Below are 115,343 nucleotides of genomic sequence, written 5' to 3'. Positions count from 1 at the left end.
CCTACGCCATGTTGACGCAAATAAATCTGTTGATTAGTTTTGCTATTGATCACACCCATTCCTCAATTCTCGTTTATCTTGCCGAATTTAAGTTATCTGCAGCACCTAGTATAGCCAGTAACCTTGCTTCCTAAGGAAAGACTTGCTTGATGGTAGTAAATTTAGCCTATTTGACACAAGTTTTGGTTATCGTAAGTACGGCTTAGGTATGAAAATGAGGTAGTAAAGTATAATTTTGAGAGCGTTATAAAGCGGAGGTATTCAACAAAGACAGCCATATTAAGAAAAATTAAGGCTGCCTTCGTTATGCTTTTCAATACCTTAATAAAAAGGAAAAATTAAAATAGTTGCCCAACCGAAAAGCAAATTGGCGCTTAAAACAGAAATTATATTTGACGTACTCTGAGCTCTTTAGGTACAGCAAACTCTATATTTTCTTCACGACCAGGACGTTCGTGTGCTTGTTTAGCGCCCCAACTAAGAAGTTTATCGATAACTTCCTTAACTAAAACTTCAGGCGCGGAAGCACCTGCGGTTACGCCGATATTTTTAGCTCCATCGAGCCATTCTTTTTGAATGCATTCAGCACTGTCGATTAAATGTGCTTGTGCGCCGATTTTTTCAGCAAGTTCACGAAGGCGGTTTGAATTAGAACTATTTTGCGCACCAACAACAAGCAATACATCACAGTCTGCCGATAGCTCTCTGACCGCATCTTGTCGATTTTGAGTGGCATAACAAATATCGTCTTTGCGCGGGCCTTCGATGGCAGGAAACTTTTCCCGAAGGGCATCAATCACATCCGCTGTATCATCAACTGAAAGTGTTGTTTGACTGCAGTAATACAACTTTTGAGGGTTCTTCACTGGCACATTGGCAACGTCATCCACCGACTCCACCAGATAAATTCCACCAGCATCGTTATTGTACTGCCCCATAGTCCCCTCAACTTCAGGGTGTCCTTGGTGACCTATTAGGATACATTCAGTGCCTTTTTTACTAGCGCGCATGACTTCCATGTGTACTTTGGTAACCAGTGGACAAGTTGCGTCAAACACTTTTAAACCGCGTTTATCCGCTTCATTGCGCACCGCTTGAGATACACCATGAGCAGAGAAAATAACGATACTATCATCGGGAACTTCATTTAATTCATCAACAAACTTGGCACCACGTTGTTTCAATCCATCGACCACAAATTTATTATGGACGACCTCATGGCGTACATATATTGGCGGCGCAAAGATTTCTAACGCTCTTTCAACGATAGTGATCGCGCGGTCAACACCGGCACAGAAACCTCTTGGATTGGCTAAATGAATCTGCATAAGTTACACACTTAGCTTACGCTAAGAATCTCCACATCAAAAATTACCGTTTGACCGGCCAATGGGTGATTAAAATCGACAGTTACTGAGTCTCCAGCGACATCGCGAATAATTCCCGGAATTTCACTGCCATCTGGCTGACTAAAAGCAATGATAGCGCCCACTTCAATAGGAGTCTCAGCAGAAAAACGAGATTTATCCATATGGTGAATATTATCAGGATTAGGCATGCCAAAGGCTTCATCCGCTTGTAAGGTAAATGCCTTTTTATCACCTTCTTTCAAACCCAATAAGCAGGATTCAAAATTAGCAGTCAAACTGCCATCACCCATTTGCAGCTTAGCAGGTTTATTATTCACCCGAGTGCTATCTGCAGCTGAGCCATCAGACAATTTAAGATCAAAATGCATTAGCACCTCACTGGATTGATTAATTTCCAGCATTATCTGTTTCTCCATCTTTTTCTTTATTCTTAAACATATCAACAATTAGTAAAAATGCGCCCAAACAAATCGCGCTATCAGCGACATTAAATACCGGCCACTCATACTGTTGATAATAAACATGTAAAAAGTCGACTACGTAACCATACATAATACGATCGTAAACATTGCCAAGTGCACCACCTAGAATTAAACAAAATGCAACGGGCAACATAATTTGATGTTTTTTGGCACCTTTTAACCAACGCAAAATTACCACACTTACGGCTATCGCTATGCCAGTGAACATCCATCTTTGCCAGCCACTTGCATCATTGAGAAAACTAAATGCTGCGCCATAATTACGTGTATGAGTTAGATTGAAAAAAGGAGTAATTTGAATGGATTGATACAACTCCATTGCAGCTAGCACTGCATGCTTACTCCACTGATCTAGCACTAAGGTTAAAACAGTAAGCCATAAAAAACGTAATCCGGTTTGAGAGAATAAATTAAGCATATTGTCTCGACTCACCAGCACCTTCTACATTGTCTACGCAACGATGACACAACTCAGGATGAGTTTGGTCAGTACCTACATCTGCTCGATGGTGCCAACAGCGAACACACTTGGCATCCTCTGATTTTACAATCTCCAACCATAAATCGGCGATTTCAGTGCCAATTGCGTTGTCAGGCTTAGTTGAAGCTTCGACTACTTTCGCTGTGGAGGTAATCAACACAAAACGCAATTCATCTTGCAATTGTAAAAGCTTAGCGGCTAATTCTTTGCCTGCATACAGGGTCACTTGAGCTTCAAGTGAAGCACCTAATTTACCCTCTTTTCGCTGTTGCTCTAAAGCTCTATTTACCTGCTCTTTGACTGCAAGTACCTGTAACCAAAAAGCATTATCGAAGCTACCAGCGCTAGATTGTTTCGGTAAACCATCGTACCAAGTACCAGTAAACACGAATTCGTCACGTTTACCTGGCATTTCCTGCCACAGCTCTTGTGCAGTAAAGCTAGTAATGGGTGCCATCCAGCGTACTAATGCTTCAACAATGTGGTACAACGCGGTTTGACAAGAACGTCTAGCATGTCCATCTGCCTTAGCAGTGTACTGACGGTCTTTAATGATATCTAAGTAGAAACTACCTAATTCAATCGAACAAAACTGCATCATTTTTTGGCTTACAACCAATAAATCATACTTTTCGTAAGCTTGAATAATGTCATTTTGAATTTCTGCAGCACGTCCAACCGCCCATTTATCCAGTTCAACCAACTCATCAAAAGGCACTAAATCTGTTTCCGGATTAAAGCCATTCAAGTTAGCTAGAAGGAATCTCGCGGTATTACGTATACGGCGATAGGAATCCGCTGAACGTTTTAAAATTTCATCCGATACTGCAATTTCACTGCGATAATCGGTAGAGGCAACCCACAAGCGCAAAATGTCCGCGCCTAATTTATTAATCACTTCCTGTGGAGCGACGGTGTTACCGATAGACTTTGACATCTTCTTACCTTCACCATCAACGGTAAAGCCATGAGTTAACACTTGCTTGTATGGAGCATGTCCTTTTTCAGCCACACTGGTCATCAATGATGACATAAACCATCCGCGGTGTTGGTCTGAGCCTTCAAGATATAAATCAGCTGAAGCAGGAATATCATCTCTACTGTCCACCACAAAGTGATGAGTGACACCTGAATCGAACCATACATCTAAGGTATCTGGAACTTTTACAAACTCTGTTGCGTCGTCACCCAAAAACGCCTGAGTGTCGATGTCCCACCAAGCTTGGATCCCACTTTTTTCAACTAACTTCGCTACTTTTTCCAATAGTTCATCGGTATTTGGATGCAGTTCACCGGTATCTTTATGAACAAATAAAGCGATTGGCACGCCCCACGTACGTTGGCGTGAGATACACCAATCAGGACGTCCTTCGACCATACTCTCTATTCGGCTTTGCCCCCATTCTGGTATCCATTGGGTTTTCGCGATTTCGGCCAAAGATTGTTGACGTAACCCATTTTTGTCCATGCTGATAAACCATTGGGGAGTTGCACGGAAAATAATTGGCGTTTTGTGACGCCAGCAATGAGGGTAACTATGCGTATAAGCATGATGGTGAACCAAAGCTTTGCGCTCCACTAACACATCAACAATATGAGAGTTAGCTTTTAGTACGTGCTCGCCTTCAAACAATTCAGTGCCAGGCAAATATACACCGTTTGCACCCACTGGATTAGCGACTTCTAAACCGTACTTTGCACCAACGTTAAAATCGTCGACACCATGACCAGGCGCTGTATGTACACAACCAGTACCGGACTCAGTGGTAACATGGTCACCTAAAATAATAGGTACCGTAAAGTCGTAAAATGGATGCCATATATGTTGATTTTCTAATGCATCACCATGGCAATAACCTAACGCGTGATAATGTTCAATGCCAAAACGGTCCATACAAGAACTAACCAAATCGGACGCTATCACCAATCTTTCAGGCTTATCACCCTCAACTTGCACTAAGGTATACTCAAGTTGCGGACTCACACAAACAGCTCTGTTGGCAGGTAACGTCCATGGTGTTGTCGTCCAGATAACCACTGAAACGGGACCTTCTCCCACGTGATTTTCTGGATGTTTAAAGGCTTCTGCTATGGCGTCTTGATCTTGCGCACTAAAACGCACATCAATCGAAGGTGACTGTTTGTCTTGATATTCAACTTCCGCTTCAGCTAGAGCCGAACCACAGTCAGTACACCAATGAACAGGTTTAAAGCCTTTTTCCATATGACCTGAACGCACTATACCGCCAAGTGCCCGAATGATGTCGGCCTCTGAGGTAAAGTCCATTGTTTTATAGGGTCTGTCCCATTCGCCTAAAACACCAAGGCGAATAAAATCACTTTTTTGTCCGGCTATTTGACGTTCAGCATACTCGCGACATTTTTGTCTGAATTCAGCTGCAGTGACCTTCTTACCTGGTTTGCCTACCTTTTTTTCAACTTGTAGTTCAATAGGCAGACCATGACAGTCCCACCCAGGCACATAAGGCGCATCAAAGTCAGATAGAGTCTTAGATTTAACAATAACGTCTTTAAGAATTTTATTTACCGCATGACCGATGTGAATATCACCATTCGCATATGGAGGGCCGTCATGCAAAATAAAAGGTGTTTTGCCTTTTTTAGCATCGCGAATAGCATGGTAAAGTTTTTTCTGAGTCCATTGCTTCAGCATTTGCGGTTCCCGATTAGCCAAATTTCCGCGCATTGGGAAGTCTGTTTCGGGTAAATTTAACGTATGTTTATAATCGCTCATTGAGGCTAAAATCCAATTCTTAAATCTATTTTAATCAGCACACAAAAGCTCACGAGCTATTTGTGCATCGAACTCTATTTGTTTTTTCAATAGTTCGAATGACTCGAACTTAATTTCGTCTCTTAACTTCTTAATAAATTCCACTTGAATCAACTGCCCATATATTTGTTTATTAAAATCAAACATATGAACTTCAAGCTGAGAACGTTGACCATTTACTGTAGGACGGATCCCCACATTAGCAACGCCATTTAAGTAAGCACCATCTAATCTTACTTTTACGGCAAACACGCCTTGAATTGGTGTTTGACATCGTTTCAACAAAACATTTGCCGTAGGGAAACCTATTGTTCTCCCACGTTTTTCACCATGAACCACTTTACCGGCAATCGCAAAAGGCCTGCCTAACATCGCTTCTGCTTCTGAGATATCCCCATTTGCCAAAGCGGTGCGTATTTCAGTAGAACTAATACGGCAATCTTTACGTAAAAAACTCCGAGTACTAACGACTTTGTATCCGTACTTGTCGGCATTTTGCTCTAGTAATGTAAAATCACCTTGTCGCCCTTTGCCAAAGCGGAAATCATCGCCTACCACTAAAAACTCGATACCCAACTTTTCAACAAGCAGGTGTTTAATGAAATAATTAGCGGTTTGGCTTGCAAACTCTCGGTCAAACTTAATACATAACAGGCGATCAACGCCAACCAATCTAAGTTGTTCGAATTTATCCCGCAATCGACTTAATCGCGCTGGCGCATCTTCAGGCGTAAAAACTTCTTCAGGTTGAGGTTCAAATACCATAACGGTGGAAGGCAACCCAAGATTTTTAGCCTGTAGAACCAAATTTCGCAAAACGGCTTGATGACCTAAATGTACACCATCAAATTTGCCAATTGTTAACACGCATCCTTTGTGGTCCTCGCGGATGTTGTGTAAACCTCGGATCAATTCCACTGCTTTCCTCAATTCAATAACTAAATTATTTCACTTCGATCAAAGGCGGGAATTATAACGAACTGTGCAAGTAAAGAAAGTCAATCGGTGTTATATACTAGCAAAAGTAGGTATTAGTGGACAAAACTCACAAAAACCAAGGAATTTATCGGTTTAATATCTAGGTTTATTCGCTGATTGATTGTTTTACTGAACTTTATGGGTACCGACGAAACTGCTTGTTCGAACCCCAACTAGCAGTAAGGTGACTACAAAGGATAAAAATCCAAACACTATTAGCTTGGCTAATTCGTATGCTTTTGAAAGCGTGTCCATGTTCTGCCAAATCGTCACATCAGCATTAAAAAATTGTATGACTGACACCATCACCACACAACCGGCTAGTATTTTAAGCAAAAACACACAAGTATTAGCCGTAATTTGAAACACCCCTAAACGATGTAACTGCACGTACAAAAGTGTTGCATTCATGGTTGCCGACATAGCCGTTGCGATAGCAAGACCGACATAACCATAAGGAATGGCTAATGCGATGTTAAAAAATATGTTAGCCACCATGCAATAAATACCGTAACGCACAGGGGTTTTGAGATCTTGTCGAGAGTAGAAGCCAGGTGCCAGTACCTTCACTAACATAAAGCTCAATAAACCAGTGGAATAGGCCATTAAACTATAAGACGCCATAGTGGCATCTTGCGCGGTGAAAGCACCGCCATAAAATATGGTTAATAACATAGGTTCAGCCAGCACAAACAAACCAGCCGCTGCCGGCGCCCCAAGCAAACACACAACCTTTATTCCCCAGTCCATACTGTTGCTAAAGGATTGTCTATCTTGACTCACATACTGTTTTGAAAGGGTTGGTAGAATAACAGTCGCAATAGCAATACCGAAAAGCCCTAACGGAAACTCCAATAACCTATCGGAATAGTAAAGCCAACTAACCGAACCTGTCATTAATGTGGTGGCAATCATAGTATCGATAAGTAGATTGATTTGACTCACAGATACACCGAACAGCGCGGGGATCATCAAACGTCTTACTTTACGAACTTTAGGATCGGACCAAGCCCATTTGGGCTTAACTAGCACACCAGCGCGATATAAAAATGGAATTTGAAATAGTAATTGCAACATTCCGCCTGTAAAAACACCCCAGGCCAGCGCGAACTCTGGATTTTCAAAATACGGAGATAAATACAGTGCGCAACTGATAATCGCCACATTTAGCAGCACAGGCGTAAACGCCGCAACCGCAAATTTATTCAGCGTATTTAATATGGCACCAGACAAACCAGTTAGCGAAACAAAAAATAGATACGGAAAGGTAATTTTCAGCATTAAAGCAAAGGGTTCGAATTTATCCCCTTGCGGGCCGTCATTTAAATAATCAACAAACCAACCTGCGCCAAAAAGCGCCGCCACGACTGGCGAACCTATTACCCCTAAAAGAGTGACTATGGTTACAATGACACCTAAGGTACCTGAAACTTTTGCGATAAATAACTTGAGATGCTCTTCATCACCCTCACTTTTCACTTCAGATAAGACCGGAATAAAGGCTTGAGCAAACGCCCCTTCAGCGAATAAACGACGTAAAAAATTGGGAATTTTATTCGCGACTAAAAAAACGTCAGCGGCTGCGCCCGCGCCGAGCATGTTGGCGACCACCACATCACGTATTAGGCCAAGTATGCGCGACAAAAACGTCATAAATGAGACAATGACACCGGACTTAAGCAGTTTTTTTGACAAAAATGATTCCTTTACACCGTAGCCGGTAAAAACAGGGGGTTATTATGCGCGATAAAGTAGAACAGAGTCTATACTCTCCCCTGAATCCAAGGTAAATTAGAATACTTGATGTAAATATCGATTATTCCTTTAAAACTGTTTGACAAAGGCCTATCAAATAGGCACAATCTGCGCCCTTGAATTTTGACTAGATTTTTTTCGGGAGTTTCAAATTGGCTAACATTAAGTCTGCTAAGAAACGCGCAATCCAAGCAGAAAAACGCCGCCAGCATAACGCTAGCCGTCGTTCAATGGTACGTACTTACCTTAAGAAAGTAATCGCTGCTATTGCTGCTGGTGATAAAGAAGCTGCTACAGCTGCTTTCACTACAGCTACTCCTTTGCTTGACCGTATGGCAACCAAAGGTTTGATCCACAAAAACAAAGCTGCTCGTCATAAGAGCCGTCTTGCTTCACAGATCAAAGCTCTATAATTACGCGTTTAGTAATACATTAGAAAAAGCGCTTATGGCGCTTTTTTTATGCCTGCAATTTGATATCTCCACGAATCCTGTCAATTTAATGCCAATTTGATTAGCTTTAGGCCTGCCTGCCGTGGCAAACGAATTTTCCTTGGCCTGTCATCATTTATTCAAATAAACGTCACTAATTTGTAAATACCGTCCGTTAACTTGCAAACCCCATAAACAAAACTTAATTACCTTACAGCTTCGGTGAAGAGTAAGGGTTTTATTTGTTCTGCTTTCTACTTCACGTTTATGGTGCGCACATGAAAAAACAATATAGAACGGTTTGGTTGTCTGATATCCATTTAGGTAGCAAAGACTGTAAAGCCGAATATCTACTCGACTTCCTGAGCAACCACCAATTCGAAACCATTTATTTGGTAGGTGACATTATTGATATGTGGGCGATGAGTAAGCAGTTTCGTTGGCCAGATAGCCACAATCAGGTTCTGCATAAAATTTGGCAATTATCACAAACTGAAACCAAGGTAATTTACTTACCAGGCAATCATGACCAACCATTGCAAAAATATAATGGCATGGAGTTTGGTCATATCAAAGTAGTGCGGGACACCATCCACATCACCCAGGACCATAAAAAACTATTGGTTTTACATGGCGACCAATTTGACCAAGAAGTGTGCTTCGGACCAGTCCATGCGTGGATTGGCGATAAAGCTTACGACTTATTATTGTTTATAAACCGTTGGTTCAATCGTATTCAAACCCTGCGTGGCAAACCTTATTGGTCACTGGCGGGACATATTAAAAAGCATATTAAAGGGGCCAGTTTAGCCATTGAGAGATATAAACAAGCCTGTTGTGAACGAGCAACTAGTCGCGGCTTAGATGGTGTGGTTTGCGGTCATATTCATCACCCAGAAATATGCACAAAACGTGATGCTACTTATTTCAATGATGGAGATTGGATAGAAAACTGTTCAGCGCTGACGGAAAATGCAGAAGGTCAATTACAGCTGGTGTATTGGACTCAATTAGCTGAAAAAGCTCAGGTAATACCGATAAAAACTGACGAGAAATCAAAAAATTCGCAAGCAGCCTAAAAGCATATTAAGACAATGCAACGTCACAAATTTGCAAGAAATGTGGCGTTAAATTGTCATATTTGCAACGTAACATCCGCCAAAATGCAGACACATTAAGGTGTGAATATGTTCACTGTTGAAGAAGTTATAAAAAAACATTACCCACAAGCAGAAAACAACCCTTGGCTTTCGAAACCGCTGCAATTCGCCTTACGACACTTACTTCATGAAAAAGAAATGTTGGAATTTGGGCAGACCTATCCAAATATCCAAGGCATTGATTTTATTGAGCAGGTACTGGAATACTTTAATATTAGTTACTCCGTTAGAGATATTGAAAAAGAACGCATCCCAAGCTCAGGACGGGTTGTGGTGATTGCTAACCACCCTATCGGCTCGCTAGACGCCTTAGCGTTATTAAAATTGTTATGTGCAATAAGACCCGACGTAAAAGTCGTTGCCAATCAGATGTTGATGACCTTAGAGCCACTACAAGACATGTTACTGCCAGTCAATAACATGCATGGAGGCACCCCTAAAGAGCATCTTCAAAATATTCATCAACATCTTAAGCAAGAAGGGGCTGTGCTGATTTTTCCTGCTGGCGAAGTCTCACGTTTACGTCCTCAAGGCGTTAGAGACACACGCTGGAATTCAGGTTTTTTGAAAATTGCTCGCTCTACAAACTCCCCCATCTTGCCAACTTTTATTGACGCCAAAAATTCACCACTTTTCTACGGCGTTTCCATGTTATACAAACCTTTGGCTACCGCGTTATTGGTCAAAGAAATGTTCAAACAAAAACGCAAACATTTACCCATTCGAATAGGCGAAATAGTGCCGGTAGAGTCATACAACCACAACACCTTATCGCGCACTCAACATGTCAAATTATTCAAAAAACACCTGTATAAAATCGCGTCAGGTAAACGTGGTGTTTATAAAACCCAAACGGCCATCGCACTACCAGAGAACCGTAAAACATTGTCGAAAGCCATTAAAGCAGAATGTGAGTTATTGGGTGAAACCGGTGATGGCAAGCTTATCTATTTATATCAATATGCTAAATCATCTCCGATTATGCGTGAAATAGGACGACTTAGAGAGGTGGCTTTTCGTGCTGTGGGTGAAGGCAGTAATAGGCGCAGAGATATTGATAAGTTTGACAATCATTACTTACAGCTGATCTTATGGGATAGAGATGATCTGGAAATTGCCGGAGCTTACCGCATTGGTGATGCAAAAAGAATTGTCGAAAAATATGGTATAGATGGACTTTATTCAAGTACTTTGTTTAATTACCAAGACAGCATGACCCCCTACTTTGAACACGGCTTAGAGCTGGGGCGAAGTTTTGTACAACCACGCTATTGGGGTAGACGCAGCTTAGATTATTTGTGGTACGGAATAGGCGCTTTTATCCAGAAAAATCCTCAATACCGCTATTTATTCGGTCCTGTTAGTTTAAGTAACTCTTATCCTAGCGCGGCAAAAAGTATGATTGTGCAGTTTTATCAGTTGTATTTTCCACCGCAGGAACATCTGGCCAGTTCAAAGCTACCCTATGAGATGAGCGAACAACTCACTTCACCATTTACTGGTGAAAATTACAAACAAGACTTCACGACGTTAAAACACTTATTAGCGAATATGGGCATGCTTGTACCAACTTTGTATAAGCAATATTCTGAGACTTACGATGATAATGGTCTGCAATTTTTGGACTTTAATATCGATCCTGACTTTAACGACTGTATTGATGGGCTAGTTTTGGGCGATATTTCCAAAATGAAAGCTAAAAAGCAACAGCGTTATCTGCAGCAGGATATTAAAAAAGCTAGCTAACTTAGAATGCAAGTAAAAGCCTAACCAGTGGATATTCACGATTCACCATTGACTATTGCTGTTGAATCGCATTATCGTTGATAGCATCTGAGCTACTTTAGCCACTTGCCAGCTCTACGCTGATGTTAGGAGGAATACATTGCTGCGCTTTTTATTTTTAATACCCATTGCGCTATTCCTGATTTGGATAGTCTACCTAAAAACCCACGGTTACAGTTTAGATGACGGCAAAAAAGGATTTATTAAAATCCTAGTGATTTCAATCGGTATTGCTGCGACCTATTTGATCTTAATGTGGATACTTTGAACAATTTCATCCTCATTAACCTAGGTGTTTTTACCAGCACTTCTTAGGCTCACGCTGCATGGATTGATTAATGCTTAGGATGCTGCATGTTGAGTCTTTTTTTTGATTATTTTGTGCTTTTGCAAATAGGGTAAAGGTTGCTCCGCCCTTTATTTCTGCGGAGTAGATATAATGTTCGGAATTTTCTAAGCCCAATTCTTCAACACTTGCATAACGCCCATTAGTAATTCGAAATTGCCCTTGCATAAGGGTACTTTCGAGCATCTGATTTTGCGCCTGCTGCCGCCGTGATTTTAAGATATTTCCGCTAAAAACATTACCCGATATGGCCACTAAAATGGCAATGATTGCCAAGGTAATCATTAATTCGATTAAGCTAACTCCTTTGCTCATAAAACTGTACTCCATCTTTTTTAAATTTTCATATACTCAATATCAGTAAAGCACATGGAAAATTTAAAAGGGTATTGAAAGTGCGTTTAAATAAAAAACATCAACTTAGATCTCACCTCAATAGAGGGCTTACCATTTTAGAAATGATGGTGGTACTTACAATTATCGCTCTACTTGCTGCAATTGGCGGCCCATCAATAATTCAAACTTTACGCCATCAGCAATTGAAGGCTTCTTTGCAGACCAGTTACTTTTTACTGCAACAAGCTAAATCCACGGCAATCACACAGAATAAAAACATTACCGTGCAATTTAAAAATGGCGACAACTGGTGTATCGCATTAAGCGATACGGGCCCTTGCAATTGCCAAGTAAAATCGCTGTGTAGTGTGGATAACATAGAGTATCGCGTATCGGCTGAAGATTATCCTCACATCTTATTTTCGAAAATTACCATGGGAAAAGATCAGGCTATTATCTTTGACGGGGTCAGAGGCACTGCAATTGGCAATGCAGGCTCCGGTGTGTTTAGCAATGGCACTGAAGCCGCCAAACTCATTGTGAGCAATTTAGGTCGAGTCAGAATTTGCATGCACAGTGGTCACTTAGGAGCTTTCCAAATATGTTAAGTAGACAACTAAGAGCACTTGGTTTTTCGCTAATTGAATTACTTATTGCCATGGTAATTGGAATGTCGGCATTGGCCAGTTTAGCCGGATTTATTGGTAATGCCGCAGCTTCTAATAGCAAGTTCTTAATGCTAATGCGTTTAAATGAGGAACTTAATACCGTAACAAACTTGATCACTGCAGAAATACAGCGAACAGGTTACAACGCTGAAATAACCGCTGCGATAAATAATCCTGATATTTACCTCAGCCAATTTCATCAACCTATTGTTATTTCCAAGCACCCTAAAGAGAGCAGTGATAGCTGCATACTCTATGCGTACGATAAAGATAAAAATGGCGTTATCAATTTAGAAGGAAGTGATGAAAATTACGGATTTCGACTACATAACGACGCAGTTGAGATGCGTCAAGATGGCGCTGATTGTGCTGCTGGCGGTTGGCAAGATCTGACCGACAGCAGTGTCACTTCTGTTGAGGAGTTACGATTCAGCATCATTTTCACATCCGAATCGACAATAGGTATCCGGATACATATATCAGCCTCAGTAAAACAGCATAGCACCATGAGTAAGCAAATTACTCGAGATGTGTATGCACATAGCCAGCAAAATGTTTAAGCCTAATCGAGCCAAGCAACTGGGTGCAATGATGTTAATCACAGTGACCTTATTGTTGCTGCTGACTTCGACCATCATTGTATATAGCGCTAGGGTTAGCCTAGTAAAGCATCGAGTTAGCCTGAATACACAAAATAAGGTAACCGCTGAGAATATGGCAGCGTTAGGTAACTTCCGATTGCTGTCGCAAATTAGTCAACAGCCGCAACAAGAACTGCCTAAACTAAACATGCTAATAGAAGGACAAGGACAGTATTCTGCTGAAATGAAAAGCTTACAAACTGAGCGATTTAGTCATCAAATGCGCGTCATAAAAATTAGCACTACAGGCACATCAGAAGACCATTTAGCCAACATAGAGGTTTCCCAACATATTATTGCATACCCGCTAATTCGCACATTGCCTAAGGCAGCATTAATAGTTGGTAAATCCATATCTATCGAAAATAAGTTAAAATTAGTTGCTAACCCCAACGGTGCAGGTATAGGTTTGCCTTTGTCCCTGTGGACGTCCGACAAAATCGATATCACTACCTTAGACCTAATTACCTGTCAGCAGTATGAATATATCAATGGCGAATGTGAATCATCCCCCTTGAGTATGGGTCAGCAGAAAAATGGCGATATTGTGGATAATCCGAAGGATTTTCCCAAGGACATATTTACTTACCTGACGAATTTACCGGTTAAATACCGAACACAGCTATTAGATGAGGCTGATAAAGTCATTTCCCACTGTGAAGACCTGAACAATCTAAGTTCAGGATTAATATGGGTGAAAGGCGATTGTAAACTAAGTAAAGAAACCACAGTGGGTACAACAGAACGTCCTGTCATGTTAATAATTGCGAATGGCAATTTGGTTTTTTCTGAAAACTCAGGAGTCCAAGGTATTGTGCTGATGTTGAAGCCATTTGATTCAATTTTGGCAGCCCTCATTGAAGTCAACGGGCCTGCAGTAATTGAAGGTGCGCTCATCGCTAGCGAATCAATTTCATTTAACAACCTACCTTTAACCATAAAATATAATGCTGTTGTGTTAGACAATTTTCGGCAATCTCCAAGTAACTGGCGAATCGCACTTGTACCTAATAGTTGGCGCAACTTCTGATGCCTTTAATAGATGGAGCGCCACAAAAGTTATCACAGGGCTTTTCACTCGTTGAAGTGATGATAGCGTCATTAATATTGCTTGTGGGAATAACGGGGTTTGCAACTATGCAAAACCGCATAATGCAATCAGAAAAATCCTTAGATTTACACGCTAAAGCGGTCCAAATTGCGAAACAAAAAATGGCTGAGCTTAGCTATTTTGAACGTAATCAAACAGACGACGGTAAAACCAGCTACCAATCAATCGCTGACGATAAAGGGGGCGCTTCAGCGGCAGGTGAGATTGAAATAATCGAAAATGCGCATACGGATAATAGCGCTAAATTTAAGCAGCACTGGCAGGTTACAGAGCAATATTATGTTGATTCTGATGATGATGGTAAAGCTGACAAGTGGGTAAATGATGAAGATAAAGATGCACCAGCTCCGCTACCTTCGTTAGCAGACAGAAAAGCCGTAACCGTTAAGGTAAGCTGGCTAGGTAGTGACGGCAAAACCCAACAATATGAGTTAAGTGGTTTTATTGCCCCTATCCCCACAAATAGAAGTTTTCATGTATTTCATAAAACGCCAGAGGGTAACTTAGTAGCCAAAAATCAAATATCAATGACGAGTCAGAAAAATCTCGTTAAACACAAATTAGACGAAGATTTAGTACAGGCAAGTTTACCCATTAAATTCGACGAAAAAACTAAAATCAGCACAGCGAGTACGATTAGGTTGGTGCTCGATGAAGATTCAAAACACGCCACAATACAACAACAAAGAGAATTTGCCTTCGCCCAGTGTCGATGTGCATTGTCCACTGAAACTAAGGCTAAAACGCCAGCACAAGTTGTCATTGATGGAAACCAGTTGGCAATCAAAAAAGGGCTGTGGAAAATCAAAGCCTCAGGTATTGCCGAACCAGGTCAGTCCCCATTGTGTTCTAGTTGCTGTCGTGACCATCACGATACAAAGGATATGCTGACAAATCAAAATTACTATAGAAACGAAAGTGGTAGTGCGCACAAACATTTTAAAGTCGTCAGCGAAGGCAAATATATTAGTGCCAGCAAGATTGGTGATCAATATGATGAAGTATGCCGCTTTGAACGAGTTGATGGCGACTTTGAGTTACTAGCAGATTTACATTCCCTGCAAACCATTTCTTTTCTCAAAAATCAGATGACGGAGGAGTTCAGTAACCAATATCAACAATATGTATCAAACCTGATTAAGAGTCACGTTTTAGAAAAAGCTTTACCTTTATCACCACTTGAAAATACCTTGCTGATGTCGCCATCTGCAGCTCAACTTGAGTTGAGAAGTATCTATGTGGAACGGCTTCAACATGAAGACAACGAAGTCATTAAAAAAATGCTCCTCGACGGCGACTCTGATTGGCAAAGCTTGATACCTTTTTTAGATTTTGAGATAACCATGCAAGCTATCTGGAATAGCAGTAATGAACTCGTTGCTAAGGTTAGCAATCAGCCGAAGCAAAGTGTATTTTCTCCCGAAGAGTTACAATATGCATCTTATAGTAAGGGCCGTTTAATTGCCTTAATGGCTGGCAGCAGTGAATTATCAAATGAAATAAACAAAGGTAACGAAGGCCTAATTGGCTCCCCTTCCATTTCAATGTTTAATCAATATCAAACAATATCTAGCAGAGTACTCCAGCTAAAGGTGAAGGGGGGCGATACACCTGGCCTAATCGTGGATATATTTTGTACGAACACTGAGGATGATATTCAACAGCCCTGTAATGAGAAGCAACTTGCACAAATAAGTAAACTTAAAATGGCACCTGAAAAAAGCGAGTTTAGCTGTAATATTGAAATGTTAACAAACCCTAATACTAGTTTCTTTAGCTGCTCAAACGCTCCTAAAGGCTGGCTGGGCAAGATTGTTATTGATACCAGTCTGCTCGAATCGAGTGTCAATTTAGTTTGGAGAGATCCTAGTGAAAAAACCACAATGGGCACTAGCTTTGGATTGATAAAGCCATTAATTGAAACATCCCACTCTGACTATTGGTTGATAGTAGAATTTGATAGCTGAGCTAAATTCAGGTGGTAGTCTCCCCATGCGTTAGCAACCATAAAAGGCAAACTTCAGGCATAAAAAAGGCCAGTGAGACTGGCCTTTTGAGAACTAATTATGAATTACTGAATATACACTTCGATATCTGCTTTTGCTTTCAATGCTTCAATTAGGTTAGTAATTTCAGTTTGAGATTGCATTTGGCCTAGTTGACGTTGCATGGCTATCACCTGCTCTGCAGGTAATGCCGCGGAGCTGTTCACATTGTTTAGCTGCACAACACCAATATCACCGTTGGCTAGTTCCACTACCGCTTTATTTTGCTCAGGATTAGCTGATAATTGAAATACTTTATCAACAATCGCCGCTGGAATTTCACTACCGAATCTAGCCACATCAGCTTGTAGTTCCCAACCAAGGTTTTTTTCAGCAAGTTTATCGGATATATCAGTACCGTCTTGTAAATCAGCCAATAAAGACTGCGCCCAAGCTTTAGCTGCTTCTTGCGCTTTTTGAGCAGTAAGCTGAATGACGATCTCAGGTTTAACTTCATCTAGTGACTTAGTGCGCTCTGCTTCGTGTTCTTTAACACGAATAATCATCACATTATTCTCACCAATTGAAATCAGTTCACTATTTACACGATCTGCAATTAACTCTTCTGAAAATGCTTGGTTCACTACCAATGGACTTGAAACCTCTGCTGGAGGCGCATTTTGAGTAAACAACTCCGTAGATTTCACTTCAGTATCTAATGCTTCTGCAACTTCGACCAAACCATTTGGCATTTCAAATGCCAACTCAGCAGCGGTGTTCTGAAGAATAAAGAACTCTTCAACTGCTTTTTCCCGTCTTACTTGTTCAGTTAAGGTATCTTTAACTTCGGCAAAAGGCGTTACTTGCTGATCTTTAATCTCAGTAAGCTTAATGATTTGTAATCCGAAATCAGACTCAACAATATCGGTAATGTCACCCACATTTTCAAGATTGAATGCTGCATCTTCAAATTCACTATCCATATCACCGCGAGCAATAAAATCTAAGTCACCACCATTTTCAGCAGAAAACGCGTCATCTGATACTTCAGAAGCAACTTTTGCAAAATCTTCGCCACCACGTACACGCGCTAAAGTAGCTTCAGCTTTCGCCCTGGCAGCTTCTTCGTCATCACCAAATTCGATAAGAATAAGTGAAAGTTTTCTTTGTTCAGCAGTTTGGAAATCATTAGAAGATCTATTGTATAAGTCTTCTACTTCTTGTTCTGTCACTTCAATACCTGACATCAAATCATCAGCATTAAGCTCAATATATTCCAAGCTTACTTTTTCTTGAGTATCGAACTGAGCAAGGTTTTGTTGATAATATACTTCAATATCCTGATCGTTTACTTCTACTGATGAAGCAAAATCAGCCGAGGGCACTGAGAAATATTGAATATCGCGAGTTTGCAATTGCAGGGAAAGAACTTTAGAGGCTTCAGACTTTAGACTAAACTCACTGCCTAACATCGCGCTGACGAACTGTTGTCGCGTCATTTCGCTACGTAGGTAGTCTTTGAAGGTACTAGGTTGAAAGCCAACTTGACGTAATGTCGCTTTAAAACGCTCATTATCAAAAGATTGACCAACTTGAAACTCTGGCATATTGACAATACTTTCACGAATTTGCTCGTCGCTAACACGCAAACCAATTTCTTCGGCTGCTTGCTCCATCAACTTATCCGCGATAAGTCTATCCAGAATACTCTTACGAAACTGATTCAAATACGCAGTATCAGCGGCAAGTATGCTGAAGCTTTCTCCGAATTGTGCTTCCATCCGTGCACGCTCATTCTGATACGCACGATCAAATGTAGTTTGGGATATTTCACTTCCATTAACCGATGCAGCTGCATTGCTTGATGAAGATACATAACCGCCAACGCCCGCGAAGACGAAACTTAAAATAACTAAACCTAGGATCACTACAGCCCAAGTGCCTTGCGATCCTTCTCTAATTTTTTCCAACATATGCGTCTTTTCTCTCCGACGGACTAATGAATTCAACCGTGTTAAACGTTTTCTACACGGTAATAAAGCGGCAGGATTATAACGTGAAAAATGGTTTGATCACCAGTGATATACCCAAGTAAAACGAATTCAGCGGTTGTTTCGAATAATTATTTAAAATTTATTCACATTGGAGGCCAACTTAACCCCCTAATAAGCAACCAACTCATTGCGCTTTGCGCTTTTTAGTTTTTTCGTACTAAACATACAAAAAGGGCGATGATCGCTCATCGCCCTTTTTTAAAAGACTAAAATTCTTAGTTACAAGAATCTTTAAGTGCTTTACCAGCTTTGAAAGAAGGCACTTTCGCTGCAGCAATCTGGATAGTTTCGCCAGTTTGCGGGTTACGACCACTGCGAGCTGAACGCTCACGAACTGAGAATGTACCAAAGCCAACTAGCGCTACTTGATCGCCGTCTTTAAGAGCTGCAGTAACTGCATCGGTAAATGAATCAAGAGCACGACCAGCAGCTGCTTTAGAAATATCTGCACCAGCAGCAATACTATCGATTAGTTGAGACTTGTTCACAATAGATCCCCTTCATTTGTTTTTATTTATTGTTCCGCACATTTTTTATTACGGTCACGTTATAGCAAGCTTAATTTTTAATTTCAAGCAATGTTTTACGATTTTTTTACATTTATGAATCGTCTCAATCCCTTTTGTGATAAGGCTTCTGACGAATCTGTGCTAAAGGCTATCATATCTTTTAACTTAGGGAAGCCCTAAAATCCAAAAAATATAAAAAAATAGCCGTTATTGGTTACTTTTTATTCGATTTCACTTTTTCGGGGCTAAAACCCTCAGGGTTTTCCTGTAATGCCAAGTTCAAAACCTCATCAATCCATTGGACTGCGTGAATATCTAGGTCTTGTTTGACGTTATCTGGAATCTCTTCAAGATCACGTTCGTTGTCTTTAGGAATCACTACTGTTTTAATTCCACCACGGTGAGCGGCCAGTAATTTTTCTTTCAACCCACCGATGGCTAACACTTCACCACGAAGTGTAATCTCACCAGTCATAGCCACTTCAGCTTTAACTGGATTACCGGTCAGAGAAGAAACCAAAGCTGTGCACATTGCGATACCCGCACTTGGACCATCTTTTGGCGTCGCTCCTTCAGGAACGTGCACATGGATATCACGTTTTTCATGGAAATCTTCGTTGATACGTAATTTCTCAGCTCGGCTACGTACAACTGTCATTGCCGTTTTAATGGACTCGAGCATTACGTCGCCCAAAGATCCGGTAAAGGTTGTTTTCCCTTTTCCAGGCACTGAGGTTGTTTCAATTGTGAGCAAATCACCGCCAACAGACGTCCAAGCGAGTCCAGTTACCTGACCAATTTGATTGCTGCCTTCGGCTTTTCCATAATCAAAACGTTGAACACCTAAGAAATCTTTTAAATTATCTTGGTTAGCAACAACTTGCTTTATCGATTTATCCAGTAAAATGTTTTTCACTGCTTTGCGACAAATCTTGGAAATCTCTCGTTCCAAGCTACGTACGCCGGCTTCCCGAGTGTAATAACGAATAATGCCAATAATCGCCGAATCTTCAATGACCAATTCACCGGTTTTAAGTCCGTTTCTGGACATCTGCTTTTCAACCAGGTGACGGGTGGCTATGTTCAGCTTCTCGTCCTCTGTGTAACCAGATAAGCGAATAACTTCCATACGGTCTAACAATGGACCGGGGATATTCATACTGTTAGACGTCGCGACGAACATCACGTCTGACAAATCATAATCCACTTCTAGATAATGATCGCTAAAGGTGCCGTTTTGCTCGGGATCTAACACTTCTAACAATGCAGAAGAGGGATCACCACGCATGTCTGAAGACATTTTGTCAATTTCATCTAGTAAAAATAGTGGATTTTTAACCCCTACTTTCGCCATTTTTTGAATCAATTTACCTGGCATCGAGCCAATGTAAGTGCGTCTATGACCACGAATCTCAGCTTCATCACGCACTCCACCAAGGGCCATTCTCACGTATTTACGGCCGGTAGCTTTGGCGATTGACTGTCCCAATGAGGTTTTACCCACTCCAGGAGGACCAACTAAGCATAAAATTGGACCTTTGAGCTTCTTAACTCGCTGTTGAACCGCTAAGTACTCAATGATTCTTTCTTTAACTTTGTCCAAACCGTAGTGGTCTGAGTCAAGAATATCGTCAGCTTTGGCTAAATCTTTCTTAACCACACTGCGTTTATTCCAAGGTACATTTGCTAGCCAATCAATATAACTGCGCACTACAGTCGCTTCCGCAGACATTGGCGACATCATTTTAAGTTTGCGTAGTTCAGCCGTTGCCTTTTCTTTTGCCTCTTCAGGCATTTTAGCTTCTTCAATCTTTTTAGCTAAGGCTTCAAATTCATCTGGAGTTTCATCCAGCTCACCCAATTCTTTTTGGATAGCCTTCATCTGCTCATTCAGATAATACTCACGTTGGCTTTTTTCCATTTGCTTTTTAACCCGAGTACGGATTTTTTTCTCTACTTGAAGCAAATCGATTTCGTTTTCCATGAGTGCCATCAAATACTCTAAACGCTCATTCACGCCTTCCATTTCGAGTACTTTTTGTTTTTCAGACAGTTTCAATGGCATATGTGCCGCCATCGTATCTGCAAGCCTAGCGGCTTCTTCGATACCACTAAGAGAGGTTAACACCTCTGGTGGGATCTTTTTATTCAGTTTAACGTAACCTTCGAACTGAGAAATTGCTGAGCGTATCAACACTTCTTGCTCGTTTTCTGCAACCTCTTGATCTTCTTTACGCACAACTTCTGCAACAAAGAATTCGTCGGTTTGTAAAAATGTTTGAATTTGACCTCGTACGTTACCTTCAACCAACACTTTCACTGTGCCGTCAGGTAATTTAAGAAGCTGTAAAATCGTTGCGATGGTACCAACTTGATACACATCATCTGTCTCTGGCTCATCTACGCCAGCGTCTTTTTGGGCAACCAAAAAAATCTGCTTATCTTTGTCCATTGCTGCTTCTAAACAACGGATAGATTTTTCTCTGCCAACGAACAATGGGATAACCATGTGGGGATACACCACCACATCACGCAATGCCAATACTGGCATTTCAATGCGATCTACTCGCTCATCTGTCATGCTACATCTCGTTTTAGTTAACTGCTAGAAAGGTAATGCTTATGTATATGGGGTTAACACAGTAAAGTTCAATTAAATAACACTACGATACTATGAAATCTTATTCAAATTATATTTTTATCTTTGAAAATCAGAAAGTTAAATAGACTAACAATATGAATTAATTTACCTAAATTAAATTAGGTAGAATTACGCTTAAGCATTAGGGGGACTTAGATAGAGTATCGAGTTAATTAACGCGTAGATAATAATAAAGGCTCCGAAGAGCCTTTAAATTTCTAACTAGTTTATTCTGCGGCGGCTTTTTTATCTGTACCGCTGTCGTAAATAAGGATGGGTTTAGATTCCCCTTTGATGACTGTTTCATCAATAACCACTTTACTTACGCCTGTCATCGAAGGTAAATCATACATTGTTTCCAACAAAACACCTTCAACGATAGATCTCAATCCACGTGCACCAGTTTTTCGCTGCATTGCTTTGTTGGCAATAGCATGCAAAGCATCTTCTCGAAACTCTAACTCAGTATCTTCCATTGCGAACAATGCACCGTATTGCTTAGTTAGCGCATTCTTAGGCTCTTGAAGAATTTGGATTAATGCTTCTTCGTTCAACTCTTCTAAACTAGTAAGAACGGGCAGACGACCTATAAATTCTGGAATCAGTCCATATTTCACCAAGTCTTCTGGTTCTACTTTTTTGAATAGTTCATTAGATGCTTTTTTATCGTCTTTACTTTTAACTGTTGCACCAAAACCAATACCAGAGCCCACCGCTGCGCGCTGCTCTATGACTTTATCCAAGCCAGCAAATGCACCACCACAGATGAATAGGATCTTAGAAGTATCAACTTGCAAAAACTCTTGTTGAGGATGTTTACGGCCACCTTGAGGTGGAACCGAAGCAATAGTACCTTCAATTAGTTTTAATAGTGCTTGCTGAACACCTTCACCTGAAACATCACGGGTAATCGAAGGATTATCAGACTTCCTAGATATTTTGTCTATTTCATCAATGTAAACTATGCCGCGCTGCGCTTTTTCGACGTCATAATCACATTTTTGCAATAATTTTTGAATAATATTTTCAACGTCTTCACCCACATAACCGGCTTCGGTTAATGTAGTTGCATCGGCCATCGTAAATGGCACGTCTAAAAGCCTTGCAAGTGTTTCTGCAAGCAATGTTTTACCACTACCAGTAGGTCCAATAAGTAGAATGTTACTCTTACTTAATTCAATGCCATTATGTACGTCGCCACTTCTAAGTCGTTTATAGTGATTATAAACAGCAACAGACAATACTTTTTTAGCGTGTTCTTGACCAATCACATACTCATCAAGATGGGCATGGATTTCTTTTGGTTTAGGTAAAGCGTCTTGCTTTTTCTTAGGCGAAATCTCTTTAATTTCTTCACGAATAATATCGTTACAAAGTTCGACACATTCGTCGCAAATGAACACTGAAGGTCCAGCGATAAGTTTGCGCACTTCGTGCTGACTCTTACCGCAGAACGAGCAATACAATAGCTTGTTGTCGCCGTCTGTGTTTTGCTTATCACTCATTTATCAATTGCCCCTTCCAATTCGTCATATCGTTTTGTGCTTTATCTCTAAGCCCATATTGACGTTACAGGCTAAACAATATACTACTTAAATTACTATTTGGTTTTTAGTGCATCACTTCGACTAGTTAACACTTGGTCAATTAAACCGTAATCTTTAGCTTCAGCTGCACTTAAAAAATTGTCACGATCTGTATCTTGAGAAACTTTATCGTAATCCTGACCGGTATGTTCTGCCATCAAACGGTTTAGCTTCTCTTTAATAGACAGGATTTCTTTAGCATGTATTTCAAAATCAGATGCCTGTCCTTGAAATCCGCCCAAAGGCTGATGAATCATCACTCGAGAGTTTGGCAAACAATAACGCTTACCTTTAGCTCCACCTGACAACAAGAATGCGCCCATACTGGCAGCTTGCCCAACACACACAGTGCTCACGTCAGGTTTAATAAAGTTCATTGTATCATATATGGCCATTCCTGCCGTAACAGAACCACCTGGAGAGTTAATATATAAAAATATATCTTTCTCAGGGTTTTCAGCTTCTAAGAACAACATCTGAGCCACGATTAAGTTAGCCATGTGATCTTCAACTTGACCAACTAAGAAAATTACATTCTCTTTCAATAGTCTAGAATAGATATCGTAAGAGCGCTCACCCTTTGCAGTTTGTTCTACAACCATGGGGACAAGTGCATTGAGTGGATCGATCGGATTATTCAACATAAAATTAATTCTTCAAAAATGAAAATGCTCGGTAATTACCGAGCATTTAATCAGGTGCTGACTATTGAAGTCAATTACCAAAGGCCTAAATTATTGTTGTTTGTTCATGATATCGTCAAAAGCTGTGTCAACTTCTTTAACTTTAGCCTGACTTAGAACCAATTCAACTGCTTGCTCTTCAAGCGCAACATTTTGAATTTGCTGCAATAATTCATTATTTGTTTTGTAGTACTCAATGACTTCAGATGGATCTTCGTAAGCAGAAGCAGTTGTTTCAATTAACTGCTCAACTTTTGCATCATCCACTTTAATTTCATTGATTTTGATGATTTCACCTAAAATTAGACCAATTGAAACGCGACGTTTAGCATTTTCTTCGAACAAGTCAGCTGGTAATTCAGGCATATTTGCACTGTTGCCACCAGATTGTTGTTGGAAACGTTGCTTCGCTTGCTCGCGTAACGCGTCGATCTCTTGATCAAGAAGTGCTTTAGGAACATCAATACTGTTTTGCTCAAGCAATCCAGAGATGACATCTTCTTTCAATTTAGCTTTAAGGGTTTGATCAAGTTCACGTTGCATGTTCTTACGAACTTCAACTTTAAGTGCTTCAATATCGCCATCTTCAATACCGAATAATTTAGCAAATTCTTCGTCTACTTTAGGTAGCTCTAAACCTTCAACCTTAGTGACAGAGATAGTGAACTCAGCTTCTTTACCTTTTAGGTTTTCAGCGTGGTAATCTTCAGGGAAAGTCACTTTAGAAACAACTTCTTCACCTTTCTTCGCGCCAACTAATGGTTTTTCAAAACCAGGAATCATGCGATCTTTACCAAGCTCTAGTGGGAAGTCTTCGGCTTTACCGCCGTCAAACTCTTCACCATCAATAGTACCTACGAAATTAATCGTTACACGATCATCTTTCTTCGCTTTACGCTTAACTTCTTTCCAGTCAGCGTGTTGCTTACGCAAGGTATCCATCATGTTGTCGAGATCTTTGTCGTTTATTTCAACAACAGGCTTTTCAATCTCGATTTTATCAATACCTTGAACTTCTAGTTCAGGATAAATTTCAAAAGATGCAACAAATTCTAAATCTTCGCCATCCACATCTTTTGTCATTTCAAAGCGAGGCATACCCGCTGGATTCAGTTTCTCTTGAACCACAGCTTCGTAGAAATTACGTTGCATGGCTTCACCAGCAACTTCTTGACGAACAGCCTGGCCAAAGCGTTTTTTAATAACAGTGACTGGCACTTTACCTGGACGGAAACCATTAATACGTTGGGTTTTAGCCAACTGCTGTAAACGTGACTTTACCGCTGAATCAATAGAATCAGCAGGAACAGATATGGTTAAACGGCGTTCTAGGCCTTGAGTCGTTTCGACTGACACTTGCATTATTATTCCTCAACTATGCGTCACATAACGCGTAATTCGAACTCGCAGCAACTGATAAATAACGTATTAGATTGATGTATTTATTTAATGTAAAAACAACAGGCTATTTTAGATACCAATACTGCCGCATATTGCGGACCTTGTTGGTCCACCTCGGTTAAAAAAGACGCGACAGTATACAGGCTGAGGGCTGCATAGTCGAGGGTAAAAATTAATTTAAATTAGCCCATCAATATAGAATAAGAATATCAGTCAAAAACCCATAGCAGCAGCGTCGGCTGATATGTTTTTTTCACCGGCTTAGGTTAATTGCATAACTGCTTAATATGTGGAATATTATTTGAAGAAAAAGTGACTATACTCTGAGCCTAATTTGAATCCCAAAGATATACTATTGCATCAGTTGAGATGCATATTGACGATTTCAGGTGCGAAACATATCAGCATGTTTCACCCCCAGCTGGATTGGAAATCTGATCGAATTTCGGCCGGTTCAACTGAACCTATTGGGCAATTATCAAGTGATGAGATTAGCTTTTATACGGGTATAGAAGCAGTTCGAACATCGTTAGATAAGAAGGTTCAATACAAGCCCTTAGACCAAACAACAATGCTGATACAAGTCACGGTTTCCTTCAGCTCAGATGTTAGCAGTTTAAACAATGAAGACTCCAATTTCGACTTAGTACCACCAGAAAAATCTCGCCGCACCCCAGTTCGCCCTTTTAATGCAGAGCAGTCTTACTTTGTAAAAATGACGTTCAACCAAGCTTTGCCTGCATGGTTAACTCAATCAAGCAATAATTCAGAACAATCGAACAATACCTTTTCTGCGTTAGAGCAGTTGATCTTAGCCGCCGGAATGCAAAGTCAATTAGTTAGTGATTTCTTATTTTTATTGTCTGACCCTCTCACGAACCTGTGCCCAAGACCTGTACTGCAAAGTAAAATCGCCAAGCTTAGTCAATCCTATTCGATTGGTTTAGTGATGCTGCACTGTATCGATTTTCACCAGATCAATAAGAAATTTGGACACCAATTTGGCGATACCGTAATACAAGAAATCGCGACTAATCTTAAAGATATCACTCGTGAAGGTGACATCTTATGCCGATTTGGCGGGGCACTTTTTGGCGTCGCATTCCCCGTCAATGAGCAGACGGATGTTGCTAGCCTAGCTAAAAAATTACAACGCTCCTTGCAGCAAAAACAATATCTAGAGGGTGCAATCAACCTATTATTCGATTTAGGTGCTGCAATTGTGGAGCATAATGAACAGTCAAGCAGTGAAAATGAAAGTGCCAATACGCTAATTAATCGAGCTGACCAAGCATTAAAAGTAGCCCAACAAGAAAATCAACCGTCAATCATCACTTGGCATAAAGATGATTTCAATTTGTATCAGCAACAGTTTAATTATCTTGGCGGAATATTTACGGCCGACACAGTAACAGACTATCGTAACATGTTGTTATTGTGGGATATTTCCTCACTAATTGCAGACAAATACGACTTTTCCCAACTCTGTCAAAGTGTGGTGCAGCGTTTAGCTCAAACCTTTGACTTTGTCTGTGCGGGGATCATCAGCACACAAGAAAATGACGAAACCGAATATAAATATTCAATCGATTCAAACGATAACGCGATTTCCTTAAGTAATAAGGACCACGCTTTTTTAGCTGAAATTAAACAAATGCAAAAAGTAGCGATAGAGAGCAGAAAGCCATCCGAACGCTATATGGGAAGTGCGCTTCTATTGGTTTTACCTTTAGAAATCGAAACCCAAGATTGTTTTTTCATTTGCGGCAATGCCGAACGATTTGAAGTCAAACATGACACCAAAGTGTTGTTATCAGGTTTAACTCGTCAACTAGGCAAAGCACTGCGCAGAAGTCGATTGGAAGAAGAATTAAATCGAAAACTTGAAAGTCAAAATGAACAACTTCAAATTGAATTGGCGCAATTAAAAGAAGGTCTGCAAGTAAGCAGTATTATTTATCGTTCACAAGCAATGGAAAACTTGATGCGCCATGCCAAACGCGCAGCATTAACCGATACAACCGTTTTGGTAACGGGTGAAAGTGGCACAGGTAAAGAGCGTTTAATCAATGCTTTACACCAAATGGGCAACCGCAAAGACAAGGCATTTGTAATTGTAGATTGCGGCTCTATTCCTGAAACATTAATAGAATCTGAATTATTTGGTCATGTCAAAGGTGCATTTACTGGAGCGCAAAATACCACCTCAGGAAAAGTGCTGGATGCGAATGGTGGCGTGCTAGTGTTAGATGAAATTGGTGAACTGCCTTTGAATATGCAAACAAAGTTATTACGCTTTGTACAAGAAAAACATTTCACCCCCGTGGGCGGCAATAAAGTCATCAGTGTCGATGTGAAAATTATTGCGGTTACCAATCGAGACTTAGCCGAAGAAGTAGAACAGGGACGTTTTCGTAAAGATTTATATTACCGTTTAAATGTTTTAACTTTACACAATCCACCTTTGCGCGAAAGAGTCGAAGATATCGCACTGTTAGCGACGCATTTTTTAAAGAAATTTGCCGAACAATTCAAAGTCGAAAAACGAACCCTAGCCCCCGCCACTCTAGATAAAATGATGAAGTATTCCTGGCCAGGTAATATTCGTGAGTTAGAAAACCGCTTGATGCAAGCAACTTTACTCAGTGAAGATAGCCTTATCGAATGGGAATTGTTGAATATTCATGACGAGGGGCAACAATATGCAATGCCCAGTGTAGGTCATTCTACCCCTACGACGCTTCAGCAGCGTCCGAATGCAGGTTTGGTTTCACATACCAGCAGCAACTTGCCTAATACCTTATCTGCGCCTGAGACGGCTATGCCAACCCAGACTCCAGTACCTATCCATGCAAATAATGAGGCCCAATCACGACGTTTAAACACAGAGCTCTATTTTGAAGAGCTGTTAGCGGTTTTTAAACATCAACTTGCCACGTCGGGTCAACACCCTCAATTTTTTAATGCGCCATACGGCACTTGGATTGAGGACGAATTAATCATAAAAACCTATATCGCAACCGATCGTAAGATGCGCTTAACCGCCGCGCGGTTGTCGATATCACAAAGTACGGCTCGCCGAAAAGTAGAGAAAATTCTAAAAGAGATTGATGCAGGATCATTAGACCGCCCTTCAGACTGGGAGCAGGTTAGTGCGGCCTTGTTACCTATTGCCACAGGAGACATTCACGTTAACAATTGTGTGGCGAAAATAAAGCTGTTGGTTTTGCAAGCGGTTTTAAACACGCCAGTTTATAGCATGGCCCAAGCTGCTGAAATGTTGGGGGTTAGCGAACCAACCTTTTATAAACTAAAACGTGAATTAGAGAGCTCTGATTAAACAAATCTGACTCAAGCAAACTCATATAGGTATTCTTCAGATTAACAAAAGCGATGGCATTTTAAATTTAAACCGCAAATCACCCTAGTGCAGTATTAAAATATAGGTGAGACCCAGCAAATATTATCTGCGTCTTAATTTAATATCTAAGACTTTGGAATCACTACTGATATTAGCCTGCCTAATTCGGACATAACCTTCATCAATCACGTTATCTATGTTTTGCGTCAATGTATTCATAATCCCCATCGGCGGCATTTCTTTAGACTGCAAGATACCTGTCCACTGGTTGCGCCCCGCCTCTTTGGATTTGTACAAAGCATTATCGGCTAACAGATGCACTTGTTCCCAACTCAAGGAGTCTGGGTAATGATGTGAGAACGGGTACATGCTGTATCCGATGGAGCAAGATAAATGCATCTTTTGTTTAAGATCAATATCAAAGCCGTAGCCGGCAATTTTGCTACGCAAACGCTCTGCGAGAAGCTCAATTTCCTTCACTTCTTCAACTCGTCCCATTATTAAAAACTCATCCCCACCCCAGCGTATCACCGTATCTGACTTACGACATACCGCTTTCAACAAATCACTTACCTGACAAATCACTTTGTCTCCAGCATCATGACCATAGGTATCGTTGATCGGTTTGAACCCGTCTAAATCAAACATCAGGAAAAACAATCTTGGACCATCGTCAGCGGTGAACTTTCCAGCACTAAGTGATTGTTCAAAGTCACGAAAAACACTTGCGCATTGTTGTTCAACAATGCTGTTTAGATAACGTCGATTATGTAACCCAGTTAGTTGATCAGTGACACTGGCGTTAAGCAATTGTTCATTGGCTTCACGCAATTCGACAGTTCGACTTTTCACTTCTAACTCAAGTTCATGGCGATAATTCGCTTCTTTTTCCAACTTGTTAACATACGAACGATAAACCCAATAACCTATTGCAACGGCGATAAGGATATAAATCGTATAGGCCCACCATGAATACCAAGGTGCGGGTAACACGGTTAATGCAACATCAGCGCCCTGTTCATTCCAAATACCATCATTGTTGGACGCCTTAACTCTAAATAAGTAATTTCCAGCCGGCAGGTTAGTATAGGTGGCTTTTCGAATATCTCCGGCTTCTATCCAATTGTTATCAAAACCTTCTAACTTGTACAAATAACGATTATTGTTTGGTGAGGCGAAATCTAAACCGGCAAATTCAAAGGCAATTAAATAGTCTTTATGGGAAATTTGAATGTGATTGCTTCGTTGACCTGATGAGTCTAAAACAAACACTTCATTTAACTTTTGGAATTTGGTCAAAACAACCGGCGGAACATGTTGGTTTGGCGCTATTTTTGATGGATAAAACGAAGTCGCTCCATTGGTTCCACCAAAATAGAGTTTACCACTTTTCGACCGGTAGTAAGCGCCATTGTTAAACTCATTCCCCTGTAATCCGTGGGAACTATCATAGTTTAGGAGCTCAGAGGTCTTTGGATTTAACTTGCTTATACCACGGTTTGTGCTCAACCATAAGAATCCAGCTTCATCTTCAAGAATACCGAAAACACTGCTACTTGGTAGGCCTTCGTAACGAGAAATCCGTTCAAATTCAAATATGCCGAGTTTACGATTCTCAGCAGAAAGTTTCGCCACACCAGCTCCTCTGGTGCCAATCCACATATTTTCTTGGGAATCTTCGTAAATCGTCCAAACTTCTAGGCTGCCCAAAGATTTTGGATCATCAACCTTATTCGGAATTCGCATAGCGGTGCCCGTAGTAGGATTGAAAATATTTAATCCAGCTCCCCAAGTGCCTATCCAAAGTAGGCCATTCTTGGCTTTATGAACGGTCAATAACTTATTGCTACCTAAGGTTTGTAGATCTGTTTCATCCGATAAATAACGCATGAATTTTTGAGTTTTTATGTCAAACAAATTCAAACCACCACCAAAGGTAGTAATCCATAATTTGTTATTGCCAGCAGGTTCAATTGAGGTAACCCCCGGTGCTGATAAAGCGTTAGGATTGTTTTTATCCGCAGGGTAATGAGTGAAGGTCATCGTGCGAGTATCGAGTTTACTCATACCTTGGTCTTGATAGCCAATGTAAAGCTCATCACCATTTTCAGAGTAAAGTGACATCACAGTGTTACTGCGTAACGAATTATCGTCATTTTCATCCGCAACTAAATGTTGAATAATGCCAGTTTCAACATTTAACAAATCCAATCCACCAATCGAGCCTATCCAGATTTGATTTTCTTTGCCGTCAAAAAAAGTATTGATGTAACTACCGCTAAGGCTTTTTGATTTGTCTACCGCTTCCCGAATGTGGTCAAAGTTAGAGGTAGCCGTATTCCACTTGTTCAACCCCTTAATACTTCCTACCCAAAACACATTACCGCGATCTTGGAATAAGTAAGTTAACTTGCTATCTGAAAGGCTATAAGGGTTTTGTTTTTCAGGTTTGATATGTAAAAACGATTCACTATCGCTTTCCAATCGAAAAAGACCGTCAGAGGTAGCTAACCAAATTTTATTATTGCGATCTTGATATATATGGCTGATTTTCTGGTCAACTAGGGGCTCAGGTAACCAAACTCTGTAATCATCATTCGCTTCTTTGGGCAAAGTAATAACAGTTGCACCTTTATCACTGCCTAGCCAAAGCCTGTGTTGACTATCAACCATAATTGTCTTTACTTGATTAGTTTGCCCCCCCGTAACTAGGTCCATTTCCGCAGCGTCCACTAAAACCTGATGGGAATTGGCGTCGAGTTTGATTACGCCTAAACCTAGGGCTGAGACCCACAAATTGCCTTGCTGGTCTTCGCTGATACTTTGCACTGAAATACGCTTTGTTTCGTCAGCGCTAAGGGCTACATTAGTGAAATCATCAGTGGCTGGATTATATATATTCAATCCGTTGTCAGTGCCAATCCAAATTTGATTTTGTGATGAGTTAAACAGTACTCGCACAGTGTCTGAATTTATACTACCTTTGTCTGCGGCTTGATATCGGTAATGTTTGAAGGTTTGCGAGCTTTTATCAAACACATTAACGCCATTGCGTGTGCCTATCCATAAGACATTTTTTTGCGGCTCTATAATCGAATAGACCCAATCAGAACTTAACGAGTCTTTATTTCTGGAACTGTAAGTGAATACTTTGAATTGATAACCATCATATCGGTTCAGGCCTTCTTGCGTGCCAAACCACATGTATCCTTCAGAGTCCTGAAAGGCGGTTAATATATTTTCTTGGGACAACCCTTGGTCTAGGGTAATACGTTGAAACTTAATATTTTCATTATCTGCTATCGCGTTAAAAGCGCTAAACAATACAATTAAAATAAGCATTATTTGTAATTTTAGGTTTTTAACTAGCATCAATGACTTCATCTATTTATTTTGTCCTAATCGTTGAAAGCATGAGCATCTTAGTAGCCGATTACCACATGTTCAACCAAAATTGATAACTCTTTTATTCTGAAACAAGCAAGCTGCATTCATGGAATGCAGCTTGCTATTACGCAATGTAGAATTAATTAGTCTATTTCAATTTCCAATAGCTGATTTGATTGTTGTTCATCATTCGCTACAGATTCGTCTAACAATGCTTGGTTAACAGTTTCGATTGATGTATTTCCATCCCATACTGAACCTTCGATTGAAGTTAAGGCATCCCAAATTGATCCTTGGATAGACGATAAACCATCCCAAATCGAACCTTCAAGGGCAGTAGAACCATCCCAGATTGAACCTTCAAGACTAGACAAACCATCCCAAAGTGAACCTTCAAGGGCGGTAGTGCCATCCCAAATTGAACCTTCTAATACTGAGAATCCATCCCAGATTGAACCTTCAAGTATAGTAGAACCATCCCAAATCGAGCCTTGCAGGGCAGTAGTACCATCCCAGATTGAACCTTCAATAGTCGTTGAACCATCCCAAATTGAACCTTGAAGTGCAGTGGTCCCATCCCAAATTGAACCTTCAATTGCAGTAAGTCCATCCCAGATAGAGCCTTCAATCGTTGTCGTACCATCCCAGATTGAACCTTCAGCTACGAATTCACCATTACCTAGTGCTAACAACAGTTGACCTTGTTCAGTCACTCGTGCCGGCCCCTTAAAGTGAGCAACACCGTTCAAATCAGCTGTAAGATCTAAGCCTACATTGGCACAACCTGAAGCAGTGCTTGTAACAGCCGCATAGGCATTGATTAGACCTGCACCTTGTGTGAAAGGACCATAAGCTTCACCTGTAGATGGATCTGTCATAGCTGACGCTGAATCAATCAAACGACACTTTACATCATCAGGGCTTAAGTAAGGATTGTGCTGCAACATTAAGGCAACCGTACCTGTAACCACTGCAGCTGCCTGAGAAGTACCAGATATCATGTGGTAATCTTCACCGGTCTCAGATTCTACGAAGTTTTTGTTTTTCAGTAAATTTTTGTTCATTTTAGAGCTGATATGCCCACCAAATGCTACGATTTCAGGTTTAACAAAGCCCTCTACTGAAGGTCCCTTAGACGAGAACGTTGTCATACGATCATCGCTTGCATCGCTGGGAGTATAACTGTCTGTCGCTGCACCAACGGTAATAATATACGGATTGTTACCTGGAACTGACACTGTGGCATAATCTGAGCCAGTGTTACCTACTGAAGTCACCACTACAATACCAGCATCCCATAAACGCATCACAGCTTGGTTAATTGGATCGCTCCAATAGTTAGATTGCACACTAGCCCCTAACGACAAATTTAGCACACGTATACGATAGCGATTACGGTTTTGATAGATATAGTTTAAGCCGTCTAACACATCCGTATAGCTGCCATTGCCTGAAGCATCAAAGGCTTTAACAGATAACAAATATACGTCTGGCGCCATGCCGTTAAACTTACCATCTTCACTTTTTAAACTGCTGGCAATTATCCCGGTCACGTGACTACCATGGCCGTTTTGGTCATCATTCAAAGTGCGCGTCTTTTTACTTTTGATCGCGTTATACTTATAAAAAGCACGTGAAGTCTCGTACTGGTTTTGTAGCAAATATTTACCTTGGCTTCCGCCCATCAATGTACCGCTGTCTAAAACAGCTACTGTCACACCTCGTCCAGTAATCCCCTTTTCATGCAACAAATCTGCCTGAGTTTGAGTGGCGATATTGTTATCGATGGCGAATTTTTTAAGTTGGCCTGGAGCACTTTCCGACTTCCCATTATCACTTCCCATGGTCATTACGTTTCTATCTGCGGTAACGTGCAAACCAGATATATTGGCTAGTTCATCAGCCTGAGAAACAGACAAATATGCGCTTATGGCGTTGATAATAGGGAATTCACGAGCCACCGCACCACCAACGCGCTCTACTGCAGAAACTAGAGCATCGCGACCTAACCCCTGTAATATATAGGATTGTTCTTTTGCGACGTTCTGTTTAATAACCATTTGCGGGGTACTGCCCGATTCGGTAAAAAAAGGAACACTGCTACTATTGGCTTGAGTTGTCAGCATCACTGCTGAAACACTGCCAATTAGTGATAACGCTCCAACTAACAATGTTTTCTTATCTGTAAAAAAACTCATTTTACCACTCCACTTCGGATAAATTTTAATCTCTACAGATATCAATGCACACACCATGCCAGATTTAAAAATAAGTATAACCCATTGTTTTAATTGATTTAATATAATTTATCAAAAACAAAACTTAAAATATGAAACACAAACTTAAATACTGAACAAAAATAAGAACCACTTATTCATAATTTAAGTCATAAATGCGAGTCCAATTAAATTACCTTAAAATTTGCGTTACTTGCCTTTAGTATTTGTTAGACAAAGTAACAAAAGCCTTCTTTAAGATGTATTTATAACCGTTATTAGGGTGTCCCCCTGAAATAGGCATTGAGAAGCAAGCTAGTGATGGTTATCCTGCACCTAACATTAATACAAATATACTCCCGAGTTCTCTGCATGAGCAATAGCAATAGCAATAGCAAAATAATTCTAGCCATCCTTTTCATCGCAATAGCAGTATTGTGTTATGTCATGTTTGCACCTCCTGCTCATGAGCCAATTGAGCTGTCAGAGGAAGTCAAAAAAGAGTTACTGAATGAGACCGGCGATATCGGTATGCAACAACAACAGCATCCACAACATTTACAGCCTGAGGAACAAGAAATAGATTTGGAAGGTATACCGCCAAGCCCATTAGATATTTCATTAATAGGGGTGGTAGCCAGTGATGTGGATACTGAAGCCTCAGCAACCATTCAATCACGTTTACAAATTCGCACTTACTTTATTGATGACCAAATTGCATACACCAATGCGGTTATTCAAGAAATAAGGAACGATAGGGTTATATTGTTAAATGAAGGTCAACGACAGGTTTTATTGCTTAGAGGAACCGCTTCGAGCGATGAAGACAAGGGGAACACTAATACCAATTCAAACTCATCAAATGGTTATGATCAAAATTCCAATGATGATGACATTGCAAAATCAATTGGCAATCGACCTAAATTATTAGAGCATATTATTCATATTTCACCGTTTGACCAAAATGACTTATCGGCAGGTTTTAACGTGTCTCCAGGCATGAATCCAAAACTGTATAAAAGTGCAAATTTCAAACAAGGTGATATTTTACAAAAAATAAATGGTAACGATATCACCACAGAAGAGGGACTAGAGGCCGTTCAAACATTACTGCCCACCGCTCAAACATTGGTGTTTAGCGTATTACGTGGTGGTCAAGTGATTAGTTTATATTTAGATATTCCTTCAGAAAACCTAAGTATTCAGAAAATTTAGAAAAACGAAAATAGGCAAGGATGCTTATCGTTAAATAGACACAAAGAAAATTAAGAAAAAGGACAGAAGGAAAATAAGGCAGTTTAACGGTTATTATATAACTGAGATATTGAGAAGGGATCTTCTAAATATGGTGCGGAAGGAGAGACTTGAACTCTCACGCCGTGAAGCACTGGAACCTAAATCCAGCGTGTCTACCAATTCCACCACTTCCGCAAGTGGGGTGGACGATGGGGTTTGAACCCACGACCACCGGAATCACAATCCGGGGCTCTACCAACTGAGCTACGTCCACCACTGTGTTACTCTTTTCTACACTAAATCTTTTTTACTTACCAGATAATTATATATCCGTATTCATCTGTCACTCTCATTAAATATACATTATCGAGAAGTAACACTAGATATCAAATTCATATCCAACCGTTCCGCTGGCGCGTCCGGCAGGATTCGAACCTGCGACCACCCGCTTAGAAGGCGGGTGCTCTATCCAGCTGAGCTACGGACGCTCTACGAATCTGAACAAGCAAAAAAATGGTCGGTGAGACAGGATTCGAACCTGCGACCCCTTGGACCCAAACCAAGTGCGCTACCAAGCTGCGCTACTCACCGAACAATCGTTGCGATAAAAACCTCATCGCTTCGAGGGGGCGCATATTACCCACTTGCCCCAATCTCGTCAAATACTTTTTTATAGATTTTTTCTAACTGCTTAATTATGGAGCAAATAGTTTATAAAACAGTCTTTTTTTGATGCATATTATTAATAATTCGTACAGGTCAGCATAAAAACCAAAAATTTATTTTAATAACGCATGATCAGCGGGCAATTTATTTTTTATCCAAATAGCTAACCTGTGCTTCATACTCAACAAATCTTCAGAATCTCCACCTAAAGACGCAATAAGTTTATCGTTTACTAATAGACGATAAATAATTTCCACTTTTTCCTTTTGTCCCATGGTTTCACTAAAACCATCATATCCACGGTTTTTTGCATAGGTTTCCCCTACGCTAATTGCCATTTTCAACAATTGTTGTTCATTTTTGATTTTCTTCAAAATAATTCCTTAAGCCAGAAAACGCTACTATACGCTTATTTTGTTTTGTCTACTTCAGCGCTGTGCTTTGATTCAGGATAAAACCATATACCATTCTTCTCTGGGGAAAAACCCAGCTGAACTAAATAGTTTTCATGTTTCAAGCTGTCTGCTTTGGCAAATACATTCCCATAACCAAATTGTTTTTTTAATCGTTGGCCTTGCCCCAACACGAAGTGTCCAATGCGACAATCTCGATAAGCAGGGATTACAAAATCAAAATCAACAATAAAATTATTGTTTTCATCAGGGTATCCAGAAAGCAATCCTGCCACTTCAGTATTTTCCATCATAAAATAAAATCGACGGTCCTTTTGTTGCATTTTTTTGAAAAAACGAGGAAAGTGGAATTCAATATCCTGGCGATGATAATCAAGGAAAAAATCCACATAATTCGAAGGCATACTCACCTCTAATACAGAAAAATGCTGCTCGGCTTGCATTAACATTTTGCGTAAATAAACAACGTTAGTAATAGCAATAAAACCATTTAGAAAAGCCACCGGAGAAGCGCCGATAATAATTCCGTAAATACAAAATGATGAGGCTCCAAATAGATTGTACCAACGGAGTCGTACAATTGAATCTCGCGTTAATGAAAACGCAATTAACGCCGATGCACAGTAGCCAAAAATTTCTACGCCAGAGAGTTGCAAGAGTCTTTTCCTTTATAATGTCGCTTATCTAAACCATTTCAGATAAACATATTGGGATTATACGTCAGTTCAATTGCAATTCCTGCTAATCCGTAGCATCAATTAATTTGCACCTAACATCTAAGCATAATTAATATCAACTCACGATTGCTTGGCTTGCCATGGTTATGGGACAATAAGCGCAACTGAAGATTTAAAAGCTAAACAAATGCCAGCACAACTGATAAACGGAAAATCAATTGCCAAACAGGTAAGAGAAAACGTCGCTTCCCAAGTAGAAGCCATAACGGCCGCAGGAAAAAGACCGCCAGGCCTTGCAGTAATTAAAGTGGGGCACGATCCTGCCTCAGGTGTATATGTGGCAAATAAACGTAAAGCCTGCGATGAAGTTGGCTTTGTCGATAAAGCCCATGATTTACCAGCCAACATTACTCAACAACAGTTGCTAGATTTAGTGGATACACTCAATCAGGACCCTGAAGTTGACGGTATTTTAGTGCAATTGCCTTTGCCTGCAGGATTGAATGCAGAAGAGGTTTTAGAACGCATCCGTCCGGATAAAGACGTTGACGGTTTTCACCCTTACAACATTGGCCGTTTAGTGCAACGTATGCCAGCTCTAAGGCCGTGTACTCCAAAAGGTATAATGACCCTCATTGAATCGACAAAACGTCCAGCAAAAGGGTTAGACGCTGTAATAGTTGGGGCTTCAAATATTGTCGGTCGACCTATGTCTCTTGAACTACTTTTGGCCGGATGTACCGTCACCACTTGTCATAAGTTTACCCAAGATTTAAAAAGTCATGTGAAGCGCGCTGATATTCTTGTAGTCGCCGTCGGCAAAGCTGAATTCATCCCTGGTGATTGGATTAAGCCAGGAGCAATTGTCATTGATGTTGGGATTAATCGCCAAGCAGACGGCTCGCTAGTTGGCGATGTAGAATTTGAAGTAGCTAAAGAACGTGCTGGATGGATCACTCCCGTGCCCGGCGGTGTAGGACCAATGACAGTGGCAAGCTTGATTGAAAACACCTTAGAAGCTTATGTTAAGTATCGTAGCTAGTGACTAACGAGAGTGAACAACTTGGTAACCAAGCGGTTGAAGAAACCAAAGCTTGGTTAAACCAAGTGGTAATTGAGTTAAACTTTTGTCCATTTGCGAAGCGAGAAATGCAGCGCAATTCGATTCGATACAGGGTTTGCAATTCCAAAAAAACCAAAGATGTACTCAACCTATTCGCTCAAGAAGTACTGTTTTTAGATCAACACCCAGAAATTGAAACCTCTTTACTTATACTCACTGAGGGCTTTAAACACTTTTTTAGCTATCTAGACATAGTGGATATCACCCAAAACTGGTTAGATGAAAACGACTATTCAGGGGTTTATCAAATTGCCAGTTTTCACCCTGAATATGTTTTTGACGGGGAACCAGATGATTCTGCGGCAAACTACACTAATCGATCTCCCTACCCCACTTTACACTTGCTCAGAGAAGAAAGCCTAGACAGAGCAATTCGCTCCTACAAACATCCAGAACAGATACCCGAAGACAACATTAACAAAGCGCACAACATGGGAGAGGCCGCGCTGAAGGCATTGTTATTATCTTGTATGAGAAACTAAAGGGTTAAATGACGGGATAGAATAGCCAAGTGAAAATACACTAACGATTGAACAAAAGCCTTACCCTATCGGCACAAGCAGATTACAAAATGAACCTGCGATGATGAGTTACGCACTTGAACGCTTTCGAAGTGGAATAACACCGCAGGTTTGTGAACGTTGTTAAATCTTACCTCACCGTATTAAATAAATGGATTATTGCGGCGACTCACCTTCATCAATTGGATACTCTTGCGGCTGCTGAATCTGACTATTTTTGTTTTCAATGAAGTCCTTGTACTCTTTGTCTATTTGACCTGCAGAAAAGCTGGATAACTGATAATTAACGTCATACCAGTATTTGCCAGAATCACCTTCAAAGCGAGCAAAAATAGCACCCTCGTTTTCCCATAACCACATGCTTAGAATACGACCATCTTGCAGGCCAATTTCGAACACTGCGGTCACTGACTGAGGATTAAATCCACTATCTTCAGTTTCAGCAATTTGTTCAAATTTCAGGTTCACTAGGTTATCCACATAAGCACTTAAAATGCTGTCATATTTGAGTTGTGCGCTGTCTTCCAAACCTGACAATTGAAAGTCATCTTGCTGTTCGAAATCCCGTAAAATTTCAAAACCTAAGTCTCCTTCGCGGCGCACATAGCTTACTTGCTCAGCTAACACGTCAAGAATAGGTTGTTTTAGCCAAGCGTTTTGATCTGATGGCAAACTGATTATACGATCCAACAACCAAGTTTGTTTTTGTCCCAGCAAACGCACATAGGTTCCTTGCCCTAAACTCGCTTGTGAACCTATTAATACCTGATAGTTTTTTGCGCCCACGCGCAATTCCACTAATGTTGCTTGACTGTCAACCACATCAATATCTTGTAATCCCAATCGAGCAAAGTTTTCAGCTTTAGCGGTTTTAGCTTCGAATAAAATGGCTTTTGATAAAGCATCCACTAATTCAGCCAATGCCTTTTGTTGCATTGGATACTCGCGCTTACTTTCTGCTAGCACTGTCACCCATCCAACGTCAGACTGACGAGCACTGAATAACATCCCATTAGAGTTAGAAACTTGAATTTCTTGAATCTTTTGAGCCTGCGCAGCAAGTTCTGGAAACAGCTTAACCTTTTCCCCAGAAACCTGATTAGCACGGATGGTCAAAAAATAAATTGCGGTTGCTAAAGTAACAATAATGACCAGCAATGAAATCAATTGTTTATTCATGTGATAACCCCTCATCACCTTTAGAACGAGTTCTCAGCAAACTAGCAAGTAGCATAAGGATCAGCATTAGCACTATAGGGGCAACAGCGATATTAATAAATTTCAACCAATTCCCCAGCGCCTCAATATCCTTGTCTAACTGATGTCTCACTTCACGCAGGGCTTTTCGAATCTCAGTTCGTTTCTCGATAAATTCGTCAAGTGCTTGTTGTTGTTCTGGCATCATAACCAAACCAGCTCCTTCTACTTGCTGACTTTGCAACTGAGCGAGTTGCTGTTCAGTTTCTTCTAATTGTTGCTGTAGAAGTTGTTCTTGTTCGCGGAACTTACGTTCAGCCTCCACTTTTAAAGCATCGACAGTGTTAAATGGACGGGCAAATGTACCGCGACTACGAATACTGATAAGTGCCTCACTCCCACTTAGATTCTCTACCGCATTAGTAACAAAATCGCCGTTGTTCGCAAAAGGTGTGTAAACCGTTTCGCCAAAGAAGTTCGCTTGTTGCACCCAAAACCGATCTGCCAGCAAATCCGTATCACCCACCACAATGACATTTAATTGATTGGTAGAAGAAACGTGTGCACTATCAGCTGTAGCATCATCTGGCGCACTTTTGTAAGCGGAAGAAGCTCTGCCATGCAATCTAGCAGCAAGCACATGTTGTTGCTTCTGGTTGGTAAACTCTCTTGCTAATGCGTTAGGGTCTCGTAATGCAGAATAAGTGGTTACATCAATGAAACCTGAATTTGCAGAAGAACGCATCAACGGTGTCCAACGTAAGTTACCACCTGTGGATTTACTAAACGCGCCAAATGACGCGCCATTGATTATTTCGAGACTTGCGGTAGTTACGTCGTCGCGATCAAGTTGTTGAGATTGAATCCCCACAAAACCAAAATGACGAGCGACACCGCCATCTGCAGTGCGAATATCTAGGCCTAGTTCCGCATCAAGCAGTACCTGACTATCATTAAACTCTAGTCCCCAAGCTTCGAATAAAGAGGTTAAGTTAGAACTATTTTCAGTAGATGCGCCCATACCTGCCATCATCGCCATCGGATCTGACTCATTGTTGGGATCAACAAAAGCAATGAGTTTTCCACCTTGCATAACGTATTGATCAACCGCGTATAACAAGGATTCATTTAACGATTGAGGATGCACTAGCATAAGCACGTCAGTATCTTCAGGTAAGGCTTCTGCGCTATTTGGAATCTGTTCCACTTGATACAATTGCTGTAATTGAGTGTAAAACGTCCAAGCTGGATCAAACTGTCCTGTCATCGGATTCTGTCCACCAGCTAGCGGCAAATCCGTGATTAAAGTCACTTTAACCGACTCAGGTTGAGATAGTTTATGGATCAGTTTACTGATTTCGTATTCAAGAAACTTCTCTTTTTGGGGATCAAAAAAGCCAATCACTTCTTGATCATCTAAAGCGTTAGTCGCCGCCAAGCCCAAATATATAGCATCGCCCATAGTGCCAAGTGTGGCGGCAGTCAGACCAAATTCATTGGCTTGATCTTCCGCTTCGGAAAAGGGCTCAGGATCAACAATATGCAAATTGATTTTTCCATCTGCGGCTTTTGAATACTCTCGCAACATACTTTCTACACGGTTCGCATAGTTGCGCAAAGATGTCATACTTTTTGATGATTTATCTGAGAAAAAGAAATATAAATTAATGGGTTCATCAATTTTTGAAACAATTTCCTTGCTGCCATCAGACAAAGAGTAAACTTGATTCTCAGTCAAATCGAGGCGAATTGGACTCAATAACTGATTGTTTAGCACCGTTAAAGCAAAAAATAAAACGGCCAATAAAATTAAAATTATGGAGGTGGAAAATTTACTCATATTACTAATCCGCCTTTTTACGTTCGATGATCAATAAACTGGCGTATAACCAAATTACAATTGAAATGAAGAAGTAACCTACGTCATTGAGGGCAATTACTCCCTTCGCAAGTGACTCATAATGAGTCAAAAAGCTAAATGAGGCGACGGTATCAATCACCATGGTTGGTGCCCAGTTTTTGAACGCATCCAAAACAATATTGCTGCCACTGACAACAAACAAAAAACACACGACCACTGCCAATATAAACGCCACCACCTGATTTTTAGTCAGTGCCGACATACACATTCCAATGGCTAAAAAGGCTCCCGCCATTAACCAACTACCAATATAAGCGGCGACCACCACCCCGTTATCAGGATTCCCCAAATAATTGATGGTTAGCCATAATGGGAAGGTCAATAATAAAGATAACCCCAACACAGCCCAAGAGGCTAAGAACTTTGCAACCACAGCCTGTAGACTGCTTATTGGTAGTGTCATCAGCAGTTCAATACTTCCACTTTTTCGCTCTTCAGACCATGTGCGCATAGCGATTGCTGGCACTAAAAATAAATATAGCCAAGGGTGGAAGTTGAAAAAGGGCAGTAAATCGGCTTGCTCTCTTTCATACAAACTACCGATAAAAAACGCAAAAACAGCTGATAAAATCAAAAATATTGTGATAAAAACGTAGGCAACAGGGGTAGCAAAAAAACTTGCAATTTCCCGCTTAAATAGTGTTGAAATCATTCCCATTAGCCCTGCCCTCCTTGTGTCAATTCTCGAAATACTTGGTCTAGACGACCTGGCTCAACATACAAAGTATCAACCGGTAAACGACGTTCATGAATGTGTTTATTTACCTCATGCAAAATATCACTGCCAGGTTCTGTCAATAATGTCACTTTCCCAGTGGCTCTATCGGCTTGAATATCCACTATGCCCGGCACATCTAAAAAGCCTGAAGTATCCGATGGATAACTTAAATGTAAGGTGATGGCATTGTGATATTTAGATTTTTGGATAAGTTCTTTCGGAGTACCATCAAACTTCATTTGACCTGCAGCTATAATCATTACTCGATTACACAGTGCAGACACTTCCTCAAGTATGTGAGTGGAAATAATCACTATTTTATCTTTCGCCAGATTTTGGATGAGTTCACGCACATGATGCTTCTGGTTTGGGTCTAGTCCGTCAGTCGGTTCATCTAAAATCAGTATTTGCGGATCATGCAATAAAGCTTGTGCTAAGCCAACCCGACGTTTAAATCCCTTAGATAAATTATCAATGGGTTTATCTAACACCGATTGCAGGTCTATTTTGTTAATTACATGGCTAATTCTTTGGCGTTTTAAATCCCCCTTTAAACCTCGAATATCTGCAATAAAATTCAAAAACTGCAATGGCGTCATATCACCATATGCTGGCGCACCTTCAGGTAGATAACCTATTTTTTGCTTTATTTTTTTGGGGTCTTCATAAATTGATAGGTCATCAATGAATATTTCACCATCATCTGGGGTGATAAAGCCTGTGAGCATTTTCATAGTAGTTGATTTGCCTGCCCCATTGGGGCCCAAGAATCCAACTACATCGCCAGGTTGTATATTAAAGTTCAGGTGATTAACAGCGACAAAATCACCAAAAATCTTCGTTAAATTTTTTACATAGATCATGCTATTCCCATTATGATCATTGAGTTCACCAAATTCTTTGTGAATATGGTGCTCAGAAAAAAGAAATCAAGAATTTACGCGAACAATTAAGACTATTTTTATTTTAAGTAAAACGTCAGTGCGACACAGTTTCATTGCAAAGGAATTTTATTAAAAATGCAATTTGATGCCAATTTTTTTTAGGATACCAAAAAAAAAGACTTAAACTCGGTAAAAACGTTAATTTAACCTAAGTTTAAGTCTAAAATTGGTTCGGGAAGTGAACGCCCAAAGGATAACAAAAAATGTATGGCATAATCATTTCAATATAATGCCAATGTGTTGCAAAATGTGTCCCCTCAGTTTAGAGATTCACCTTGCAACAACTGATTAAAAATATGAAAGGCCTCCATGCCAATAGAGATTAACCCAATTGGGCACATTAAAACCCCGTATAAAGAGAAGTTTGCAATCCCAAGACAACCAGGTTTGGTGACTGCAGCATTTGGTCAGATAATGTTTACCCAAGCATTCAATTCGGTAGACTTTATTCGTGGTATAGAGCAATTCAGCCATTTATGGCTAGTTTTTCAATTTCATCAGACTGCCGATAAATCCACATCCCCTTTAGTTCGCCCACCTCGACTCGGTGGCAACGAGAAAGTGGGAGTATTCGCCTCACGCAGTACTCACCGCCCTAATAATTTGGGCATCAGTGCGGTTAGGCTGGAGAAGGTATCGTCTATAAGTGGCCAACATTGTTTAATTGTTTCAGGAATGGATCTACTAGACAACACACCAATAATAGATATCAAACCTTATATTCCATATTCAGATAGTATTGCCGACGCCGCAGCGGGTTATGCGCAAGATAAACCAGAAGAGTTACTCGCCGTTAGGTTTTCGAAAAGCGCACAACAACAGCTAACTATCTACCAGCACAAATATCCCCATTTAAATATTTTGATTGAGCAAATACTAAGTCAAGATCCCCGTCCGGCGTATCACAAAACCACAACAAGCGATCGCCTTTATGGGGTAGCTTTATATGATTTAAACATCCAATGGCGTGTTGCAGAACATTGTTGTGTCGTGGAACAAATCAACCAGATTTAAACGCTTACAGAGGTAAATCTGGAAATATCCGACTAAGCTGTTGCCGATTTAACTTCCAGTGAGATTGCAGTGCCTTGGCATACCAGTAACGAACGTCGCTAGTCGCCATCAAATCACGCCCCTGATACAACTTTTCAGGAGCAAGACCAGGCCAATCACCGAGTACTTTTGCGTCGCCTGAGAATAGCAAAATCTATGCAGTCTCAATTTAAGACGAAAATAGTGACAAGAAGTTTATCCTGACAAGGATAATATCCCTTTTGCCTTTTACAGGGTGCTGGTAGAATGGCGGCCGTTTACGATTTAAGAGCAAAATAAGGATCAACTAAGCTGATGCGTACCAGCCAATATCTGTTATCTACCCAAAAAGAAACTCCTGCCGATGCGGAAGTGATTAGCCACCAATTAATGTTACGGGCTGGGATGGTTCGTAAGCTTGCTTCAGGTTTATATACTTGGCTACCCAGTGGCCTACGAGTGCTCAATAAAGTGGCTGACATTGTTCGTCAAGAAATGAACAAGGCTGGAGCGATAGAAATGTTGATGCCGGTGGTGCAACCAGCAGATTTATGGCAGGAAAGCGGACGGTGGGACGAATATGGTCCAGAATTGCTGCGCATTAAAGATCGCCACAATCGTGATTTTGTTTTAGGTCCAACTCATGAAGAAGTGATTACTTCCCTTGTTAAAAATGAAATCAGCAGTTACAAACAACTGCCAATAAACCTCTATCAAATTCAAACCAAGTTCCGAGATGAAGTACGTCCTCGTTTTGGCATAATGCGTGGACGCGAGTTCACTATGAAAGACGCCTATTCATTTCATACATCAGATGAATCAATGCAGCAAACCTATGCTGGAATGTTTCAGGCTTACTGCAATATCTTTGAGCGCCTAGATTTAGAATATCGTCCGGTTATCGCTGACTCCGGTTCAATTGGCGGTGCTGTTTCCCATGAATTCCATGTATTGGCTGATTCCGGTGAAGACGCCATTGCCTTTAGTAATGGTTCAGATTACGCAGCCAATATCGAAATGGCTGAAGCGATAGCGCCCTTGACTGAAAAATTGCCGGCCATGGCAGTAAAAACCCAAGTTGCCACTCCTGATGTAAAAACCATTGAACAAGTTTGTGCGCACTTTGATATCAGTGCCGACAAAACGGTTAAAACCATAATCGTTTTAGGTGAACAAGATGACAAAGGACAACAAGGTTTAGTCGCGCTAGTGCTGCGCGGCGACCATACGTTGAATGACATCAAAGCCGAAAAGCTAGATTCAGTGTATGCGCCCCTCACAATGGCCTCAGAGCAACAAGTTTTACAAACGTTAAGCTGCGAACCTGGCTCAATTGGTCCAATAGAGCTTTCTATTCCTGTGATTGTCGATAGAAGTGCAGCCCACTTAACAGATTTTGTTTGTGGCGCAAACAAAACAGGGTTCCATCTAACTGGCGTAAACTGGGAAAAAGACATCGTAGACTATCAAGTTGCCGATATACGTAACATTGAAGCCGGTGATCCCTCTCCAGATGGAAAAGGGACGTTAGAGATCAAACGCGGTATCGAAGTGGGTCACATATTCCAGCTAGGCGATAAATACTCCGAAGCAATGGGCTGTGGTGTACTCAATGAACAAGGCAAACACCAGATTTTATCTATGGCTTGTTATGGTATTGGCGTATCGCGCATTGTTGCAGCGGCCATTGAACAAAATCACGATAAATTCGGCATTATTTGGCCTGATGCTATCGCCCCTTTTCAAGTTGCATTGATTCCAATGAATATGCATAAATCTCATCGTATTCAACAGGTTGCAGAGTCGCTGTACGAAGAATTAGTTGCTGCTGGCATAGACGTTCTCTTTGATGATCGTAAGGAACGTCCAGGTGTCATGTTCAATGACATGGAACTGATTGGTATTCCTCATACGATTGTCATTGGTGAACGCAATTTAGACGAGAATAACGTCGAATATAAACATCGACGCACAGGTGAAAAGCAGCTAGTCAGTATCAATGATGTATTGTCGCTGTTACAAAAGCAATAAAGAATTTAATAGCAAAGACCAACCGCTAGGTTGGTCTTTTTCCTGCTAAAATCTATTTCCATATATTTTTCAATAACTTTGAATAACTTCACATCTTAATTGTTGAATTAGTCAGTGATACGCTATGCTAATATCTGCGAATAATAAGTTCGCAAGGACAAACTGCAACAAAGAGATGGAATATGCGATTAACCTTTTTCGGTGTTAGAGGCTCAATCCCTGCACCGGGTCCAGAATATATAAAGTATGGTGGCAATACAGCCTGCGTGCACATTGAATTAAATGATGGCACTGACATTATTCTCGATGCAGGCACAGGGATTAAAAACCTCGGTCAAAAATTAATTTCAAAACAGACCGATGTACATTTGTTGCTGACCCATAATCATTGGGATCATATTCAGGGTTTTCCATTTTTTGCACCTATATATCAGCCTGACAGAAATATATTTATCACGCCAGGTATGACGACCTTGGATGAAAATAACGCCATTTTGAATCAGATGTCTGGCAGTTATTTTCCTGTTCATTACAAATCACTACAGTCAAATATAGAACTCAAACCTGTACCTGAAGGCATTAATAGTTGGCATATTGGCAGCGCTAAAATTTATCGGCACCCAATGAACCATCCCGGCAGCGGCAGTTCTTATGTAATCGAAGCCGATGGTGCTAAAATTGCCTACATCACCGACAACGAACTTTACCCTCCCTACCGTAAAGAAACTGATTTTCTACAATGGGTAGAGTTTGCAATGAGCGCCGATATTATTATTCACGATGCCCAATACATGCTGTCTGACATGCCAGGTAAATCAGGTTGGGGACACTCGGTGGCAGAAGAAGCGGTAAAGCTAGCTTTAGCATGCAGAGCTAAGCGTTTAGCACTTTACAGCCATGATCATATTCGTACAGATGAAGACATCGCAGCGATTGAATCCCATTGCCAGGAAGTCATTGCTATTGCGGAAGATGATCTGCAAGTTTTTGCTGCGGCAGAAGGATTGGAAATCGTATTTTAAGTTATATCTGACGGCACTACTTTGCAGAGTTTGACGGCTCGATATTGTCGGCCAGAACGTCGGCCACAACGCGATTGCGGCCATTTTCCTTTGCAAAGTACAAACGCTCATCAGCTTTAACAAGTAAATCATCTAAATCAGTGCCATCAACACCGAGATACGAAATCCCAGCACTAAGGGTGATATTGATTTCTTTTTTATTGTAGATAAATGGCTTATTCATTAGTTTTTTACGTAGAGAGTCAACTTGTTGGAAACTATCTTTAGGCTTAGATGCTAGCATAATCAATGCAAATTCCTCCCCGCCAAAGCGCGCCAGCAAATCACTTTTTCGAGTGTGTTTTTTCAGAAAATCAGCCACAAAACACAGCGCAGCATCGCCACCATGATGACCATATAAATCATTAATTTTTTTGAAATAATCGAGATCAAATAGCACAACAGTTAATGGCACATTGTGCCTTTTCGCATATTCACTAGCAGATGCATACACATCGATTAATTTCATCCTATTCGCTAAGCCAGTCAATTTGTCAGTACCAGCTAATTGCATAAGTCGCTCTTCGTTCTTCTCCCGATTACGCTCATACACATGAGCGAGAGCAATCATCAGCACCCCACTCAATATCACGTTCAATGACACTGAAATACTTAGCGGAATATCATCGGTCATAAATTTCAAATGAAAAATGCTGATTCCCAGCGTCATAAAAACAATCGAGAAGTAAAAGCCAATTTTTTTACCTAATAACAAATAAGAAATAACGGGGATAGTTAGAATCCAAACAAAAATGGATTGGGAGGAACCAGGTACGGATAAAGCATACATCATTATCGAAAAAAACGGGAAAAGGTAACTGATTACCCAAAATTGAAAATTAGTGGTATTGCCAATTTGACGCCATACTAGAAATGAAAATAATCCATATCCTAACTCTAGAAAAGCCAAGGTGTAGAGCTCTCGATAAATATTGATCAAACCAAAAACAAAGCCACCGAAAAATGTTATCAGCAACAATACTTGTAAAACTTTGCGTCGATATTGGGTATTTTGATCAAAATCGCTAAGCATAGATAGTCTCATACAACCTAAATGAGCTTATGGATTTATTCTTATTCGCAGAATAACCCCATTCATCATTTATTACTAAAAGAGATAAAATTAATTTAATAGTAATGACAGTCTAATGTTATTAGCTGCAAATGGGTATGATAAGACGAAATAATATCAATAATAATTGCCGTTAATTTCGACAAGACTGCAATTTATTGCCGCCTATGTCGAAATTAAGCTACTTTGTAGCAGTTTTTTCCATTTTGTTTGGCTGCATACAAGGCTTTATCTGCACGATTAAATAAACTTAGTTCAGTGTCACCATATTGATACATAGTACTGCCGATACTACAGGACATTTTATGCTTGGCCAAAATCGGATTTTTATTCATAAAGCCCTGAATTCGTTCAGCTATTTTACCATTCACAAGGTTGTCACTACCTGGTAACAAACAACAAAATTCATCACCACCAAAACGAAAAGCATAGTCACTTTCTCTTAGTGACTGACGTAATACGTCTGCCGTGGCGGTCAATACTTTATCACCCTCATGATGACCGAAGGTGTCATTAACGGCTTTAAACTTATCCATATCAATCACCAGTAGTCCAAAACCTTCGCCAGCCCGTTTGGCCTGACTAAGTAAGCGCACCAAGGATTCTTGATAATGTACTCGATTACCCAATGACGTCAGATAATCTTTAAGGGCAAGCTGTTTAACACTATGAAATTCTAGTGCATTTTTTAACGGAAATTTGAATAATCGATGTAAATCATTGAGTATTGCCGCTTCCCGCAAACTTAACACTTTGGAAAAAGAATATACTAGGGTAGCAAAAATTGTGTGTTTACTTACTTGATCTAATGTTTTGATATTATTAGATTTTTCTGGCTCTCCAAGGGTAACTAAACCACTTGAAAATTTAATAGTTAAACCATCTAAGTTTAACTTCGCTCGCAATTGGCGATAAAATACTTGAGCAATCTTTTGCAGGTCGATACTCGAAGCCAATTGCAACATAACTTGATGAGATTCGGTATGGCTTAAGCCGCCCTTGTAGGGATCTGAGCTAAACAAATTGTTATCTTTCAACGCAGTGTCAAAAAGCTGTGTCATGTGCTCCAAGGCGAATGCTCCTGCCAATTTATTGGCGAATTTACGTCTAAATACGTAATTTATTAATTAAAAATGTTTTATGATTGGTTAATTAGCAATCTCTGTGCCATCGATTACTGCTAATATTAAAGTAATGCTAACGGCAAATATGCCCGTTCAGCTTACTCCTCAGTCAACAAGTTCACGCGGTAAAAAATTAGCCAAATAAAGAGATAAAATTTATGCATGTGGGTTTCACAAATATTTTGGTATTGATGACTGTTGCGGTGTTAACCGTGTGGGGATTCAAACGTATAAACTTACCTCCCATACTCGCATATCTAGCCTGTGGAGTAGTCGCTGGTCCGCACATGCTAGCAATCATCGATCATCCAGAAGAAATTCACTTTTTCGCCGAGTTAGGCATCGTCTTTCTATTATTTTCGTTGGGCTTAGAATTTTCTCTTCCTAAAGTCATGGCTATGCGCCATCTGGTTTTTGGCATTGGTTTAGGCCAAATGATACTGACTACTCTGGTTTTTATGGGGATCGCCAGTTTATTTGGATTCGATTTAAAAGCCGCATTAATCATAGGCGGTATGATAGCCCTTTCTTCAACCGCGATTGTGATTAAACAAATGAGCGAACGAGGCACGTTAAATACGACCCGAGCACAAATGGTTGTCAGTATTTTATTATTTCAAGATCTGGCTGTGGTGCCTTTGCTGATATTAGTTCCCTTGCTATCAGATCAATCCCATAGCAGCTTATGGTTAGCGATTGTGATGGCGCTTTTAAAGGGCACAGTGGTAGTCAGTATTTTAATGTCTGTAGGCAAATGGCTACTACCTAGAATATTTAATGAAGTAGCGCGAACGCGTACCGATGAATTGTTTGTGCTAACGACTATTTTGGTTGCCTTGGTAGCGGCAGGTTTGACCTACTCGTTTGGCCTTTCCATGGCACTAGGAGCTTTTCTAGCGGGAATGATGTTAAGTGAAAGCCAATACAGGCATCAACTAGAAGCGGATATTCGGCCTTTCAGAGATATTCTAATGGGGTTATTTTTTATAACTGTTGGTATGCGTTTAGAAATGCAGACTTTAGCATCACAACTACATTGGATAGCTTTGGGTTTAGTCACCATAATGATAATAAAAATCCTGATCATTCGTGCTTGTGCTTGGCTATTTAAAGCCGACAAACTAGATGGCTGGTCAACAGGATTAAAGCTCTGTCAGATAGGTGAATTTAGCTTTATTATTGCCGCACTGGCGGTAAATCACGACATTCTCAGTGCTGAACAAGGCTCTGTTTTGATGGCAATTGGTGTGCTCAGTATGGCGGTTACACCTTGGTTGATTGAAAATAGTCTCGACATGGCTAAATATATTATTGGTAAACCCGACTTACAATTAGACCCAATGGATGAAGATAATTATCATCCTAGCATGCAAGACCACGTTTTAATTCTTGGTTTTGGCCGAGTTGGTCAATCGGTAAGCCGCTTATTAAGCGTGGAGAAAATCCCCTATTTAGTCGTAGACTTTGATCCCGTGCGGGTCAATGAAAGCCGAAGTGCAGGACAACCCGTGGTGTTCGGTGACGTCAGTCAACCAGATATATTAAAAGCCGCTGGAATCGATATGGCCAAATTAGTGCTTATCACCTTTGATGAACACCAAAGAGCCCTCAATGTAATCAAGATCATCTCGGAAATGCACCCAGAATTGCCCATAGTGGTTCGCACTAGAAAAGACTACCACCTAGAAGAACTTTATGCGGCTGGCGCTAGTCAAGTTGTGCCTGAAATTCTCGAAGGCAGCCTTATGTTGGTATCTCAGATACTCCATTTATCCGGTATCCCTATGGCGCGAATTTTAAAACGGGTTCGTTCAGAGCGAAAAGATCACTATCGACATATGCACGGTTTCTTTCCTGGAGAAACCACTGAAATTAGCCAAGGTACCAAAGATAAGCTGGAATTTATGCACGCTGTGCAACTAACTGAAGATGCGTTTGCGGTCGGTAAAACAATTGAACAGTTGGATCTTTTTAAACGCAAAATAAGTTTGCATGGATTACGGCGAGCAAATATAGAAATTGCAAATCCTGACTTTACAAAGCCCCTACAACCTAACGATGTTATCGTGATCTCAGGCAAACCGCGACGAGTAGAACGCGCAGAACATTTTTTATTAGAAGGGCATTAAACCTAATCTTGACTATTTATTAGGTCTATTTTTGATTGCGGGGTCACATAACACGCTAGCGTTAGCTACAGTATCCAATATAACTACCGAGTATTCCGAATCAATATTATCAGTATTGGTATCAGTAATAACGGCAAGGTAAGGTGGGAATGTAGAACGCCACGACAAATCATTTGCACCGTTACTGCCAAAAGTAATGTCAGTAATATGATAACGAGGGTCAGCCTGAACATGCACGGTTATGAGTGCCTGTCCTGTACCTGTTATTTCAGTAATAGTGCCATCATTGTTGGGGCCACCTGTAAAACGGTAGCTGTATGTGCGTGCATTCGAAGCGGGTATATTGGTGTAGCCACTTCCTGCTGCACTTCGGAAATTTCTTACATCTAAAGTTACAGTAGCATCCATAATCCTTTTCCTTGTTGTTGGTAAAATGCCATACTTTGGAGGTATTGCCGTATCAAAAGATACGGTTTTATGAATTGAACCTAATTGTTCTCTTACAATTCTAATCCCTTTCCCGAATAGTACAAATTTTAATCAACTAAAAATGGGGTGAATGCAATATAACCTGAATTATTTAAACGTTTTTGATGTATATTAAGTTGCTGATCATCCCCTAACAAGCTTAATACAGTAGTCAATTCAATTAGCCGAGTAAAAGGTAACTTATCCGGCTTAGGATTTACTCCATATTCCAATTCAGTCTCAGTTAACAATGCTAAAGCTTGTTGCCAATATTGTTGGGCGGTTTGTTGTTGTTCGATTTTAAAGGCTATCTTTCCTTTTAAAATTAAACCGCGAGAATACACCAAACGAAAATCTTCGGTTTTTTCCATTTCTTGATTATGCCATGCAGGCTCAATATTCTGTTCAAATTGCTCGATATAATGAAGCGCCAAGTCTATTTGGCCATTTAACAAAGCAAATTCACTTTGAGCGACTTTAAGATCTCCATAGAATTGTAAAGTCCTTTCCTCTTTTTTCTTTAGGTTATAAGCCTTCTCAATCAGTTTTTCAGCTTGCTGCAAATGTTGTTTAGCTGACCGACCAGACATTAGCGCAAGCTGCCATAGGCAACGTCCGTAATCCAACATCCAGTACGCATTTTGTGGATCTTGATTAAATAATTGTTCAGCGATATCTTTTGCGGTTATGTACAATTTAGTGGCTTCTTCCACATCCCCTAAATGGACGCTTACGCTGGCTAAAAGACGATTGGCGTACAAAAAGTCTTCTTTCCAGATAATATTATCTGGCTCCTCTTTAATATTTTTTTTAATCGCGGCATTTTGTTCTTCGAAATAATTCTTTGCTTCATTAAATCGTCCTTGTTGTAAGGCAAGACTTCCCAACCAAGATGACGCATTTGCCATATCGTATCTTAACTGTAAATTATCTGGTGCTTGTTCAGCCCACTGAACGTAGAGATTACGCACTTCCAACATTGCCCTTTTAGCTTGCTCAAAATTGCCACGGCTTTTATCCAATATCGCCAGGTTCTGATAACCGTATGCAGCCTCTATTTGCCAATCAGGATTATTGCTGTCCATTGCGGCTAACCTAATTGCACTATCTCGATAACGAATTAGCCATTTTTCGGCATCGTCCAAGCGCCCTTGTTGCCAGGCTACGTTGCCAAGCCAATACTCAGCTTGAGATAAATCGAACAATCGGATGCCATTTGAAGCGTCTCTTTCGTGTAAGGCTTTAGAACGTTCATAAGCTTCAGCAAAAGCTGCCATGGCCAATTGATAGTCGCCTTCATTCAGGCGCACTTCGCCTATGCCGGTTAATGAACGGGCTTGTTCCGCCAATGCGCGGTCAGATAAATCTCGTTTGTTTAACTTTGAAAAATAGCTTGTCGCTTTATCATCCACCGAACGCATTAAATCCAAACGTCCAACGGTTTGTAAGCGCTCACGTAAGTCACCTAACATAAAACCGACAATGTCTTCGGCTTGGTCTTGGCGCCGTTGTGCATCATTACGGGCGATGACAGCAGTTATCGCCAATGCGGAGGCAAACGCCATTCCTGCAAAAGAACCTACGCTAATTAACGCCAAACGTTTATATCTGCGCTGCGCATCTCGCTGCGCTAGGCTATCAAAGCCCACGCCTAACAAACCTGCTACCAATTTTAGAAATGCCCTGTCTTTACCATCTCCTTCCATTCTGGCATCAGCAGCCAACGGCTCTCTATTAGGCTGGCCAGCTTGTGCGGGTTTGAGCAAAGCTGGGGGAAAACAAGCTATCTCAGGATCACAGCTCATAGGATCGCCGTCGGCAATAAAACACAAAATACGTTCTTCACGACCCATTTTACGGAATTCAGTGATTTCGGTATTCACCCATTTTGACTTCGCAGAGAAAGGCGAGCAGATGACAATCAGCGACGATGAGTTCTGCAACGCTTGATTGACCCTTTGGCCCAAATTTCCTGCTGTTGGGAGTTCATCGCGGTCACGAAAGATTTTTCCAATTCTACGGGGAACAACACCAAACTCAGCGGATTGGCCAATTAGTTTAGCGGGCACTCGATAGGCTTCTAACTTACGCATAAGCCAGCGAGCCAACTTTTCATCTTTGTGGCTGTAACTTATAAATGCGCTGTATTGCATTTTATTCCTCAGGATCAGATTGAAAGAGTGAACATGACATATACAACAGCAACATGTGGTCAAATAGTATACAACTCTCCTATAAAAGAAAAGGAAGCATCGGTTTTACCAAGCCGAGTGCCACCAACGAATGAGATAAAATCAGGTTTAACAAATGCTTTATTGATGATAATTTATACAAATATCGGAGTTTAATGTTAAGGAATAGCGACTGATGTCATCAGCTCTCACAATTAATATAGGGGTTACCGGTCATCGCGATATTCCACAACAAGATATCCCCATTTTAGAAAAAGCCTTGCTTGAAGAGCTGACCTCGCTGCAACAACAATGTCCTAGAAGTACGATTCAAATTTTATCAGGTCTAGCAGAAGGTGCTGACCAGTTAATGGTCAAAGTCGCCTTGAAACTCAAACTTAAAGTAACTGCGATTTTACCCTTTGACGTGCAAGAATATGAAAAAGACTTTAGGTCTCCCCAATCCTTAGAAACCTTCCGTAGACTCTTTGAACAATGTTCCGAAGTGAAGATTTGCCATCGTAAAGCCAATACACCAAGAGTGGAAGGGTATACTGCACTAGGCAAAACACTGGTAGGTTGTTCTGATTATCTAATCGCTATTTGGGATGGTGTAATAGACCATAAAAAAGAATCAAGTTCCTATGCGCTAAAAACCGGTGGCACAGCAGACGTAGTAAGAATGTGTATCGAAGGACTCGTTGACGAAAGCAGCCTGCTATTTTCTAAGCCTAACAAAACATACTGTAAATGGTTAGTCAGTACACGAGAACGTCATGCTACCCTACCTTTAAGTGTGGGAAGCGAAGAAGATATTGGAAGTTGGAAGGCAATAGAAGCGTATGGCGTGCAAAATGTCAGTTTGTTTAATGAAATTTTGGCGAAAACAGAACGTTTTAATACTGGTGCGCTACGTATTAAAAAGAAAGACAAAGCCAAGAGTTTAACTCACCTGCTAGGAGAGCAACCACCGACGGAATCATTAGCCCCCATTAAACACTTAGTTGATGCCTACTGTATTGCCGATTGTCTTGCACAAATACGTCAACATCAAAGATTAAAATCATTAAAATGGATTACCACCCTATCCTTTTTTGCGATCTTCGCACAACAAGTTTATGTTGGGCTATTTGCCACACTAACTTGGTTTTTAATCCACTTGTTTCTAGTTGGAGTGGTAGTACTTATATATTGGCTTTTTTTCGTCGGCACCGAATCAAAAGAAGAACAGTATGTGGAATGGCGCGTATTTGCTGAAGATCTTAGGGTGCAAATTTTCTGGCACTTGTCTGCTATTCCTGATCACAGTGCAAATAACTATCGCACGACAAAACTATATGAGATGGATTGGATTGTAGATAATTTGAATAAACTGATGTTGCAAGTCCCTTCCCCCAGCAAACAACACATTCATTATGTGCGCAAGGTTTGGATATTAGACCAAAGAAATTACTTTTATGGGCAAAGAGGAGAAAGGGGAAGAGCATTTGCATTGCTTAACAAATCAAAACAATATCAACGAAATTCAATTTTTCTATTTTGCTTAGCAATAGCACTGATGTTCTTTAGTGTAGTAAAAATCCAATTCAATCTTATTCCCGCTTTTTCGATATCAATCTTGTTCATTATTATTGCTATGTCGTTTATCAGCTCAGCATTATTGAAAACCTTTGCTGCGCAGATGGGCTTTGAGGAGCTTAGTCAGCGCTACTTGCGAACAGGCTACTTCTTCCAACAGGCGATGAATAGAATGTCTTTGTTAGATCAAACTTACGCTTCTGAAACTGAAAATATAGGGAGCTATCAACAGGTCATTAAAACCATAGGTATTGAGGCATTAAATGAAAATGCAGCTTGGTTACAGCTGCATAAAATGAATGCTTATCAAGTTCAGGTTAGTTAACTTAAACTTGATAAGAAATGACAAATTTTAATTCGTAGGGATGCTGATTTATGCAATCTAGTTGTTTAAACCCCGTGAATTGCAAGCAAGATAAGCGCAAAATTACTGCGCTAATAGCAGATTGCGCTCCCTCGCTTGGGTTAATTAAATTTTAGTTAACCAGTTATGGGTGTCTGGCGCTTCGCCCCACTGAATTTGGTTTAATGCTTGGCGCAATCTAATTGCTTTAGGACCCGCTTCTCCGTTACCCACTTTGATATCTTTACCATTGTGAATTAAGGTTCCTACCGGAGTCAAAACCGCTGCGGTACCAGACAGAGCGGCTTCAGTACCAGGTTTAGCCACCCGTTCTAATAGTTCAGTCACAGAAAGGTTACGTTCGCTAACCTTCATTCCTAAATCAGCCGCAAGGGTTAGTAGTGTAGCTCGGGTAATACCGTGTAAAAATGAGCTATCTAAGGCTTTAGTGATAATTTCATCGCCGTCAATCAAGATAAAGTTAGCAGCACCGGTCTCTTGTACATCACCATTAGGGCAAAATAAAATTTGATCAGCATTGTACTGCGCTTTACCTGCTAAAATTGGCCCTAAAGCACTGGCGTAATTACCGCCACTTTTAATCATGCCCATATGTGGCGCACAGCGCATCCCATCTTCCGCTAATAACAATCTTAATGGACGAGCTCCACCAGCAAAGTAATCACCCACCGGTGATAACAATACATACAGCATAGAAGTAGCTGATGGTGCCGCAGCTTTACCTATTGAAGGCTCAGTACCAATATGGGTAGGTCTGATATACATTGAACCTGGAGGCTGGGGAACTTCATCAGCGTATTTTTTTACCATATCAACAATCATCTGTGATAACTGATTTGCATCAAAGTCAGGTAAAAACAATAATTTAGAGCTCTGTGCCATACGTTTTATATTTTCTTCCATACGGAAAATATTGACGCTGCCATCAGCATGACGAAATGCTTTGAGTCCTTCGAAACAAGTACTCGAATAATGTAAGACATGAGCCCCGGGGTGCAATTGAATACTTTCAGCGCTGACAAACTCAGCCTTACTCCAGTGATTATTTTCAAAGGTAGCAAGTGCCATCTCAGGCATAAAAACAGTTCCAAATGCAGCCATAATAGTCTCAAATCTCCAAAATAATAATAAGGTCAATTTACCGATAGAATTAAAAGTAATCCTATCTTGTAATATAGATACGATTTTACGCTAGAAGCAGGGGCAAACACTAGCATTGTAAGGATAAAAATGTGTTTTAGTGTCCATCAATGCGAATCAGCTAAGATAATTGACTAAAAATTCAGAGACAAAATCAAAGTTGAGGTGGATTTACCCTAAAATGAATACTTGAAGTGAGTTCCGCAGGTGCATCATTTGCAAAAATAATATGTTGCTCACATAACACCGCAATCACCTGATCTTGCCAACATAAAAGCAAACTTCGCTGTCTTTCCCAAACTGGCACATCCCACTGTTTAAACCATTGTTTCAATAATTTGGAATGGGGCTGATCAAGGGGTTTAAATTTAAGACTATTCACCTTAGATTTTATGATTAATTGACCAATGTATTTTTCTGCAATATGTAAATGCCCCAATTCATTGGGTAACAAGGTGTTAGCTGAATCTAAAGTAAGATGAATATCTTCTTCAAATGTTTGCTTTTTAATGCAATACATATGCTCTCGAAAGCGTCGCAACTGGTGCTGGCCTAGGTCAATGATGGGGTTGCCATCCTGCTTGGCACTAAGAAGTTTAGGTAATTCCGCCAGCACGGTTTTAGAAGGCATATCAATTTTTTGTTCTGCTAACCAATATCGCACTATTTGATTTTGCCATGGGCTAGATAGTGCACGTAACTTGCAAATATGAATCGCAAATCGTTGATTCACCATGGTCTGCAAATGTTTCCCGTTTACTTCATCTAACAACTCTTGTTGTTCAGCGCACAACTGGGCTGAGCGGTTTGCTGCCGTTGCCAAATTTGGCCAGCGTTGCAGTAAAGTTGGAATCACTTCTGTGCGTAAGAAGTTTCGATCAAATCGTGTATCGTGATTCGACTCATCTTCGATCCAGTGTAATTGCTTGTGTTTGGCTAATTGCAGAATTTCATGCTTCTCTAATTCCAGAAAAGGTCGCGCTAGGGTAATACTGTTTTCATTTACCGCAGATTGCGCCATTGCTGAGAGCCCTTTGGGACCAGCCCCGCGCTTCAACTGCAATAGCACCGTTTCCAATTGATCTTGAATATGTTGTCCTAACAAGATCAAACCATGATGTTCGGTCATGGCTTCAAGGGCTTGATATCGCACTTTTCTAGCGGCCGCTTCAACTCCCCCATTACCACTGGCATTGACCTTCACCTGCTGAATTTTTAGTGGAATATTGAGCTCAGAGCAAACTTGCTGACAATGCTGTTGCCACTTTTCCGCATTGGGACTTAAGCCGTGATTAACATGCACAGCAAGGTAATTGTGGTCAGGAAATTGGTTCGCTAATTCGGCAACAGTGATCAGCAGCAGGTGAGAGTCAACACCACCGCTGTATGCGATAACAATTTGCCTAGCGGGTCCTTGAAGGAACCTTTCAACAAGTGCTGTGGTACGATTTTGAATATTCATAAGGCAAAAACCGCCTTGTAAATACAAGACGGTTTGAGGTGAATCAAGGTGACTATATTAACAATAACCAAAAGACATGATGCGCTCGTAACGCTGTTCGAGCAACTCGTCTTTAGATAAGCTCAGCAATTGTGACAACTGTTGCTTAAGGGTCGCTTTGAGGTTGGCAGCCATAGCGTCGTGATTGCGATGAGCACCACCTAGAGGTTCCTCTACGATATTATTAATTAATCCTAATTCTTTAATTTGACCTGCGCTTACACCCATAGCTTCAGCAGCCAAAGGTGCTTTTTCTGCGCTTTTCCATAATATGGAAGCGCAACCTTCTGGAGAAATAACCGAGTAAGTACTGTATTGCAGCATATTCACTCTGTCACCCACACCGATGGCAAGTGCACCACCTGAACCACCTTCACCAATAACGGTACAGATAATGGGAACGCTTAAATCGGCCATTTCCTTGAGATTACGAGCAATGGCTTCACTTTGGCCACGTTCCTCAGCACCTACTCCAGGGTATGCACCCGGAGTGTCGATAAAGGTAATGATAGGTAAATTGAAGCGTTCAGCCATATGCATCAAACGAAGCGCTTTGCGATAGCCTTCTGGTTTAGGCATACCGAAATTGCGTCGAATTTTTTCATGGGTGTCACGACCTTTTTGATGTCCAATAACCATTACTGGTTGACCATCAAAGTCGGCTAATCCACCTACAATAGCTTTATCATCAGCAAAAGCGCGATCACCGGCTAATTCGTCAAATTCTTCAAAAAGGCGGGGAATATAATCCAATGTATAAGGTCGCATTGGGTGTCTAGCAATTTGTGAAACTTGCCATGCGCCCAAATCGGAAAATATTTTAGCAGTCAATTCTGCACTCTTTTCCCGCAACTTAGTGATCGATTCTTCAATGCCGACATCAAACTCACCGCCTTGATTGACTAACCGTAGTTCTTCAATTTTTGCTTCTAAATCAGCGATAGGTTTCTCGAAATCAAGATAATTCAAACTCATTCCAAACCTTATATTTGTTTACAAACACACTATTGGTGTCAACTAAATTGCAGCTCTACCGCTTGTTTGGGTAACATTTGCTGCAATTCATAAATTAATTGGTCTTCTGGTGTCACGTACCACTGTGCACCAAATGCTAAAACCATTTCCGCATCAGGGTGAACAACCCGCATATTAACAGGACAGCTTCCGCCTTGATAATTCTGCAGAATTGCTTGCAGTTTAGCTACTCTTGCTTCGTTACACCAGTCAGATTCTACTTCTAACCCTAAGCATTTTACATTTTTCTCCCGAGCCTGCACTATATCCATAGCATCACGGCCTGATATTGTATTGCCCCCCGAGAAATCATCAAAGCTGACCTGTCCGGAAATCAATAGAATTCGGTCAGGTTGAAGAAGCTCCTCGTACTTTTCAAACATATCAGGGAAAAAGCGCGCATCCATACGAGCACTTTTGTCATCTAAGGTAACAATCGCCCAACGACGTCCCTTCTTGTTAGTCATCACTCTAACACCGATGACTAAGCCAACCGCAACAGACGTAGTGTCTTTATTGGTAGGTTTTAAATCTACCAAACGAGCAGAACTATAATGTTTTAGCTCTTTTTCGTACTGATTTATTGGGTGACCTGTTAAGTATAGGCCAAGAGTTTCTTTTTCTCCGTCCAACCATATTTTTTCTGGCCATTCCGGTACATTAGAAAAGGCCTGAACCACTTGATCAGGTTCAGTAGTTAACAAACCAAACATATCTGATTGCCCATGAGATTCAGCTTTAGCATGCTGATCCGCCGCGGCTATCGCTTCGGGTAGGGTCGCCATGATACAGGCTCGATGGGGACCTAAATTATCCATGGCGCCAGCCATAACCAACTTTTCTAGAACCCGTTTGTTAATCTTCTTCAGATCAACTTTAGCACAAAAATCAAACAAGTCTGAAAATTTAGTGTGTTCTTTGCGGGCAGCGATAATTGCTTCGATAGGACCTTCCCCTACCCCTTTTATTGCGCCGATACCATAAACAATACGACCTTGTTCATCTACCGTAAACTTATATTGGCCCGCGTTGAGGTCTGGTGGCAGTATGGTTAATCCCATACGATTACATTCATCCACCAAAGTGACTATTTTATCGGTATTATCCATATCCGCAGACATTACCGCCGCCATAAACTCGGCAGGATAATGGGCTTTTAGCCACAAAGTTTGATACGAAACTAACGCATAAGCCGCAGAGTGAGATTTGTTAAAACCATAACCCGCGAATTTTTCCACCAGATCGAATATTTTCATCGCTAGATCAGGATCGATATTATTTCCTTTAGAACCTTCGGCAAACACACTACGCTGCTTGGCCATCTCTTCAGGCTTTTTCTTACCCATCGCACGACGTAACATATCTGCGCCACCTAGGCTGTATCCTGCCATGGCTTGTGCAATCTGCATTACTTGTTCTTGATAAAGAATAATGCCGTAGGTTGGCTCAAGAATTTCCTGCAAACATTCATGTTGATATTCTGCATCCGGATAAGAGATCTCTTCTCGGCCGTGTTTTCTATCGATGAAGTTATCAACCATCCCAGATTGCAGCGGGCCCGGTCTAAATAGAGCCACCAATGCGATAATATCTTCGAAGCAATCTGGTTTAAGACGTTTAATCAAATCTTTCATACCGCGAGATTCCAATTGGAATACCGCAGTTGTTTCTGCATTTAATAGAGTCCGAAAACTTTTAGGATCTTCCAATGGAATGGCGGTGATATCAATTTGTTTGCCGCGACCCTCAGCAATCATATCGATCGCCCATTGGATAATGGTTAAGGTACGCAAGCCCAAAAAGTCAAATTTAACCAAACCTGCAGTTTCGACATCATTTTTATCAAACTGAGTTACTGGGTTTTTGCCTTCGTCATCACAATATAACGGCGCGAAGTCGGTGATTTCAGTGGGAGAGATAACAACCCCCCCAGCATGTTTACCAGCATTACGGGTAACCCCTTCCAGAATCCGCGCCATATCTATCAGATCTTTAACGTCTTCATCTTGTTGATAAAGCTCAGGTAACCTAGGTTCAACGGCAAAGGCTTTTTCTAAGGTCATTCCTGGATCAGAAGGTATTAATTTAGAAATGCGGTCCACAAAGCCATAGGGATGCCCTAATACTCGGCCAACGTCTCGAACTACCGCTTTGGCAGCCATGGTGCCGAATGTAATTATTTGAGAAACCGCCTGACGACCATACATGTCAGCCACGTGGTCAATCACCTCGTCACGTCTATCCATGCAAAAATCGACGTCGAAATCGGGCATGGAAACCCGTTCTGGATTCAGGAATCGCTCAAACAGTAAGTCAAACTCTAGGGGATCCAGATCGGTAATATCAAGTGCATATGCAACGAGCGAACCTGCGCCCGACCCACGGCCAGGTCCCACCGGAATACCGTGATCTTTACTCCACTGAATAAACTCCATTACAATCAAGAAATAGCCGGGAAAACCCATTTGGTTGATAACGGTTAATTCAATTTCTAAACGTTCGTCGTATTCAGGACGTTTTTCTGCTCGCTCTTGTTCATCAGGAAACAGGAACTTTAAGCGTCGTTCTAAACCTTCCCATGACACTTTTACCAGATAATCCGCATCTGACATTCCACCGGTTGGAAACTTTGGCAGAAAGTATTCGCCCAACGTCACGGTAACATTACAACGCTTGGCTATCTCTACAGTATTTTGCAGTGCTTCTGGAATATCGGAAAACAGTTCACACATTTCCTCAGGACTGCGCAGGTATTGCTGATCACTATAAAGTTTGGGACGACGCTTATCATCGAGGGTATAACCATCATGGATACACACCCTTATTTCATGGGCATCAAATCCCTCTTTAGCGATAAAACATACTTCATTTGTGGCCACGACGGGAAGATCATGGTCCAAAGCCCAATCTGTCGCTCGTTGAATATATTCCTGTTCACCTGGTCTGCCAGTGCGATTTAACTCGACATAGTAACAATCGCTAAAATGGGTTTCATAAAATTGCGATATTTGCTCTGCTAAAGGCATATTTCCTTTGGTTAGTACCTGTCCAAGATCACCGGACAAGCCACCAGATAAAATAATCACGCCTTCTTTGTGTTCTAGCAGCCATTGTTTATCGATTACCGCTCTATTTTGTACATGCCCACGCTGATAAGCTTTGGAAATGAGCAAGGTAATATTTTTATATCCTTTGTTGTTGCTTGCCAACAAGGTCAGTCTGAATATTTCATCGCCTAACTCTTCACTTTGTACCCAAAAATCAGCGCCAATTATTGGTTTGATCCCATTGGCATGTGCAGCATCATAATATTTTACCAATCCACACATATTCATCTGGTCAGTAATGGCCACTGCAGGCATCCCCATTTCTTTGACCTTTCCAAGAATGGGTTTGATCTTATTCAAACCATCCATCATGGAATAATCACTATGGACGCGCAAATGGATAAATTTCACGGGTGCTTCTGTGGCTTCAGACTGCATGGATGACTCCATTGTGTTGTATCAATATTTGTTGCACAGGTTTAAAACTCATACGGTATTCTTCCGTTGGCCCTAGCTCAGCTAAACGTAACAAATGAGCTTTGGTAGGGTAGCCTTTATGTTGATCAAAACCATACTCAGGATAGCGTAAATGCAATTCTGCCATCTCCCGATCTCTGGTGACTTTAGCAATAATAGACGCGGCTGAAATTTCTGCGACACTGCCATCGCCTTTAACGATTGCTTCACTGGCATAATGCCAATCTGGGCATCGATTACCATCGACTTGCACCAAATCAGGCTGAATTGATAAACCTTCAACAGCGCGTTTCATAGCCAACATAGTGGCATGTAGAATATTCAGTTGATCAATTTCTTTTGGGCTAGCTCGCCCTACTGACCAACATAATGCATTTTCAATAATTTGGTTGAACAATACGTTGCGTTTTTTCTCGCTCAGTTTTTTGGAATCGTTTAATCCTAAAATAGGCTTTTGCGGATCCAATATTACCGCTGCGGTCACAACATCTCCCACCAAAGGTCCACGGCCGACTTCATCAACCCCGGCGATAAGGCAAGCCTCACTCATATTCTGTACCAATTAACTTTAATACGGCAGCCGCAGCTTGTTTATCTGCGTCCTGTTTTAACATTTCATGCAAACCAACAAACTCCTCTGGAATCTTTACGCTATCACCGGCGAACATCGGGATCAGATATTCAGAGATGGTTTCAGGGTTCACTTGTTCTTGTAATAATTCAGGCACAATGGGTTTATCTGCTAGCACATTAGGCAGTGAGAAGTAATTGGGTTTATACATTGCTTTCATTATTTGATGTGTAAGCCATTTTAAACGATAGGCTACCACCATTGGACGCTTACATAACATAGCTTCAAGTGACGCAGTACCAGAGGCAAGTAGAATAGCATCCGAGGCGATCATAACATTACGAGATTGCCGCATAAGCACTGAAATATGCATGTTTTGCGGATACTCTGGCAAGCTCTTAAACGCCGACACTATGGCTTCAATTTGCGATTTTCGCACTTCATTGACAGCGGGGATCACCACATGTAATTCACTTACCGTAGTACACACTTTGCTTGCGCTTTGTAAAAAGACCTCAAGCAACATATTCACTTCGCCAGCCCGGCTGCCCGGTAGCAACGCCAGCACTTTTGCGTCTTTGCTTAACGTTACGCCATCAAGTTGTTGGCGAGCTAGAGTTTGATCGGGGTAAAGCTCAATATCATCCGCCATAGTATGGCCAACATATTGGCAAGGGAATCCATGTTTGTCGTAAACGGCTTTTTCGAATGGAAAAATACTGAGTACTAAGTTAGTCGCTTCAGCAATCCCATAAATTCTATTTTCCCGCCAAGCCCACACTGTAGGACTGACGTAATGGACGGTTTTGACCCCAAGTTTTTTTAGTTTCTTTTCTAACGGCAGATTAAAATCAGGGGCATCCACTCCGATAAAGACATCGGGGGGATTATCGGTAAAATGTTGCAGGACGGTTTTTCGAATAAACAGTAATCGGCGAATACGGGACAGTACCTCTACTATCCCCATCACAGAAAGTTCTTCCATTTCAAACAAGGTTTCGCAACCTTGCTCAAGCATATTAGGACCGGCAATTCCTGTAAACTGTGCATCGGGGTGAATTGCCAAAATCTGTTTTATCATACCCGCAGCTAACACGTCGCCAGAGGCTTCTCCGGCGACGATAGCAATTTTCAAAGGACGCTTAGACATATAAGGTTGGCTCGCAGTTTGCGATAAAGCTAATCAGTATGATTAGCGGATTATTCCTCGGGCAGAGTTTGCTACAAAATCAGCCATTAATCCCACTTCTTTTGTGGTTTCGGCCATTTTGCGTAACTCTTGAACGGCTTCTTCGGCACGATTGCCGTTCCGATAAAGTACTTTATAAGCACGTTTAATACTCATTATTACCTCTTTATCATAGCCTCTGCGACGCAACCCTTCGGAGTTAATTCCTGCCGGCGTATTGTCGATACCATTGATCATAACAAAGGGAGGGATATCACGTAATATGATGCCACCGCCACCAGTAAAACTGTTAGAGCCAATATGGCAGAACTGGTGCACAGCCGTGTTACCACCTAAGATAACGTAGTTGCCAACATGTACATGACCAGCAAGGGTCGCATTGTTAGCAAAGATGTTATCATCTCCAACAACACAATCATGCGCCACATGTGCGTAAGCCATAAATAAATTATTTGAGCCTATTTTGGTCAGTGATTTATCTTGAACCGTACCACGATGGATAGTCACACATTCCCGAAAAACATTGTTGTCACCAATTTCTAATCGGGTTTTTTCTCCAGCATACTTTTTATCCTGGCATTCTTCACCAATCGAACCAAACTGGAAAAAACGATTGTTTTTACCAATAGTACATGGTCCCTTAATGACCACATGTGATTCGACAACCGTTCCACTTCCTATCTCGACATCTTCACCGATAACGGAATATGGACCAACTTGAACGTCTGCTGCTAACTTAGCAGACGGGTGCACAATAGCTGTTTCATGGATCACTGGTTACATTTTCCTCATTGCACACATAAATTCAGCAACACAAGCTTCTTGACCATCCACACTGGCAACGCCTTTAAATTTCCATATACCGCGCTTCTCTTTCACAACACACACGTCGAAATCTAATCTATCGCCAGGAACTACAGGGCGCTTAAAGCGTGCGTTGTCGATACCAGCATAAAGGTATAACTCATCACTATTTCCCGCAGTTTTAAACCCTAATATGCCCGCAGCTTGTGCCATTGCTTCAAGAATTAAAACACCAGGGAATATGGGTTTTCCAGGGAAATGACCTGTGAAACAAGGTTCATTAAAGGTAACATTTTTATAGGCTTTAATCGTTTCGCCTAAAACATATTCAGTTACTCTATCAATCAATAGAAATGGATATCTATGGGGTAAAAGCTCCATGATTTCTTCGATTTCGATGGTGTTCAAATTGTCGGCCAAAGGCTGATCTCCTTTAATAAGTAATGGGAACTACCCTGTTACTTTGTAGATTGTTGTTTCTCTAAAACTTTGACACGTTGAGCAAGAGACGTTATTTTTTTGAATTGAACTGCATTTTTACGCCACTCAAGATTGGGCACCGCCGGCATACCTGAGGAATATAAACCAGGTTCGGTTATGCTCTTGGTAATCATACTCATTCCAGTAAAATGAGAGTTATCACAAACTTCAATATGTCCGTTAAAACCGCACAATCCTGCAACGCTACAATTTTTACCCAATTTGGTACTGCCAGCAATAACTGAACACGCTGCCATAGCAGTGTTTTCACCTATTTCTACGTTATGGGCAATTTGCAATTGATTATCCAGTATCACCCCATCGCCGATAATTGTATCTTCAAGAGCACCGCGATCGATAGTAGTACTAGCGCCAATCTCGACACGATTACCAATAATGACTCGTCCCAACTGAGGGATCTTAATCCACTTACCTTTATCGTTAGCGTATCCAAAACCGTCACTACCAATAACAGTAGCAGATTGCACTAAGCAATCTTCGCCGATTACCGAATCGTGATAAACGGTGACATTTGCCCAAAGTTTAGTTCTGTTACCTAGTTGACAGTTTTTGCCTACAAAAGTACCTGCACCAACTTGCACGTCATCGCCTAAAACCACGCCTGATTCAATCACAGCATTGGCTCCCACACTCACGTTATTGCCAAGTTTTGCGTCTTGGCCGATAACGGCTGTTGGATGGATACCTGATGCCGCAGCCGGAGTCGTATCAAGAGCCTGTGCAACCAATGCAAATCCCACGTATGGATTTGGATGAACTAGTGCAGTGCAAGGACAATGGGATAACTCGTCTGGATGTAAAATAACCGCTTGTGCTCTAGTGTCAGCCAGGTGACTACGATACTTGCTATTGGCTAAAAAGGAAATCTGACCAATGCCTGCATTCGCCAAGGTACTCAAACTATTAATTTGGGTATCCTCAGTATCATTGCCAGATAAATGGATAGATGCACCAATAAGATCTGCCAATTGTTTTAAACTGAGTGACTGCATACAGGCTCCGGTAGGTTATTTCATTTGACTAACTTTTTTCAATACTTTCTCTGAGATATCGTATTGAGGAGTAGCGAATACAACCGCTTGTCTATCTAGAACCATGTCGATATTTTCTTCATTTACAACTGCTTGGATAGCTTGTTGTAGCATAGTAACGATTTTGGTGTTTTCTTCTTGTCTACGTTTTTGTAGCTTTTCTTGCAAAGGTTTAGCTAGCGCTTCAAATTCAGTGTTAGCTGCTTGTAAACGCTCTTGTTCAGCTTTAATTTGTGCTTCACTCATAGTCGGTGCGTTTTTCTTAAGCGACTCAAGATCAGTGGCTATCTTTTGACGCATCGCATCTACTTTTGAACCTTCGTCTTTAAATTCAATTTGCAAAGCTTGCTGACTAGCAATCGCTTGTGGCATTTGCTGAATTACCGCCTCGCGACTTACAACAGCAATTTTCTGTTCTGCGTAAGCTACTGAACTTAATAAAGCACTGCTCAAAAGTGCAGTAACGACTAAGGTTTTAAATACTTGTTTCAAAGGGAACTCCTTCCTGTTTTTATAATACTAATTAGCTCATGCTAAATTATGTTTAAAATGTTTGTCCAATGTTGAAAGAGAAGAATTTCACATCATCCCCAACACGTTCTTGTAAAGCTCTAGAGAAACTAAAGACCATTGGACCCATTGGTGATAACCATTGTACAGAAACTCCGTAAGAAGCTCTATAGCGAGTCCAATCGCCGTAATCTGCTACAGGGTCTTCACTAATCTGATCTAGATCACGATATAAGCTATAGTCGAATTCAGTATCCCACACATTACCGGCATCAAGAAACAAGCTTGAACGCACTGAATTATCAAACTCTTCGCCAACAAACGGAGTAGGTACAATTAATTCTACACCACCGAGCAACATCGCGTTACCACCTAAGGAACGAGAAGATACTGCAACCCGGTCAGATTCAGGACCTAACAAGATAGTTTCACCGTCTGGTCCGGTAATACTTGTGGGTGACAATTGTACGCCACGAGGTCCAACAGTGTTATTTTCGAATCCGCGTAAGGTATCGCTACCACCGGCCGTAAAGTTTTGAGTGAATGGCAATATCTGTTCTATGCCATTTGTTTCACCATAACCGTTACCGTAACCTGCGCGCAATCGAGTAAGCACTGACCATCTTTGATCACGGGTAAGCGGGAAGTAGAATTTAGTATCAAAAATCGATTTGAAATAATTTACATCAGAATTAGGAGTAGTAATGCTAAAGGATGCGCTTTGTGACGAACCAGCCGTTGGGAAAATCCCTCGGTTTAGAGTACTACGAGTCCAAGATACAGATGCTAGGAAACTAGAATAATCAATAGGTGCATCTGGATCATCTTCATTCACAAATTGGTTGTAAAAACGGTCTGTCTGTTCATAGTTACTGCGACGAGATAACTCTACATCACTATAACTCAAGCCAAAATTAATTCGGTTGAATTCATTAATTGGATAACCAGCGTTTATTCCAACGGTGTATTGTTTACTGTTGTATTGTACAAGGTTTGCACTTCCAGCATCGAATTCACTATATGAAATATTTCCGCCCAAACTAATTCCATCAATAGTGAAATAAGGGTCTGTGTAGGAAAGCTGCACACTCTTTTGGTAAGATACAGTACTAACATTGAATGCCAATCGTTTACCTGTACCTAAGAAGTTGTCCTGTTGAATACCGGCTTGCAGGCTAAGTTTGGTTCTATCACCGTAACCCACACCAGCATTAAATGAACCAGAAGGTTGTTCTTTAACTTTATATACCACATCAACTTTGTCATCTTCACCTGGTAAACGGACGGTTTCAAAATCCACTTCTTCCATGTAGGTCAAACGTGACAAGTTATTCTTAGACGATTCCAACGAACTGTTCGAAAGCCAAGTACCTTCCATTTGACTGACCGACTGACGTAAAACCTCATCGGCAGTCACTGTATTACCTTCGAAGGTAATGCGGTTCACGTAAATACGTTTTCCAGGATCGACAGATAGCGTCAATTTAACAGTTTTGTCTTCATCATTAATTTCAGGGATCGTGGTTACTGTCGGATACGCATATCCAAAACGACCTAAATATTTACTGAAGAACTCTTCTGTGTAGGTTACTTCTGCTTGGTTATATAACTCACCAGCGGTAAGCGGTAATACAGCGCGCATGTATTCTTCGTTACCCAATAGGTCACCAATTAGGTCTACTTCAGAAATAGTGTATTGCTCACCTTCAGAGATATTCATTGTGACATAAATACCATCTTTTTCCGGGGTCATAGATACTTGCGTTGAGTCTACCTGATAGCGCAAATAACCGCGGTCTAGGTAGTAGCTTCGTAACGTTTCCATATCACCAGAGAGAGTTTGTTTTTGATAACGGGTTTCAGATAAAAAGTCCCACCACGGTGTATCGAACTTTAACTCCATTTGTCTTAACAACTCAGCGTCAGAGAAGACTTCATTACCGACAATGTTAATTTGTTGAATTTTTGCAGAGTCACCTTCTTCAAACAACAGCTTCAAATCAACTCGGTTACGAGGCAATGGCGTGACAATGGCGCTAACATCAGCATTGTATTTACCAATACTGTAGAAAAAGTCTTTTAAGCCATTTTCGATACCGGTTAAAACCGTTTTATCCAACGGCTCACCCACGCGGATGTTGTTGCCATCAAGACTTTCTTGCAACTGCTCATCTTTTATATCGTCATTGCCGTCAAAGATAATATTACTGATGGTTGGACGCTCTTTGACTTTCACAACCAAAGTGGTGCCATCACGAAGAATTTCGATACTTTCAAAGTGAGTAGATGAATACAGGCTACGAATTAACTGAGCCGAACGGAAACTATTCATAGTGTCACCGACTTGCACAGGCAGATAGGTCAGCGCGGCTCCCAAAGCAACCCTTTGTAAACCTTCAACTTTGATGTCGGATACGACGAACTCTTGGTCTGTAGCAGCTAAGGCTAAGCTAGCACTGGACCATATGAATCCGGCTACAACTAACTGTTTAAACTTCATTTATTAATATTCTTCCTAAGCACTCATAGCCTACTTCGGCAATGTAGTTTGTGTCATCCACACTATAAACGCGCAATGTCATTATAAAAAGCTACTGTCATTAACAGTAACAAGATGATCCCGCCAATTTTAAATCCCACTTCCTGTACGGATTCCGGAACCGGTCGCCCAGTTAAAAGCTCTATAAAATAATAGAGTAAGTGCCCGCCATCAAGCACAGGAAGAGGGAAAAGATTAATAATCCCTAAATTCACACTAATAAGCGCTAAAAAGCTCAAAAATGCGACAATTCCAGCACTGGCCGTCATACCCGCACCTTGGGCAATCGAAATTGGGCCACTTAAACTTTTAACAGATACATCACCGGTAAAAAGCTTACCAATCATGTCAAAACTCAATGTTATAAGTCGCCAGGTTTCACTTACTCCTTCAGATAAACCTTCAATTGGACCATACTGCTTGTGAAATAAATACTCTTCCGGATAAGGTTCTAAGTAGGTAACTACACCTAATAATCCCTTATCAGGATCGTCTGGTTTCACGCCAATAGTCGCTGTCACCTGCTGTTCAATGCCATTTCTATCGATTGTGATAGTAACATTTTGTTTAGGGTGCTGCTCAATCAGCTCCACTATTTGTTCCCAATTTGCCACAGTAGTTCCATTAAACTTGAGAATAATGTCATTCACCTGCAATCCGGCGTCAGCTGCTGGCGAAGATTCACTCACCAAAGCAAGCTGTTTAGTGGGGTTAGTGCGATAAGGTGCAAAGCCCAAACTCGCCATTGGTGACGTGGTTTCAGGGTCAAATTGCCAATTCCTTAAATCTAAATCCAAAACTTTGTTGTAACCGTCTTTAGTGGTGACTTGCACTTGGGTACTTGAATCACCAATCAGCCGCATCACTTCATAGTTCACCGATTGCCAGTCGTTGGTCTCGTGCCCAGATATTTGGGTAATTTGATCCCGTTCAGCAAACCCTGCATTGGCGGCAATTGAATCCGGTTCAATATTTCCAACAATGGGTTTAACCGATTGTTGGCCAATCAGTAACATTAAATAAATCGCGAAAATCGCGAATAAGAAGTTAACCATAGGTCCGGCAGCGACTATCGCGATGCGTTTGAGCACATGTTGGCGATTAAACGCATAGGGTAAATCAGCATCGCTAACCTGCTCCACTCGTTCATCCAGCATTTTTACGTAACCACCCAGAGGAATAGCAGCGATAACATATTCGGTTCCCAGTTTGTCTGTGCGCGACCACAAGGCTTTGCCGAAACCAATAGAAAATCGTTCAACTTTGACGCCGCAGCGTCGGGCAACCCAAAAATGTCCCCATTCATGGACCGCAACGAGTATCCCTAAGGCAACGACAAATGCGGAAAGATTGCGAATAAACTCAAAAATCAAACTAAGGTTCCTATAAATTGTTTAGCAAGGGATCTAACTTGTTTATCAAGGCCTAAAATCCCATCAATATCTTGCAAATGTTGCGCTTCGATGCGCTGTAACATTTCTTCATTCACTTCGGCAATTTGCGAAAATCCGATTTGATGCGACAGAAAAGCTTCCACCGCAATTTCGTTCGCCGCATTTAAAGCAGTTGTCGCGTATTGCCCAGCATCACAGGCATTAATGGCTAATTTCAAGTTTGGATAACGTTGTAAATCTGGCACCTGAAAACTAAAATCTGCTAACGCAGCAAAATCTAAGGGAGTCACTCCAGCATTAATTCGATTCGGAAACGCCAAGCAATGGGCGATTGGCGTTTTCATATCCGGATTGCCCATCTGCGCAAGCACTGAACCATCCGCATATTGAACCATTGAATGAATAATACTTTGTGGGTGCAACACGATTTGAATATCCGCAGAATTTAAGCCAAATAACCATTTGGCTTCGATAAACTCCAAGCCTTTATTCATCATAGTGGCAGAATCAACAGAAATCTTCCGCCCCATATCCCAATTAGGATGAGCACAGGCTTGATCCGGCGTAATATCGACAAAAGTATCCAACGAGCGATTTAAAAAAGGCCCACCGGAACCGGTTAATAATATTTTGGCAATGCCTGACGCTGCAAGGTCGCCATATTTGAAATCGGCAGGAAGGCATTGAAAAATTGCGTTATGTTCACTGTCGATCGGCAGTAATTGGGCACCTGTTTTATTCACTTCTTGAATAAAAATATCACCACACATAACCAAAGACTCTTTGTTCGCCAACATGACTTTTTTGCCAGATTTGACGGCAGCTAACGTTGGTAGTAACCCGGCTGCGCCTACAATTGCCGCCATAACACTGTCGACACTGGAGTCTGACGCCACCTGACATAAGCCTTCTTGTCCCACCAACAATTCACACTTTAAATTGGCATTTTGTAATGCCTGCTTAGCGTAGGTGTAGGAGGCTAAATCAGAAATAACCAGATAATTAGGTTGAAACAGAATCGCTTGGGATATTAGTTTGTCTACACTGGAATGGGCAGTTAACGCGACCACATTGTATTTTTCTGGATGTAATTGAATAACATCCAAAGTGCTTTGACCAATGGAGCCGGTCGCTCCTAAAATCGCTATATTTTGCATTAGGCCATCCACAAAACGTAGCAATAGGCAAATACAGGGAATGCCGCGGTTAGGCTATCGATACGATCTAATATACCACCGTGACCAGGCAGTATTTTACCGCTATCTTTAATTCCAGCACAGCGTTTAAACATACTTTCGTTTAGATCGCCTAAAGCTGACACTCCAACGGTTAAGCCACCGATAAGTACATGCATCCATATTCTACCGGGGTCTACTTGATAGTGCAGCGCTGCAAAGGCAATAATCGCGGTCGAAGCGGCAATACCACCTGCTAAGCCTTCTAAGGTTTTGCCAGGTGAAACATTAGGGCGTAGTTTATGTCGGCCGAATTTGACGCCAACAAAAAAAGCGCCAATATCTGCGGCCCAGACAATACCTAAAACATAAAATATAAGTGACACACCATATAGGGGGTCAATATCGTACATATGAGAGCGTAACGAGACAACAGAGACAAAGGTGGGGATTAGAGTGAACAAACCGAATAAGCACCGAATAGCTTTACTCGTTCGCCATATTGCTGAAAAGCGCGGGTAAGCAATAATCATCAATAGTGAAACAAACCACCAGATTGCTGCCACACCTAAAATATAAACATATAAACTATTTAAAGCGCCTTGATACCAAATATTTTGCGTGGGTACCCAGTAAACTAAGAATAGACAACAGAACAGAATGAAAAAAGCATAAAGAGCTTTTTGCGGTCTAGGCTTAATACTCGACATATTAGCCCACTCATAACCGCCTAAACCTACCACTAAGGCAATGAATATTTCAAAGCCTAATAGTGGTAAAAATAAAATACAAATTAACGCAAGAGGAGCTAAAATAACTGCTGTAATTATACGCTGTTTTAACATAATTAGCCTTTGAGCTTTGCGGAAAACATTATCATTTAGTTTCCACCTGCTCTCCTGTCATACCAAATCGACGTTGACGATCAGAATAGTCATTAACCGCAAGCTGAAACGCTTGTTCATCAAAATCTGGCCAAAGAGTATCAGTAAAATATAGCTCTGCGTAAGCACATTGCCACATTAAAAAATTACTGATTCGGTGTTCTCCGCCAGTGCGAATGAGCAAATCTAGTTCAGGTTGACCAGCAAGCGACATAAACTGATTAAAATCAGTTTCGTCTACACTATCAATATCCAAGTCTTGGCTAACAGCTTGTTTTGCAAATGATTTGGCCGCATTCAATATATCCCAACGACCACCGTAATTGGCAGCAATATTGAGAACTAACGCACCATTATGCTCAGTTAACTTTTCCGCTTTATTAATTTTTTCGACTAACTTGTTGTCAAATCGTGACGTATCACCAATGACTTTTAGACGCACGTCGTTTTTGTTTAGCTTCTTGGCTTCGCTATTTAGCACAAAATTGAACAAGTCCATTAAAACGCCGACTTCTTCTGCAGGACGGTTCCAGTTTTCGCTGCTAAATGCAAATAAGGTAAGAGACTCTATGCCATTTTGACGAGCAAAACGAACGGCAGATCGCACAGACTCAACACCAGCTTTATGCCCGAAAGTGCGGATCTTACCTTTCTTTTTTGCCCAACGGCCGTTGCCATCCATAATGATAGCAACATGTTTTGGGATATTTAGATTACTCATAAGGTAAAAGGAATTAACCAAAAAGGGTTAAATTTCCATCAACTCTTTTTCTTTATCTTGTAATGCGCTATCGATGGTTTTAACGAATTCGTCAGTTAATTTTTGAATTAACTCTTCGCCTTTACGACCTTCATCTTCGCCTAATTCTTTTTCTTTCACCAATTCTTTGATATCGGCATTAGCATCGCGACGAATATTACGCACGGCAACACGACCTTGCTCAGCTTCGCTTCGTACCACTTTGATAAGGTCTTTACGACGCTCTTCAGTCAACGGTGGTAAAGGAATACGAATAGCAGCACCTGAACTCATAGGATTTAATCCTAGGTCAGATTGCATAATGGCCTTTTCGACAGCGGCGGCGGCACTTTTATCAAACACAGTAAGTGCCAATGTTCTGGCATCTTCGGCAAAAATATTAGCTAGCTGCTTTAAAGGGGTATCAGCGCCATAATATGGCACCATAATGTTATCTAAAAGCGCTGGATGAGCGCGGCCAGTTCTAATTTTACTTAATTGGCTTTTCAATGCACTGATGCTTTTTTCCATGCGTTGTTTTGCATCATCATGAATATCATTTATCACTGCAATCTCCCTAATTCTTATTTTACTAATCGTTTTTTAAATCGTTGTTATTGATTGTTTGTGCCTTGATGGGAAATTGTAGTCCCTTCGTCTTCACCCAAAACAACACGGCGTAAAACGCCCGGTTTATTCATGTTGTAGACGCGAATAGGCAAGCTATGATCCCGTGCCAAAGTAAAAGCAGCTAAGTCCATAACCTTAAGTTCTTTTTCCAGAACTTCTTGATAACTTACGTTTTTAAGTAATACAGCGTCTGGATTTGTGACTGGATCATCATTATAAACGCCATCCACTTTAGTACCTTTAAGTACTGCGTCGGCTTCTATTTCAATGCCTCGTAAACAGGCTGCAGAGTCAGTGGTAAAAAATGGATTGCCTGTACCAGCAGAGAAAATGACTACGCGTCCTGACTTTAAAAGACTAATGGCTTCAGTCCAATTATAAGCATCACAGACACCATTAAGCGGTATGGCTGACATTAAACGTGCATTAACAAATGCTCGGTGCAAAGCGTCACGCATGGCTAAACCATTCATGACCGTGGCTAACATACCCATGTGGTCGCCCACGACACGATTCATTCCAGCTTTTGCTAACCCTTCACCGCGAAATAAATTTCCGCCACCAATTACTAATCCTACTTGCACACCCATTTCAACCAACTCTTTGATTTCTTGGGCCATTCTATCTAGAACTTTGGGGTCGATACCGAATCCTTCTTCACCCATTAGGGCTTCACCACTTAACTTTAGCAGAATTCTTCGATATGCAGATTTTGGTGCGATACTCATTTATTGGCTATTCCTTCGTTATTGGATATTGGGCTCAAACCCACTAAATTTATCCGCGTAAATAGTACATATAAAAAGGCACCTCATTTTGAGGTGCCGATAGTTTATATGACATTGGCTTTACGCAAAAGCGAAAGGCTCAATTATTTCTTAGCAGCTGCCATTTGTGCAGCAACTTCAGCCGCGAAATCTTCTTCTTTCTTCTCGATACCTTCACCAACTTCGAAACGAACGAAGTTAATCACGTCAGCACCTTTAGATTTCAAAAGTTGACCAACAGTGTTAGAAGGATCTTTAACGAAAGGCTGACCTGTCAAACTAACTTCGCCAGTGAATTTCTTCATACGGCCGATAACCATTTTTTCAGCGATATCAGCTGGCTTGCCAGATTGCATTGCGATTTCAAGTTGAATTTCTTTTTCTTTCGCAACAACTTCTGCAGGTACATCTTCAGGCTTCACGAATTGTGGGCTAGCCGCTGCAATATGCATTGCAATGTCTTTTGCCAAATCTTCATCACCGCCATTCAAAATAGCGATTACGCCGATACGACCACCGTGCACGTATGCACCTAGGTTGTCGCCTTCAACAGAAATAACACGACGAGGAGAAATGTTTTCGCCGATTTTTGCTACTAGTGTGTCACGAGCATCAGCAACAGTAACGCCATCGATTTCGCTGCTATTTAGCGCATCCATGTCGTTAATTTTGTTTGCAGAAGCTACATCAACTAATTTGTTAGCAAAAGCTAAGAAACCTTCGTCACGAGCAACGAAATCAGTTTCACTGTTAATTTCCATCATAGTTGCTACACCGTTAGCAACTTTAGTCATGATCACGCCTTCAGCTGCAATACGACCTGCTTTTTTAGCCGCTTTTGCTTGACCAGATTTACGCATATTTTCAATTGCTAGCTCGACATCACCGTCGGTTTCTACCAATGCTTTTTTACAATCCAACATGCCGGCGCCGGTGCGCTCACGAAGTTCTTTTACTAGGGCTGCTGTCACTGCCATTTTGGTTTCCTCAGCATTTATAAATAGTTCTTAACTTAAGAAACAGGGGCCGTAAATAATTACCGCCCCTGATGAGATGTTTGCCATTCTATTGAACTAAAGTCACAAAAAAATGACAAGGCCGCGACAAGAAAGTCGCGGCTTTTTAATTACTCAGCTGCTTCAACGAAATCGTCTTGCTCAGCTTGTACTTCAAGGTTTTGCTCGCGACCTTGGCTAACAGCATCAGCTGCAGCGTTTAAGTACAATTGAACCGCACGAATAGCATCGTCGTTACCAGGAATGATGTAATCAACACCATCTGGATTAGAGTTAGTATCAACTACTGAAATAACTGGGATTCCCAAGTTACGTGCTTCAGTGATTGCAATGTGCTCGTGATCTGCATCAACAACGAATAAACAGTCTGGAAGACCGCCCATATCTTTGATACCACCTAAGCTACTTTCTAGCTTGGTCATTTCACGTTGAAGCATTAATACTTCTTTTTTGGTCAACTTTTCGAAAGTGCCATCTTGAGACTGTTGCTCTAGCTCTTTCAAACGCTTGATTGATTGACGAACTGTTTTCCAGTTAGTCAACATTCCACCTAACCAACGCTTGTTAACATAGAATTGGTCACATTTCTGTGCTGCTTCTTTAACTGCGTCGCTAGCTGCGCGTTTAGTTCCTACGAAAAGAACTTTACCTTTTTTAGAAGATACACTACTAATGTAGTTCAATGCTTCATTAAACAAAGGTACTGTTTTTTCAAGGTTGATGATATGAACTTTGTTACGAGCACCAAAGATGAAAGGTTTCATTTTTGGGTTCCAGTAACGAGTCTGGTGACCGAAGTGCACGCCCGCCTGGAGCATGTCACGCATAGATACGTTTGCCATTATTAATTTCCTCAAATTGGGGTTAGGCCTCCATACATCCCATCTATCGATCCGTTCAGGCGGCAAACCCGAAACAGACACCCCGACAAATGTGTCGATGTATGTGTGTTATTTAGTTAATTTCGCTTTAATTCTAAGCACTAAAATAATGCTATTGAATTTGCGGTGCGCTTTATACCATGCGGGCCTACTTCACGCAAGTAAAAAGGACTATATCTGCATGTTGGTCATTGCAAATGAAGTAAACCGGCAATTCTTTTTGTCATCTATACATTTTTAGGCTTAAAAGATACAATTCGCCTCATTATTGCTTTGAGTTATTTTTTTAGGATGCAAAATTGACAATCACGATTAAAACTCCAGATGAAATTGAGAAAATGCGAGTAGCGGGTAGATTAGCCGCTGAAGTTTTACAAATGATTGGCCCCTACGTTAAAAAGGGTGTCACCACTAATGAACTCAATCAAATCTGTCATGATTATATTGTCAATGAACAGCAATGTATTCCTGCTCCTTTGAATTATGGGCATCCTCCCTTCCCAAAATCTATTTGTACTTCGGTCAATCATGTTATTTGCCATGGCATTCCTTCAGACAAAAAGTTAAAAGACGGAGATACCATCAATATTGATGTGACTGTGATTAAAGATGGTTATCACGGTGATACATCAAAAATGTTTGTGGTAGGTAAACCCAGCATTTTAGCTGAGCGCTTAATTAGAGTGACCCAAGAATGTTTGTACAAAGGCATTGAACTTGTAAAACCAGGGGCACGATTGGGCGATATTGGACATGTCATTCAGCAACACGCAGAAAAGCACAATTATTCCATTGTGAGAGAATATTGTGGTCATGGTATTGGTGCAAACTTTCATGAAGAACCACAAGTGGTTCATTATGGCCGACCTAATACCGGCGTTGAATTGTTAGAAGGCATGTGTTTAACCATTGAGCCAATGGTTAACGCCGGTAAACGTTATTCGAAGATCCTGCCCGACCAATGGACTGTGGTTACCAAAGACCGTAGTTTGAGCGCACAGTGGGAACACACTTTATTAGTCACCAAGGATGGTGTGGAAATTCTCACTCTTAGAGACGACGAAACCATTGATAGAGTGATAAGTCATTAATTCAGTATGTTTTTACTTATGAATAATGATTATGACTAACGTGAATTAGTTATTTGCTATACCACTGCGCTTAATGGACACTTTGATTTTATAATATAAATTGTATTTGTTCGTGTTTGCATTGCGTCTCGTTGTCTAAAACAGCTTTTAGAGGTACGACATTTGTCATTAGATCAGCTCATTGAAAATATCCAGAAAATTACTGACATAAATGACATTAGCAGTTTCAAAAAATGTGTAACTGATAGCGTAGATTGGTTATCTCAGGAATTCACAAAAGTGCCGGTTGACCAACTGGTTCACGAAAGAGCTGTTTTCATCGATGCTTTGCTTTTGCGTGCTTGGAACTTGGTTGGTCTAAATGATCAAAAAGGTTTAGCCTTAGTTGCCGTTGGTGGTTATGGCCGTGGCCAACTTCAACCGCACTCTGATGTGGACCTGCTGATTCTCAGTGATAAAACCATCAATGCTAAGTTGCAAGAAAAAGTCAGTATTTTCATCACCTTCTTGTGGGATATCAAGTTAGATGTTGGTCAGTCTGTACGCACAATCAAAGAAACCTTTAATTTAGCCAAGGCAGACACCACCATAGCAACCAACTTGGTTGAGTCCAGATTACTGGTAGGCAGCGAATCCAGCTTTGAAACCTTGCAAAAGAAGATAAAAGGCAAAGGGTATTGGTCAAGTAAAGATTTTTTCACTGCCAAATATGAAGAACAAATAGAACGTCACAGAAAATTCAACGACACCTCCTATAACTTAGAACCAAACGTTAAAGAAAATCCAGGCTGTTTGCGGGATATCCAATCTATTGGTTGGGTAGCTAAACAACACTTTAATGTTTGGAATGGCCATGAATTAGTTGACCACGGTTATTTCACCGAGGGTGAATGGGCAGAGCTAATTGAATCTCGCTCTCATCTCTGGCAAATTCGATTTGCGTTACATTTGATATCAGGTCGCAGTGAAAACCGGCTATTATTTGATTATCAGACCGACGTAGCAGAACGTCTAGGTTATGGTGAAGGAAAACAAGCTGTTGAAAGAATGATGAAGTCATTTTTTCGAACTGTGCGAAGAGTGTCTGAACTTAATGGCATGTTACTGCAATATTTCAAACAAGATATCTTAGAGTTAAAGGTTAAAAAGCATCACCTTATAGATGACAATTATGAGTTATTAGATGGCTTAATCAGTCCGCTGCATGACGACGTTTTTAAATCCCCCGAAGATATCCTGTCATTTTTGTTATTAATTGCCAATTCGCCAGATTGCACAGGGTTGCACTCTAGCTGTTTACGTCAACTTCGCAATGCGCGCAGAAAGTTTAATAGCCAATATTATTGTGAGATACCTGAATGCCGTAAATTGTTTATGCAACTTATGCGACATCCTAACTTCTTTGGGTTGGGCTGGGATTTAATGCATAAACACGGAATCCTTCAGGCATATCTGCCACAGTGGGATAATATTGTAGGCATGATGCAATTTGACTTGTTTCATGCGTACACTGTGGATGAACACACCCATAGACTGGTTAAACATGTTTATAGTTATCACAGTGACGAAAACAGAGAATTCCCCCGCTGTAAAAAGATCGTGAGGGAAACGGATAAGCCAGAACTCTTATACTTAGCCGCTATTTTCCATGATATTGGTAAAGGTAGAAATGGCGATCACTCGGTATTAGGGGCAGCGGATGTGGTCACTTTTTGTGAGTCTCATGGCATCGACGGGGACGACGCTGAGCTAATTCGCTGGTTGGTAGAAAACCACCTTCTCATGTCAGTAGTTGCCCAGCGTAGAGATATCTATGATCCTGAAATTATTGGTGAATTCGCTCGAGCAGTAAAAAGTCAAAATCATTTAAAACATTTATACGCACTGACGTTAGCAGATATTCGCGCAACCAATAATAATCTTTGGAACGATTGGAAAGCATCACTAATTAGAGAATTGTATTTGTTAACACAAAAAGCCTTGGACAATGGGCTGCAGTGTGGCATTACCTTACTTGAAAGAGTGAATAAACATCAAATAGAAGCCAGAGAGATGCTGAATAAGCAAGGAGTCACTGCGGCAGAGATTGATCAATTTTGGCATCGTTTGAATAATGACTATTTTGCAAGGTTCAGCCCGATGCAGTTGGCTTGGCATGCAAATGAAGTAGCAAAAGCAGAAAGCAAAGACGAAAACAGTTTAACCATTGCGCTAAATGATACAACCGCAAAAGCTGGAACTGAGCTACTAGTTTATGGTAAAAACCGTCCTGCACTTTTTGCACAAATTGCGTCAGTTTTAGATAGCCGAAATTGTTCGATTCACGATGCCCAAATTACCATCACCAATGATGGTTATGTATTCGATAGTTTTATCCTGTTAGAACAGGATGGTTCACGAATATCGTCTCCTAGTCGATTAAAAAGTTTAGTGGAAGCGATAGAAGACCAACTTGCTAAACCGGGCAGAGAACACAACAACAGACGTAAAATGTCACGTCGTATGAAGCAACTAGACGTAGCCACCAAAGTTCGCTTTTACCAGAGTAACTCCGAAGTCACTATGGTAGAGCTTGAAGCATTGGATGCCCCTGGATTACTAGCCAAGGTCGGCCACCTATTTGTAGAGCTAAATTTAACGTTACACATGGCAAAAATTTCAACCATTGGTGAGCGTGCAGAAGATTTGTTTATTATTGCCAATGAACAAGATCAGGCCCTTACCACTGAGCAACAAGTTCAACTTAAAAAACGATTAACCCAATTATTAGATCAACCCTCAACTAGCGGTGAAGCATGTCAGAGTTAAAAAACCAAATAGAAGCAGCGTTTGAAAATAGAGCTTCGATTACAGCAGCGTCAGTAGATGACGCAACAAAACAAGCGGTCATTAGTGCCATTGAACTATTAAATTCTGGCCAAGCCAGAGTAGCAGAAAAGATAGCCGGTGAATGGGTTGTTCATCAGTGGCTTAAAAAAGCAGTTCTGTTGTATTTCCGTATTAATGACAATGACGTTATTGAAGGCGCAGAGAGTCGCTTTTTTGACAAAGTTCCATTGAAATATTCAGACTACACTAAAGCACAATTTGAAGCTGAGGGTGTACGTATTGTTCCACCAGCGGCAGTTAGAACCGGATCTTTTGTAGGCAAAAACGTAGTAGTAATGCCGTCATATATAAACATAGGCGCTTTTGTTGACGAAGGCACTATGGTTGATACTTGGGCGACTGTGGGTTCTTGTGCACAAATAGGTAAGAACGTACATTTGTCTGGCGGTGTTGGAATAGGTGGTGTTTTAGAGCCATTGCAAGCTAACCCAACCATTATTGAAGACAACTGCTTCATTGGCGCACGCTCGGAAATTGTTGAGGGTGTGGTTGTTGAAGAAGGCAGTGTTATTTCAATGGGTGTCTACATTGGCCAAAGTACCCGAATTTACGACCGCGAAACAGGCGAAGTCCATTATGGTCGAGTTCCTGCAGGCTCAGTAGTTGTGTCTGGTAGCTTACCGAGTAAAGATGGCAAATACAGTCTATACGCAGCAGTCATCGTGAAGAAAGTAGATGCTCAAACTCGTTCAAAAGTTGGTATCAATGCACTATTGCGTGCCGCTGAATAGTCTTAGCCAACAAACATAATTTGGTTAGAAGGCAACCAATCAACCCTGTAAACACCATGTTTTACAGGGTTTTTTTATACTTTTTCAAAATCACCTTCCCCTTTTTTGTCCCCCGATTTACTTGGACATCCATCGATATGCGGGACGATTTACATGGACACCCATGATAAAAGCCATTTACATGGACAGGCATGATTTACATGACAGGCATATATATTGAGTTTACGGATTTACATGGACGGCCATGTTTAAAGTACTAAACATAAGCACAAAACAAGCAGATTTAAGATTTACATGGACACCCATGATAAACGTGAATTTACGTGGACAGGCAGATTAGCCATTTACATGGACAGGCATGTTTAAAGCGCATTTACATGGACAGGCATGTTTAAAGTACTAAACATAAGCACAAAACAAGCAGATTTAAGACGATAGCGATTTACATGGACAGGCATGATTAGCGATTTACATGGACACCCATGATAAACGTGAATTTACGTGGACAGGCAGATTAGCCATTTACATGGACAGGCATGTTTAAAGTACTAAACATAAGCACAAAACAAGCAGATTTAAGACGATACTCTGGGTTAATTTTCGCTGGGTGTTTCTAGTAATTTGTCGAGTTCTTCCCACAATTCATCACACAGACCTTGGCGATATGCGGATGCACGAAAAACGGGGTGCTCACCACGATAAACAATTAACATTCTTGAATTCTGATCTTTTAAGCTGGTTTTTACATTTGATAGGCGGTCACATACTTTTACAATCAGCGCAAGTTCAGTTTCGCCAGAAACCTTAGCCATCTTCTGATAGGTTTTCTTTTTACGTTCTTGCCGATTCCGGCCTTTTTCATCGGTGACAATTGCAACACAGCTAGCAATTAGTTTACCAAACTTTTCTTCGATCTCTTCGATGGTTGTCGAGGTATCTTCTACCACATCGTGCAAATAAGCGATCACTTCAGCATCTTCGCCAAAGGCCTTCGCTTTTTCAGCAACTTCGTCTAAATGATACGAATAAGGATGTTTGCCATATTTTTGGTCACCATGTGACTTAACTGCAAACTCTCGCGCTTTAACTTTTTCTTTCAGCATAAATACTAAATGTCCCCCCAGCAAAGTTAGCGATACAACTCGCTCTTTGTAACAAAATTAAACCAATAGAGCTGAAATTTAGTATACGGCTATTTTTGCTTAAAAAGAAAGCGCTCTGATTAAATCAATGTTTACAGGGAAGCCTTGGCTTTAGATATACAAAGATAATCTGGAATTTTTTAAATTTGCTTAAAAATTCCAGTTACCTTTAATTGTGCGTATTTCTCTAGGATTGGGATTATTACAGTATTACTGGGAAGCTATAAGTTTCGGCAAAATACTTTCTATCCAAGGTAAAACCTCTGCTTCAGGCTCTAAAGTTTCCATAACATCTACAATGAAAAGATCGGCGACCGGTTGCCCTTGAAGCTCAACAAGCACCTCAAATATTTGCTTACCCGCGCCACAAAAGCTATCACTGTAACTACTATCACCTAAGCCAACAACGGCAAAGGGTTTTTGATCCATCAATGGCATAGTGTCTTTCATATCCATGATCAAAAACTCTAAGTTCGGTGGTAAGTCCCCTTGCCCGGTTGTTGAGCTGATAAAAATCACTGATTTGGTTTGTTTAAAATTATCTAAGGTTCCATCAATAAAGAGTTCTACATTGTGTCCCTTTTCGGCTAACATTTCCTCTACTTGCTCTGCAACATGCTGAGCATTACCGTATACAGAGCCCACAAAAATTCCCACGTCTACCATTGTATAATGTTCCTCAGATTGACTAACTTCCATTCAGGTTAGTTAGTTGTTGTAGTTGATTGAGGTCTAGGCCCCATTGTTCAATTATAGCTTTCATTCTTATATCAAATTGACAGCTAATTTTCAGCGTATTTTGTGTTATTGGATGAGTAATAATCATTTCACTGCAGGTTAATCCTAAACCTGCCAAGCCAAATTGGTCCCTTATAAACGCGTTTTGCTTGCCATCGCCATGTGTAGTATCGCCAACTATCGGGTGACGAATATGCGCCATATGCCTACGTAACTGATGTTTTCGGCCAGTCAAAGGATGCAGTTTAACGAGTGAATAACGAGCAGTTTGATATCGACCAACTGCAAAGGGTAACTCAAATTTGTGCAAACATTGATAGTCGGTAATAGCATCTTGCGCAGGTTTGTCCTGTCGCGCTTTTTTATCAGCAATTTTGTCCAATTTTTCTTTTAGTGGATAATCAATTCTGCCGCTATCAGGACAGTATCCACGCACAATTGCAAAGTATGTTTTAGCGATGTGTTTGTGGGTGAATTGTTCGGTTAAGATTCTCGCAATGTCTGATGATAAAGCAAATAACAGCACCCCCGAAGTGGGCTTATCAAGACGATGAACAGGAAAAACATGCTGGCCTAGCTGATCACGAAGTAATTGCATAGCAAACTGTGTTTCATGGCGATCAATCATACTGCGATGGACTAATAACCCGGCAGGCTTATCAATTGCTACTATGTATTCATCTTGATATAAAATGCTCAAACTCATGACTACGACTTACCTTCATCAAACAATAAATCTATTTTTTTAACAGCGTCAATGATCAAAGGAAAGGTTTCTTTGCTCAGTGTGATTTGAATCACTGGAGAAATGGCAATAGATGCAGGTAACGGCTGACCCGTTTCAATTAGTATTTTCATTTTGGGAATGAATACAAACTGCAACCACTGCTCTATTTTGAGTGTATCAACCGCAAATGGTAGTTCACTATTTAACGCTTCTTGTGTGGGCGCACTATCCGACCAAAGTTGCTCTTGTTGCATTAGGATTTCTAAATTCACTAGATGCTTGAATAATTCATTATGCAGGATTGTCATGACGATTGATTTGGCACTACCTTAGACGGGTTAATCATTTTGAGTCGCTTATTTATTTGTGATTTCTTTTTAATAGCCACACAAAAAGATATACTCTGCAACTTCACATTTAGCACACTCAACATATTACCCTAAACTGATTATGAGCAAGCACGAAATTTCTTCTATTAGTGAATTTTTACTCCACGCAGGTACTGATTATCGCGTATTCGATATGGGAAGAACCATTCGAGAGATTCCTAGTCAACAATTTTTAGAACAAGAAAATGGTCAAATTAAGCCCGCTTACACCAGAGCACAGCACGCTTGGTTTGGAATTGTTTTTTGGGATAAAACCCGCTCCGAGCAACAGTATATATGGTTTGTGAAGTTACCCACAGATGAAAACGGACTGATTGTTAGCGCCTGCCGCAATCACTTTTTACAGATAATTGTCGATGCTTTAGGCGCTGAATTAGAAAACGCCGACAAAAAAAATGGTCAACTACCTGATAACCCCTACTCGTTTATTCCTAATCAAAATCAAATAGCGGATTTCAACAGCAAAAGTAGAGGCGTTTTATCTTTAGGGAAATCACAGTATTTTGAAGCAGCCAAAGCATATATTAGCTCACCAATGGTGATTGATTGGCAGAGTATCGCGCTGCAAGGTTTAGCAGATTTAGTGGCCGATATAGACTCACCAGAAATACACAGCAATATATGCCGACATTTTTCCCACTTCCCGGAGCAAGTGCAGTATCAATTACTGATCAGTATGGAGAATTACCCCCTACCTGATACTTGCGTGCTAACCATTTTGTCGTGGATGAAGCAACATTCAGAAGATGAAATAAAGTGGCAGCACGGCTTACGCGCCTTGTCGCAGACAACTAACTTAGATCAAGTGGCGGCAACCATTAATAAAGTATTAGAGAGTGAGATGACCAATAGTCACAATATCTTGGTGATTATTTCAGGTCGCCTTTGGCATTATTTGAATAACCAGAATCAGTTACTTAGTTTTTTTGAAAAAGTGGCTGAAGCAGATCCCAATTTCGATTTATTTATGGGAATTTTTCAAGACTTAGTACAATTGCCCGAATTGCGCGAGCAAGTGTTACAAATGTTACGAAATCCAAATAAATCTGAAACCTTATCTATAGCCGTCGGGCATCTATTTTCAGCCCATAAAAATTAGGATTAATGAATGAATTTTAATCTCACAGATATTTTAGTTCTATTCATTATCGCAGCGATAGCGTTTCAGTTTTGGCGGATACGTGGCATTTCAGAACAAGCGAAAGTCTATTTAGAAAAATATTGCGAAATAAACGGCCTGCAATTAATTAGTATTGCGCGAAGCAAAACCAAAGTGATTTTTCACAAGGCTAAACTAGATTGGTATACCGAATTTTCTTTTGAATTTTCCAGCACTGGCGAAGAACGTTACTTAGGTTTACTGAAAATGCGCGGAGTTAGCGTAGATGATGTGAATGTACCTGCTTATAGAATAAGTTAACAATCGAGCCCCTACTGGGTATCCATTTTTAGTTCAAAACTTTTCAGCGCAACACTCACCCCGTTAATTATCACTTCGATTTTGTGAATTCCTGGGTAATACCTTCGGGTGGTTATCGCCTTAAAAGGATGAGATTTAGCCAGTAACAATGGCTGTCCATGTTCAAGGGTGATACTTTTCCATTTAAATACTTTGGCTTTTAGTTCACCATTCGCTTTTTGATGATGGATTGCAAAATCAATCATTAACAATTGTTCTTTTACCGATTGCCCGTCTAAATGCAGCGAAAAATGCAGTTTTGAGCCAAATTCAACTAGATTCTGCTCAACTTCTAATTTCACAAATTTCAATTTAGGGGGAAAATACCCAAGATTTTGCAACGCTATTGGATGCCCCTGTTTAAGCAAGGTTCTGCCTGCATGGCGAATGAGTTTTTTGCGGTTGTGATTTGCACCTTCACTCCATATTTTCAACGTAGTAGCCACTAAATCTGAATGGTCTTTGGCAATATCATTTAAATTATTTGCCACAGAACGACGAACGTACTCTTCTTTGTCGTCTTTTAATTTTTCTACTAAGCCAATTATTGGTTGCGGGTTTTGAATAAAGATAGGCAGTTGCATCCCCCATGGTAAACGCGGCCGACAGCCTTCAGAGGCTAGTCGTCGAACATGGTGACTCTCATCTTCACACCATTCAACTAATTTGCTAAGCGTCCTTTCAGGTTTGCTCAACAAAAAGTGACGTATACCAAACTCCGACGTAAATCGTTGCGTAAAGGCATGGAATAACGCCATTGACGTGTCAAAGTTCTCTTGCCCATAAACCCCTACATATTCAGCCATCGGCATTATCGCCCAGCCGTTTAACCCTAGTAACAAGTCAGAATTTTCAGATAAATCACTATTATGTTCGGCGGCTAAGCTTTTGCGCATAATCTGAGCGGCATGTTCGAAGTCATCGGGTAAAGTATCTTTCATCGCCTGCATGATCTGGTTCGAACGTTGTTTCAATTCTAAATGGGCCAAATTTTTCGATGCAACTTCGATAAAAAGCGCACAATCGAATGCCTCAAAATGCGCTGAAAAATGATTGGCCATATGCGCAATGAGATCATTGTTAAATAAATTTTTCAGGGGTTCAGGCATGACTCATCCAAGCTATGTGTTTATGTTTACGGATTTAGGCTAAAGGTTGATTATTATCGACCATTATTTTATGCACCGCTTCTCGAAACCAGCGCAGAGCTAAGTCATCTTCTGTATTTTGGTGCCAATACATGTGGGTAGAAATAAGCGGCATGTCAAATGGCACCGCCACTGATACCAAACTACTGTCCAGTAAACGAGCGCCTATAGAACTAGGCAGTGTTAACAAAAATGGCGACCCTTTAAGTATCTCCTTGGCAGCATAATAATTCTGACAACGCACCGACACCTGCCGAGTAAAACCTTGTTCTTGAAACATAAAATCTTCTAAAACGGCTCCGGTTGGACGATGTGAAACGCTAATGTGCTCAGCCGAAAAGTATTGTTCTTGACTGATACGCTGTTTTAACAGGCTATCCTGACCGTGGCCATCTAGTTCGACCCTACTAACCTCAGCGCTATTCACCTTAGAGCTATCAATATGATTAGATGTAAACAAGGGGTGCAGCCTGTCCATCAAAATCATAAATTTATCATTGCGAACGTTTTCATGACGAATCGGCGGCTTGAGTGGCATCGCAATATCAAAGGCCAAATCAAACTGTCCTGAGGTTAACGCTTTGGACAGCTGATTACGTTCTACTTTCACACTGGCAAAAGTAATATTCGGCGCTTTTTCAAACAGTATTTTGGCAATACTCGGTAAAATGGTGGGCTCAAGGGCATCATGCATAGCAATGCGAAAGTGATGTTCACTGGTGAGTGGATCAAACTCCCCCCACTGCTGCAAAATTTGTCTCAGACGGCTCAAGTTATCAATAATTAACGGCGCCATTCGTTTACATGCGGGGGTTGGCATCATTTTATTTTGGCTTCGTTCGAACAAGGGATCTTGCAAACAATCACGTAATCTTTTAACCGCATGACTCACTGCTGAAGGCGTGATATTCAACCTATCGGCTGTTCTTGTCATATTTTGTTCCAGATACAGACTTTCAAATACTTTCAGTAGATTTAAGTCTAACCTTTGAATTTGCTTTATTTCCGCCACACTCCACCATGAATTAAATTCATACAACCAATTAAGTATATTTCATTTCATTCAGATGGCAACAGTGTTTATGCTAGATAAACACGTTAATTATTCGGAGACAATTATGCATTTCGAACACAGTCAAAAAGCACAAGATTACCTTGCTCGCCTAAAAGCCTTTATGCAAGAACACATTTATCCCATCGAGAGCAAGATCTACGCGGAAATGGAAGAAATGAATCCCGCTGGTGATTGGAAAAACTGGAAGCTTCACCCGGATGTTGAAAACTTAAAAAAAGAAGCTAAAAAACAAGGGCTTTGGAATTTATTTCTACCGGACGATAAATTAGGCAAAGGACTGAGCTGCTTAGAATACGCTCCCTTAGCTGAAGAAATGGGCCGAGTCCCCTTCTCCCCTGAAATTTTTAACTGTAATGCTCCAGACACGGGCAATATGGAAGTACTTTACCATTTTGGTTCTGAGGCACAAAAACAAAAATGGCTAACTCCTTTGTTAGCTGGCGAAATCCGCTCTGTTTTTGGCATGACTGAGCCTGAAGTGGCGTCTTCGGATGCAACCAATATGGCGGCGACCATAGAGCTAGACGGTGACGAAGCGGTAATTAATGGTAAAAAATGGTGGAGCACCGGCTTAGGCCATCCTAATGCCAAAGTTACGGTCTTTATGGGCTTATCCAATCCTGAAAATGACCGGCATGCCCAACACAGCATGGTATTGGTTCCCCTTGATACTAAAGGCATCGAAATTAAACGCATGCTAACCGCTTATGGCGATTACGATGCTCCTTATGGTCATGGTGAAATGCACTTTACCAATGTTCGCGTACCCAAAGAAAATATCATCATGGGCATGGGTAAAGGTTTTGCTATTGCCCAAGGTAGACTTGGTCCTGGCCGCATACATCACTGCATGCGCGCTATCGGTATGGCGGAAAAAGCCCTTGAGCTGGCCATTTTACGTGGACAGTCACGTCAAGCATTTGGAAAACCAATTATAAAATTGGGAGGCAACCAAGAACGCATTGCAGAAGCACGCATGGCAATAGATCAAGCTCGCCTGCTAACCTTAAATGCAGCGTGGAAAATAGATGCTGTGGGCGTAAAGAATGCCATGACAGAGATATCAGCGATAAAAGTGGTTGTGCCTAGAATGCTGCAAAATGTTGTTGATATGGCCATCCAGTTTCATGGTGGTGCAGGCATGTGCAGTGACTTCCCTCTTGCGCGTTTTGCTGCCGGGGCTCGTTCACTCAGACTTGCAGACGGTCCAGATGAAGTGCATCAGGGTATGGTGACTCGCATTGAGCTTAAAAAGTACTTGAACAAGTAAGCTTGTCCTACTTGGTTAATGTAAGTATCTAAGATACTAAGGGAATACACTAGGCTATAAGCTTGATGATACCATCAAGCTTATTTGATGCTTTGAACAACGATTTAATAGGATAAAATTTGACAGCCATTTATTTAATTAGACATGGCCAAGCCTCTTTTGGCCAACAAAATTACGATAAGCTTTCGGATGTCGGACATCAGCAAGCTAAGCTGTTAGGTAATTCATTACAGACTCGGATAGGCGACTTTGATAAGGTGTTTTTAGGCAGTATGTTACGGCATAAACAAACCTTACAAAATTGTTTGTCTGGGATGTCATCCGTAGTTGATGAATCGAATTGGAATTTCGATGCCAATTGGAATGAATACGATCATAACGACATAATTGCCCAAATGGGGCCGGAGTTTACTGATGCACCTTCCGTTAAAAACTGGTTATTAACCCAAAACAATCCAAAAGCAGCCTTTGAGAAATTATTCAACGACGCCATGAATCGCTGGATGTCAGGCCAACACTGTGAGGAATATGTCGAGTCATGGGAGCGATACCTGAATCGCATAAAAGGTGCGTTAGAAAATGTGATTAACAACGCAAAAGGTGCCAAAAAAGTAGCGGTTTTCACCTCCGGTGGACCGATTTCGGTGGTTAGTCAATATTTGTTAGGAATCCCGCCAAGCAATGTAATGCAAGTAAATTGGACCTTGGTAAACTGCGGTATTACTAAGTTAGTAAATACCCAATCTAGAGTATTTTTGTCTACCTTAAACGACCATAGTCATTTCGAAGGTCAACATAAATCTTTAATCACCTATAAATAATTTTTAATCATGAAACTCAAAAACATAGGCCAATTATGAGCAGAAAAAACATATTAATTACCGGCGCCAGCTCAGGCTTAGGTAAAGGCATGGCCATTGAATTTGCCAAAATGAACCGAAATTTGGCACTTTGCGCTCGCCGTATTGAGCGATTAGAAGCATTAAAACAAGAACTACTCAGTATCAACCCAAATATCACCGTCTCAATCAAATCGCTAGACGTAGACAACCATGAACAGGTATTCGAAGTATTCAACGAGTTTCATCAAGAATTGGGACAATTAGACAGAGTGATTGTTAATGCAGGAATGGGAAAAGGAGCTGCCATAGGTACGGGATACTTTCACGCCAATAAGCAGACAGCCATCACCAATTTCGTTTCGGCATTAGCACAGTGTGAAGCTGCAATGGCAATATTCAGACAGCAGAATAGCGGCCATTTAGTGACCATTTCATCGATAAGCGCGATTCGTGGAGCACGAAGAGCGATGAACGTTTATGCCGCCACCAAAGCCGGACTAAGTTCACTCACTGAAGGAATCAGAATTGACGTTTTGGATACCCCCATTAAAGTATCCACCGTACACCCTGGTTTTATCAAAAGTGAAATTAACGAAAAAGTTAAAAAAGTCCCCTTTATTGTAGATACAGAAACCGGCTGTAAAGCAATTATCAAAGAGATAGAAAAAGAAGGCGCAAACAGCTACGTGCCTAAATGGCCTTGGGCAGTCATTCGGCCAATTTTGAGCATAGCTCCACTGAGCTGGTTAAAGAAAATGAGTTAAACAACGAGCAAGCTATGGCTTGCTTTGTTCATTATGATCGCGGTCTGCCAAAAACACCCAGTCTCCTCCCCCACATAATGCCCCTAAACAAGACCACTAAATAAAATTAATTGATCAAGGTCATTATTTAGTCGTTTAACAGTATTAACCACAGTTTATTTATGGTTATATTATCTACCTAGAGATATCACCTTTTAGCGAATACTTGTTTTGGGTTGGATAACAAATCTATAGGGAATGGGACCAAATGAAATACCAAGATTATGATGTACTTATCGTTGGAGGTGGCGGTGCGGGGTTACGAGCCAGTATTGCTGCAGCTGAGCAGGCACAAGCAGCCGGCCTTAATTTAAGTATCGGTTTAGTTTCCAAAGTTTATCCTATGCGCTCGCACACTGTTGCGGCAGAAGGTGGAGCAGCGGCCGTTACCCGTGAAGATGATAGTTTTGCCGCGCACATTGAAGACACTGTCGCAGGTGGTGACTGGTTAGCAGAGCAATCTGTAGTCGATTACTTCGTGCGCCATGCTCATCAAGAATTAGTGCAATTGGAACACTGGGGTTGCCCTTGGAGCCGCAGAAAAGATGGTTCAGTGCAAGTTCGTCGCTTTGGCGGCATGAAAATAGAACGCACTTGGTTTGCAGCCGATAAAACCGGCTTCCACATGTTACATACGTTATTTCAAACCTCCTTACGCTTTAATCAAATCCAGCGTCTAGACGAATTTTTTGTGCTCGATTTGTTAGTCAATGATGAACAAATTTCGGGCATTGTCGCCTTGGAAATCGCCACAGGTGAATTGCATTTTATTCGAGCTAAATCGGTTATTTTGGCAACCGGTGGTGCAGGAAGACTATTTCGCTTCAACACCAATGGTGGCATTGTAACCGGTGATGGTATGGCACTGGCCTATCGTCATGGTGTGGCGCTGCGCGACATGGAATTTGTGCAATACCATCCCACCGGCCTGCCAGGTTCAGGAATACTGATTACTGAAGCCTCACGTGGTGAAGGTGGCTTAATGCTCAACAAACAGGGCTACCGTTACCTGCAAGATTACGGTTTAGGTCCGGAAACACCTGTAGGTGAGCCTAAAAATAAATACATGGAACTGGGGCCTAGAGACAAACTGTCACAGGCGTTTTGGCATGAACAACAGGCAGGACGTACTGGCCGCTTCGGCGACAGTGACGTTGTCTATCTTGATTTACGGCACCTCGGAAAAGCCTACTTACACGAACGCCTTCCCTTTATATGTGAGCTGGCAAAATCCTATGTCAATGTAGACCCAGTCAAGGAGCCTATACCGGTGCGCCCTGCGGTGCATTACACCATGGGCGGGATCACCACCAATGCCAAGTGTGAAACCTCAATAAAAGGACTCTTTGCCGCCGGAGAATGTGCTTCGGTTGGCCTGCATGGGGCTAACCGCTTAGGTTCCAATTCGCTCAGTGAGTTATTGGTATTTGGCCGTCTAGCCGGCGAGCAAGCGGTAGCATTTAGTCAACAGCGAGAACTCACGCCCTCAGCTGATTTAGAAGCTCAGTTTGAAGTTCAACAACAACGTATAACCACATTGCGTAATCAACCAGGTCGAGAAAGTTGGGTAGCGATAAAACGGGAGTTATTAAAAACCATGGAACAAGGCTGTGGAATTTATCGCGATCAAGCAGGATTACAGCAAACGTTGAACACCATCCGAGAGCTCAAAACACGCTATCAACAAATAACAATCGCAGATAAAAGCCTTGGCTACAATACCGAGCTATTGCAGTGTATCGAGCTTGGGTTTGGTATAGATGTGGCTGAAGCAACCTGCTTAGCGGCGTTATTGCGCCGTGAATCTAGAGGTGCTCACCAGCGCCTTGATGAAGGTTGCACCCAGCGTGACGATGAGCAGTATTTACAACATAGTCTGGTTTATTATCAAGCCAATGGTGATGCGCATTTAGCTTGGCAGCCGGTTGATATTTCGTTATTACCACCAGCAGCAAGAGCCTATGGTGATGCAGGCAAAGGAGTCTCATCATGAAAACGATCAGTATAGCTCGCTATCTACCAGAAACATCTCAAAGCCCTTTTGTTCAACAATTTAACGTTCCCGTTGACGACAGCACTTCGGTGCTTGATGCCCTCAATTACATCAAGGAAGAGCTAGATCCTTCATTGAGCTTTCGTTGGTCTTGTAGAATGGCGATTTGTGGCTCATGCGGACTTATGGTCAACGGTGTTCCGAAACTAGGCTGCAAAGTATTTTTACGTGACTACCACGACGAAGTAGTCATAGAACCGCTAGCCCATTTGCCGGTAGAGCGGGACTTAATAGTGGATATGGATGCGTTTTTAACTCACCTAGAAGCGGTCAAACCCTATCTTATTGCCGATGATAAAAACCCCACTGAAGCGAACCGACAAACGCCCGCGCAAATGGCCAAATACCAGCAGTTTTCCGATTGTATCAACTGTGGACTATGTTACGCGGCCTGCCCACAATTTGGCTTAAATCCTGAATTTTTAGGGCCTGCAGCGATTACCCTAGCACATCGTTATAACCTAGATAGTCGTGATCATGGAAAAGCGCAACGAATGCCTTTATTGAATACCGAGGAAGGCGCGTGGAGCTGCACCTTCGTCGGCTTTTGTTCAAAAGTCTGTCCGAAAAATGTAGATCCCGCGGCAGCAGTCAATCAATCCAAAGTTGAATCAGCTAAAGACATGATTATCCAATTATTTAAGGGGAATTTATGACTTATCGCACAACGCTTTCTCGAACCTGGTGGTTAAAACACAATGAGTTTAAAGCTTATATGTTGCGCGAAGCGACAGTATTGCCCCTCACGTTTTTTATCTTGTGTTTAGTCTCTGGCGTTTACTGTTTATGGCAAGGTGAAAGTCAATGGACCAACTGGCAAACCGCAATGGGCCAACCTTGGGTGCTAGCCCTAAACGCATTAGCCTTGTTTGCCAGTCTATTCCACGCATGGACGTTCTTTCAGTTATTTCCGAGAGTCATGCCGATTCGTATTGGTCAAATAAGCGTACCAGCCAATTTGTTAATAGCAGGGCAATGGGCTGGCGTACTATCAGTCATCGTTTTATTTAGCTGGTTATTTTGGGGAAGTTTATGAATGTTCAAACACCTATGAAAGAGACAAATACCTCTTCAAAACCCCAGCGCAGTAGTGAACCTGTGTGGTGGGCATTATTCAGCGCTGGCGGTGTTTGTTTTGCAGTATTTATTCCCGCGGCAATCCTATTTTTCGGTCTACTGCAACCTATAGGACTGATCGAATTTAGCTATTCGCAAGCTCATAATTGGTTTTTCAGTTTTTGGGGACTGATGTTTAGCGGCGCCTTTATCATTTTGCCAAGCTTCCATGCAGCGCACCGGATTCGCCACGGTTTACACGACCTAAAAGTGCAACACCATGGACTCATCAAAGTGATTTGTTATGGTGTTGCCAGTTTAATAGGCGTGTTAACCCTTGGAATTTGGCTAACGGGTGTGATTGCTTAAGGGCCTTTTTTTAGGTCTAATCGCTTATAAATTGAAACCCGCAATAATATTTTCAAGTATTAACATCACTAAGAAAAACAAACTGAACTTACGTGTATATTGAAACGCGTTAGGCGCAAACCATAGCGGCCAGACTTCTTTTCGAAAGCCATCAGGCATGCTAGTTGGCCGCTCGTGATTAAACACTTTGAATGTGTGGATAAGGGTAGGTACGGCCAATAACAAGACCAAAATACTGATACCAATATAACCACTCAAATAAATATACGCGGCCAGAAAATACTGAGACAACAACATAAATTGAACGGCTTTTCTTGCGTAAGTAGAACCTAATAATACTGGTAATGAATAAATGCCTTTGCTTTTATCCATATCCATTTTATCGATATGTTTACCAAAAATAACAGCCGTGGGTGCTAACGCATACAAAGTACCAATTAACATGGCTGCTACGCTCCACTGTCCACTGCTGACATAATAAGAGCCCCCTACCATTAATGGCCCCCAAACAATTAATACCGATAACTCTCCTAACGCCAGTTTTTTCAACGGCCAAGTGTAAAACAGCACAAAAAACGCACCTGCGAGCAGTAACCACAGTACATCAATGCCGCGCAGATAAATGATGACAAACCCACATGCAAGGGCTAACGCGCCAGTTACTGAGATGTATCCCATCAACTGCTTTTTGGTTAACAGTCCACTTTCTAACACATGAGTACCATATTGGGTGCGGAAGTAATTTCCTTTGTCCACACCTCTAGCCGAATCTGTGTAGTCATTCAGCAAGTTATTGGTAGCATGAGCCAACACTAAACCTATAATACATAAAACAGCTAAGCCAAAATCCACCGTAGCAGTACTCAATGCCAACAAAATGCCAATAATGGCAGAGGTAAAACTCATGATTGTGACTGAAAAGCGGCTCGCCACCAGCCATTTAGTCAATATATTTAAACCATCCCAGCATGTTTTATCAACCTGAGGCACTGTTCTGAGAGCTTGAATCCATATAGCTTGTGACATTGTCATCTCTTTTTGAGTTGTGAGTTTGATAAAGTTGGCGCAGTGTATTGGTGCAAACCGAAACTGCTCAATACAATAGTAAAAAAGTACCCTTTGAGTATCTAAAGTTTATAACCGAAAAACAACCCTAAAATAGCCGTCAATGCAGTACCCGCTGAAATAAGGCAACCGCTTGTTGATACATTTGTAAAGCTAAAGCACCGTCATAACGATCACCTTCGTCTCGCATAAACGCGTGCACACCATTGACTTCACACCACTGATAATTAATCCCAGTTGCGATGCATTGCTGGTAAATGGTGAGCCTTCCTTGATTTGGCACATGAGGGTCTTGTTTACCCCAAATGAAGTGAATTTCGCCTTTTATATCTGCCATTCTAGCCAGACTTTGCTGTTCCGGTTCAGCACTCAAAGCATTGTTGTGGATATCTGTTGCATATAAACAAAAAGCACCTTTAATGGCAGGATTAAGCGCCGCGCGATAGGCCAAATGCCCACCGATGCATACTCCCATTGCGCCGACCGCGTTAGAGCAGTAAGTAGCTGAGTGAATAAAATCCAGCATAGCTAGAGTATCGCTATCGTGATCAATCAAGGGTTTTTTGGATTTATCTTCATTACCTTTATCTTTGCCAATATCGTCATATTCTAATACCGTTCCAGCAGGATTAAGCTCATGAAAAACCTCAGGCACAATGACCACAAAACCATGGCAGGCCATGATTGCCGCGGATCGACTTATGGGCGCTGTTTGCTGAAAAATCTCTGAATAAAAAATAATCGACGGATACACGCCCTCGTCACATGGACGATAAATATAACAACGCATTTTGCCCGTGGCGGTGTTTAAATCGATGGTTTCTTTTTGTATTTGCATGATTGTTTACAACCTTATTTTTGCTCAGATGATTTTTAGCTAGTTTTTATATAACGCGTTTATTCAGACCTTTTTTATTCAGAGCCCCACCTAACCAAAACGGATTAGGTGAAGTAGAGCAATCATAACGTTATTTTTTCGAAAAGTGCGAAATACAACTTCCCTTGTGAGCAAAACCCACGTATAAAATGTATACATTTTTAAATTTGTATACATTTATGTTTCATAAAATCATTCAAGACAGTTCTTTATCTGCTTTTATTGCCGGCTTCATTGCCGTTTTAGTCGGGTTTGCAAGTGCAATGGCGATAGTTTTTCAAGCAGCCATTGCATCAGGAGCGAACAATCAGCAACTGGAATCTTGGGTATGGGCATTAGGATTAGGCATGGGGCTGAGCACCCTAGGGTTATCACTTTGGTACAAACGCCCACTTATTATTGCTTGGTCTACACCGGGTGCCGCCTTACTGGCAACAGCTGTGATGAATAGTGATATAGCCACCGCAACAGGTACCTTTCTAATGGTGGGTGTCCTGATTACCTTAGTGGGGGTGACTGGCATTTTTAATAAACTGGTTAAACTCATCCCGCTTTCTGTCGCATCTGCCATGTTAGCCGGTATTTTAATGCAATTTGGGCTCGGATTATTTGCTGCAATAGACCAACAACCAGCGTTAATTATTACCATGTTAGTAGTTTATTTATTGGCCAAACGCTTTATTCCAAGATACGCCATTCCCCTTGTATTATTAATTGGCTTAATCTTTTGCATTTTTAATCAAACCATTGAAACACAGAGTCTTTCCTTTGAATTTGCCACACCTGTTTGGGTGTCACCAAGTTTCTCTTTAGCGTCAATGATCGGCATTGGCTTACCACTGTTTATAATTACCATGACCTCACAAAACCTGCCTGGCGTGGCCATATTAAAGAGTAGTGGATACGAGCAACAACCCATTTCGCCAATCATCACCACCACGGGGATCACCACCCTTTTATTTGCCCCTTTTGGTGGTTTCACCTTTAGTATCGCCGCCATCACCGCTGCTATTTGTACCAATGAAGAGTCTCACCCTTCGCCAGATAAACGCTATATTGCTGGCATATCTGTGGGCATATTCAATATAATTGCTGGGGTGTTAGGGACTGCGGTGGTCGGCTTATTTGCCGCGTTCCCACAGGCACTCATTGCCGGTTTAGCAGGGATAGCACTGCTAACTGCCATAGCCGCGAGTTTAAAAACCGCATTAGATTATGATAGAGAAAGAGAAGCGGCCGTTTTAACCTTTTTAATGACAGCCTCGGGTATCAGCTTTTTTGGCGTCGCCTCTGCATTTTGGGGGATAGTGGTAGGTATGTTAGCTCTGCATCTAACTAAAAGAGTGTAATTGAGATGACAAAACAACAAGCACAAATGCTCTACAATCAAATTAAATTGGATATAAGAGAAAACAAACTACCGATTGCCCAAGCACTCAAGCAAGAAGCACTTTCTAAACGCTACAATATTAGCCGCATCCCTATTAGAGATGTACTGCAACGATTGAAAAATGAAGGTTGGCTCACCAGCTGTGGTAAGTGTGGGGTGATGATCCCCGAGTTAAATGCCACAGAAGCTGAAGATCTATATTTAATGCGAAAATACCTCGAACCGCTAATTTTGCAATATGCCATTCCCAACCTTAACCAACAAACCATCGGCAAAGCCCGCGACTATTTGCAAGCCATTGATTCTCAAGAACAGCTAAGCATCGAAGAACACGGTGAGTTGAATTGGCAATTTCATGCCTGTCTTTACGAACAAGCAAACCGCCCCACTCTGTTTAATACTATCGCTAGTTTGCATCAACTATGTGGCAGATATATTGGTTATCACAACCAACAGCTGAATTATCTGAAAACCAGCCAACAAGACCACTACAACATACTCAAAGCAATAGAGAACCAAGACACCGAGCACGCTAAAAGCCTATTAGAAGCCCACATTAGTGATGCCGGAAAAACCTTAGTGGCGTTTTTATTGGCGGAATCGACAAATGAAAATTAAATGAATAAGTTTGATTACTAAAGAATACTGACGGTATAAGTACCAATCGTCAATATCATAAACGAATATAGCCTAGTTGCTTACCCCAAATAGCAACATACGCTCCGCCTGCATTACTTCCAGTCTTTGAATTTCACACACAATGCGCCGTTGACTCCTAATTAACCCCATTAAATTTTTGTCGGTATTTTTTACAAAAATCTCAGGGGAATTATTTTTTCATACTCAAAAACAACAGCTTACCTGCATGGTTCGTTTCTTGCTTGTTCGAGCTAGATATTTGTAAATCAAAATTAATAATTTGGAACTAAAATGCTTAAATATATCAAAAATGTCCTTATTGCTGGAATATTACTATCTAGTACGGCTGCCAATGCCGTGATAATTGATTTTAATACCGTTATTCCTGATGAAGTGATACTCGTTAACTTCAATTCAACAGGTTTGGATTGGGTTTATGCCGGCCCAATAGCAACAGAAGAATTCGGTTCAGGTAACATCCATGCTCCTAGTTATCGGGCTAATGAAGGATGGCGTTTTGCCACTCAGTTAGATTGGTCAATCCGTCCAGATTGGACAGATTTTATTATTGGCAGTGCTATTGTTTCTCCCGTTCATAGCTACAGCGATCATTTTACTTACCGGTTTGCGTCTGAATACTGGAGTAACTTTAGTCATGTTGATCTCAATGATGCATCAGTAGGCAATATTACTAATGGATTAGATATTGGTTCACTCAATAGTGTTTGGGAAACCTTTTATGTTCGTGATACTGCGCAGGTTACTGTACCGGAGCCTTCAACAATTGCTCTGATGGCACTTAGTTTGTTTGGATTGATTATCACAAGACGTCGACGTTAAATAAATATCATCACGCTAATTGATAGCCCGCATTTCGCGGGCTTTTTTGTAGTATATCATTACCATTTAGCATAAAAATTAGCATGGACAGCCTCAAACTGGACCATAAGGAAAACTAAATAAACTATGCTTTAGTATGTTTAATTCAAGGAGTGAGTGATGCCACTGGCAAGGAAGCGACAAATAAATCTTTCAGATACCCCTTATTATCATTGTGTATCCCGCTGTGTTGGACGGGCTTTTTTGTGTGGCCAATTTAACTTGACCACTACAGTCCATGTTAGATAGCTTTTCGTTGTTAGCAACTTCAAATCATATATAGACTACATTATGTCAGGCTTACTTATGTTTACATTACCCTTTTAATTTAAGCTCACCTACAACCAAAGAGTTTTTTGTCGCTCCTTTATAGACTAATACGAAACTCTGGTTTTCATACTTAACAGCAACAAAACTTTTTTCAATAAAAACATCGATATTGGGACTTGACCTATTAGGAAAGATTCGTTTAAAAATATCTACTGCTTCTGCGATGCCATCAATTTCCAAGTCCCGTGTTTTATTAACATTCTTTGCCCCTATTAATAGTATTGAATATAGCTCTCCATCTAAATCTGCCAATAATGGATAGTTGCTGTTAACATATTCTATATAAAAAATTTCAAAATCACTTCCAGAATAATATACTTTCTTTCTCTTTGAACCAGTAGGCGAAATTTCCTCCACTCTTTTTTCATTTGAAATGGGCGTAATCAATTCGATATCAAAATCATCGATAAATCCTACTTGCAACTTTAATTTATTGAAAGTCAGATCTTTCATTATGCAAGAATTATCAGATGTAGAAATGCAAACATTGTATGGCGACTTTTTTTCCGTTTGATTGTCGGAACAACTAACAAAAAAGAAACATATGGTAATTAAACTTAACTTAATCTTTGTAGGCATAGTAACGTAATCCGATTAATTCAACTTTTAGTTGATACTCATAAAAAGATGCATGTCCATATTAGAGAACCAAAAGACACTTCAAAGCAATACAAACGAAAACCTCGGCAAAAGAGTTCATTGGCTTAACGCCCTTCTGAATCACTTTTCATTTCAGGCATTAAGAAGCAGGTTTAGCCTCGTACTAAATTCACCTCAAAAGTACTTACCCAACGTAGATACCGAATCGCTGCATGCATTTATCTAAAATAAGAGCCGATTATAGTATTTTGTTGGTACTCACTAAAAAATATTAAGTTGTTATCACCACAATCTGAAAAGATGCCTGTCCATATTAGAGAGAAACCTATAAACATCCCATAAGCAATTTATTGTTCGTTTTTAATTTTAAAATCTCGGGTCGCAAGGTGAATGCTTTCGAATATCGAGGACAGTACTTTTGATGCGTCTTCCATTCGGTTTACCGCAAGTTGAGAGCTTTCACTCAAGGCAACAATTTCTGAAATGTCATTGTTGACGTTGCTGTTTTGCAATTGCTGTAAGCCTACTGCATCTTGCACTTGTAAGTTCAAATCGTGAATTTTGCTAAAAGATTGACTCAATGCATCAATAATTCCTAACGAAGACTCTGCTTGGTGCAGCCCGTCTGCGGCTTGGATTTTGCCTTGAGCCATAGCAGAGACGGCTTCATCTGCGGCATTTTGGAGTTTTTGTACATTTTGCGAAATAAGTTGAGTAGATTGCTGGGTTTTATTTGCCAAGTTACGCACTTCGTCCGCTACAACAGCAAAACCTCTGCCAGCGCCTCCAGCCCTAGCCGCTTCTATGGCAGCATTTAATGCCAGTAAATTGGTTTGATCAGCAATGCTGTTGATCACATTTACCACGTCGCCTATATCATCAGAGTCTTTTTTCAGTGTTGATATAATATCAGAAGCATAATTAGTTGCGTCCATCACGCTTTGGCTAATCATCACATTCTGTTTAAACACCGTTCGCCCTTGATCGGCTTCTTTTGTAGATGACGCGACAAATTTTGATGCTTTTTTAATGGCCCCATCAATGTCATTCCCAGTTTGGGTTAATTGCTCAACACGATCATTGGTTTTCTGAGTCAAATCAACTTGGCTTTTTAAACCATGCTTTACGGTTTGGAACCCTTCAACCAAGTTATTAATGATTTCACCGAGCTCTTTTAACTCTCCGAGAATTCGACTTAGCATTTTGCTCAAGTCATTTTGAATAAGTTTCACATTATCGGTAACCAGACCAATTTGATCTCTGGTGGTACTTTCAATCTCGCCGGTGAAATCACCTGAAGCGATTTGTTTTGAAACATCGGTTAAGCGATTTAAAGGAGTTAATACGCTGGCATTGATAAACCAAGAAACCGCTAAAATACAGATTAAAATCGTCACAATGATAATCACATTGGTATAAATAAATACGGAACTGGCGCGGGATTCAATTTGCTTTTTCAAACCTAAAACGTATTGGTTAGTTGCTTCAACAGCGTTATTTAAGCTCTCAGTGGGTGCTCTATCAATGCCTTTGACACTGTTGTCAGCTACGCCAATATCAAAGCCGGAAGTTAAGAACGCATCATAACCAGACTCATAGGCTTGGAGCATTTTCGGATAGCTAACTGAAAAGTCTTTGACGTGAGAATATGCAGGATGTTGCTCAGACATATTGTTTAAAATATTGCTGTATTGGGTGACAATAGTTTGCCCATTTTCAACAAATCGGCCCCAATATTTTTCAAGTTGCTCTGGGTCTTTGCCTCTTATTAAGGTGTTTTTCCATTCTTGTACTTGCGTTTTAAAACGCACATTTAGCCCAGAAACATGGGTGATATTGGTCACTTCTTGATTGACGGTCGCGGAATATTCCTGCGTCACTGAGTTTAGCGAAGACAGTCCAATATACACCGCGACTAAAATTATCAATAAAATAGAACAAATAAGAAAGAGTAACTTATTTCGTATATTCAAATAGAAGAATTCAAACACTAGCGATTACCTTGAGCTGTAAGATGAAAAAAATGCAGGCACAAAATGCCATAAACAAGTACATATTGCCGGCCGCTAAGCCTATGCTGTTAAGATGACATTTTTGTTACACTACTGCTCAGAGTCGCTACTTTTATCTAGTTACCACCGATCTGTTTAATATCATTGGCAAATAAAGTTTCCAAATCAGCCCGGCCCTTCTTACTTAATTGAATCAGTTCATCTAAATCAGAGTCTGCGTCGATAACTTCTTTGAGAATTTTTTCATCATGCTTTTCGAATATGTCACACATATGCGCAGCCTGTTTTTTGTCAAACCCAAAATCTTCTAGCACCTTTTCAGCGGCCCGTAACCCAGACCAAAAGAGTTCCCTAACAAAGTGTAAGTTTTCAACTTTAGACAAGCGCATTACCGCATTACGGTTGCGGGCTCTGACCACCATTTTCACATGGGGAAATTGCTCACTGACCAACGCGACAATTTTGAAAGTATCAACTTCATTGTCGATAGCAATCAATAATATAGACGCTTGCTCTATCCCCGATATCTTTAATAAATCTAATCGAGTGGCATCACCATAAAACACTTTGTTGCCGAATTTTTTAACAAAGGCGATGTGTTCTGCATCTTTATCCAATGCTGTGAACGGGATTTTATTGGCCGCTAAAATACGCCCAGTTACCTGACCAAAGCGCCCAAATCCAGCAATAATAACCCGCGGCTCGTCGGTGTCGGTTTGCGAATCGTATACCGCTGGACAGTTACGACTGTTGAACCAAATACTGTGTAAAATCACTAATGGTGAAGTTAACGCCATAGAAACGCCTACCACCAAAGTAACCTGACTAGCTAGGGTGGGTGCTATTAGGTTTGCTAGGCTCGCCTCTCCCATAACCACAAAGGCAAATTCGCCCCCCTGAGAGAGCATCAATGCAATGCGCATCGAGTCAGTTGTACTTTGTTTCGAAAATTTAAGAATGCTGAAAATAATGGCTGTTTTAATCGCAATCAGAGTTAACGCGGCGGCAATAATTACCAGTGGATTATCGAAAAACAAATCTAAGTCTAAATTCATACCAATAGCGATAAAGAACAGACCTAACAACAAACCTTTGAACGGCTCAATTTCCGCTTCTAATTGATGCTTAAAGCTTGAGTTAGCAAGTAGCATCCCAGCCACAAATGCGCCCATTCCCATCGACAACCCTGCTTCTTGCATACCTAGCGCAGTCGCGATAACAATTAACAACGCGGCAGAGGTCATGATTTCGGCATTACCCCAGTGGGAAATCAGTCGCAAAAATGGATTGATCAGAAATTTTCCAATAATCAGCACTGCCACAATTGCACAGATGCTTACCCACCACGCAGGGGAATCGACATCAGGCACAGTGGAAAGGCTTTGTACTAACAGCAGAATGGGAATCACAGCCAAATCTTGCATCAATAAGATTGAAAAACCTTTTTGACCTGGTGGGGTCTTTAAAATATTTTGATTTTCCATCAATTGAATAGCAAAAGCGGTAGAAGAAAGCGCCACGGCCAAGCCTATCACTATGGCTGCCGTCCAGTCCGTACCGACAATATACTTCACCGATATCGCGATGAAACTAGCACTCAGAAATAACTGTCCGCCCCCTGTAAAAACAATCTGATCACGCATTTTTAAGAGTTTTTTGGGCTCTAACTCCAAGCCGATAATAAACAGTAAGAATACGACACCGAGTTCCGCAAAATGTAAAATTGTCTCGGGCTTAGAAACCCAATCCATAATCGACGGGCCGATGACCATACCCGCCACTAAGTAACCTAATATTGCTCCCAATTTCAAACGTTTGAAGATAGGTACTGCCACCACAGCTGCGGCCAAAAAAATCATTGTAGAACCCAACAAACTCATAAATATTCTCTCTTGGTTTTGATCTTGGCTAAGATTTTGGTTTTTCTAACAACAATTCCAACATGGAATCAGTTGGTGCTGACATGGAAGCAACAGACCAAATCGAACAAAAAATAAACAATAAAGTGTTTTTGTGTACTAATATTGTTCTAGTGCATTAGAAACAACGAGACAGTAAAAGGGTACTTGAGATGAAAAGACAATACTACATAAGTGATGACTTGAATGATCTACGTATTATCCAAAGTGAACTTGAAGACAAAGGATTGAGTACACCTCAATTGCATGTGTTAAGTGAAAATGATGCTGAAGTTGAAAAACATCATTTACATGCCATTGAATCCGTGTTGAAAAAAGATGTTGTACGATCCACCGAATTAGGAGCTGTGGTTGGCGCAATTGGCGCAGCCTTGGTTTTGTTATTGGCGTATAGCATGAATTGGCATCTCACGGCTGCAGGATGGATCCCCTTTGGTTTTCTTGCGGTGGTAATACTGGGGTTTTGCACATGGGAAGGCGGACTTATTGGCATCCAAGTCCCGAATTATCAATTTAGACAGTTTCAAAAATTGCTAAAACAAGGAAAACACATATTTTTCGTGGATGCCACCGAGCAACAAATGGCAATTGTTGAGCAAGTCGCCAGTCAACATACTAATCTCAAGTTGGCCGGAAGCGGTGAATCACCTCCAGACTGGGTGGTTAAAAGCCAAGATAAATTTAACAACTTTATGAAAGTCATGCCCTAGCGCGTTTTTCTAGGCAACAACATATGCCTTCACAGGTCGTCATAAATTGCGACCGGTGAAGTCGTTATCTTAATCCCAACTCAACATCGCGAATAATAAAGTTTCCATTATAAATAGGATGGAGTTCTCCGCTTTGTTCAATCGCAAAATACGCTTGTTCTTCTGAGGTTAACCCTTGATAACCACCAATAACTTGATACAACCAAGCTTCGGTATCGAACTCTAATTCGTGCTGTTGATAATATTCTAGGGCTGTTAATCGCTCGCCGGTATCGATAACCTGACAGAAGTAACCTTCTACCGCTTTTTTAAGCTTATCTTCAGCAAACTCTACTTCACTTTGCTTTTCAACATGAATTTGGTGGGCAGCCCGCTCTGGTTGATACGCCTTCGGTGGACGATTTAGGGTTTTAATTGCGCTGACTAATTTTTGTAATTCTTGTTCATGTTCAACCCGCGTTACATCCGCCGCAGCAGGTTTAATCACCGCTTCAGCCTGATTAAACAACATCGGCACTTGAGATAGTCCACAATAATTCACCGGTACAAATGTCGGCGAATGTTCCATGTGCAATAAAAAGCCTTTGAGTAAACGCGTGCGTCCCCGTAGCTCTCTGAAACGACCTAACAATGACAACAATCGAGCTTGTACAATGGAGAGCTCTTGGGTTACACGGGAAAAACTGTGTTGTAAGGTAACAACTAATAAGTGACGTAATTCACGATTACTGGCAGCAATTTCACTTAGCTCATCAAATTGGAACATTTCCAATTCGCCCAATAACTCGGATACTTGCGATTGTGCCAACTGATTTTCACGGATCTTGGCATCAATGGAAGATACGTAACCAAACTCATTGTTGATTCGGCTAAACAGCACCCTCACATTATTTTCGAGTGATTCAGTCAACGCGTAAACATGCTCAGTTAAATCTGAAAGATGCGTATTGGCTTCGGTAAATCGTTGATGTTGTAACGCTTCTTTATAATGGTCAGCTAAGGTTTTGAGCCCCTTCAGCGCTGAGCCAATATTGGCGTCTATTTGACGATTTCGTTCATCATGTAAACTGCCTTCGAGTAATTGTCGTACCGCATTTTTCAGACGTAAATCTGCGTCAGCGTCAGGACGCCATAAAATCCCCATTTGCACTAAACTGTCGATAATTTTCGGGCTGAATTTGGTTTCATCCACAGTACCCGACAAATAAACCTGCATCAGAAGATCAGCATGTCTACTTAGCGCATTAAGAAGCTTTACTCCGGCCTGATGTAGATTTTGGTTCATATCAGGCTTCCCTGCTGCACTGCGCTTTCTGCCTGCTCAGACAAAGACAATGATTCGGTTTCGTCGATAAATTTAATCACTTCATATAGGTATTCCACTTTCCCAGTGGCAATGAAGATTTGTTTGTCTTGATTAGGTCGTAGCATATATCCTAAATCGGTTAGACGCTTAAACACCTGTTTAATCTGGCCATCGACCGATACGCTGGTAGAACCAAACAATTTGTAATGGGAAATTTTGGCTAATTGCTCAGCAAAAGCTGGCGTATCTTCAATGGTCAGTTGGATTTCAGCTAATCGAATAGCCGTTCCCTGAGTGATGGGCACATCAGTTCCACTGGCTTGTTGAACTAACAATAACCATTCAACCAAGGGCACTAAATGACTGGAAATATCCTGAAATTGACCAGTTAGCACTTTGCGCTCATTATCGCCCAAGGTTTGATAAGCAGCGTAATAAACCTCCCCTTCTGCAGCGCTGGCCAACGTGCGGTTCAACATATTCAACTGGGTTTCAATTTTATCGCTATTGCCTGAGGTTTTTAGGAATCGCCAAGCATCTTCATCACTGACCTGACAGATAAACGCCCCAGATAACAAACTTTCTAGAATGCGGCCTTGTTCGCTAATCATGGGTTAACTCCTTGCTCAGTTTGTTTACGTTTTTGGATATGTTCGGCTATAGCACTGACTTTGGGTTGAACCACCTGTAGTTTTCGTGTGGTTTTATCAATCAAATAGCGATTATCAAACAGGGTTAATACTTCCGATTCAGGGTTAGGGAATGCGCCAACCACAGAGATATTATTATTCTGGCAAGCATCAAAAATTTTCTTCACATTACTTTGGTGCAAAGTACCCAATTCATCGATGGGCCAGTGAATAGTGGCATCTGCATCCCCTCGTAATAATCGAGTGAAGGCTAATAGGAATTTACATAAAATTAAGTACGCCATACCATGACTGGAAGACTCATTTAATTGACGGTCCGTTCGAATAACCAGATTAGAATTACCTTCTTTGATGTGCAGCTCAATATCTAATAATTTACTGATCCCGCCGCTTAAGGCGGCGCGACCAAGAATATCCAAGACTTTACGCATGCTCAGCGCATATTCATCATCTGGCAGCTCAACGGCACCACTTTTCATCCAAGCCTGATAAAGCTTATTGAATTGGGCTAACTCAGGCCAAAACTCTAATTCTGAAATACGCGAGCGAATTTTTACGGCTGAATCAGAGACTCCATCGAGAAACAATTCTTCATCGACTTCTTTACTAATTCGTTTACTTTGGCTGGCGATACGTTTATCGATATCTTCCAGCACATTATAGTACTGGGTTAAGTCGGCACCAAAAATTCGACCTTGTTCTCGTAATCCGTGGAGTTTTTGTGGAACCACTTCATTTAATAACTGGGCCAGATGCACTACCATTCTGCGGTGATCAATATTGCGAATTCCTTGGTCATTTACCACCGCGCATTCATCTCTGGAGCGCTCCCAAATATCGGCCAAACCGGTTCCCGATTGTGCAGCAATCAGCTGGTCAAAGTGTTCCACATACACCTTGATATCACCCAATAAACGATCTCGGGTTTGCAGTAATTCTTGTCCTTCAGATATACGCTGTCCAATATTCACCGTATCCGGTTTAGCTGACTTGCTTGATGGACTGTTTTGATCCGCTTTAACCAGTCTGAGTTTACCTAAACTGCGATTGATGCTCTGTACATCAATATGCTGCTCTCGTGCAGTTCGCAAATCTTGCTCTAGCTGAGCTTGTTGGTCTTTACTTTTCTGACGCTGTTGTTTGAAATCAGCTTGTTTCTGATTTAACAAACGTTCCGCTTTGCTTGCGGCTTTTTTGGCCGCCGTTAGGTTTTGCTGCCAAGTCACTTTATAGCCAACAAAATAAGTGTCGTACCAACGTTGGTAATCTTTCACTTTGTGACGGTGAGTGTCTGTGTAAGTGATATCTTTTTGCAATTGTTTGATACGTTTTTGCAAGGTGCCGATATCGTCAACATCAACGCCTCGGTTATTCAGCTCATCTTCTTTCCACTGCTCAATTTTTTGTTTGTCTTCCGCGGCGACTTGTTTGGCTTTTTTGATATGGCTGTCGACAATAGATATTTTAGTTTGAATATCTTGGATAAGCTGTTGCCAATGGAATTGATGCTCAGTTTCGGCTTCTCGCTGCTGATCTTTGACTTCAGCAATGGCTTCAGCGTGTTGCGTCTTGCACTTTGATTGCTCAGTTTGGATATTGCTCAAGCGTTTCTTATTTTGTAACTTACGCTGGGATAAAGCATGAGCATATTCTTGCTGAACCTGATCTTTATCTTGTTGCGCCCGTCTGCGAGTCGCTTCAGCGGTTTTGCAGGCGCTTTCGGTTTTCGCTTGAGCCAGTTCTTTATTACGAACCTCTTCACTGGCCTTGGCTAAATCAAGTTCAGCTTCATTTTGATTAGCAATGGCTTGGTCAAGAATTTGTTGAACATCGCTGAGTTTTTGCTGAAGTTGAACTTCAGTTTCTGCGAATTCCGACATATCAACTGCATGTAAATCCAGTTTAATCCCAAAAATGCTAGTAGAGTCGTCGCCTACACTTGGTTTTAAATCTTTGCGTTTAAATAGCTCTGGATGCAAGACCTTACCAAGGTTATCTTGCCAATCTGGTCGCTCTTTGCGGAGAAATTCCAATAAACTGTTTTCACCTGGATAAAGAATACCTTCGATTTTGTCTAACTGGTGCTGCGCTTCTAATTGACTGCGACGGGTTTCTTCAAGGACTGCATTCGCTTTAACCCGCAATTGACTTGCCTGAACAAATTCTTGTTGTGCTTTTCGATGTTTCTCTCGAGCTGCATCCTCAGCGATACCGGCTTCTTTTAAGGTGGCATCAAGAATATCTAACTGACTTTGTTCAAACTCGTCGAACCCTGCATTTTTAAGGGCGGCAGTTATTTCGGTATACTGTGTTTTGAGCTCATCCGCTCTTTGTCGATACTCTGATTCAACACTTCTAAGCTGACCTTGATAGTCATCTCGGATCTGCTGTAATTTAAGCTGTTCCTGACTTTTTTGTTCAGACAACTTATCTTGTAAAAGGCTTTTCTCTTCAGAATACCCCTCAAGCTCTTCATTTAATTTTTCACTGATTTGCGCTACCCGTTTATTGAAACTGGCTTCAACATCTTGATGTTTCTCAGTCAGCAGGGTATATCGGGTTGATGATGTCTCTAATTCGCTTTCCCATTGCGGCAGTTGTTGTAAATTGCTCTGTAGGGTTTCAATATCCTGCGATTGCCAATCATCATATTCGCTTTCTATCTGCTCCAAATCGGATTCTAATTTTTCCGAGTCGGCCTTGGCCACTGAAAGCGCCTGATTCAACTCATCTCTTTGTTGAGTCCAATCTGATTCAAGTTTTTTACTGAATAGTTGAATTTCATCTAATTCGCGCTCAAAATCCACCACATTGGCGGCTAACGCGCTGGTATCTACCGCGAACTGCTGTTGTAATTCTGAGAGACGATATTCCGTCTGATTAAGTTGATGGTCGGCTTGCTCCAATTTAGCAAACTCAGGGCGTATCGCATCAAACTCTTTAATCAGATGGCACTCTTTAATCCAATCTTCGACTCTATTTCTACTCAAACTGGAACTCGGTGGCTGCACACCATCTTCTTCTAGAATAGCGGCAATCATGGCTTTAATGGTTTCCATTTTGCCTTCTTTAGAATGCACAGCTTTGGCTAGTTTTTCGATGTGTCTAAGGTGATTAGCCTGTTCACATAAACTGAATATTCGAGCATATCCCAGTAACTCACGGCTATTGGTGCTGTCGTTTAAAACACCTCTATCATTTTGTAATACCGCTTTAAATTCTTTGGTATTGAGCAGGTTTGTAACTAAAATATTGGCGCGTTTTAAACTACGAGCCAGTTCATTCATAGTCACACTGCTATGCTCGCCAGCTTTGTTTTTATATAAATAGTCGTTTAATTCGAAAGGTTTTCCGATAAATCGGTAATTCACACCATTTCCAGAAGATGCCAAGACTGCTTGACACAAATCCCCTTCATTGCGGGCGTATTCGTAAACAATAAAGCTCGATTCTCTGGGTAAATACCACTTTTCGAAACTATCTCGTGTAGAGGGTACAACTCGACTTGGATATTCTCCGTAAAACACAGGAATCAATCGTTGTAACGTGGTTTTGCCAGAGGCATTGGTTCCACAAATATTGGTATGACCGTTTAATTTTAATTCCACTACACCAGGAAGGTGTGTGTCGATGAGAATAATGCGATGTAACCCAGGCATAAACATCCTAATTTATAATTATGATTGAGACAGCTAACTCGGGATTCAAATGCTTAAATGAAGGTAACTTGGAGAAGCAGGTGTAGAATTCCGTACAGCCGCTGATTTTAGCGAGGTTTAATTCAATTTAACACCCTAAATATCAGTATTTATCGGCCAAACTAGGGTTATTATTCGCTAACCCTAAAAACCAATTTGTAAGTGCTTGATTTAGCGTCGTCATAAATAGTACTTTATATTTTTGCGGGTTGATTATTTACCGTCCAACCACTAAATAAAATTTTTTTAAATTATTTGAATATAAAAAGATGAAAATCTGGTCTTATCCTCTAGGATTAAAGAAACAGAATTAAAAGGATTTTAAGTTAACTATGTTTGGATTATTTAAAACAAATCCGATTAAAAAGCTACGCAAGCAATACGATCAAAAATTAGCCCGAGCGATGCAAGCACAGCAGGAGGGAAATATTCAAGATTACGCAAAATACAATAGCGAAGCTGAAGCTTTGTTTGAGGAAATTGAAGAATTTGAAATGAACTACAAATGAGTGTGGAAATATGCAGCTCTTCAACTCAAAAAGATGAAAATAGGATTGGCGTAAACAAGTTGATAACATATTAAGCTTATGCGCCTTTATCGATTTTCTAATAGCACGATTTGCAGATAAACCTTATAGAGATAAATGCACCACTAAGGTTGAATGATTGATGCTAAAACCTCCTCCAGTCATCGTTATAAAATTAACTTGTTATATTTAGCTCTGCGGCTAGCGAGTTGCCCTGAGCTTTCCCCTGACTCGCTTAGACTAAAGTGCAATCTCCACTTGGCAATAGACTGGTATAATGGCGGTGAAATTACATAGTTAAGTTATAATTTGTTATAGCGATGCCAATTTAGAGGTTTTTATGATTAGAATAGTTTTTTGCTGGTTGTTACTAGCAATTTCAAGTACTGGCTTTGCTCAAGATGGTGATGCGAGTGCAGCAGCAGACCCCTTAGATCCGGCATATGAAGGTGTGCATGGCATGGTGGTATTTAATCATGCGTCCTCATTATATGTTTCTAATCTTCCGAGTTACAGAAAACCCCATAACGTCCAGTTGATTTATAAACTTATTCCCAAAGACTCCGCGCTAGTATATTTAGTCAGAGATGCAGATTTGGTTACCATCAAACCAGAATCGTTTAATATTGAAAAATTAATCCGTGGCGAATCTGTAAGTGTTAAAGCTGACGTTTATATCGGCAATTATAAACAAGGTGGGAGTTTAACTTATGAACAAATGGACTTAACCTTCAGTGAACAAAAGTACGTTAGAGTTCTGAAGGATTTAGGGGAACCCAATAATCGACAAAAGTACGATATTGTGGAACTAGGTTACAACAGCCGTGCTTTGATCCACCAAATTCAAGGTGCACCAAGCTACGATCATCTTATTTTGTTGTTCGAAAATATCAGTTGCATCACTGATGTGAATGCTAAAAGCAGTGTACCAGAGCAAGACATGCTAAATTATCGTTTGAGTTTTTGTGGCTCAATGAAACCCATTTATTACCATTCAGAACCCTTTTCAGAAAGCTCATCATCAGACCCCAAATAGGCTATTCGTAAAAAATAGCGCTCTGTATCCATATTTATCGGCTCAGAGCACCACTTGATGATTACTCGGCTGCGGCAGGATAATCGATATAACCCACACTATCGTGAGTGTAGAAGGTTTTGGGATCCGGTTCTGCTAAGGCGATACCATGTTTAAACCGATAAGGTAAATCTGGATTAGCAATAAAGGCTGAACCGAAGGCAACAGCGGCTAAATCACCTTGCTCCACTGCTTGCTCAGCCTCAGTGAAATCATACCCCATGTTACCAATTAAGTTGCCGTCATAAACCTTGCTCGCGGCTGCTATTACGTTACCTTGTTGTTCTTGCTGAAAGTCAGCGCGCATTACATGTAGATAAGCCAGGTTATAATCATTTAATCGTTTTGCTAAATAAGCAGTCAGGCCTTCTGGATCGCTGTCGCGCATACTGTTAAAGCTGTTAATTGGTGAAATTCTTAAACCAACATTTCCACTGTCCCAAACATTGGTCACTGCATCTAACACTTCAAATAACAGGCGACTGCGATTTTCCATGCTGCCGCCATATTGATCGGTGCGAGTGTTAGCACTTTCACGCAAAAATTCATCAATTAAATATCCATTTGCACCATGTATCTCAACGCCGTCAAAACCAGCGGCCTTGGCGTTAATCGCCGCTTTAGCAAAGCCTTCAACGATATTTGCGATTTCTTGCAAACTAAGTGCTTGGGGAAGGACGTAATCTTTTTTACCTTGTGGGGTATGGACATAACCATCAATGGCTAATGCACTTGGTGCTACTGGCGTACGGCCATTGTTCAATACAGGATGACAAGCTCTGCCGCCGTGCCATAGTTGTAATACTATTTTGCCACCGTTTTGATGCACAGCATCAGTGACCTTTCTCCAGGCTGCCACTTGTTCATCAGAATGTATTCCTGGCTCTCGGTAAAAAGCGGAGTTTCCAGAGATTGCCATTGTTGCTTCGGCGATAATCAGTCCCGCTCCAGCTCGTTGGGCATAATAAGTAGCCATTAGCTCAGTCGGCACATTTTCTTCAGTCGCTCTGCATCTTGTCAGTGGCGCCATTACCACTCGATTTTCTAAACTAATATTGCCAAGTTTTAGTGGCTCAAATAATGCTGACATCATTTTTCCTTAATTGTTAACTACATATAGGAACGGGTTTTAACTAGTATTGGATTAAAAAAACTGAATTCAAGAGCATCATCTGAAGTTGTTTATACCCTAAGTATTTGCAATTTGATGTAATTGACTACACTGTTAATCTGTAACTTGAGGCGGCAAGAGTAATTAAATGAGTCGAGTAAACTATACAAAACACTTTGGCGACAAAACCCAAGGTCCTTTGCAACACACACTTTTATTGAGTCTTGTTGAAAAACCGCTACAAGATCCTCCCTTATCAGAACAGGATCGAGAGCAATCTTTTCTTGTGACCAGTATGGCTAAAAAGAACACACCAATGGTCTGTGGATTTTTAGGCAACTCAGAATTCAATAAAG

General features: G+C 41.0%; 97 protein-coding genes, 4 tRNA genes and 1 pseudogene (2 of these 102 cut by a window edge). 37 read left to right on the top strand and 65 right to left on the bottom strand.

Going from position 1 to position 115,343, the window contains the following annotated elements; translation table 11 throughout:
* From pilV to murJ, 7 genes are all read right to left on the bottom strand, one after another.
* A protein-coding gene (gene pilV, locus KO530_RS18680; RefSeq protein ID WP_216049976.1) for a type IV pilus modification protein PilV crosses the window boundary here: on the bottom strand, positions 1 to 59 show its beginning. Its footprint begins 583 nt before the window's first position; 59 of the gene's 642 nt are visible here — the first part of the coding sequence; the start codon lies at positions 57 to 59; the stop codon falls past the left edge of the window.
* A 327-nt stretch (positions 60 to 386) separates the two neighbouring features.
* Positions 387 to 1,328 carry a 4-hydroxy-3-methylbut-2-enyl diphosphate reductase gene (gene ispH, locus KO530_RS18675; protein ID WP_216049975.1) on the bottom strand — a complete coding sequence of 314 codons (942 nt, stop codon included), beginning with the start codon at positions 1,326 to 1,328 and terminating at the stop codon, positions 387 to 389.
* Positions 1,329 to 1,339: 11 nt separating this feature from the next.
* Positions 1,340 to 1,771, bottom strand: coding sequence for an FKBP-type peptidyl-prolyl cis-trans isomerase (gene fkpB / locus KO530_RS18670; protein WP_216049974.1), 432 nt, complete (start codon positions 1,769 to 1,771; stop codon positions 1,340 to 1,342).
* Positions 1,758 to 2,270, bottom strand: a complete 513-nt coding sequence (gene lspA, locus KO530_RS18665; protein ID WP_216049973.1) for a signal peptidase II — start codon at positions 2,268 to 2,270, stop codon at positions 1,758 to 1,760. The genes fkpB and lspA overlap by 14 nt, the downstream gene beginning before the upstream one ends.
* Entirely contained in the window at positions 2,263 to 5,088 is a 2,826-nt protein-coding gene (ileS, locus tag KO530_RS18660) for an isoleucine--tRNA ligase (RefSeq protein WP_216049972.1), read from the bottom strand. The genes lspA and ileS overlap by 8 nt, the downstream gene beginning before the upstream one ends.
* A gap of 30 nt (positions 5,089 to 5,118) precedes the next feature.
* Entirely contained in the window at positions 5,119 to 6,045 is a 927-nt protein-coding gene (gene ribF, locus KO530_RS18655; protein ID WP_216049971.1) for a bifunctional riboflavin kinase/FAD synthetase, read from the bottom strand.
* Between the two features lie 186 nt (positions 6,046 to 6,231).
* Positions 6,232 to 7,800, bottom strand: coding sequence for a murein biosynthesis integral membrane protein MurJ (murJ, locus tag KO530_RS18650; RefSeq protein WP_216049970.1), 1,569 nt, complete (start codon positions 7,798 to 7,800; stop codon positions 6,232 to 6,234).
* Between the two features lie 212 nt (positions 7,801 to 8,012).
* Between murJ and rpsT the strand changes: the two genes are divergently transcribed.
* The 3 genes from rpsT (at position 8,013) to KO530_RS18635 (ending at position 11,197) form a co-directional block, all read left to right on the top strand.
* The gene (gene rpsT, locus KO530_RS18645) at positions 8,013 to 8,273 is read left to right on the top strand and encodes a 30S ribosomal protein S20 (RefSeq protein ID WP_216049969.1); all 261 of its coding nucleotides are present in this window, start codon (positions 8,013 to 8,015) and stop codon (positions 8,271 to 8,273) included.
* 296 nt (positions 8,274 to 8,569) lie between these two features.
* Complete coding sequence (locus KO530_RS18640; protein ID WP_216049968.1) at positions 8,570 to 9,370, top strand: UDP-2,3-diacylglucosamine diphosphatase; 801 nt, start codon at positions 8,570 to 8,572, stop codon at positions 9,368 to 9,370.
* A gap of 108 nt (positions 9,371 to 9,478) precedes the next feature.
* The gene (locus KO530_RS18635) at positions 9,479 to 11,197 is read left to right on the top strand and encodes a GNAT family N-acyltransferase (RefSeq protein WP_216049967.1); all 1,719 of its coding nucleotides are present in this window, start codon (positions 9,479 to 9,481) and stop codon (positions 11,195 to 11,197) included.
* A 337-nt stretch (positions 11,198 to 11,534) separates the two neighbouring features.
* Here the strand turns inward: KO530_RS18635 and KO530_RS18630 are convergent, their stop codons facing one another.
* Positions 11,535 to 11,897, bottom strand: coding sequence for a type IV pilin protein (locus tag KO530_RS18630; RefSeq protein ID WP_216049966.1), 363 nt, complete (start codon positions 11,895 to 11,897; stop codon positions 11,535 to 11,537).
* 80 nt (positions 11,898 to 11,977) lie between these two features.
* On the opposite strand from KO530_RS18630, the gene KO530_RS18625 reads away from it, so the two are divergent.
* Genes KO530_RS18625 through KO530_RS18610 form a run of 4 tightly spaced genes read left to right on the top strand, consistent with a single transcriptional unit; the run spans position 11,978 to position 16,305 of the window.
* Entirely contained in the window at positions 11,978 to 12,526 is a 549-nt protein-coding gene (locus KO530_RS18625; RefSeq protein ID WP_303499558.1) for a GspH/FimT family pseudopilin, read from the top strand.
* The gene (locus tag KO530_RS18620) at positions 12,520 to 13,146 is read left to right on the top strand and encodes a prepilin-type N-terminal cleavage/methylation domain-containing protein (RefSeq protein WP_216049965.1); all 627 of its coding nucleotides are present in this window, start codon (positions 12,520 to 12,522) and stop codon (positions 13,144 to 13,146) included. Before KO530_RS18625 ends, KO530_RS18620 begins: the two co-directional genes overlap by 7 nt.
* A complete protein-coding gene (locus KO530_RS18615; protein WP_216049964.1) occupies positions 13,139 to 14,257 on the top strand; it encodes a hypothetical protein in 1,119 nt (372 codons plus the stop codon). Before KO530_RS18620 ends, KO530_RS18615 begins: the two co-directional genes overlap by 8 nt.
* On the top strand, positions 14,257 to 16,305 hold the full coding sequence (locus KO530_RS18610; RefSeq protein ID WP_216049963.1) for a type IV pilus modification PilV family protein: 2,049 nt from the start codon (positions 14,257 to 14,259) through the stop codon (positions 16,303 to 16,305). The genes KO530_RS18615 and KO530_RS18610 overlap by 1 nt, the downstream gene beginning before the upstream one ends.
* A gap of 104 nt (positions 16,306 to 16,409) precedes the next feature.
* Here KO530_RS18610 and KO530_RS18605 read toward each other — a convergent pair whose 3' ends face one another.
* The 6 genes from KO530_RS18605 to tig all read right to left on the bottom strand — a co-directional run bounded on the left by KO530_RS18605 (position 16,410) and on the right by tig (position 25,158).
* Entirely contained in the window at positions 16,410 to 18,296 is a 1,887-nt protein-coding gene (locus KO530_RS18605) for a SurA N-terminal domain-containing protein (protein ID WP_216049962.1), read from the bottom strand.
* Positions 18,297 to 18,592: 296 nt separating this feature from the next.
* Positions 18,593 to 18,865 carry a nucleoid-associated protein HU-beta gene (gene hupB / locus KO530_RS18600; RefSeq protein WP_008844220.1) on the bottom strand — a complete coding sequence of 91 codons (273 nt, stop codon included), beginning with the start codon at positions 18,863 to 18,865 and terminating at the stop codon, positions 18,593 to 18,595.
* A gap of 235 nt (positions 18,866 to 19,100) precedes the next feature.
* Positions 19,101 to 21,467: an endopeptidase La gene (gene lon / locus KO530_RS18595; protein WP_216049961.1), complete on the bottom strand. Its 2,367-nt coding sequence runs from the start codon at positions 21,465 to 21,467 to the stop codon at positions 19,101 to 19,103.
* A gap of 287 nt (positions 21,468 to 21,754) precedes the next feature.
* The gene (gene clpX / locus KO530_RS18590) at positions 21,755 to 23,032 is read right to left on the bottom strand and encodes an ATP-dependent protease ATP-binding subunit ClpX (protein WP_216049960.1); all 1,278 of its coding nucleotides are present in this window, start codon (positions 23,030 to 23,032) and stop codon (positions 21,755 to 21,757) included.
* A gap of 95 nt (positions 23,033 to 23,127) precedes the next feature.
* Positions 23,128 to 23,757, bottom strand: a complete 630-nt coding sequence (gene clpP, locus KO530_RS18585) for an ATP-dependent Clp endopeptidase proteolytic subunit ClpP (protein WP_216049959.1) — start codon at positions 23,755 to 23,757, stop codon at positions 23,128 to 23,130.
* A gap of 90 nt (positions 23,758 to 23,847) precedes the next feature.
* Entirely contained in the window at positions 23,848 to 25,158 is a 1,311-nt protein-coding gene (tig, locus tag KO530_RS18580) for a trigger factor (RefSeq protein WP_216049958.1), read from the bottom strand.
* A 445-nt stretch (positions 25,159 to 25,603) separates the two neighbouring features.
* On the opposite strand from tig, the gene KO530_RS18575 reads away from it, so the two are divergent.
* On the top strand, positions 25,604 to 28,537 hold the full coding sequence (locus tag KO530_RS18575) for a sigma 54-interacting transcriptional regulator (RefSeq protein WP_216049957.1): 2,934 nt from the start codon (positions 25,604 to 25,606) through the stop codon (positions 28,535 to 28,537).
* 123 nt (positions 28,538 to 28,660) lie between these two features.
* Here the strand turns inward: KO530_RS18575 and KO530_RS18570 are convergent, their stop codons facing one another.
* Both KO530_RS18570 and KO530_RS18565 read right to left on the bottom strand, forming a co-directional pair.
* Positions 28,661 to 31,942: a ligand-binding sensor domain-containing diguanylate cyclase gene (locus KO530_RS18570; RefSeq protein ID WP_216049956.1), complete on the bottom strand. Its 3,282-nt coding sequence runs from the start codon at positions 31,940 to 31,942 to the stop codon at positions 28,661 to 28,663.
* 146 nt (positions 31,943 to 32,088) lie between these two features.
* Positions 32,089 to 34,143: a S8 family peptidase gene (locus tag KO530_RS18565; protein WP_216049955.1), complete on the bottom strand. Its 2,055-nt coding sequence runs from the start codon at positions 34,141 to 34,143 to the stop codon at positions 32,089 to 32,091.
* Between the two features lie 390 nt (positions 34,144 to 34,533).
* On the opposite strand from KO530_RS18565, the gene KO530_RS18560 reads away from it, so the two are divergent.
* Positions 34,534 to 35,376 carry a type II secretion system protein N gene (locus tag KO530_RS18560; protein WP_216049954.1) on the top strand — a complete coding sequence of 281 codons (843 nt, stop codon included), beginning with the start codon at positions 34,534 to 34,536 and terminating at the stop codon, positions 35,374 to 35,376.
* A 131-nt stretch (positions 35,377 to 35,507) separates the two neighbouring features.
* On the opposite strand, the gene KO530_RS18555 is transcribed toward KO530_RS18560, so the two are convergent.
* From KO530_RS18555 to KO530_RS18530, 6 genes are all read right to left on the bottom strand, one after another.
* A tRNA-Leu gene (locus tag KO530_RS18555) sits at positions 35,508 to 35,592 on the bottom strand.
* Positions 35,593 to 35,595: 3 nt separating this feature from the next.
* A tRNA-His gene (locus KO530_RS18550) sits at positions 35,596 to 35,671 on the bottom strand.
* A gap of 137 nt (positions 35,672 to 35,808) precedes the next feature.
* A tRNA-Arg gene (locus KO530_RS18545) sits at positions 35,809 to 35,885 on the bottom strand.
* Between the two features lie 26 nt (positions 35,886 to 35,911).
* Positions 35,912 to 35,988, bottom strand: a tRNA-Pro gene (locus KO530_RS18540).
* A 188-nt stretch (positions 35,989 to 36,176) separates the two neighbouring features.
* Positions 36,177 to 36,437: a DUF5062 family protein gene (locus KO530_RS18535; RefSeq protein WP_216049953.1), complete on the bottom strand. Its 261-nt coding sequence runs from the start codon at positions 36,435 to 36,437 to the stop codon at positions 36,177 to 36,179.
* A gap of 35 nt (positions 36,438 to 36,472) precedes the next feature.
* Positions 36,473 to 37,132 (bottom strand): hypothetical protein, encoded by a 660-nt coding sequence (locus KO530_RS18530; RefSeq protein ID WP_216049952.1) that lies wholly within the window; start codon positions 37,130 to 37,132, stop codon positions 36,473 to 36,475.
* A gap of 208 nt (positions 37,133 to 37,340) precedes the next feature.
* Here KO530_RS18530 and folD point away from each other — a divergent pair, with 208 nt between their 5' ends.
* Positions 37,341 to 38,195 (top strand): bifunctional methylenetetrahydrofolate dehydrogenase/methenyltetrahydrofolate cyclohydrolase FolD, encoded by an 855-nt coding sequence (folD, locus tag KO530_RS18525; protein ID WP_216049951.1) that lies wholly within the window; start codon positions 37,341 to 37,343, stop codon positions 38,193 to 38,195.
* Positions 38,195 to 38,758, top strand: a complete 564-nt coding sequence (locus KO530_RS18520) for a DUF1415 domain-containing protein (RefSeq protein WP_216049950.1) — start codon at positions 38,195 to 38,197, stop codon at positions 38,756 to 38,758. The genes folD and KO530_RS18520 overlap by 1 nt, the downstream gene beginning before the upstream one ends.
* Before the next feature lie 195 nt (positions 38,759 to 38,953).
* On the opposite strand, the gene KO530_RS18515 is transcribed toward KO530_RS18520, so the two are convergent.
* Genes KO530_RS18515 through KO530_RS18500 form a run of 4 tightly spaced genes read right to left on the bottom strand, consistent with a single transcriptional unit; the run spans position 38,954 to position 43,496 of the window.
* Positions 38,954 to 39,976, bottom strand: a complete 1,023-nt coding sequence (locus KO530_RS18515; protein WP_216049949.1) for a DUF4340 domain-containing protein — start codon at positions 39,974 to 39,976, stop codon at positions 38,954 to 38,956.
* The gene (locus KO530_RS18510; RefSeq protein ID WP_216049948.1) at positions 39,969 to 41,834 is read right to left on the bottom strand and encodes a GldG family protein; all 1,866 of its coding nucleotides are present in this window, start codon (positions 41,832 to 41,834) and stop codon (positions 39,969 to 39,971) included. The genes KO530_RS18515 and KO530_RS18510 overlap by 8 nt, the downstream gene beginning before the upstream one ends.
* Positions 41,835 to 41,838: 4 nt before the next feature.
* Positions 41,839 to 42,573 carry an ABC transporter permease subunit gene (locus KO530_RS18505; protein WP_216049947.1) on the bottom strand — a complete coding sequence of 245 codons (735 nt, stop codon included), beginning with the start codon at positions 42,571 to 42,573 and terminating at the stop codon, positions 41,839 to 41,841.
* Positions 42,573 to 43,496 carry an ABC transporter ATP-binding protein gene (locus KO530_RS18500; RefSeq protein ID WP_216049946.1) on the bottom strand — a complete coding sequence of 308 codons (924 nt, stop codon included), beginning with the start codon at positions 43,494 to 43,496 and terminating at the stop codon, positions 42,573 to 42,575. The genes KO530_RS18505 and KO530_RS18500 overlap by 1 nt, the downstream gene beginning before the upstream one ends.
* Positions 43,497 to 43,886: 390 nt before the next feature.
* On the opposite strand from KO530_RS18500, the gene tsaA reads away from it, so the two are divergent.
* Positions 43,887 to 44,591, top strand: a complete 705-nt coding sequence (gene tsaA / locus KO530_RS18495) for a tRNA (N6-threonylcarbamoyladenosine(37)-N6)-methyltransferase TrmO (protein WP_216049945.1) — start codon at positions 43,887 to 43,889, stop codon at positions 44,589 to 44,591.
* 4 nt (positions 44,592 to 44,595) lie between these two features.
* Here tsaA and KO530_RS18490 read toward each other — a convergent pair whose 3' ends face one another.
* A complete protein-coding gene (locus tag KO530_RS18490) occupies positions 44,596 to 44,781 on the bottom strand; it encodes a hypothetical protein (RefSeq protein ID WP_216049944.1) in 186 nt (61 codons plus the stop codon).
* 143 nt (positions 44,782 to 44,924) lie between these two features.
* On the opposite strand from KO530_RS18490, the gene KO530_RS18485 reads away from it, so the two are divergent.
* Together KO530_RS18485 and KO530_RS18480 are read left to right on the top strand one after the other, a co-directional pair.
* Positions 44,925 to 46,640: a proline--tRNA ligase gene (locus tag KO530_RS18485; RefSeq protein ID WP_216049943.1), complete on the top strand. Its 1,716-nt coding sequence runs from the start codon at positions 44,925 to 44,927 to the stop codon at positions 46,638 to 46,640.
* 182 nt (positions 46,641 to 46,822) lie between these two features.
* Positions 46,823 to 47,662 carry an MBL fold metallo-hydrolase gene (locus tag KO530_RS18480; protein ID WP_216049942.1) on the top strand — a complete coding sequence of 280 codons (840 nt, stop codon included), beginning with the start codon at positions 46,823 to 46,825 and terminating at the stop codon, positions 47,660 to 47,662.
* A 16-nt stretch (positions 47,663 to 47,678) separates the two neighbouring features.
* Here the strand turns inward: KO530_RS18480 and KO530_RS18475 are convergent, their stop codons facing one another.
* Entirely contained in the window at positions 47,679 to 48,734 is a 1,056-nt protein-coding gene (locus KO530_RS18475) for a GGDEF domain-containing protein (protein ID WP_216049941.1), read from the bottom strand.
* Positions 48,735 to 48,949: 215 nt separating this feature from the next.
* On the bottom strand, positions 48,950 to 49,834 hold the full coding sequence (locus tag KO530_RS18470; RefSeq protein ID WP_216049940.1) for a GGDEF domain-containing protein: 885 nt from the start codon (positions 49,832 to 49,834) through the stop codon (positions 48,950 to 48,952).
* 221 nt (positions 49,835 to 50,055) lie between these two features.
* On the opposite strand from KO530_RS18470, the gene KO530_RS18465 reads away from it, so the two are divergent.
* Positions 50,056 to 52,026: a monovalent cation:proton antiporter family protein gene (locus KO530_RS18465; protein WP_216049939.1), complete on the top strand. Its 1,971-nt coding sequence runs from the start codon at positions 50,056 to 50,058 to the stop codon at positions 52,024 to 52,026.
* Between the two features lie 12 nt (positions 52,027 to 52,038).
* Here the strand turns inward: KO530_RS18465 and KO530_RS18460 are convergent, their stop codons facing one another.
* Together KO530_RS18460 and KO530_RS18455 are read right to left on the bottom strand one after the other, a co-directional pair.
* Positions 52,039 to 52,434, bottom strand: a complete 396-nt coding sequence (locus tag KO530_RS18460; RefSeq protein ID WP_216049938.1) for a hypothetical protein — start codon at positions 52,432 to 52,434, stop codon at positions 52,039 to 52,041.
* Positions 52,435 to 52,562: 128 nt separating this feature from the next.
* Entirely contained in the window at positions 52,563 to 54,647 is a 2,085-nt protein-coding gene (locus KO530_RS18455) for a toll/interleukin-1 receptor domain-containing protein (protein WP_216049937.1), read from the bottom strand.
* A 33-nt stretch (positions 54,648 to 54,680) separates the two neighbouring features.
* Between KO530_RS18455 and KO530_RS18450 the strand changes: the two genes are divergently transcribed.
* Together KO530_RS18450 and KO530_RS18445 are read left to right on the top strand one after the other, a co-directional pair.
* Positions 54,681 to 54,842 carry a hypothetical protein gene (locus KO530_RS18450; protein ID WP_216049936.1) on the top strand — a complete coding sequence of 54 codons (162 nt, stop codon included), beginning with the start codon at positions 54,681 to 54,683 and terminating at the stop codon, positions 54,840 to 54,842.
* A 19-nt stretch (positions 54,843 to 54,861) separates the two neighbouring features.
* The gene (locus KO530_RS18445; protein WP_216049935.1) at positions 54,862 to 56,568 is read left to right on the top strand and encodes a hypothetical protein; all 1,707 of its coding nucleotides are present in this window, start codon (positions 54,862 to 54,864) and stop codon (positions 56,566 to 56,568) included.
* Between the two features lie 144 nt (positions 56,569 to 56,712).
* Here the strand turns inward: KO530_RS18445 and KO530_RS18440 are convergent, their stop codons facing one another.
* The 19 genes from KO530_RS18440 to rpsB all read right to left on the bottom strand — a co-directional run bounded on the left by KO530_RS18440 (position 56,713) and on the right by rpsB (position 78,378).
* Complete coding sequence (locus KO530_RS18440; RefSeq protein ID WP_216049934.1) at positions 56,713 to 57,708, bottom strand: branched-chain amino acid aminotransferase; 996 nt, start codon at positions 57,706 to 57,708, stop codon at positions 56,713 to 56,715.
* A gap of 193 nt (positions 57,709 to 57,901) precedes the next feature.
* Positions 57,902 to 59,209 carry a tRNA lysidine(34) synthetase TilS gene (tilS, locus tag KO530_RS18435; RefSeq protein WP_216049933.1) on the bottom strand — a complete coding sequence of 436 codons (1,308 nt, stop codon included), beginning with the start codon at positions 59,207 to 59,209 and terminating at the stop codon, positions 57,902 to 57,904.
* Between the two features lie 57 nt (positions 59,210 to 59,266).
* Complete coding sequence (gene accA / locus KO530_RS18430; protein WP_216049932.1) at positions 59,267 to 60,223, bottom strand: acetyl-CoA carboxylase carboxyl transferase subunit alpha; 957 nt, start codon at positions 60,221 to 60,223, stop codon at positions 59,267 to 59,269.
* A 38-nt stretch (positions 60,224 to 60,261) separates the two neighbouring features.
* The gene (dnaE, locus tag KO530_RS18425; RefSeq protein WP_252729388.1) at positions 60,262 to 63,681 is read right to left on the bottom strand and encodes a DNA polymerase III subunit alpha; all 3,420 of its coding nucleotides are present in this window, start codon (positions 63,679 to 63,681) and stop codon (positions 60,262 to 60,264) included.
* Between the two features lie 55 nt (positions 63,682 to 63,736).
* A complete protein-coding gene (rnhB, locus tag KO530_RS18420; protein WP_216049930.1) occupies positions 63,737 to 64,336 on the bottom strand; it encodes a ribonuclease HII in 600 nt (199 codons plus the stop codon).
* Positions 64,329 to 65,507, bottom strand: coding sequence for a lipid-A-disaccharide synthase (gene lpxB, locus KO530_RS18415; protein ID WP_216049929.1), 1,179 nt, complete (start codon positions 65,505 to 65,507; stop codon positions 64,329 to 64,331). The genes rnhB and lpxB overlap by 8 nt, the downstream gene beginning before the upstream one ends.
* A 42-nt stretch (positions 65,508 to 65,549) precedes the next feature.
* Entirely contained in the window at positions 65,550 to 66,320 is a 771-nt protein-coding gene (lpxA, locus tag KO530_RS18410) for an acyl-ACP--UDP-N-acetylglucosamine O-acyltransferase (protein WP_216049928.1), read from the bottom strand.
* Positions 66,321 to 66,323: 3 nt separating this feature from the next.
* Positions 66,324 to 66,770 carry a 3-hydroxyacyl-ACP dehydratase FabZ gene (gene fabZ, locus KO530_RS18405; RefSeq protein ID WP_216049927.1) on the bottom strand — a complete coding sequence of 149 codons (447 nt, stop codon included), beginning with the start codon at positions 66,768 to 66,770 and terminating at the stop codon, positions 66,324 to 66,326.
* Positions 66,771 to 66,808: 38 nt separating this feature from the next.
* Positions 66,809 to 67,843, bottom strand: a complete 1,035-nt coding sequence (gene lpxD, locus KO530_RS18400; protein WP_216049926.1) for a UDP-3-O-(3-hydroxymyristoyl)glucosamine N-acyltransferase — start codon at positions 67,841 to 67,843, stop codon at positions 66,809 to 66,811.
* A 15-nt stretch (positions 67,844 to 67,858) separates the two neighbouring features.
* Positions 67,859 to 68,374, bottom strand: a complete 516-nt coding sequence (locus KO530_RS18395; RefSeq protein WP_216049925.1) for an OmpH family outer membrane protein — start codon at positions 68,372 to 68,374, stop codon at positions 67,859 to 67,861.
* 52 nt (positions 68,375 to 68,426) lie between these two features.
* On the bottom strand, positions 68,427 to 70,892 hold the full coding sequence (bamA, locus tag KO530_RS18390; RefSeq protein WP_216049924.1) for an outer membrane protein assembly factor BamA: 2,466 nt from the start codon (positions 70,890 to 70,892) through the stop codon (positions 68,427 to 68,429).
* A gap of 62 nt (positions 70,893 to 70,954) precedes the next feature.
* Positions 70,955 to 72,301, bottom strand: a complete 1,347-nt coding sequence (rseP, locus tag KO530_RS18385; protein ID WP_216050416.1) for a sigma E protease regulator RseP — start codon at positions 72,299 to 72,301, stop codon at positions 70,955 to 70,957.
* Positions 72,301 to 73,482 carry a 1-deoxy-D-xylulose-5-phosphate reductoisomerase gene (gene ispC, locus KO530_RS18380; RefSeq protein WP_216049923.1) on the bottom strand — a complete coding sequence of 394 codons (1,182 nt, stop codon included), beginning with the start codon at positions 73,480 to 73,482 and terminating at the stop codon, positions 72,301 to 72,303. The genes rseP and ispC overlap by 1 nt, the downstream gene beginning before the upstream one ends.
* Positions 73,482 to 74,345, bottom strand: a complete 864-nt coding sequence (locus KO530_RS18375; protein WP_216049922.1) for a phosphatidate cytidylyltransferase — start codon at positions 74,343 to 74,345, stop codon at positions 73,482 to 73,484. The genes ispC and KO530_RS18375 overlap by 1 nt, the downstream gene beginning before the upstream one ends.
* Positions 74,346 to 74,376: 31 nt before the next feature.
* Positions 74,377 to 75,105: a polyprenyl diphosphate synthase gene (gene uppS, locus KO530_RS18370; RefSeq protein WP_216049921.1), complete on the bottom strand. Its 729-nt coding sequence runs from the start codon at positions 75,103 to 75,105 to the stop codon at positions 74,377 to 74,379.
* A gap of 27 nt (positions 75,106 to 75,132) precedes the next feature.
* Positions 75,133 to 75,654, bottom strand: a complete 522-nt coding sequence (gene frr / locus KO530_RS18365; RefSeq protein WP_252729387.1) for a ribosome recycling factor — start codon at positions 75,652 to 75,654, stop codon at positions 75,133 to 75,135.
* Between the two features lie 83 nt (positions 75,655 to 75,737).
* The gene (gene pyrH / locus KO530_RS18360; protein WP_216049919.1) at positions 75,738 to 76,481 is read right to left on the bottom strand and encodes a UMP kinase; all 744 of its coding nucleotides are present in this window, start codon (positions 76,479 to 76,481) and stop codon (positions 75,738 to 75,740) included.
* A gap of 143 nt (positions 76,482 to 76,624) precedes the next feature.
* Entirely contained in the window at positions 76,625 to 77,497 is an 873-nt protein-coding gene (gene tsf, locus KO530_RS18355) for a translation elongation factor Ts (protein WP_216049918.1), read from the bottom strand.
* 149 nt (positions 77,498 to 77,646) lie between these two features.
* The gene (rpsB, locus tag KO530_RS18350; protein WP_216049917.1) at positions 77,647 to 78,378 is read right to left on the bottom strand and encodes a 30S ribosomal protein S2; all 732 of its coding nucleotides are present in this window, start codon (positions 78,376 to 78,378) and stop codon (positions 77,647 to 77,649) included.
* Positions 78,379 to 78,716: 338 nt separating this feature from the next.
* On the opposite strand from rpsB, the gene map reads away from it, so the two are divergent.
* The 3 genes from map to dapD all read left to right on the top strand — a co-directional run bounded on the left by map (position 78,717) and on the right by dapD (position 83,128).
* Positions 78,717 to 79,508 carry a type I methionyl aminopeptidase gene (map, locus tag KO530_RS18345; RefSeq protein WP_216049916.1) on the top strand — a complete coding sequence of 264 codons (792 nt, stop codon included), beginning with the start codon at positions 78,717 to 78,719 and terminating at the stop codon, positions 79,506 to 79,508.
* Positions 79,509 to 79,670: 162 nt separating this feature from the next.
* On the top strand, positions 79,671 to 82,316 hold the full coding sequence (gene glnD / locus KO530_RS18340) for a [protein-PII] uridylyltransferase (RefSeq protein WP_216049915.1): 2,646 nt from the start codon (positions 79,671 to 79,673) through the stop codon (positions 82,314 to 82,316).
* Positions 82,304 to 83,128, top strand: a complete 825-nt coding sequence (gene dapD / locus KO530_RS18335) for a 2,3,4,5-tetrahydropyridine-2,6-dicarboxylate N-succinyltransferase (RefSeq protein ID WP_216049914.1) — start codon at positions 82,304 to 82,306, stop codon at positions 83,126 to 83,128. The genes glnD and dapD overlap by 13 nt, the downstream gene beginning before the upstream one ends.
* Positions 83,129 to 83,721: 593 nt before the next feature.
* On the opposite strand, the gene KO530_RS18330 is transcribed toward dapD, so the two are convergent.
* The 4 genes from KO530_RS18330 to KO530_RS18315 all read right to left on the bottom strand — a co-directional run bounded on the left by KO530_RS18330 (position 83,722) and on the right by KO530_RS18315 (position 86,043).
* On the bottom strand, positions 83,722 to 84,231 hold the full coding sequence (locus KO530_RS18330) for an HD domain-containing protein (RefSeq protein WP_216049913.1): 510 nt from the start codon (positions 84,229 to 84,231) through the stop codon (positions 83,722 to 83,724).
* A 249-nt stretch (positions 84,232 to 84,480) separates the two neighbouring features.
* Positions 84,481 to 84,936, bottom strand: a complete 456-nt coding sequence (locus tag KO530_RS18325) for a flavodoxin domain-containing protein (protein WP_216049912.1) — start codon at positions 84,934 to 84,936, stop codon at positions 84,481 to 84,483.
* Positions 84,937 to 84,958: 22 nt separating this feature from the next.
* Positions 84,959 to 85,714 carry a tRNA pseudouridine(65) synthase TruC gene (gene truC / locus KO530_RS18320; RefSeq protein WP_216049911.1) on the bottom strand — a complete coding sequence of 252 codons (756 nt, stop codon included), beginning with the start codon at positions 85,712 to 85,714 and terminating at the stop codon, positions 84,959 to 84,961.
* Between the two features lie 2 nt (positions 85,715 to 85,716).
* Complete coding sequence (locus KO530_RS18315) at positions 85,717 to 86,043, bottom strand: YqcC family protein (protein ID WP_289847928.1); 327 nt, start codon at positions 86,041 to 86,043, stop codon at positions 85,717 to 85,719.
* Positions 86,044 to 86,185: 142 nt separating this feature from the next.
* Between KO530_RS18315 and KO530_RS18310 the strand changes: the two genes are divergently transcribed.
* The gene (locus KO530_RS18310; RefSeq protein WP_216049909.1) at positions 86,186 to 87,223 is read left to right on the top strand and encodes a DUF3549 family protein; all 1,038 of its coding nucleotides are present in this window, start codon (positions 86,186 to 86,188) and stop codon (positions 87,221 to 87,223) included.
* A 9-nt stretch (positions 87,224 to 87,232) separates the two neighbouring features.
* The gene (locus KO530_RS18305; protein WP_216049908.1) at positions 87,233 to 87,544 is read left to right on the top strand and encodes a DUF3301 domain-containing protein; all 312 of its coding nucleotides are present in this window, start codon (positions 87,233 to 87,235) and stop codon (positions 87,542 to 87,544) included.
* A gap of 11 nt (positions 87,545 to 87,555) precedes the next feature.
* Here KO530_RS18305 and KO530_RS18300 read toward each other — a convergent pair whose 3' ends face one another.
* Together KO530_RS18300 and KO530_RS18295 are read right to left on the bottom strand one after the other, a co-directional pair.
* Entirely contained in the window at positions 87,556 to 88,692 is a 1,137-nt protein-coding gene (locus KO530_RS18300; protein ID WP_216049907.1) for a DNA alkylation repair protein, read from the bottom strand.
* A gap of 34 nt (positions 88,693 to 88,726) precedes the next feature.
* On the bottom strand, positions 88,727 to 89,665 hold the full coding sequence (locus KO530_RS18295) for a LysR family transcriptional regulator (protein ID WP_252729366.1): 939 nt from the start codon (positions 89,663 to 89,665) through the stop codon (positions 88,727 to 88,729).
* Between the two features lie 184 nt (positions 89,666 to 89,849).
* On the opposite strand from KO530_RS18295, the gene KO530_RS18290 reads away from it, so the two are divergent.
* From KO530_RS18290 to frdD, 7 genes are all read left to right on the top strand, one after another.
* Positions 89,850 to 91,076: an acyl-CoA dehydrogenase family protein gene (locus KO530_RS18290; RefSeq protein ID WP_216049905.1), complete on the top strand. Its 1,227-nt coding sequence runs from the start codon at positions 89,850 to 89,852 to the stop codon at positions 91,074 to 91,076.
* Positions 91,077 to 91,195: 119 nt separating this feature from the next.
* Positions 91,196 to 91,897 (top strand): histidine phosphatase family protein, encoded by a 702-nt coding sequence (locus KO530_RS18285; RefSeq protein WP_216049904.1) that lies wholly within the window; start codon positions 91,196 to 91,198, stop codon positions 91,895 to 91,897.
* A gap of 35 nt (positions 91,898 to 91,932) precedes the next feature.
* Positions 91,933 to 92,682 carry an SDR family oxidoreductase gene (locus tag KO530_RS18280; protein ID WP_216049903.1) on the top strand — a complete coding sequence of 250 codons (750 nt, stop codon included), beginning with the start codon at positions 91,933 to 91,935 and terminating at the stop codon, positions 92,680 to 92,682.
* Between the two features lie 247 nt (positions 92,683 to 92,929).
* Positions 92,930 to 94,714 carry a fumarate reductase (quinol) flavoprotein subunit gene (frdA, locus tag KO530_RS18275; protein WP_216049902.1) on the top strand — a complete coding sequence of 595 codons (1,785 nt, stop codon included), beginning with the start codon at positions 92,930 to 92,932 and terminating at the stop codon, positions 94,712 to 94,714.
* Positions 94,711 to 95,430 carry a succinate dehydrogenase/fumarate reductase iron-sulfur subunit gene (locus tag KO530_RS18270; RefSeq protein ID WP_216049901.1) on the top strand — a complete coding sequence of 240 codons (720 nt, stop codon included), beginning with the start codon at positions 94,711 to 94,713 and terminating at the stop codon, positions 95,428 to 95,430. The genes frdA and KO530_RS18270 overlap by 4 nt, the downstream gene beginning before the upstream one ends.
* Entirely contained in the window at positions 95,427 to 95,810 is a 384-nt protein-coding gene (locus tag KO530_RS18265) for a fumarate reductase subunit C (RefSeq protein WP_216049900.1), read from the top strand. The genes KO530_RS18270 and KO530_RS18265 overlap by 4 nt, the downstream gene beginning before the upstream one ends.
* The gene (gene frdD, locus KO530_RS18260; protein WP_252729365.1) at positions 95,807 to 96,199 is read left to right on the top strand and encodes a fumarate reductase subunit FrdD; all 393 of its coding nucleotides are present in this window, start codon (positions 95,807 to 95,809) and stop codon (positions 96,197 to 96,199) included. The genes KO530_RS18265 and frdD overlap by 4 nt, the downstream gene beginning before the upstream one ends.
* A gap of 24 nt (positions 96,200 to 96,223) precedes the next feature.
* Here frdD and KO530_RS18255 read toward each other — a convergent pair whose 3' ends face one another.
* Both KO530_RS18255 and KO530_RS18250 read right to left on the bottom strand, forming a co-directional pair.
* On the bottom strand, positions 96,224 to 97,225 hold the full coding sequence (locus tag KO530_RS18255) for a prenyltransferase (protein ID WP_216049899.1): 1,002 nt from the start codon (positions 97,223 to 97,225) through the stop codon (positions 96,224 to 96,226).
* Positions 97,226 to 97,364: 139 nt separating this feature from the next.
* Positions 97,365 to 98,102 (bottom strand): dienelactone hydrolase family protein, encoded by a 738-nt coding sequence (locus KO530_RS18250; RefSeq protein WP_216049898.1) that lies wholly within the window; start codon positions 98,100 to 98,102, stop codon positions 97,365 to 97,367.
* A 218-nt stretch (positions 98,103 to 98,320) separates the two neighbouring features.
* Between KO530_RS18250 and KO530_RS18245 the strand changes: the two genes are divergently transcribed.
* The 4 genes and pseudogenes from KO530_RS18245 to KO530_RS22045 all read left to right on the top strand — a co-directional run.
* The gene (locus KO530_RS18245) at positions 98,321 to 99,490 is read left to right on the top strand and encodes a benzoate/H(+) symporter BenE family transporter (RefSeq protein ID WP_216049897.1); all 1,170 of its coding nucleotides are present in this window, start codon (positions 98,321 to 98,323) and stop codon (positions 99,488 to 99,490) included.
* 5 nt (positions 99,491 to 99,495) lie between these two features.
* The gene (locus tag KO530_RS18240) at positions 99,496 to 100,149 is read left to right on the top strand and encodes a GntR family transcriptional regulator (RefSeq protein WP_216049896.1); all 654 of its coding nucleotides are present in this window, start codon (positions 99,496 to 99,498) and stop codon (positions 100,147 to 100,149) included.
* Between the two features lie 312 nt (positions 100,150 to 100,461).
* On the top strand, positions 100,462 to 101,010 hold the full coding sequence (locus KO530_RS18235) for a PEP-CTERM sorting domain-containing protein (protein WP_216049895.1): 549 nt from the start codon (positions 100,462 to 100,464) through the stop codon (positions 101,008 to 101,010).
* Between the two features lie 159 nt (positions 101,011 to 101,169).
* Positions 101,170 to 101,277: pseudogene (locus KO530_RS22045) on the top strand (transposase); the annotation flags it as partial.
* 87 nt (positions 101,278 to 101,364) lie between these two features.
* Here the strand turns inward: KO530_RS22045 and KO530_RS18230 are convergent.
* From KO530_RS18230 to KO530_RS18220, 3 genes are all read right to left on the bottom strand, one after another.
* Positions 101,365 to 101,832 (bottom strand): hypothetical protein, encoded by a 468-nt coding sequence (locus KO530_RS18230; RefSeq protein ID WP_216049894.1) that lies wholly within the window; start codon positions 101,830 to 101,832, stop codon positions 101,365 to 101,367.
* A gap of 494 nt (positions 101,833 to 102,326) precedes the next feature.
* Positions 102,327 to 103,970 carry a methyl-accepting chemotaxis protein gene (locus KO530_RS18225; protein ID WP_354667882.1) on the bottom strand — a complete coding sequence of 548 codons (1,644 nt, stop codon included), beginning with the start codon at positions 103,968 to 103,970 and terminating at the stop codon, positions 102,327 to 102,329.
* Positions 103,971 to 104,107: 137 nt separating this feature from the next.
* Complete coding sequence (locus KO530_RS18220) at positions 104,108 to 105,871, bottom strand: monovalent cation:proton antiporter-2 (CPA2) family protein (RefSeq protein WP_216049893.1); 1,764 nt, start codon at positions 105,869 to 105,871, stop codon at positions 104,108 to 104,110.
* Positions 105,872 to 106,062: 191 nt separating this feature from the next.
* On the opposite strand from KO530_RS18220, the gene KO530_RS18215 reads away from it, so the two are divergent.
* Positions 106,063 to 106,620 (top strand): NAD/FAD-utilizing enzyme, encoded by a 558-nt coding sequence (locus KO530_RS18215; protein ID WP_216049892.1) that lies wholly within the window; start codon positions 106,063 to 106,065, stop codon positions 106,618 to 106,620.
* Between the two features lie 64 nt (positions 106,621 to 106,684).
* Here KO530_RS18215 and KO530_RS18210 read toward each other — a convergent pair whose 3' ends face one another.
* Genes KO530_RS18210 through KO530_RS18200 form a run of 3 tightly spaced genes read right to left on the bottom strand, consistent with a single transcriptional unit; the run spans position 106,685 to position 112,235 of the window.
* On the bottom strand, positions 106,685 to 107,905 hold the full coding sequence (locus tag KO530_RS18210) for a phosphoenolpyruvate carboxylase (protein WP_216049891.1): 1,221 nt from the start codon (positions 107,903 to 107,905) through the stop codon (positions 106,685 to 106,687).
* Positions 107,902 to 108,537: a hypothetical protein gene (locus KO530_RS18205; protein WP_216049890.1), complete on the bottom strand. Its 636-nt coding sequence runs from the start codon at positions 108,535 to 108,537 to the stop codon at positions 107,902 to 107,904. Before KO530_RS18205 ends, KO530_RS18210 begins: the two co-directional genes overlap by 4 nt.
* Positions 108,534 to 112,235: an ATP-binding protein gene (locus KO530_RS18200; RefSeq protein ID WP_216049889.1), complete on the bottom strand. Its 3,702-nt coding sequence runs from the start codon at positions 112,233 to 112,235 to the stop codon at positions 108,534 to 108,536. The genes KO530_RS18205 and KO530_RS18200 overlap by 4 nt, the downstream gene beginning before the upstream one ends.
* Positions 112,236 to 112,606: 371 nt before the next feature.
* On the opposite strand from KO530_RS18200, the gene KO530_RS18195 reads away from it, so the two are divergent.
* Positions 112,607 to 112,783, top strand: coding sequence for a DUF6435 family protein (locus KO530_RS18195; RefSeq protein WP_216049888.1), 177 nt, complete (start codon positions 112,607 to 112,609; stop codon positions 112,781 to 112,783).
* A 358-nt stretch (positions 112,784 to 113,141) separates the two neighbouring features.
* Positions 113,142 to 113,837, top strand: a complete 696-nt coding sequence (locus KO530_RS18190; RefSeq protein ID WP_216049887.1) for a hypothetical protein — start codon at positions 113,142 to 113,144, stop codon at positions 113,835 to 113,837.
* A 61-nt stretch (positions 113,838 to 113,898) separates the two neighbouring features.
* Here KO530_RS18190 and KO530_RS18185 read toward each other — a convergent pair whose 3' ends face one another.
* Positions 113,899 to 114,966 carry an alkene reductase gene (locus KO530_RS18185; protein WP_216049886.1) on the bottom strand — a complete coding sequence of 356 codons (1,068 nt, stop codon included), beginning with the start codon at positions 114,964 to 114,966 and terminating at the stop codon, positions 113,899 to 113,901.
* A gap of 169 nt (positions 114,967 to 115,135) precedes the next feature.
* On the opposite strand from KO530_RS18185, the gene KO530_RS18180 reads away from it, so the two are divergent.
* Positions 115,136 to 115,343: the start of a hypothetical protein gene (locus KO530_RS18180; RefSeq protein ID WP_216049885.1), read on the top strand. 323 nt of this gene lie beyond the right edge of the window; the window shows 208 of its 531 coding nt (coding positions 1-208); the start codon lies at positions 115,136 to 115,138; its stop codon lies off the right edge, out of view.

Origin of the sequence: Aliiglaciecola lipolytica (assembly GCF_018860635.1) — a bacterium.
Taxonomy (GTDB): Bacteria; Pseudomonadota; Gammaproteobacteria; order Enterobacterales; family Alteromonadaceae; genus Aliiglaciecola; species Aliiglaciecola lipolytica_A.
Note: the sequence above shows the minus strand (reverse complement) of the source record. Positions and strands in the feature narration are given on the sequence as shown.

Excerpts from the sequence above, each read along its gene's own strand:
- tsaA (WP_216049945.1), top strand. The coding sequence starts at position 43,887 with ATGCCAATAGAGATTAACCCAATTGGGCACATTAAAACCCCGTATAAA.
- KO530_RS18440 (WP_216049934.1), bottom strand. The coding sequence starts at position 57,708 with ATGGCTGCATTTGGAACTGTTTTTATGCCTGAGATGGCACTTGCTACC.
- KO530_RS18475 (WP_216049941.1), bottom strand. The coding sequence starts at position 48,734 with ATGCTTAGCGATTTTGATCAAAATACCCAATATCGACGCAAAGTTTTA.
- clpX (WP_216049960.1), bottom strand. The coding sequence starts at position 23,032 with ATGAGTGATAAGCAAAACACAGACGGCGACAACAAGCTATTGTATTGC.
- KO530_RS18215 (WP_216049892.1), top strand. The coding sequence starts at position 106,063 with ATGAAAAGACAATACTACATAAGTGATGACTTGAATGATCTACGTATT.
- KO530_RS18455 (WP_216049937.1), bottom strand. The coding sequence starts at position 54,647 with ATGCAATACAGCGCATTTATAAGTTACAGCCACAAAGATGAAAAGTTG.
- frr (WP_252729387.1), bottom strand. The coding sequence starts at position 75,654 with ATGGAAAAAAGCATCAGTGCATTGAAAAGCCAATTAAGTAAAATTAGA.
- KO530_RS18635 (WP_216049967.1), top strand. The coding sequence starts at position 9,479 with ATGTTCACTGTTGAAGAAGTTATAAAAAAACATTACCCACAAGCAGAA.
- KO530_RS18465 (WP_216049939.1), top strand. The coding sequence starts at position 50,056 with ATGCATGTGGGTTTCACAAATATTTTGGTATTGATGACTGTTGCGGTG.
- KO530_RS18615 (WP_216049964.1), top strand. The coding sequence starts at position 13,139 with ATGTTTAAGCCTAATCGAGCCAAGCAACTGGGTGCAATGATGTTAATC.
- bamA (WP_216049924.1), bottom strand. The coding sequence starts at position 70,892 with ATGAAGTTTAAACAGTTAGTTGTAGCCGGATTCATATGGTCCAGTGCT.
- KO530_RS18480 (WP_216049942.1), top strand. The coding sequence starts at position 46,823 with ATGCGATTAACCTTTTTCGGTGTTAGAGGCTCAATCCCTGCACCGGGT.
- KO530_RS18290 (WP_216049905.1), top strand. The coding sequence starts at position 89,850 with ATGCATTTCGAACACAGTCAAAAAGCACAAGATTACCTTGCTCGCCTA.
- frdA (WP_216049902.1), top strand. The coding sequence starts at position 92,930 with ATGAAATACCAAGATTATGATGTACTTATCGTTGGAGGTGGCGGTGCG.
- lon (WP_216049961.1), bottom strand. The coding sequence starts at position 21,467 with ATGACAGATGAGCGAGTAGATCGCATTGAAATGCCAGTATTGGCATTG.
- KO530_RS18270 (WP_216049901.1), top strand. The coding sequence starts at position 94,711 with ATGAAAACGATCAGTATAGCTCGCTATCTACCAGAAACATCTCAAAGC.
- tsf (WP_216049918.1), bottom strand. The coding sequence starts at position 77,497 with ATGGCAGTGACAGCAGCCCTAGTAAAAGAACTTCGTGAGCGCACCGGC.
- KO530_RS18565 (WP_216049955.1), bottom strand. The coding sequence starts at position 34,143 with ATGAGTTTTTTTACAGATAAGAAAACATTGTTAGTTGGAGCGTTATCA.
- KO530_RS18200 (WP_216049889.1), bottom strand. The coding sequence starts at position 112,235 with ATGCCTGGGTTACATCGCATTATTCTCATCGACACACACCTTCCTGGT.
- KO530_RS18505 (WP_216049947.1), bottom strand. The coding sequence starts at position 42,573 with ATGGGAATGATTTCAACACTATTTAAGCGGGAAATTGCAAGTTTTTTT.
- KO530_RS18195 (WP_216049888.1), top strand. The coding sequence starts at position 112,607 with ATGTTTGGATTATTTAAAACAAATCCGATTAAAAAGCTACGCAAGCAA.
- KO530_RS18280 (WP_216049903.1), top strand. The coding sequence starts at position 91,933 with ATGAGCAGAAAAAACATATTAATTACCGGCGCCAGCTCAGGCTTAGGT.
- KO530_RS18300 (WP_216049907.1), bottom strand. The coding sequence starts at position 88,692 with ATGCCTGAACCCCTGAAAAATTTATTTAACAATGATCTCATTGCGCAT.
- KO530_RS18220 (WP_216049893.1), bottom strand. The coding sequence starts at position 105,871 with ATGAGTTTGTTGGGTTCTACAATGATTTTTTTGGCCGCAGCTGTGGTG.
- rpsB (WP_216049917.1), bottom strand. The coding sequence starts at position 78,378 with ATGGCAAACGTATCTATGCGTGACATGCTCCAGGCGGGCGTGCACTTC.
- KO530_RS18500 (WP_216049946.1), bottom strand. The coding sequence starts at position 43,496 with ATGATCTATGTAAAAAATTTAACGAAGATTTTTGGTGATTTTGTCGCT.
- frdD (WP_252729365.1), top strand. The coding sequence starts at position 95,807 with ATGAATGTTCAAACACCTATGAAAGAGACAAATACCTCTTCAAAACCC.
- KO530_RS18560 (WP_216049954.1), top strand. The coding sequence starts at position 34,534 with ATGAGCAATAGCAATAGCAATAGCAAAATAATTCTAGCCATCCTTTTC.
- dapD (WP_216049914.1), top strand. The coding sequence starts at position 82,304 with ATGTCAGAGTTAAAAAACCAAATAGAAGCAGCGTTTGAAAATAGAGCT.
- KO530_RS18330 (WP_216049913.1), bottom strand. The coding sequence starts at position 84,231 with ATGCTGAAAGAAAAAGTTAAAGCGCGAGAGTTTGCAGTTAAGTCACAT.
- KO530_RS18310 (WP_216049909.1), top strand. The coding sequence starts at position 86,186 with ATGAGCAAGCACGAAATTTCTTCTATTAGTGAATTTTTACTCCACGCA.
- KO530_RS18640 (WP_216049968.1), top strand. The coding sequence starts at position 8,570 with ATGAAAAAACAATATAGAACGGTTTGGTTGTCTGATATCCATTTAGGT.
- KO530_RS18485 (WP_216049943.1), top strand. The coding sequence starts at position 44,925 with ATGCGTACCAGCCAATATCTGTTATCTACCCAAAAAGAAACTCCTGCC.
- KO530_RS18240 (WP_216049896.1), top strand. The coding sequence starts at position 99,496 with ATGACAAAACAACAAGCACAAATGCTCTACAATCAAATTAAATTGGAT.
- ispH (WP_216049975.1), bottom strand. The coding sequence starts at position 1,328 with ATGCAGATTCATTTAGCCAATCCAAGAGGTTTCTGTGCCGGTGTTGAC.
- clpP (WP_216049959.1), bottom strand. The coding sequence starts at position 23,757 with ATGTTGAATAATCCGATCGATCCACTCAATGCACTTGTCCCCATGGTT.
- KO530_RS18630 (WP_216049966.1), bottom strand. The coding sequence starts at position 11,897 with ATGAGCAAAGGAGTTAGCTTAATCGAATTAATGATTACCTTGGCAATC.
- tilS (WP_216049933.1), bottom strand. The coding sequence starts at position 59,209 with ATGAATATTCAAAATCGTACCACAGCACTTGTTGAAAGGTTCCTTCAA.
- lpxD (WP_216049926.1), bottom strand. The coding sequence starts at position 67,843 with ATGCAGTCACTCAGTTTAAAACAATTGGCAGATCTTATTGGTGCATCT.
- KO530_RS18190 (WP_216049887.1), top strand. The coding sequence starts at position 113,142 with ATGATTAGAATAGTTTTTTGCTGGTTGTTACTAGCAATTTCAAGTACT.
- pyrH (WP_216049919.1), bottom strand. The coding sequence starts at position 76,481 with ATGAGTATCGCACCAAAATCTGCATATCGAAGAATTCTGCTAAAGTTA.
- truC (WP_216049911.1), bottom strand. The coding sequence starts at position 85,714 with ATGAGTTTGAGCATTTTATATCAAGATGAATACATAGTAGCAATTGAT.
- folD (WP_216049951.1), top strand. The coding sequence starts at position 37,341 with ATGCCAGCACAACTGATAAACGGAAAATCAATTGCCAAACAGGTAAGA.
- dnaE (WP_252729388.1), bottom strand. The coding sequence starts at position 63,681 with ATGATGGATGGTTTGAATAAGATCAAACCCATTCTTGGAAAGGTCAAA.
- KO530_RS18450 (WP_216049936.1), top strand. The coding sequence starts at position 54,681 with ATGACATATACAACAGCAACATGTGGTCAAATAGTATACAACTCTCCT.
- KO530_RS18250 (WP_216049898.1), bottom strand. The coding sequence starts at position 98,102 with ATGCAAATACAAAAAGAAACCATCGATTTAAACACCGCCACGGGCAAA.
- rnhB (WP_216049930.1), bottom strand. The coding sequence starts at position 64,336 with ATGAGTGAGGCTTGCCTTATCGCCGGGGTTGATGAAGTCGGCCGTGGA.
- ispC (WP_216049923.1), bottom strand. The coding sequence starts at position 73,482 with ATGCAAAATATAGCGATTTTAGGAGCGACCGGCTCCATTGGTCAAAGC.
- KO530_RS18265 (WP_216049900.1), top strand. The coding sequence starts at position 95,427 with ATGACTTATCGCACAACGCTTTCTCGAACCTGGTGGTTAAAACACAAT.
- ileS (WP_216049972.1), bottom strand. The coding sequence starts at position 5,088 with ATGAGCGATTATAAACATACGTTAAATTTACCCGAAACAGACTTCCCA.
- KO530_RS18245 (WP_216049897.1), top strand. The coding sequence starts at position 98,321 with ATGTTTCATAAAATCATTCAAGACAGTTCTTTATCTGCTTTTATTGCC.
- KO530_RS18510 (WP_216049948.1), bottom strand. The coding sequence starts at position 41,834 with ATGAGTAAATTTTCCACCTCCATAATTTTAATTTTATTGGCCGTTTTA.
- KO530_RS18230 (WP_216049894.1), bottom strand. The coding sequence starts at position 101,832 with ATGAAAGATCTGACTTTCAATAAATTAAAGTTGCAAGTAGGATTTATC.
- uppS (WP_216049921.1), bottom strand. The coding sequence starts at position 75,105 with ATGAGTAATCTAAATATCCCAAAACATGTTGCTATCATTATGGATGGC.
- KO530_RS18610 (WP_216049963.1), top strand. The coding sequence starts at position 14,257 with ATGCCTTTAATAGATGGAGCGCCACAAAAGTTATCACAGGGCTTTTCA.
- KO530_RS18620 (WP_216049965.1), top strand. The coding sequence starts at position 12,520 with ATGTTAAGTAGACAACTAAGAGCACTTGGTTTTTCGCTAATTGAATTA.
- KO530_RS18295 (WP_252729366.1), bottom strand. The coding sequence starts at position 89,665 with ATGACAAGAACAGCCGATAGGTTGAATATCACGCCTTCAGCAGTGAGT.
- lspA (WP_216049973.1), bottom strand. The coding sequence starts at position 2,270 with ATGCTTAATTTATTCTCTCAAACCGGATTACGTTTTTTATGGCTTACT.
- KO530_RS18315 (WP_289847928.1), bottom strand. The coding sequence starts at position 86,043 with ATGACAATCCTGCATAATGAATTATTCAAGCATCTAGTGAATTTAGAA.
- KO530_RS18575 (WP_216049957.1), top strand. The coding sequence starts at position 25,604 with ATGTTTCACCCCCAGCTGGATTGGAAATCTGATCGAATTTCGGCCGGT.
- KO530_RS18470 (WP_216049940.1), bottom strand. The coding sequence starts at position 49,834 with ATGACACAGCTTTTTGACACTGCGTTGAAAGATAACAATTTGTTTAGC.
- KO530_RS18375 (WP_216049922.1), bottom strand. The coding sequence starts at position 74,345 with ATGTTAAAACAGCGTATAATTACAGCAGTTATTTTAGCTCCTCTTGCG.
- KO530_RS18255 (WP_216049899.1), bottom strand. The coding sequence starts at position 97,225 with ATGTCACAAGCTATATGGATTCAAGCTCTCAGAACAGTGCCTCAGGTT.
- KO530_RS18570 (WP_216049956.1), bottom strand. The coding sequence starts at position 31,942 with ATGAAGTCATTGATGCTAGTTAAAAACCTAAAATTACAAATAATGCTT.
- KO530_RS18205 (WP_216049890.1), bottom strand. The coding sequence starts at position 108,537 with ATGATTAGCGAACAAGGCCGCATTCTAGAAAGTTTGTTATCTGGGGCG.
- KO530_RS18210 (WP_216049891.1), bottom strand. The coding sequence starts at position 107,905 with ATGAACCAAAATCTACATCAGGCCGGAGTAAAGCTTCTTAATGCGCTA.
- lpxB (WP_216049929.1), bottom strand. The coding sequence starts at position 65,507 with ATGTCTAAGCGTCCTTTGAAAATTGCTATCGTCGCCGGAGAAGCCTCT.
- KO530_RS18515 (WP_216049949.1), bottom strand. The coding sequence starts at position 39,976 with ATGAATAAACAATTGATTTCATTGCTGGTCATTATTGTTACTTTAGCA.
- KO530_RS18325 (WP_216049912.1), bottom strand. The coding sequence starts at position 84,936 with ATGGTAGACGTGGGAATTTTTGTGGGCTCTGTATACGGTAATGCTCAG.
- KO530_RS18185 (WP_216049886.1), bottom strand. The coding sequence starts at position 114,966 with ATGTCAGCATTATTTGAGCCACTAAAACTTGGCAATATTAGTTTAGAA.
- KO530_RS18235 (WP_216049895.1), top strand. The coding sequence starts at position 100,462 with ATGCTTAAATATATCAAAAATGTCCTTATTGCTGGAATATTACTATCT.
- tig (WP_216049958.1), bottom strand. The coding sequence starts at position 25,158 with ATGCAAGTGTCAGTCGAAACGACTCAAGGCCTAGAACGCCGTTTAACC.
- accA (WP_216049932.1), bottom strand. The coding sequence starts at position 60,223 with ATGAGTTTGAATTATCTTGATTTCGAGAAACCTATCGCTGATTTAGAA.
- KO530_RS18445 (WP_216049935.1), top strand. The coding sequence starts at position 54,862 with ATGTCATCAGCTCTCACAATTAATATAGGGGTTACCGGTCATCGCGAT.
- KO530_RS18305 (WP_216049908.1), top strand. The coding sequence starts at position 87,233 with ATGAATTTTAATCTCACAGATATTTTAGTTCTATTCATTATCGCAGCG.
- KO530_RS18605 (WP_216049962.1), bottom strand. The coding sequence starts at position 18,296 with ATGTTGGAAAAAATTAGAGAAGGATCGCAAGGCACTTGGGCTGTAGTG.
- fkpB (WP_216049974.1), bottom strand. The coding sequence starts at position 1,771 with ATGCTGGAAATTAATCAATCCAGTGAGGTGCTAATGCATTTTGATCTT.
- KO530_RS18460 (WP_216049938.1), bottom strand. The coding sequence starts at position 52,434 with ATGGATGCTACTGTAACTTTAGATGTAAGAAATTTCCGAAGTGCAGCA.